A 115,343-nucleotide genomic window follows, 5' to 3' on the forward strand; every position below is an offset into this window, starting at 1 on the left:
GGTGGCAAAAAGGAGGATCAACAGCCTGGAGACCACGATGGACATGACAAGGCTGGCCAGCGGGCCGTACCTCGTACAGGTGACCATAGACGGTAAGTCCGCTATGTTCAAACTGGTCAAAAACTAAGATAGTTTAATATTCGAGACCTGAATCTAGTCATTCAGGTCTCGATTAAAAATATTTCATTTCATCTTGATGAAATCAAATGAATTCAATCACGCAAATACACTTAAAACAATTACCTATGAAAAAATTATACTCTTACTTGAGTATGGGGATTATGTTTCTACTCTCAGCGACCCTTTCAGCTCAAGTTTTATTGCCGGAAAATTTTGAAGGCACAGGTGCTATGCAACCAGTACCGCCAGGATGGGTTTTTATTTCTTCCACCGCTTTTGAATCTACAAACGTTACTCCCTGTGAGGGCAACCGGTCTGTAAGAGTTGCAATAAGCTCTACCAATGCAAATCCATCGTTGCGTTCTGCAATACAGACTGCTACAGGTGATGATATAGAAATATCATTTGATTATAAACTTATCAACAATCCAGGTGGCGGTGCCACTCCTGCAGGTTTTGGGACATTTGATCTTCAATATACCGTTAATGCAGATGCCACTACTCCTACCTATACTACATATGCCGTAATTAATGGTAGCAATCACGTACCTTCTACCAATTGCGCCACACTTACCCATACCATTCCAGCGGCAAGTGTTCCTGCTGGTTCTAGATTTGCGTGGCGTATACGAGCCAACTGGGCCTCCGGAACTTATTTTTTATATGTAGATGATTTCTTGGCCGTAGAACAAGTAGATTGTATAGCACCTATTTACTTAGAGGCAGATAATATAACCTTTGACGAGGCGGATATTTCTTGGACTGATCTCGCCGGTGCCACCCAGTGGGAAATTGCTTATGGAGTTACAGGTTTTCCAAATCCTAATACATTTCCCCCAGGACCTCCATTCAGTATTGTTACAGGAACCACGACCAATCCTACAACACTTCAAAATTTAATTGATGGTACTGTTTATGATGTTTATGTACGCGCTATCTGTACACCTGGAGCACCCCCGGTTGCAAGCAATTGGTCAGGCCCCATAACTTTCCAGACGGTTGCTATAGGTACCGATTGTGATGCACCAATTACAATAACTTCACTCCCCTACAACCAGACTGACGTTGATACCGCAACCTACGGCAACGATTATACTGGAAATCCCGGAAATGGATGTGTTGGCGCTAACTACCTACAAGGTTTTGATGTAGTGTACAAGTACACACCCACTTCGGATGATTATTTGAATATTGCAATTTCTGATATTACTGGTGAAAATAATGTAGGCGTCTTTCTTTATACAAGTTGTGCCAATATAGGCACTAACTGTTATGAAGGTAGTACTACAACCACGGGTGATGATTTTGATTTTGATGTTTTTGTAACGGGCGGGCAAGATTACTTTATTGTAGTCTCCACCGCCGGAGCTAACACTACAACTGAATATACTATAGATATTGAAGGGTTTGATTGTGCTACATTTCCTGTACCAGACGGACAATCTACTTACGAATTTTTCAATCAACAGTTAAGTGCGTTTGATAATACCAATCAAGGTGTAGAACCAACAAATGATTTCGCAGATTTAAACTGGTATGAAAACAACAATGGTGTACCTGGTGCTTTGATACCCAATACTGCTGCCATTACACTTACCAATGGTGCGGTTTATTTTGTGAACCAATCCTTGGGAACTTGCCAAGGTCCATTTATGATGGTCACATTTAACGAATTTGATTGCTTGGGTCAATTGGCTATTTTAACCACGGACCCTGGAGATGAGATTTGCGGGGAAGGAACCACGACTTTGAGCGCCACTGGAAATTCTGACAATTTATTCTGGTATACAAGTGCATCAGGAGGTGAACCTGTAGGAACCGGAAATACCTTCGAAACCCCCAATATCAATGAAACTACCTCTTTCTGGGTAAGCGAGGCTTTTGTGGGTGAAGGAAATTTAACTGGTCAGGCCAATCCCGGCCCAACAACCATAAGCACTTCAACTCTTAACAATTATGGAGTAATAGTAAATGCTGTTACTGATTTTACTCTAGTAAATGTACAGGTTTTTTCTACTGCAGGTGGTGGCACAACTACTGTGGTTTTGAAAGATATTGGAGGAACACAACCAGACCAGCAAGCAACCTTTTCAATTCCATCAGGTTCTACGGCATCGCCTACGCCTGTAACATTAACCCTTAATTTTGAATTGACAAGTGGATCGAGCTATAGACTGTTAAAAAGTGTAGGGCCAGCATTGGTATATACAACGGCGGCAAATAGCTCATTCCCTTATGCGGTTGGAAACGTTGGGGAAGTAACGAGTGGCTCGACAAGTACGGGTACTTCTACATCTTATTATTATTTCTATAACTGGACGGTAATAGAAGACCAACCTTTATGCGAATCACCAAGAACCGAGGTTATAGCAGTTGTGAACGAGATTTTCGATGTGCAAGCGACTTCTACCAGCCCTACTGTATGTGTTGGTCAAAATGCCACTTTAAATGCTACCAGTACAGATATGGATTATGATTACACTTGGACTTGGAACGACCCATCCGGAGCGCCACAAACAGCTACGGGTGATCAAATACAACCCACAATTTTACAGACAACTACCTTTACCGTAACCGGTTTTAACCCAATTACTGGGTGTACGTCACCACCAGATACCGTAGAAGTTACCGCAATAGGTGCGGGCGATATTCCCGTTACCCCACAAACGGTAGAAACGTGTACTGGAAATATTATTGAATTAATTGCCGGTGGTGTTTATAATGATTTTAATGACATGAACACGGGTTGGACCACCGTAAATAATTCTACAGGTCCAGATAATCCTGCAGGTGCTGGGTGGAAATTGGTAAATTCACCTTATAGTCCAGTTGGTGGTATTATGAGTAATGATGATTCGCAATTTTATATTTCAATTTCGGATGAAGTTGGTCCTGGTGGAGCAGTTGATACCGAACTTATATCACCACCATTAAATCTAGTTGGTGTTCAAAGTGCGACACTCACATTTTATCATTTATATGATTATTTAGAGACAAAACCTACACAAGGTAGAGTTGAGATATCCGAGAACAATGGAAGTTGGGTAACCCTTAAAACATATTCATCAGACGTAGGAACACCCGCGGTTACTCCAAAGAATTTTGCATTTGAAACAATAGATCTAGCCAACTATACAGGCTCTGCCAATGTGAGAATTCGTTTTAGATATACAGGACAGTGGTCTTGGTGGTGGGCAGTAGATGAGGTAAATATTACCAGAAGCTATACCAATGGTACCATAACCTGGAATTCAACCAATGATTTATTTGTTGATCCCAATGCTACATTGCCCTATACTGGAGCTGCCACTGATAAAGTATATTTTAAAAGCGATGTGCCCGGAACATTTACATATAATGTAGAGTTAGATATATTTGGATGTAGCGCACCTGTTACGAATCAAGTAGTAATAACAGTAGAAGAAACACTTGCTCCAACCGGTCCAAGTAATCAAACCTATTCTTTTGGCCAAACCCTTTCAAATCTTGATGTAACAGGCCAAAATTTGAAGTATTACATTCTTGAAGATGGAGAGTATGTACAAATTTCTCCAAATTTCTTGTTGAGACATAATACCACTTATTACATCACACAGACACAGAATGGTTGTGAAAGCGAATTTTTAGAGGTAACAGTGGAATTGGATTGTCCCGCACCTACAGATGTTGATGTCAATGTTGAACTTGGATCAGATGGAGCTACTGCATCAGCTGTAGTGACTTGGAACGATCCTGCAGTGACAACTTCGGTACAAGGATATTTGATAGAGATTACAGATTCTGAAGGCACTATTGTTTATTCAGAAACAGTATCTGGTACTGCCAATTTTGAAATTATACAAGGGCTGGAGTTAAACGAATCATTTGATTTGATTATTTATTCAGTTTGCGATCCAGAAATCCCTGTATACAGCGAAGTCGAGTCTTTGGAATTTGACACCAACGGTATACTTAATACCAACGACTTTAGCTTTAATGGGTTTAGCTACTACCCTAACCCAACCAATGGTATTGTTACATTTAAAAATTCATTGCCTATGCAACGTTTAGAAGTATTTAGCGTTACCGGACAAAAGATTTTTGAAATTAACAATATTGACAATACCGAAACAGAATTGGATTACACTTCTCTAGCTTCTGGTGTGTATTTCACCGTTGTAACAGTTGGCGAATCTGTAGAAGTAGTTAGAATTATTAAGGAATAAGGAAAATAAAGAGGGTTTAGAAATTTCTAAGCCCTCTTTATTTTATAAATTGAGGAATAATGAAAATTAAATTACCACATAAAAAAGCTTTTTCTATGAGAAAACAAATACTAGTATTGATATTGGGTGTATTTTCCACCCTGTCCTACGGTCAATGCCCGACCCCTCCGCCCGCCCCCACCGTGGATTCGCAGCAATCTTTTTGCTCTGCTACGGCCTGGATGCTCATTGGAGCAAATGCAGACTATCTTTCAGACCTACAGGTCTTCCCAGATCAAGTAGGATGGACCCTAAACTGGTATGCAGATAATGGTGGAACCCAAGGCGCATCCATCGCAAGCCCCACTACAGAACTTTTAGTTTCTGGGACCGTATATTATCTTACCCAAACAGATGCTGCGGGCTGTGAAAGCCCTGCGGTAGCCATAACAGTAAGCGAGAAGGATTGCGGATGTATAAAAGATCCTGGCTTTGAAGACCAAAACGGAAATGAATCTGCTAGGGGTTATAGTTTTGTACAATTTCCAAATATTAATAACCATAAAACCTGCGGGCAAAGTATGCAGGGCGCAAACGCAATCAATATTGGCCCTACTCCAAATGTGATGACAGGTGACGTTGTCTATACCACGCCCGGTAATGATCCTAATGCTACGATTCCTCTTGCCAGAACAAACCCAGACAATTTGAGTTCGAACCACGCTATCAGATTAAACAGTAATACATCTGGCGCAAAAATTACGGCCATGAACAAAGAATTTATTGCAGGCCAAGTATTCGTATTCAATTTTGCACTGGTTCTTGAAAATCCAGCTGGACACAGTTTTGAAGAACAACCCTTTGCACAGATTAGACTTTATGACCAAAATAACAATGTAGTACAACAAAGATGTTTAGTATCAGACCCTAATGACTGTATTTTCATACCTGCGGGATCTTCCAGTACACTATATTCAGAATGGTCCTGTATAAAATTAAATACTTTTGATTATTCTGGAGAACCCTTGCGTGCAGAGTTTATAGTTTCTTGGTGTGAGTTGACCGCACATTATGGTTATCTATATGTGGATGATCTATATGCGGGAGATGATGATGCAAGCATTTGTGGTGATTCTTCATTTGGATATGCATTAATTGAAGATATAAGCCCTGCTGGCGAAAATTGCTTTATACCAGAGCCATCTACAGATATACAAGGTTGTGGAAGTGGTGTAACCGCCAGCATTCCTGGATTTCCTCTACAAGTTTGCGGTTCTTACGATGCCCCAATAAGCCAAGGACCACCACCATCACTAGAAGATATTACTCTAAATATAATCCAAAATGATAATATTGTGGGTACGGTAACAAACCCAGCTCAAGGTAATGGACCCAATACTTTTTGTTTTACTCTAAATGAGATAGATATAAATGTGTTGCCCTATGGAGATTTTACATTTGATCTAGAGATTGATTTTGAGCTTGATTGCGGTGTACCTTATAACTTCTTTATTGATGATATGAGTAGTGTTAATCTTTGTCCCACAGCAGGTTGCCCACAACCGCTTACATTCTGTGATACTAGCGGTACAGGATTAACCACCTTTGATCTTACCGATGCAGAAATTGATATTTATGGCAATAACTGGCAACAGGGAGATATCATCTTAAGTTATTATGAAGATGAGGAAGATGCGCACGATGCCGTAAACCCTATAGCGGACCCCACAACTTTCCAAAATACAATTCCATTTGGACAAACGGTATATGTAAGACTGGATTGGGCCATACCACAACTTACAACAGATTGCTATTATCTAGCAGAACTTGATTTGTTTGTAAATAGATTGCCAAATCTTGATCAACTTCCAGACGAATTTACAGTATGTGATGCTGACTTTTCCGTTACCTTATCGGGAACACCGAGCAACTTACCAGATTTGCAGGATATCTCTTATCAATGGTTTAGAGACGGCAATCAACTACCAACTACTGCGAGTTTCTACGATGCAACAATTCCTGGAGAGTACACGGTTATCGTTTCAAATTTTGACTGCGAAGTTACTCATACCTTCACAATTGAATTGATAGAGTTTGATGTTGATCTGGGAGATGATATTACAGTATGTGATGAGGCGAACATCGTGCTTAATGCAGATATAATTGAAGGTCCTGATACGGATCCAATTGATATCAACGATGTAACTTTTGCTTGGAGTACTGGTGAAACTACTCAAAGTATCACTGTAACCCAATCTGGTACATATACCGTAGATGTAACTTATGAAGATTGTACACAAAGCCAAACCATTAATGTAAGCGTAAATGATGTTACGGTGAATATTGGAGAAGATGTAGTTTTGTGTGATATTTCAGATGGATATCAACTAACCGCGAATGTATCTGGTGCACCTACCAATCAAACAAGTTATTTATGGAGTACAGGTGAAACCACGCAAACTATTACAGTTTTTGATTTTGGCACTTACACAGTTGATGTAAACTTTAATGGTTGCACGGCAAGCGATTCAATAAACATTACTCAAGCTGCTGCTCCATTGATTACTTTAGGAGACGATGTTACCAAATGTACAGGAGATGAAATTACCTTGTCTGTTCAATTTATAGAGCCTATAGACGGCGATATCACCTATAGCTGGTTCTTAGATGGAGGTCAGCTAATGGAAACTGGACAAAGCATTCAAGTTACAGAGTTTGGTATATATACGGTTAACGTAAACAATCAAGGATGTGTTGCTGAGGCAAGTATAACTGTAAACAGATTTGAAAATAATGCGGATTGTTTAATAAGCCAAGGTATCTCACCTGATGGTTCTCCTGGACAAAATGACAACCTCGATCTTAGTTTCTTGGCTTCTCGTACAGGAATCGAGAAATTAGAAATATTCAATAGAAATGGAAGATTAGTTTATGAATTCCAGAATTATACCAATCAATGGGTAGGTCAAACTACTGATGGAGAGGAATTACCAACCGGTGTTTATTTTTATGTTATAAACCTTTCTGGCAATGATCCAGTTTTTGGAACAAACACCAATGGATGGATATACATTAACAGAGCTGTAAACTAAAAATTTCAAATTGAGCAACAAACTCTCCCTTTCTCAGAAAGAGCGGGGTTTGTTGCTTATTATTGAATATGCATTAACTAATGAAAAAATATTTTAAATGAAAAAAGCCTATTTAGCAACCGCATTATTAATTTTTCTGGGCATCAAGTATGCTAATGCTCAGCAGGATCCTCAGTATACCCAATATATGTACAACATGAATGTTATAAATCCTGCATACGCTGGTTCGAATGAGGGATTAACAATTACAGCGTTGTATAGAGATCAGTGGTCTGATATAGACGGAAACCCAAGAACTATTACCGTATCAGGGCACTCGCCAGTGGGCAGTAATGTAGGTTTGGGTCTCTCTGCAATAAATGATGAATTAGGCCCTGTGAAAGAAACCAATGTTTATGCAGATTTTTCATACACTTTACGCCTGGGAGCATCTGCAAAATTAGCATTAGGGGTGAAGGCCGGAGCCACATTTCACGATGTAGGATTGGCGGGACTTCAAGTTCAAGATCCCAATGACCCCTTTTTCTCACAAAACATCAATAATACCTATCCAAATATAGGTGCAGGAGCATTTTTCTATACTGATAATTTCTATTTAGGATTGTCTGTACCCAATATGCTCAACTCTGTACACATTGATGAAAATGGTTTAAGATATGGTTCAGAAACACAGCACTATTTCGCCACTGCCGGATACGTATTTCAAGTTTCTGAAAACTTTAAGCTAAAACCATCGACAATGGTGAAATCTGCTTTTGATGCACCAGTTTCTTTTGATGCTAACCTAAATGCACTTTTCTTTGATAAATTAGAAATTGGAGCATCCTATCGATTGGACGACTCTTTTAGTGGAATTGTGGGCTTTCAAGCAACAGATTTCCTAAGAATTGGATATGCTTATGATCGAATTGTATCAGACTTAGATGTCTATACGGATGCATCACATGAGATTATTCTAACTTTCGATATTTTGTTTAACAAGCGTGTTTTGCGCTCTCCACGATTCTTTTAATCTACATAATCTAAATCATGAAAAAAATATACTTATTATTATTTCTTGGTATTGCAGGAACTTTTATCTCCACAGCCCAGAATAGAGACACAAAAAAAGCAGATCAACATTTTGATCGTTTAGAATATATTAAAGCTGCTGAAGAATATGAAAAAATTGTAGAGAGAGAAAAAGCTGATGAATACGTTTATACCAGGCTAGCAAACTCCTACTATTACATAAATGATACTCAGAAAGCTGAACCTTATTTTAAAGAAGCTGTAGCAACAACCAATAATCCAGAAACTGTTTACAGTTATGCCCAGACATTAAAAGCCAACGGTAAATCTGAAGAATCCAATATTTGGATGAAAAAGTTTGCTCAAATGGCTCCAAATGATTCTAGAGCAATAGCATTCAATGAAAATCCAAATTATATTCCGAAATTAATGGATAAGGCTGAAAAATTTGAGGTAAATATAGTTGGTGAACTTCAAAGTGAACATACTGATTTTGGTGGTGAAATGCTTGGAAACAAATTTTACTTTACATCTTCAAGAAATACGGCAAGAAAAAACCATAAAATGAACCAAGAACCGTTTTTGGATATTTACGAAGCTACAAATACCGCAGGAACATTTACAGATATTAAACCACTTAAAGGTGATGTAAACACGAAATTCCACGAAGGAGTTTTAAGTTTTTCAAAAGATGGAAAGCGTATGTATTTTGATAGAAATGATTATTTTGACGGAAAATACAAAAAAAATGAAGAAGGAATAAACCAACTTAATATCTACTACGCCGAACTTGTTGATGGAGTTTGGAAGGATATACAATCGGTACCATTCAATAATTCAGAATATTCTGTAGGTCACCCTGCCGTGAGCGCAGATGGCAAAACATTATATTTTGTTTCTGATATGCCAGGAGGTTTCGGGGAATCTGATATCTACGAAGTTTCAATAAATGATGATGGTTCATTTGGTGAACCCAAAAATCTCGGAAAAAATATAAATACCGAAGCAAAAGAGGTTTTTCCTTTTGTTGGAAAAAACGGTACTTTATATTTTTCGAGCAACGGTCATTTAGGGTTAGGTGGATTGGACGTATTTTATGCAGAAGAGTCTTCAAATGGCTTTGGTAAAGCAATGAACCTTGGAAGCCCAGTTAATGGAAAGTCTGATGATTTTGCTTTTAAATATGATGATACTTCAAAAGAAGGTTTTGTATCCTCAAATCGAAATGGGGAAAAAGACAATATTTTTAAATTGAAAGAAATATGCTCTTCGACAATAGAAAGTATTGTAATAAATGAATATACTAATGAGCCCCTATCTGGCGCCAAAGTTGATCTTTATGACTCAAACGAAAATCTTCTTTCTTCGAAAATTGCAGGTAACGACGGTCGTGTGAGTTTTGAAGTTGAATGTGACCAAGATTTTGTAGTTCAAGGTAGTATGGCAGATTTTGAAAGCAACGCAGTGACTGGTTTAAAATCAGACAAATCTAAAGTGGCCGCAGAAATTAAACTAAGACCAATTGAAGATATTATTGTTGAGGACAAAGTTGTATTAAATCCAATTATGTTTGATTATGACAAATATAATATTAAGCCACAAGGTGCTTTAGAATTAGACAAGTTGGTTCAACTAATGAAAAAATACCCTAAAATGGTAATTAAAGTTGAAGGACATACCGATAATAAAGGTCCTGCAGAATACAACAGAGACTTATCTGACAAAAGAGCAAAGTCTACTGTACAATATGTAATTTCAAAAGGTATTGATGAAAGTAGAATTAGCGGGGAAGGCTTTGGCGAAAGTCAACCAATATTTGACTGTGGAGATAGTTGCACCCCAGAAAAAGATGCAAAAAACAGAAGATCTGAATTTATAATTATTAGCAGATAAAATAAAAGTGCATCAAGCAATCTTTTTGTAAAAGCGGAAGACTTAACTTCCGCTTTAATTTTTAATACTAATCATATAATCACCTCCTAAACTTCAACGGAAGATACACGACGCTTTTGGTCTCAAAAAAATCTTCTTCAAAAAAATCGATTAATGGAAATATAGAAGCATTACGGTACAGCTGAAGTTCTTCAGAGAGGTCACCCCCTTTTAGATAGAGGATTCCATTTTTGCGTTCGTGTTGACTATGCTTTGCAATTTTCCCTTGAACCCAGTGAACAAAGGTTTCCATCTGTGCTACTGCACGGCTTACAATAAAATCGTATTTCCCATTTAGGGTCTCTACCCTATCATTTGTTGTTTTTACGTTATCCAGTTTAAGACCTTCCACAACTTCATTTACTACTTTAATCTTTTTTCCAATACTGTCTACCAAATGGAAGTTGGTTTCCGGAAAAAGTATGGCCAAGGGTATCCCTGGAAATCCGCCACCGGTTCCTACGTCCAGAATATTGGCATCAGGTAAAAAAGACTGAACTTTGGCAATTCCCAACGAATGCAGCACATGACGTAGATAGAGTTCATCAATATCTTTCCGGGAAACAACATTTATTTTGAGATTCCAGTCTTCGTAAAGAGATTGCAGAAGCGCAAATTGTTTCTTTTGCGTTTCGGTTATATCGGGAAAGTATTTTAAGAGAAGTTCCATATTCATTGTTAGCCTACAAAAGTATATTATCTTTCAGAAATTAATGTGTATTTTTGTCGCTCTCTATTATTTGGCAATAAAAACATTTTCATTTTGACCCCTACCCCATTGGCATTTTCACGCGTAGATACCGCAAAGTTCTTTAGGACTTTGAACAAGCGCGTAAACGATTATTTCAAAGAAAATAATATTTCTAAAACCGGTAACTGGAAAATACATCTTAAAACAATTATCATGTTTTCCCTTTACCTTACCCCCTATTTTTTGCTTCTGACATTGGATTTACCGTGGTGGCTCCAATTAATTTCAGCAATAGTAATGGGAATTGGAATGGCAGGCGTAGGAATGAATGTAATGCATGATGCCAATCACGGCGCGTATTCCTCCAAAAAATGGATCAACAAGGTAATGGGCGGCAGTATGTATATTCTTGCCGGGAATGTTTATAATTGGCAGGTACAGCACAATGTGCTCCATCACACCTATACTAATATACACGGCCACGATGAGGATCTGGAGGCCGGAAGAATTCTTCGGTTTTCAAAACACGCCAAATGGCATTGGCTTCACAAATTTCAGCATTACTACAGCGTTCTTTTTTATGGTTTATTGACATTTAACTGGGTATTTACGGTAGATTTTTTCCAAACGCGCAGATATTTGAAGCAGAAGCTAAGCTACGGTAAGTTTCCAAGCCCCATAAAGCAATGGAGCACGCTGGTAATCACAAAAATTATTTATATTTCTTTGTGGATTGTCATCCCCATATTATTCTTCAATATAGTTTGGTGGCAAATACTCATTGGTTTTTTCATCATGCATTATGTGGCTGGAATAATACTCAGCCTTGTTTTTCAACTTGCTCATGTGGTTGAGGATACGGAGATGATGTTGCCGGATAGCAGCGGAACGATGAAGAATACGTGGGCCATCCACCAACTTTTTACTACCGTGAATTTTTCCACTAAAAATAAGTTTATGAATTGGTTCACAGGTGGCTTAAACCATCAGGTTGAGCATCATATTTTCCCAAATATAAGCCACATCCATTACACAAAAATTTCTGAAATAGTAAGAAACACAACCAAGGAATTTAACCTTCCCTACAAAGAATACGAAACAACCCGCAAAGCAATTATTGCCCACTTTAGACATCTGCGCGAAATGGGAGTAAATCCTGCATTATCAGTATAAAAATATGGACCAAAGACTTTCCAAGAGAGTAAATGAAATGGCAACTTCAGCCACACTTGCTATGGCAGCCAAAACAAGGGAATTGAAAGAACAGGGCAAAGATATTATTGGTCTAAGTTTGGGCGAACCTGATTTTACAGTTCCTGATTTCGTGAAGGAAGCTGCTGTACAAGCCATACATGATGATTACCATTCCTACAGTCCCGTGGATGGCTATGGGGATTTAAAGCAGGCAATTATTACGAAATTTAAAAGAGATAATAATCTTAATTATAAACCTTCACAAATTGTAGTTTCCACCGGTGCCAAACAATCTCTGGCAAACCTGATGATGGTTCTGCTAAATGATGGTGACGAGGTGTTGCTTCCGGCTCCCTATTGGGTGAGTTATGCTGATATGTGCAAGCTCTCCGGAGGTGTGCCGAAGGAAATTCCAACTTCCATCGAAACTGATTTTAAAATCACTGCCAAACAATTGGAAGACGCCATTTCACCGGCTACAAAGGTGATTCTGTACAGTTCCCCTTGCAACCCAAGCGGATCGGTTTATAGTGAGAAGGAATTGAGACAATTGGCCGATGTGCTGGTAAAACATCCAGATATTATTGTAATTAGTGACGAAATCTACGAGCACATCAATTTTACTGGTGAGCACGCCTCTATGGCGCAATTTGAAGATATGTATGACCGTACTGTCGTTGTAAATGGTGTGTCAAAAGCCTATGCCATGACAGGTTGGAGAATTGGTTACATAGGCGCTCCAGAATGGATTGCGCGAGCTTGCAATAAAATGCAGGGCCAAATTACAAGTGGAGCCAATTGTATTGCGCAACGCGCTACGATTACGGCACTTGAAAATCCGCCGAGCAAGATTAAATATATGATTGATGCCTTTAAGGAGCGAAGAAAAATAATTCTTGATCTTCTTTCAGAAATAAATGGCTTTAAAACAAATGAACCCGAAGGTGCATTCTATGTTTTTCCAGATATTTCATTCTACTTTGGAAAAACCCTTCGTGGAAAGAATATAAACACCGCATCAGATTTTTCATTGTTTTTATTAGAAGAAGCTGGCGTTGCAACCGTTACCGGCGAAGCTTTTGGCGACCCAAACTGCATCCGTATTTCCTATGCAGCTTCAGAAAATGAAATTCGGGAAGCCATGGCTCGCATAAAGAAAGTGATGGATTAATATTAATTATGTAAAGCAATATCAAATGGTTAAAGTTAATCTTTAACCATTTTTTTTTTGCGGAATATTTCTATTTTTAAGTCCCTCAAAAAAACTAAACTCTTATTACAACCCTAAATTAGCATTCTTAATGAAAACTAAATTTACATTTTTATTCTTCTTCCTCACATTCGTCGGGTTGCAAGCTCAGGAAAAAACGAAAGCAACGTACGTTGGCAAGATAGGCTCGGTAGTCCACGTTCCTTCGATTGCCTCACAAAATAATTTACAGCCGGCACGCGTGAAGGAGGCAGTGATGCAAGATGGACGTGCTTCAAAAAATTTGATCGTTCCCGGAAAGGATAGCCAGACAGAAGATGATTATTTCGTTAGAAATCCCAATGCTTTGGAACAAAAAATTGACGGTAAAGCCCCCACTTTAGTATTTGATGCCGCAGCTTCCAGTTCGCAACCTACAGATCCATCAATTGGTGTTGGTCCAAACCACGCGGTTGTTGTATTCAATACTGGATTTCGAATTTTTGATAAGTCTGGAAACCCCTTAACTGGTCAATTAAGCCCAAATCCTACCATATTTCCGAATGGTGGATGTTGCGACTTGACCATTTCGTATGACAATGCTGCGGATAGATTTGTTATGTCTTTTTTGGGAAATGGCGCGCAGATTGCCGTTTCCGATGGTCCAGATCCATTAAATGATGGCTGGTATGTGTATACTATTCCACAAATAAATGATTATCAAAAACTTTCGGTATGGAGTGATGGTTATTATATGACTGACAATACTGGAAGCACGAATAAAATCTATGCAATGGAACGGGATAAAATGCTAACTGGTGATCCATCTGCGCAAATAATTGGTTTTCCATTGCCGGGAATCGTGACAAGCGGTTTTTACAGCCCACAAGCCTTAAACGTTACAAATGATAACCTACCCGCCACGGGAAGTCTACCCATTGTATATTTACAGGACGATGCTTGGACAGGAGTATCACAGGATCACGTAAAACTTTGGACGGTAGATGTAGATTGGGCAACCCCAGGCAATTCAACAATTTCAGCCCCCATAGAATTGATTACTACTCCTTTTATTTCTGTTTTTGACGGAGGAAGTTTCTCAAATTTGGCACAACCGGGCGGAGGTGCAGATATTGATGCCTTACAAGCTACGGTAATGAATCAGGCACAATTCAGAAAATATAGCGGTCATAATTCTGGAGTATTCAACTTTGTAGTAGATACAGATGCCAGCAATGGTGAGCTTGCCGGAGTTCGTTGGTTTGAGATAAGACAGCCAGCAGATGGCCAACCTTGGAGCATTTACCAGGAAGGAACCTACACCTCACCCAATGGAAAACACGCCTGGCATGCAAGTATGATGATGGATGTTCAGGGGAATATAGGAATGGGTTATACCGCTATGGCTGGACCTACAACTGCCAATCCCACGAATTTCCGTGTTAGTTCATATTATACAGGGCGTTTTGCAAATGATCCTCTAAACACAATGACCGTTGCCGAAGAACTAATTGCAGCTGGAAACCAAAATATTCCCGGACTTCGCTATGGAGATTACAGTAAAATCGATCTTGATCCATCTAACGATAAATCTTTTTGGTTCATAAATGAATATATGAACAGCGGAAGAAAAGATGTGGTCGGGGTTTTTCAAATCGCACCAAATTTCAATAATGATGTAGGTGTTGTAAGTATAGATTCACCTGTAACGGGAACACTTTCAAATGCAGAAACGGTTACTGTAACCATATTTAACTATGGGCAAAATAGCGCCTCAAACTTTCCGGTTACATTCCAAGTTGACGGTGGCGCCGTAATTACAGAAACTTTTACGGGAACCATACCCTCAGCCACAACCGCACAATATACTTTTACCGCAACGGCTAACTTGAATAACGTAGGCCAAACGTATTCCATTTTCTCTGAAACAAATTTGGTTGGAGATGAGGACACAGGAAATGACGGAACTACCGAAACCGTAACATTCCTTGAACCCAATGATATTGGTGTAACGGCCATAACTGCTCCCAACTCTGGGACCAATTTAAGTGCCGCAGAAAGCATTGTGGTTACCATTACCAACTTTGGTGGAGAGCCCCAATCAAATTTTGATGTTAGTTATGATTTGGAAGGAACCGTGGTTACCGAAGTTGTTTCTGGACCACTGGCCGCAAATTCTTCAACTACATATACTTTCACACAAACTGGAGATTTTTCAGCATTTGGAAATTATGACCTTACTGCTTACACTTCGCTACCCAACGATAGCGATACTTCGAACGATTCAACTTCCAAAGTGGTAACAAACCAAAACTGCCAGCCAGTGGGAGATTGCTCACTTGGTGATGGATTGCGATTGGTACAACTTACAGATATCAATAATCCTTCTGAATGTGAGGGTTATGCTGATTTTACGGATCAAGTTGCTGTACTTGAGCCGGGCACAACTTATGATTTGACTTTAACTACTGAATATGGGGACCAGCACGTACGTGTCTGGGTAGATTTCAACGATGATTTTCTTTTCACAAATGATGAAATAGTTGTGGCCGATTATGTTATAGCTCCTGGACAAGGTGGTGGTTCTTACACTGAAACAACAGATTTTGTAGTTCCAGCAGATGCAACTTTAGGCCAACATTTAATGAGAGTAAAAACCAATTGGAATGCCGCTGTACCAGATGACGCATGTGAAGAAACTACATATGGCGAAACGGAAGATTACACAGCTCAAATTGGCGTTCTTACAGCAGGCGAAAACAATCTAGATGAATCAGAATTCACAGTTTTAAGTCTTGGAAACAATATTTTTGATGTAAATCTTAACACTACGACTTTTTCCGAAGATTTGATACTTACTGTTTACAACACTTTGGGCCAAAGATTGCTATTCAGAAAAATTGAAAATAGCGGTGATGGATACCATTATAAACTGGATATGGGTTATGTTTCTACAGGTGTTTATTTAATAAGACTGGGAAATAAAACCACCGGAAAAATTAAAAGGATTATTGTTGAATAATTTTATAAACTAAAAACAGAAAAGCCCAAAACATCTTCCGTTTTGGGCTTTTTAATTTGCTTGAAAATTTCTTTTAAAAATTTATCTATTTCTCCAGAAAAACGGAGTCAATAGAATTAGTACGGTGAAAAGTTCCAGTCTTCCTATCAACATTAAAAAACTGGACCACCACTTGGCCGCCGCTGGCAAATACCCATAATTATCAACCGGTCCCAAATCACCCAAAGCTGGACCAATATTCCCCAAAGTACTCGCCGCCGCACCCAGCGCCGTCTTAAAATCCAACCCCAGCCAAGCAAAAACCAATGTTCCCACAATAAAGGAAAGCATATATAAAATGAAAAAGCCAAGAATATTGAAAACAATAGGTTGCGGAATGGCTTTTCGATTATACCGAACTGGCAAAATAGCGTGAGGATGAAGCGTTCTTTTGAATTCCAAAACTCCATTTTTAATCATAATCAAATGCCGCATCACTTTAATTCCCCCAGCCGTAGAACCTGCGCATCCACCCAAAAACATTATTCCGAAGAAGAAAAGTGTTAAGAAAGGCGTCCAAAGGGTATAATCTGCACTAATAAAACCCGTGGTTGTAACAACCGTTAAAACCTGAAAAAACGCGTGGCGAACGGCACTTTCAAAAGCACCCAAGACCTGGGGATGTTCAATGGATGAAAGCGTAACATCTGCCTGAAAATAAATAAGTAACGCCGCAATAACACTGAGCCCTATCACAAAAATGCTATACAGCTTAAATTCTTCATCCTGAAATATTTTTTGAAATTTTCTCTTAAAAGCGAAATAGCTGAGTACAAAATTACTGCCCGCCAAAAACATAAATACGATGATAATGTACTGAATGAGCGGCTGATTGTTCCAATACGCGACGCTGGCATTTTTGGTTGAAAATCCCCCGGTGCTCAATGTTGCTAGCGAATGGTTTATGGCGTCAAAAAAACTCATTCCGGCAAGTTTAAGCAATACTGTTTCGGCTAAAGTATAGCCTACATATATAAGCCACAATCGCTTTGCTGTGTCCGTAATTCGTGGATGAAGCTTATCCCCTCCTGGGCCCGGCGCTTCGGCGGCAAAGAGTTGCATTCCTCCAATTCCCAAAAGGGGCAATATGGCTATCGCCAAAACAATAATTCCCATTCCACCAATCCAATGTGTTATGCTTCGCCAGAAAAGTACTCCCTTTGGCACAGCTTCAATATCACTTAAAATGGAAGCGCCTGTGGTGGTAAAACCACTCATTGTTTCAAAAAAAGCATTCGTAAAACTGGGTATAGCGCCGGTAAAAATATATGGCAAGGTGCCCACGAGAGCCATAAATATCCACCCGAAAGTAACTATAATATATCCCTCCCGCTTTTGGATTTCCTTTCGGTGATTCTTGGTGACGTACATAATTGCGCCGCCAACGATTAGGGCTACAAGGCCTGCCCGGACCATATCGTTAAATACGCCATCCTCATAATACCAACTTACCAATGAAGAAAGCATGATAAATCCGCCATTTACGGCGAGCAGCAATCCCATTAAATGTGAAATGATTTTATAATTGAGCTTGGATAGCGAACCCATTATATAAAGAGTTTTTCAACTTTACTGATGGACTGTGGAAGACAACAAACCACTACTCTATCGCCGCTTTTAATTTCGAAATCACCCAAGGCAATAATACCTTCACCATTGCGCACCACGCCTCCAATAATTGCTGAAATAGGAAAATCGATATCCTTGATTCTTTTATTGCTCACTTTTGAATTGGGCGAGACTATGAATTCCAAAAGTTCGGCATTCATATTGTTTAATTTGGTCATTGCCACAACATCTCCTTTTCGCACATATCTAAAAATATTATTGGCCGCAAGCAATTTCTTGTTTATCAAAGTATCAATGCCTATGGAATGCGAGAGCTGGAAGTAATCCATATTTTCCACGAGGGCAATTGCCTTTTTCACGCCCTTGGATTTTGCTACAAGGCAAGACATAATATTTGTTTCACTATTTCCGGTTACGGCAATAAAAGCGTCCATTTCTTCAATAGATTCTTCCTGCAGCAAATCTACATTTCTACCATCGCCATTAATTACAAGGCATCCGGGAATATCATCGGCAATTTCAAAAGCTTTATCCTTGATACTTTCTATCAGTTTTACCTTGAATTTACTTTTGCAAAGATCCTTTGCCGTTTTATAGCCTATTTTGCTTCCGCCAAGGATCATCACCTTTTTTATATCTTGATGTGATTTTCCCGATAGCTTAAAAATTTCCTTTACCCCTTTTTCAATAGTTGTAAAATAAACTTGGTCGCCATCCTTAAAAATAGTATCGCCGCGCGGAATTATAGTGTACTGCGTGCCAAAACGCTGCAGCGCGATGGGCACATATTTCAATTCAGGATACATTTTCCCGATTTCCTTTACGGATTTTCCCACGAAGGCCGAGGTTCTGGAAAGATTGAGCCCAATCATGGTTAATGCTCCTTCCTCAAACTCAAAAGTATCATTGAAAGCGCTTTGGTTCAACAATAATTCAATTTCAGTAGAGGCTAGGGATTCTGGAGAAATAAGTTCATCAATACCAAATTTGGTAAAACCCACCTCATCTTTCCTTTCAATAAATTCAGTATTGCTTATGCGGGCAATGGTACGCTTGGCGCCGAGTTGTTTCGCCAAAACGCAAACGGTAATATTTGTGGTCTCGCTGGAAGTAACCGCGATGACCAAATCCGTATCATCCACGCGGGAATCCTGCAAAACTGAAATGGAAGTGGCATCACCACGGATGGCGCGAATGTCCAAATGTGTGTCTGCATTGGCAAGCGATTCCCGATTTGTGTCAATTAACGTTATGTCCTGCGATTCAAAAGAAAGTAATTTTGCCAAATGAAAACCAACTTCTCCCGCACCGGCAATAATAATTCTCATCCAATTTTATAAATACGTGTCTCCAGTCCAAAAAAAATATGGGTAAAAGCACAGTTAGGCCACAAATATAAAGAAATAAAACCCATTGGCTCAAGCCAAAAGCCTTAATGTATTTTACGCGATAAGCCATTACAAATACCAAAAAATATGTAGTTTTGTTGCCCCGCGGAAAAAACAGGAAGGCCCACCTTTTATGGAAAAAAAAATAACACCCTACAAAGATTCCGGTTTAGGAAAAAAGAAACAGGTTGAACAGATGTTCGATACTATTTCTGGAAATTATGATGGACTCAATCGTATAATTTCCTTGGGGTCTGATGTGAAATGGCGAAAAAAAGTAATTCGTTTTGTCGCTGGGAAAAATCCGAATTCCATCCTCGATATCGCAACCGGAACGGGAGATCTAGCCATCCAATTTGCCGAAAAAACCAATGCCGAAAAAATTGTGGGTCTTGACCTTTCTGACGGAATGCTATCCGTGGCACGAAAAAAAATAGTTGGGAAATCTTTTTCATCGAAGATAGATTTTGTGCAGGGCGATTCTGAAGCGCTGCCTTTTGAAGATAATTTTTTTGATGCAATTACGGTTTCCTTCGGCATACGCAATTTTGAAAATCTTGAAAAAGGCCTTTCAGAAATTTTCCGCGTTTTAAAAAAGGATGGCACCTTTGTTATTCTGGAAACTTCGGTGCCCACCAAATTTCCTTTTAAACAGGGATATTTTTTCTATTCAAAAAGAATTTTACCTCTTGTGGGAAAACTTTTTTCAAAAGATAAGGTTGCGTACAAATATTTGAGCGAAAGCGCTTCGGTTTTTCCCTACGGCGAAAAACTCAACAATATTTTGGTCAAAATTGGGTTTAAACAAGTGGTAAACAAACCGCAAACTTTTGGCGTGGCAACCATTTACACTGCTACTAAATAATTTTATGAAGAAACTATTTTTTGTACTGGCCATACTGTTTATTGCAGAAAGCGCTGTGGCTCAGGGATTTTTCAATAAGGAAAGAATTGCAAACCTGGAGAATTTTGACAAAAGATTCCTAACGTGGGGCTATTTTCTGGGCTTCAACAATTACGATTTCAAAATAGATTATATAGAACATTTTGCAGATGACAATACCGAAATTGCCGTAAACCGTTCTGCGGGTTTTAATGTGGGGCTTATTGGTGATATGCGCCTTAACCGCTATATGAATTTAAGGCTCGAGCCGGGACTGTATTTTACCCAGCGTGATTTGATTTTTCCAGGTTTTGAGGAACAACGCGATTTTCTGCGCGAGGTGAAATCTACATACATCCATGTGCCACTGTTGCTAAAAGTTTCAACGAAACGACTGAATAATTTTAAACCCTTTATCGTGGGCGGAATTTCTACGTCGCTGAACCTTTCCAGCAATCAGGATAACCCGGAAGACAATGAGCAGGGACGGTTTCGAACTACTAAATCCACCAATTATTATGAGGTTGGCTTCGGTATCGATTTTTATCTATACTATTTCAAATTTACCCCTTCCATTCGTGGCGTTTTTGCCTTGAATGATGAGTTGGTACGCGATGACGACCCTAACAGTCCGTGGACCGGAAACATTGACAAGATGGCTTCCCGCGGAATTTTCATCAACTTTACTTTCCAATAGACCGTTTAAATTCATTCAAAAGAATTGCGGTTGCCGTTGCCACATTCAAGCTTTCGGTTTTTTGGTTTTTTCCAAACCTTGGGATTGTGATTTTATGGGTAATGAGCTTCATTATTTCATCTGAAATTCCATTGGCTTCATTCCCCATAACCAAAATTGAATGTGTTGAAATTTTCTCAGTATGGATATTATTTCCGTCCATAACTCCTCCATAAATAGGAAGATTGCAATTTTTCAAAAATTCATTTAAAGAAATATAATGAATGTTGACACGTGCTAAAGAACCCATTGTGGCCTGAACAACCTTTGGGTTATAGCAATCAGCCGTATCGTGTGAGCAAACCAGATGCTCCACGCCAAACCAATCACAAAGGCGGATGATTGTTCCCAAATTTCCCGGGTCGCGCACGGCATCAAGTGCCATAACAAGCCCGAATTGCGCAATGGGTTTCGGTTTCGGAATTTCAAAAAGTGCTACGGAAGTATTTGCCGTTTTCAAAAAGCTAATTTTCTTTAGTTCTGCCGGAGTTACTTCAAAATAATTTGTGGCCCCGATTTTATTTTCTTCCGAAGAAAAAAGCGCGTGAAGATTTAGGCCTTCATCGTATAATTCTGATATAATTTTAGGACCTTCCGCCACAAAAAGGCCTGCCTTGTCCCGGTACTTTTTTTGGTTGAGACCCGTTATTAATTTTATCTGACTTTTGCTGACCAAAATATAGTATTTTTGAACCCGAATAAACCCGTACCGTTGAAGCACCTTCCAGCAAAAATATCACTATTTTCAGTATTAATGGTCTTCTTTTTTTCCTGCAACGCGGTAAAACGTGTGGATGATGATGCGTTTTTGCTCACCAAAAACACGATAATAGTTGATAGTGTAGAAACAAAGGATGCGGGCGTTTATAGTCAATTGGCACAAAAACCCAACCCAACTATTCCCTTGATTGGTGTTCCGCTGGGCCTCCATATTTACAATCTGGCAGATCCATATCCAGATTCCACCTACCAAAAATGGCTTCATAAATACCCGAAAAGGGAAGAGCGACTAATTAAATTTCTTTCCAAAAAGCAGGTGGACCAGATAGACACCAGCTATGTGAATTTCAATGAATGGCTTCAGAAATCCGGCGATGCGCCCGTTATAATTTCTGAAAATAAGACCGATAAATCCGTGGAACGTCTGAAACGCTGGTATTCCAGTTTTGGCTATTTCAACAATGAAGTGGACTATAAAGTAATCCCCAATGAAAAGAGGGAAAAGCGCGCGGAAGTAATCTATAAAGTGACGCGCAAAAGGCCATACGTGGTGGATTCCATTTCAGAAAAAATAAGTTCGCCAGTGGTAGATTCGCTTTTTCAGAAAACAAAGGCCAATACATTTATTGTTTCGGGAAGGCAATATGCTGCGAATGATTTTGTGAATGAAAGGGATCGACTCACAATTCAATTCAGAAATAGCGGGCTATACCATTTTGACCAAGATTACGTAGGCTTTGAAGCGGATACGGTGAACACGGACCACAAGGCAAACATCACCTATATATTGCCAGACAGGAAAGTGACCGAGGGCGATAGTACCTACACGGAACCTTTTAAAGTACATACGGTAAAGGAAGTGCGTATTATTACGGACTTTTCATTTGCAAACCGCAATGAGCCCTTTCAGGATTCCATAACCTATAAAAATTATAAGCTGTACAGTTACGGAAAAATGCGATTTAGGCCCAAAGCAATTACGGATGCCATTTCCATTACGCCGGGAAATATTTATAAGGATATTGATAGGACGCTCACCTTTAACCAAATAAGCGATCTTCGGATTTTTAAATATCCAGACATTACCTATAGGGAAATAGCTTCAGATTCCAGTGACGCAGAACTAATTTCTACCATTTTACTCTCGCCGAGGGATAAATTTACCTTGGGTTTTGATTTTGATGCTTATACTTCAACAATTCAGCAATTTGGAATTGGTTTCAGCGGAAGCATGATTTTTCGAAATATTTTCAGAGGTGCCGAAATCCTTGAAATCTCCGGCCGCGGAAGCGTAGGTTCCTCCAAAGATGCGGCAGATAGGGATAGCAGTTTTTTTAATATTTCTGAAATAGGCGGAGATGTTAAGCTCACTTTTCCACGAATTCTTTTTCCCATAAAAACGGAAAAATTGATTCCCAAATATATGTCGCCATCGACCACTATGAGCGTAGGTGCGAGCGCGCAAAATAATATTGGCCTGGACCGCCAAACGGTAAACGGCGTTTATAGCTACCGCTGGAAACCTTCAAAAATCATCACGAACCAATTTGATTTATTGAATCTACAGTATGTTCGGAATTTAAACACCGCAAATTACTTCAACGTATATAGAAATTCCTTTGATCAACTAAACGATATCGCCCAGCAGACCGAAGCGAATACGCCGGGAAGCGTGAATCCGCTTTATTATAATACTGATAGCAATAATAATATTAGGCTAACCATACCCGAAGGTGCCAATTCATTTATTGAAGATGTAAACAACGGAACTATAATTCCTTTTTCCGAAGATACTAACGCGGGCCAACTTGTTAACAATATTGGCGAACGCAAGCAGCGGCTTACCGAGGATAATTTAATTTTTGCCACAAACATTACCCGAACCAGAGACACACGGGAAAATATTCAGGATAACAATTTTTCGCGGACACGATTTAAGTTGGAGTCTGCCGGCAATCTGCTCTCCGGGATTTCGAGCATTGCCGGTTTTGAAAAAAATGCTGATGGTAATTACCGGGCGTTGGGTGTAGTTTTTTCTCAATACATAAAGGGTGAAGCAGAATATATAAAGCATTGGGAACTTAACGGAAATCATATTTTAGCGTTTCGTGCCTTTGGCGGTCTGGCCGTACCGTATGGAAATAGCAACAGTATCCCGTTTACACGTAGCTATTTTGCTGGGGGCGCCAACGATAATCGTGGTTGGAGACCTTATGATTTGGGGCCGGGAAGCAGTGGAAGCAATGACGAGTTTAATGAGGCAAACTTTAAAATTGCCCTGAATGCGGAGTATCGATTTACAATATTAGACCCATTCAAAGGTGCTTTTTTTGTGGATACTGGTAATATTTGGAATGTTTTTGACAATATTAATGATGAGGCTTCTGTTTTTAGCGGAATTTCAGATCTAAAGGAACTTGCGGTGGCATCCGGCTTTGGATTACGTATTGATTTCAATTTTTTTGTTTTTCGTTTTGATATTGGTTTTAAAACACACAATCCGGCCAGACCAGTGGGAGAACGCTGGTTCAAAGACTATAATTTCCCGAATGCGGTTTACAACATCGGTATAAACTATCCCTTCTAAACCATTAAAATTTATTATTTTTGTTTGCTAAATCTTATAGCATATGAGCCACGGAATTGTACCCGGTGTAGCCACCGGTGAAGAAGTTCAAAAAATTCACAAATACGCAAAAGAGAAAGGATTTGCCATGCCCGCTGTAAATGTAGTAGGCTCGAGCTCCGTTAATGCCGTGATGGAAACTGCGGCAGCGCTTAAGGCTCCCGTAATCATACAATTTTCGAATGGCGGATGTCTCTTCAATGCTGGTAAAGGTCTTTCAAATGAAAACGAAAGAGCTGCAATAGCCGGCGGAATTGCAGGCGCAAAGCACATTCACGAACTTGCCCAATTATACGGCGCAACCGTTATTCTTCATACAGACCATTGTGCAAAGAAATTGCTCCCTTGGATTGATGGGCTGCTAGATGCTAGTGAAAAATTTTTCAAAGAAACTGGAAAACCACTGTACAGCTCACATATGCTCGATCTTTCCGAAGAACCGATTGAGGAAAATATCGAAATTTCAAAAAAATATTTGGAACGGATGAGCAAAATGGGAATGACCCTTGAGATTGAATTGGGCATTACCGGAGGCGAAGAGGATGGGGTTGACAACAGCCACGTGGATTCATCCAAACTCTACACACAGCCCGAAGAAGTGGCATATGCATATGAAGAATTAAAAAAAGTGAGCGACCAGTTTACGATTGCCGCAGCCTTCGGAAATGTTCATGGTGTTTACAAACCTGGCAATGTGAAACTCACACCGGTGATTTTGAAAAATTCCCAAGAATATGTTCAGAAAAAATTCAATACCGGCAATAATCCAGTAGATTTTGTTTTTCACGGCGGAAGCGGCTCCACTTTAGAGGAAATTCGCGAGGCAATAGGCTACGGTGTTGTAAAGATGAATATTGATACTGATTTGCAATATGCCTATACTGAAGGAGTCCGCGATTACATTGTGGGCAATGTAGATTATTTGAAGTCACAAATAGGCAATCCGGAAGGACCTGAAGTACCCAACAAGAAATATTACGATCCCAGAAAATGGCTCCGTGAAGGCGAACTTACCTTTAAGAAGAGGCTGGAACAAGCATTTAGGGATTTGAACAACGTTAACACGCTTTAATTCTGAATGCAGAAGTATGAATTCTTAATTGATAATTAAAAATATGCCTTGGTTTAAAAGAACGAAAAAAGGGATTCAAACCCCAACCGAACAAAAGAAGGATGTCCCAAAAGGACTTTGGTATAAATCCCCCACTGGTAAAATTGTGGACAGCGAAGAGCTGGAACGAAATTATTATGTGAGCCCAGAGGATGGCTATCACGTGCGGATAGGAAGCAAGGAATATTTTGAAATCCTTTTTGACGACAATAAGTTTAAGGAATTGGATAAAAATATGACTTCCAAGGATTCCTTGAATTTTGAGGACAAAAAAAAATATACGGATAGGCTCAAAGAAGCACAGGAAAAAACGGGATTAACAGATGCCGTTCGATGCGCTGTTGGGAAATCCATGGGTTCAGATTTGGTAATTGCCTGTATGGATTTTAGCTTCATTGGCGGTTCTATGGGAAGTGTAGTTGGTGAGAAAATTGCACGTGCTGCAGATTATTCCCTTAAAAACAACATTCCGCTTCTTATAATTTCAAAAAGTGGCGGCGCCCGAATGATGGAGGCCGCATTATCATTGATGCAACTTGCAAAAACTAGCGTGAAATTAGCTCAATTGAGTGATGCTGGAATACCATATATATCTTTGGCAACAGACCCTACTACTGGTGGAACCACTGCATCTTTTGCTATGCTGGGCGATATAAATATTAGCGAGCCGGGAGCATTGATAGGTTTTGCGGGACCCCGTGTAGTTCGCGATACCACTGGAAAGGAACTTCCAGAAGGATTTCAAACCGCTGAATTTTTATTGGAGCACGGCTTTTTGGATTTCATAACCCACAGAAAGGAATTAAAGAAAAAAATAAATCTTTACTTGGATTTGGTGCTTAACAGGCCACTTCGCGAAACAACCGCATAAAAAAAGCTGCCAAAATAGGGCAGCTTTTTTTAATTCATTGTAAACGGATATTCTTCTCCATTATAAAAAAACGATGCAAGATTATCGCATTCGCCGTTCCCAAAATCAATTATTGCTGTTGAACCGTCCTGTTCTATTTCGAGAGAACCACTGACTAAAAATGGGCAGGAAAGTTTTCTAACCAAGGTATCTATTACCTCTCCTCTTCGTTCAAATCCATTTGTAAATTCTGTTTGCCAATTTCCAGTGACATTATAGACGTTGTCCTGCCAGGTTCCTGATCCCACACCTTCAACCCATTCTGATACGCGAAGTCCAACGCGTGTACCAGTTATAGATGTATTTGGGAATGTAACAGTTATAGTTTCATTTAATGTAGATTGGGGATTACCATTTTGATTTGCGATTTCGTATTTAAAATCACCTCCTCCGCTAACTCCATTATTGTTAAAAACAAAATCATTATATAAATAGTTTATAATGTAGGCCCCACCCACTAACGGGCCATAGTCCAAAAGTATACTACCAGACACCACATTTCCATTATTAAGTGTACAAGAATTACCGAAATCTACTAGAACCAATATCGAATTCCCTTGAACGGTAACGGATATTTGTGTACATTTGGGGAAAAGCGATGTAGCATTTGGATTGCGTAGAGAAGTTTCGTTTTCCACAAATGCTTGCTCCATAATATTAAACGTACCTTCGGCTACGTTATCCATTTTAGCTGCCCGCGCAGAATCTTCAGTATTAAAATTTATATCTTCCGCTCGAGTATCATCATCTTTATCACAACCAATTAAGATAGAAAAACCAAGCGCTAAAAATGTCATACATATTTTACTGAAATCTCTTTTCATACAAATTGAGGTTTAGGAGTTTATGAATTTACAACGCTAAAATATCACAAATAGATATATTTTAAATTAATTTTATGCAATTGCCCTGTGATTTCAATTTCAATTTTGTAATTTCGCACCCTTGATTTCCAATCCCGAGGCTGTCGGGAGGGATCATTACATAAAAATCATTTTAATAATATTGGCATGTATTTATCACAAGAAGTAAAAGAGAAAATTTTTGAAAAACACGGTAAGTCGAAAACTGATACCGGCTCTGCCGAAGGGCAAATCGCATTGTTCACCCACCGTATTGAGCATTTGACGAAACATTTAAAGTCTAACCACAAAGATTACAACACTGAGCGTTCTTTGGTTAAATTGGTTGGAAAGCGCAGATCTTTGTTGGATTATCTTATGAAAAAAGACATCCTTCGTTACCGTGCTATCGTTAAAGAATTAGGATTACGTAAGTAATATTCTAAAGGGCTCCTACGAGCCCTTTATTTTTACATTTTTTTTCAGAATTTATTTCTGGAACACATAGAAAAGCTACCCTTAGGTTTTTCATTGGTCAACCACACAACACAACAACACTAAGTCTGAAAATCAGGCTTTGACCAAAATTAACTGCGCATAACCATACGCGCAAAAATGAAAAACAAATGATACCTAAAGTATTTAGAGAGGTCATAGACCTAGGTGATGGACGTGAAATTTCCATCGAAACCGGAAAATTGGCAAAACAAGCCCACGGTTCTGTTGTTGTACAATCTGGAAAATGTATGCTGCTTTGTACAGTAGTTTCAAACTACCAGCAAAGCGATGTTGATTTTCTACCGTTAACGGTAGACTATCGCGAGAAATTTGCCGCTGCGGGACGCTATCCTGGCGGATTCTTTAAAAGGGAAGCCAGACCCAGCGATGGAGAAGTATTGACGATGCGCTTGGTGGACCGCGTTCTGCGTCCACTTTTTCCAAAGGATTATCACGCTGAAACACAAGTAATGATTCAGTTGATGAGCCACGACGAAGATGTTATGCCCGATGCAATGGCAGGACTAGCGGCATCTGCAGCGATACAGCTTTCCGATTTTCCCTTTGAATGTGCTATTTCTGAAGCACGTGTGGGAAGAATCAACGGCGAATTTGTAATCAACCCTTCTAGAGCGCAATTAGAAGAATCGGACATTGATATGGTAATTGGTGCTTCCGCAGATTCTGTGATGATGGTTGAAGGCGAAATGAAGGAAATTAGCGAGGAAGAAATGGTCGAAGCTATTAAATTCGCCCACGAGCATATTAAAAAACAATGCGAGGCACAACTTAGATTGGCCGAAGCTGTTGGCAGAAAGGAAGTTCGTGAGTACCAGCCAGAGCGTGAAGATGAGGATTTGAAGAAAAAAATCCACTCATTGGCGTATGATAAAGTATATGCCGTTGCAAAATCTGCTTCTGCCAAACACGATAGAAGCAATTCATTTGCAGAAATAAAAGAAGAAATTAAAGCTAGTTTTTCTGAAGAGGAATTAGAAGATTTTGGAGATTTAGTTTCAAAATACTACAACAAAGCTGAAAAAGCTGCCGTTCGGGATCTTACCTTAAATGAAGGTTTGCGTTTGGACGGAAGGAAAACCACCGATATACGCCCTATCTGGTGCGAGGTTGATTATCTTCCTTCTACCCACGGTTCAGCAATTTTCACGCGCGGTGAAACGCAGGCCTTGGCAACTGTTACTTTGGGGACTTCACGCGAAGCAAACCAGATTGATATGCCATCTCACGAGGGCGAGGAAACATTTTACCTTCACTATAACTTCCCCCCTTTCTCAACTGGGGAAGCGCGTCCAATTCGCGGCACATCGCGTAGAGAAGTGGGTCACGGAAACTTGGCACAACGCGCACTGAAAGGAATGATCCCATCAGATTGCCCCTATACAGTACGAGTGGTTTCAGAGGTTTTGGAATCAAACGGTTCTTCCTCCATGGCAACCGTTTGTAGCGGGACCATGGCATTGATGGATGCTGGGGTGCAAATCAAAAAACCAGTTTCCGGAATTGCAATGGGATTGATCTCTGATGCCGAGACTGGAAAATATGCAGTTCTTTCTGATATTTTGGGTGATGAAGATCACTTAGGAGATATGGACTTTAAAGTTACCGGAACAGCAGACGGAATAACTGCTTGCCAGATGGATATTAAAGTGAAAGGACTTTCCTATGAAATTTTAGTAAATGCACTAAAACAAGCTGCTGATGGAAGACTTCATATTTTAGAAAAATTGACGGACACGATAGCGCAACCAAATGCAGATGTGAAACCTCACGCTCCAAAAATGATTACTGTTACCATCCCTAATGAATATATTGGCGCCTTGATTGGCCCAGGTGGTAAAGTAATTCAGGAACTTCAGAAAGCTACCAAAACCACTATTGTAATTAATGAAGACCCTGTGACCGAAGAAGGAATTGTTGAAATTTTGGGAACAAACCAAGAAGGGATTGATGCGGTATTGGCTAAAATTGATTCGCTTACCTTCAAACCGGAAGTGGGCAGCGTTTATGAAGTGAAAGTTATCAAAATGCTTGACTTTGGAGCCGTGGTTGAATATACAGATGCTCCCGGAAACGAGATTTTGCTTCACGTTAGCGAACTTGCTTGGGAACGTACCGAAAATGTTTCGGATGTCGTAAATATGGGCGATGTTTTTGATGTAAAGTATATGGGAATAGACCCACGAACTAAAAAAGAACGCGTTTCACGCAAAGCAATCCTACCAAAACCCGAGGGTTATAAAGAGCGCCCACCGCGCGATGACAATAAGGGCGGCGGACGTGATAATCGCAATCGCGATAACCGCGGTCGCGACAATCGTGATAGAGATAGAAAAAGAGACTAAACTTTTTAGTCTGAATTCAAAAAACCCCGCAAATTGCGGGGTTTTTTTTGTGCCACATTTTCAGTTATATTTAAAAGGTGCGCAACTATGTCACCTTAAAATTTTTGACATAAAATTCTAACAAATCTTTCGTAAGAGCCATTCTCATTAGGCTATCAGTCATTTCAGACCACATAAACTTCAATTTAAATCATATAAGAACCCTTTCGCATAGTACTTGCACCTTTATGGAAAATAAACTTAAAATTTAATATGAAAGTACTAGTTGTAGGTGCGGGAAATATGGGATTAACATATGCGGAAGGTATGGCGAAATCGCCACTGCTCAACCGTAGAAATTTAATGATCTATGATGTCTCTGCCGAGAAAATCGCGACACTTAAAGAATTATCATATTTCGATGTATTTGAAAAAATTGAGGACTGCCTTCCCAAGGCGGACGTCGTTTTTATAGCAGTAAAGCCCCATCACAGCGAAGAACTATTTCAATCGATCAAGGAAATGGTTCATAACGACCAATTATTTATTTCGCTGATGGCCGGAGTAACCATTGAAAAAATCCAGCAAAGTCTGGGAATTAAAAAAGTAATTCGTGCCATGCCCAATCTGCCGGCAAAGGTGGGATTGGGAATGACATCCTTCACTGAAGCGAAGGAAGTAAGCCGTATAGAATTACTAATGGTCCGGAATCTGCTCGATACCACGGGCGAGGCCATTCACGTTGAAAATGAAAATTTCATCAATGCATCCACAGGTATCTCAGGAAGTGGACCGGCATATGTTTTCTATTTTATGCAATCTATGATGGAAGCTGCGCTGAAAATGGGATTCTCTTCAAATGATTCAAAAATATTGGTTACCCAGACCTTTGAAGGTGCGGTGAAATTATTCAATGAATCTGATCTTTCACCAACCGCGTGGATGGAAATGGTAGCCTCAAAAGGTGGTACCACTCGCGCAGCACTTGATTCCTTTGAAGACAATAATGTAAAGGAACTGATAAAAGAAGCTGCCTACGCAGCATTTAATCGAGCAACCGAATTAGGAAAATAAAAAACCAGAAATAAAAGTTATGAAGCAAAAACGAGTGGTTATAAAAGTAGGAACCAACGTTATGACAAATAAGGACAATCGTATTGTTGGACCCATTTTAAATGAATTGGTCCGCCAGATTGCGGAATTATATGAAAATGATTACTGCCCAGTCTTGGTATCCTCAGGTTCCGCAATTGCGGGAAAAGAAGTTCTTGGCGAGTGTCTTGCGAAGGATGACGCCACAAGAAGACAGATATATTCATCCGTTGGGCAACCCCGCATGATGCGCCACTACTACAGCCTTTTCCACGATCACGGAATGCGCTGTGCCCAAATTTTGGCAACAAAGCGTGATTTTTCACCAGGAAAACACCGTGAAAATATGATAAACTGTTATGAAGGATTGCTCGCCGAAGGCATTGTACCCATTGCAAATGAGGACGATGCCGTTTCGCTGACCATGTCGATGTTCAGCGATAATGACGAACTTGCAAGTCTTGTGGCGGAGCTTATTGAAGCGGATGCGCTTCTTATCTTAACAGATACAGACGGGCTCTACACAGGTCATCCGGATAATGATGCTTCAAAAAAGCTGAGCAAAGTCCATCATGATGAAGCAGTTGAGCAATACGTTCAGAAATCCAGCAAGGGCGAGGGTGAAGGACGCGGCGGGATGAAATCTAAGTTGAAAATTGCAAAGGAAACCGCTAAAAAGAATATTCCCACATATATCGCCAACGGAAAGCGTAAAAACGTAATTGTCGATATTTTAAAGGGAAAAGATATTGGAACAAAATTTTACGCATAAAATAAAGAGAAAAAATATGAAGTTGATTAAGGAAGAATTGAAAAATAAGGTTTTAGAATCAATGATGGAAATTATTGACAAAAACAGAAAGGATTTATTGTATGCGAATAAAATGGATCTTGATGCCTTCAACAAGGATGACCAAGCACTTTACGATAGATTGGTGGTTGACGATTCCAAAATTGATGAAATGATAAAAGCCATCAATGAAGTGAAATCCCAGAACGACCCAGTGAATGCTGAGATTAGCAAAAACGAATTGGATAGCGGATTGAAAATCATCAATAAAACCGCACCCTTTGGAACGATCATGATTATTTATGAATCCCGGCCCGATGTAACTATTGAAGCCGCCGTGCTCGCTTTCAAAGCAAACAATAAGATTTTACTGAAAGGTGGAAAAGAAGCCTATCATAGCAATAAAATTCTTGTGAAATTTTGGCACCAAGCATTGCAGGAAAACGGATTGGAAAAGGACTGGATAAAAATGCTGGAAATGAATAGAGAGGAAACCCAAGCATTTTTAAAAAACCCTACGGAACCAATCGATTTGATTGTTCCGAGAGGGGACGAACGGTTGATACAGTTTGTAAAAGAAAACGCTACTTGCGCGGTTTTGGTAAGCGGTCGTGGAAACAACTTTCTTTATATTGCCGAAGATGCCAATTGGAAAAAAACGCTTGAGGTTATCATCAATGCAAAAACAGATAAAATTTCCGGTTGCAATGCTTTGGATAAAGTTTTAATTGACATTAATCTTCCAAATTATGAAGCGAAGTTGAAAGAACTGAAGGAAGTTTTGGAAGCTTCAAAAGTGGAAATTCTTGTTGATTCTGAAGTTAAAAAAGTACTGGCTTCTTCAGAAGAAATTACCGATAGCAATATTTGGTACGAAGAATTTTTGGCACTGAAAATAGCAATAGGCGCTGTGGAAAGTTTGGAAGATGCTATTTCCAAAATAAATAAATACAGTGGCGGACATTCCAGCGCCATACTCACGGAAAATGCAGGTACAGCTGCGCATTTTATGGAAAATATTGATAGCGCCGCAGTATATCATAACGCTTCCACAAGATTCACAGATGGAGGACAAATGGGCGTGGGTGCCGAGCTTGCCATTAGTACAGATAAACTTCACCACCGCGGGCCACTCGGATTAAAACAACTGGTTACTAATAAATATTACGTGTACGGTGATGGACATGTTAGGATTTAGTGATATCGAATTAAATCTTAATATTTTGAAAGCCTTCAATTTGAAGGCTTTTTTTATGAGTATTGGGAGGGTGTTTAGAATTGAAAACCATTTCAGAAATATTATTTAAAAAAAATCTTCACTTCACCACGCAACTTTTCAGAAATTGATAGACTATAGGGTATAAAGCAAACACATCTATTATGAAAAAGCTACTCTCTACTTTGGCAATTTTAAATTTGGTATTTCTAATGGGCTGCGAGACCGAACCTTTGGACAAAGCCGACCCAAATAAAGTAATTCAAGTAGATTCCGAATTGTATGATTTGGTTACAAAAGCAGCAAGTAACGATTTTGAAAACCCAATTACGTGCATTGATTTCAACTATCCATTTACCTTAATAGTTTATAATGAAAGTATGGAAATAATAGCCTACGAAACCATTGGCACGGACATATATTTTAGTGAATTTTTGGGTAGTCTGGAAGCAGGAAAGTCCATAAGCTTAAGTTACCCAATAACGAGTATTTTGGACAACGGCGAACCGTATGAAATCAATAACAATGAGGAGTTAAAAGATGCCATAGACAAATGCATAAAAGCAGATACCGTAGGCAACTGCAATAATATTCTCACGGCACCTGATTGCATCTGGACAATTACACATTTAGAAGGCCCCAATGCCCAGTATACGGGAGCAACATTTCAAGTTACAAATTTTGGCAATGCGGGTTTGCATTACAATGATGAGGCGTTTGCAGGTACTTGGATTACTTATTTTATTGAAGATGAACTTCATTTGAATATTTACATAACAGGGAATGAATCTATAAGTGAAGACTGGAATTACGATTGGAAAATCTTGGATTTCAATGAAAACGAGATGACCATTTCCAATAACATTGACACCTTCAAAATATCGAAAAATTGTGGGGAACCGTGTCAAAAATTTCTTTTTGAGGAATGTGAAACAGAACCCGGTTCAGGCAAGGCTATTTTTAATCTGGAAAGCTATGGATGGTGTATCTATTCACTGATTGCCCTTCGCGATGGAGATGATATTGCCCTTCGGTATTTCGAAAATCTAGAAGATTTGCTGGCAGGGACAAATCAAATCACCAATCTTTTATATGAAAATTCAATGAATCCCATGATAATTTATGTACGGATTGAGGATACAATTACGGGAGAAATGATTGCTATCGTGCCCATAATTTTAAAAGCCATAAATTGCCAAGCTTAAAAATTTTTATTTGAACCTAGAAAAGTTAATAGCGCAATGTTCAAAGAACGACCGGACGGCCCAAAATGAGCTTTTTCAGGAATATAAAGACATGCTTTATTTCATTTCCTTGAAATATTGCCGAAATGAGGCAGATGCCGAAGATAATTTGCACGATGCCTTTATAGCTATTTTTCAGAAAATAAAAACCTATAAAAACAAAGGTTCTTTTGAAGGCTGGATGAAGCGTATAACTATTTACAAAGCAATCGATAAATATAAAATTACGAAACAGAATCATTTATCAGTAAAGGACGATCTTCTCTTGGAATCTACAGAAGTAGATGATGATGCAGAAATCAAACTTGATGTTTTATTAAAATTCATCCAAGAGCTGCCGGATCAGTATCGCCTGGTTTTCAACCTATACCAGTTGGATGGGTATTCGCATAAAGAAATAGCCACGCTTTTGGAAATTTCCGAGAGCACCTCAAAATCGAATTACCACCGGGCAAAACTGATTCTTCGGGATAAAGTCAACGAATACAAAAAAGAACTAAACGCAAAAGCTATATAATGGGACAGAAAGAGGACATAGGAAAGCTATTTGAGAGCAAGCTGAGCCAAGGCAAAAAAGCACCTAGCAATATGCTTTGGGAAAAGATAGATACAACCCTGGATGAGCAAGACCAAAGGCGCAAAAGAGTGATTGTGTATTGGCTTTTAGGATCGGTGATTTTGGTTTTTCTCACTGGTTTTTTCATTTTCAACTTTGGCATGGATAATTCAAATCCTCAAAATTCCCAAAATGAAACTGAGGTGCCGTTGGAGAATAACATTTCAACAGAAAGCGAAAAACTTGAGCAAATGGATTCGGAAAAGGATTCGTTGGAAAATTCTTCAGAAATCATTATTTCTAAAAGGGAATTAATTAGTTCTGAAACAAAATTTGAAAACGAGGAAATAAAGGCACAAAAAAATGAAAGTAAGTCTGCTAAATATTCTTCAGAAAAAAATGCAATAAGAAAGATGATCGATGAAGATTTTACCGTCAGCAAAAAATACTATTATTATGATAGCAAAAGCGGAAAGCAGATAGTGACCACCAGCAAAGCTGGAATGGATAGCATTGTAGCCGCCGCAACAAAATCCATAGATTCAGCACAAACGCAAAACCTCGATGTTCCGCAGTAAATTTTTGATGTTTGAAGAAGAAAAAATACTTTTCTTAAAATTTATTTAAAACTCCTGTAACCTTTTGAAGCCTTTTTACGTATAACCTAACACAAAAGTTTTAAACCCAAATTACAGGAATATCTTAAATGAGACAACTTAAAATTACAAAGCAGGTTACCAACAGGGAAACTGCTTCATTGGACAAGTACCTTCAAGAAATAGGAAAAGTTGACTTAATCACCGCAGACGAAGAAGTAGAATTGGCACAGCGCATAAAGGCGGGTGACCAACGCGCGCTGGAAAAATTGACAAAGGCAAATTTGCGCTTCGTAGTGTCGGTGGCCAAGCAATATCAAAACCAAGGTCTTACCCTTCCAGACCTTATCAATGAAGGAAATCTTGGTCTAATTAAAGCCGCACAACGTTTTGACGAGACCCGTGGTTTTAAATTTATTTCGTATGCCGTTTGGTGGATTCGCCAGTCTATTCTTCAGGCATTGGCTGAGCAATCACGTATTGTGCGCCTTCCTTTGAATAAAATTGGGAGCATCAACAAAATCAACAAAATGTACGCTTATTTGGAACAAGCCAATGAGCGCCCACCTTCCGCTGAAGAAATTGCAAAAGAACTGGATATGACGATTAATGATGTGAAGGAATCCATGAAAAATTCAGGACGTCACGTTTCCATGGATGCACCGCTAGTTGAGGGTGAGGACAGTAATCTATACGATGTATTGCGAAGTGGTGAAAGCCCGAATCCAGACCGTACATTACTCCACGAGTCATTGCGAACCGAGATTGAGCGCGCGCTTGAAACCCTTACGCCACGTGAGGCAGATGTGATCCGCCTTTATTTTGGATTGGGTGACCAACATCCCATGACGCTGGAGGAAATTGGTGAAACTTTTGACCTTACAAGAGAGCGTGTCCGCCAGATTAAGGAGAAGGCAATACGCAGATTGAAGCATACTTCGCGAAGCAAAATATTAATGACATATCTGGGTTAAACCCTATTAAAATTACTTACAGTATCAGATTTTTCGCTTTTGCGAAAAAAATACTGTTCGTTTTTTGATTGATGAATGACCTCCGGCTGATTACCGGAGGTTTTTTTATCTTTGGAAGAAAAATATGAAACATACCATTTGCTATATCAGCAATGAAACCGATCAACTTTCTGAAAATGAGCTAGAAGCCTTATTTTCCTTTATTCTTGCAAATAATCCGCCCCGCGATATTTCTGGAATTCTACTTCACAATAATGGAATCTTCCTTCAAGTTTTGGAAGGAGAGAAGGAAACATTGAAAACGCTCTTCAAAAGTATCAGAGAAGATAAAAGGCATCATAATATCTTAACAGTACTTTCCCAAAAAATAAACGATAGGATATTTAAGGGATACAAGGCAGGGTTCAGCATTTTAAAAGATAAGGGAGACCTTGAAAATTTGAACAGCTATCTATCTCTTTATGAGGGTGAGGAAAAATACCCCAAAAACATTCAGAATTTGCTGAAGCCATTTTTAATTTAAATCTTATTATACCCGCCATAAACGAAAAAATATGAACGAAACAATTATTGCACCTTCCATACTTGCTGCAGATTTTGCCAACTTGCAGCGCGATGTAGAAATGATAAATAACAGTAAGGCACAATGGTTTCACCTGGATGTAATGGACGGGGTATTTGTACCAAATATTTCTTTTGGTATGCCGGTAATAAAGGGTATTTCCCGTCACGCGAAAAAACCATTGGATGTACATTTAATGATTGTGGATCCCGATAGATATATCAAGGAGTTTGCGACTTTAGGCGCTGCAGTTCTTACGGTTCATTACGAGGCCTGTACGCATCTACACCGTACCTTACAAGCCATAAAAGCGGAAGGAATGCAGGCTGGCGTTGCTATTAACCCGCACACAAATGTTTCACTTCTGGAAGATACCATTGCCGATATTGACTTGGTGTGTATGATGAGCGTAAATCCTGGTTTTGGCGGACAAAGTTTTATTGAGAATACCTATAAAAAAGTACGAGCGCTAAAGGAAATTATTAATGCAAATGGTGCAAAAACGAAAATAGAAATTGATGGAGGCGTAACTGATAAAAACGCCAAACAGCTAGTAGAAGCCGGTGCAGATGTTTTAGTGGCGGGAAGCTTTGTATTCGGAGCAAAAAATCCTACAGAAACCATCGAGAACTTGATAAAAATGACGAAATAATTCGTATTCCAAAAAAAAATTCCAATTATTAAAGAATTGATTTCAGAAAAAGATGTCTTGATTGTTGGCGCGGGTCCCATTGGTATAGCCTGCGCTTTGCAATGTGAAAAGCATAACCTCAATTACCTTGTTGTAGAACGGGGCGCGCTTACCAATTCCATTTACAATTATCCGTTAAATATGACATTTTTTTCAACTTCAGAGAAATTGGAAATTGGCGGCATTCCCTTCATTAGCAACAATCCCAAACCCACTCGTAATGAGGCTTTGGAATATTACCGCCGCGTAGCGACTTCAAATGATTTAAAAATAAATCTCTACGAAGAAATACTTTCCATTGAAAAAAAAGGAAATCATTTTGAAATAATTTCAAATAAAAATTCATTCTCCGCCAAAAATATAATCTTGAGCACAGGATTTTACGACATCCCGAAATATCTGAATGTGCCCGGAGAAAACTTGCCAAAAGTGAATCATTATTACAAGGAAGCGCACCCATACGTTATGCAAAAAGTGGTTGTTGTGGGCGCAAGCAATTCGGCTGTGGACACGGCATTAGAGGTCCACAGGAAGGGTGGTGAGGTTACTATGGTGGTTCGCGGAGCCTCCATTGGCGAACGCGTAAAATACTGGGTTAAACCCGATATTGAAAACCGAATTGAAGAAGGCAGCATCAAAGCCTATTTTAATTCAGAAATTGAAAAAATTACCGAAACCGAAGTTTTTATTACTACTGAAAATGGTAAAAAAGTTATTGAAAATGATTTTGTCATCGCGCTCACGGGCTATAGACCCGACTTCGATTTTTTGCAAAAACTAGGTATACAATTTTCTGATGATGGCAACTTTTTTCCTGAATACAACACTAAAACCATGGAAACAAATGTTGAAGGTTTGTTCTTGGCGGGCGTAATTTGTGGCGGTCTTGAAACACACAAATGGTTTATAGAAAACTCGCGCGTGCACGCGGAATTGATTGTATCTGAAATTTCAAAAAGAAATCAATAATCGTTGAAGTTGAAATTCAAAATAGTTTTTGTGTAGTTGTAAATTTCGGGGAAATTAGATTTCAACTCCGTTGGGGATTCAATGAAATATTCTGCCAGGACAGCCATAAATTCATATTGATTGGTAAAAGCATACATTCTAAAAAATCTTGTTTTTTCCAGTTTTTCCCTAACATCGACTTTCGCTAGCTGTTTTAAAATTTTCTGAAATTGTTTCGTAAATCTTACGGAATCTATGTCTTTTGCCTGCTTTGCCTCAAGTTGCATAGCGTGCGTGAATTCATGAATACCCACATTCAAATTATCATTTTCAATTTTATAGCCATTTTCAAAATCCTTCCAAGAAAGCACGAGCGCCTTTTCACGAGGGTTGAATTCCCCTTTATGGTAGTGTTCATTTATTGAGCTGTAAAATTCTTCCGGATAAATTAATACGAAATCAATAAGTGCATATAAATAGTTTTTTCTGCCGAAGCTGAGCATACACCCAATTGCCGCAACGAGTAATTTCATCCGTTCTGTAATAGCCACTCCTCCCCTTTCAACAAATTTCTTTTCATTTATAAAATTTGCAACCCTGTGTTCGAATTGTTTTTTATGCTTTTCTGAAAGCATTTGATAGAAAACAAATTCAGTCTCAAGTATCGATTTTTGGTCGCGCGTAAGTTTTTTGTAAACTAAATAATATCTGAATAAGGGCCGATTGTAATAATGTGCAAATGCAGTTTCAAAAATTTTGAATAAGAAAAAGAAAAATCCCACAACAATTATAGAGAACGCATAGGGCGCAAGCCAAGGAGCGTAGGGTTGTTGTTCTATGACTACATGAATAATAAATTTAATTAGATACATAAAATAATTTAAATAAAAATCCCCAGTTTGAACTGGGGATTTTTTTATTACCTTAAATTTTTAAACTAAAATGGAAATGTATAAAACACATCCCAAAAAAGTTGTGTTTCTGCCGCATCTCCACCAATATCGCTGGAAGCAGCACTGTAATTTCCTGGATTTAAAGTTTGTTCAGATACTGGATAAGTATATCTAACTGGATAACCTGTTTCTGGCATTGCAGGCTCTTTTAAAATTGGATAATCTAAACGTCTAATTGATAACCAGGATGCAAAGGTTCTATTATACAGACCGAGCCAAGCCTGAGTTCCAATAACCTGCTTCCATGCGGGTGATGATGTACTAGTAGCTAATGCAGAATTATAATCTACTTCAGGTTTTGCAAGATAATCTGCAAGACCATCTGCATTCCAATATTCAAAAGAAGCCGTAATACCAGCCGTATAATGACTAGCGGCGTCACCACCAACAGAATATCCTCGAGCGGCAGCTTCAGATAAGAGAAATTCTACTTCAATGTAATCCATTAGAATACCTGGATATGTTGGTTCTGCAATACGAGGAGCAACGTGAGAAAACAATGCATATGTATTCAATGTTCCTATTGTACCTCCTATATATTCTCCATCTACATCAGTAAAATATACTGGTCGTCTTGGGTCTTCAAGATCATTCATTCTATCAACGATAGTTTCAGCGATCACAAAATCAAAACGGCCACTTAAAACTAAATCCACATATACAGGATTTGTATTAGGATCCGTGGGAGAATAGGAATAAAAGGCATTATCCGAAGCGCTGGTAAAAACTCCTGTAGAAACTGCAGATTCCACAGTGGATTGAGATAATGAAGGATTTGAATCTGCCAACACTAGTCCCATTCTTAACTTTAATGAATTAGCAAACTTTTTCCAGGCTGCAGCATCTCCTCCATAAATTAAATCTTCATTAGCAGAAAAACTTCCTAGACTAGGATTTAAGTTATTTGAAGCAGCTGTTAATCTTGAAATTAAATCCGTGTAAATAGTTTCTGCATCATCATATGCTGGCAGAGCATTATCTCTATCTAAAGCCTCAGAATAAGGAACATTACCAAATGTTTCAACCAAATTGCTATATGCATAAACTGTCATTATTTCGATTATTGCAAGCTTATTTGGTTTAAGATCATTCGTTAAATCATTATCTGTAAGTTCTATTATTCTAGCAGCTTCATCAAGATCTTTTAAGCCATCACGATACATAGCCGTCCAGTGGTTGTCTGGAATAGGTCTTGTAATTTGATCATAATTACTTTCATCCTCATAAGTAGCTTCTTGAAGGTATTGAACCCATAAACGCAAATTATTCTGATTAACATTTAATGTAACAATCTGATCTACAATTTGTTTTTCAGCTGAAGCAAATAAACTTTCACCACCAACAGTAGAAGGATCTTTAATATTCTGGTTCAGATCTTCTAAGTTATCCGAACAAGATACGGCAATTAGGGCCGTCGTAAGTATAATTATTAGTTTCTTCATCATTTTCTTTTATTAAAATTGTGCTTTAATGTTAAACCCATAATCTTGGGTTGTAGGAAGTGGACCAACTGAATAACCTTGAAGGTTACCAGCACTTAATCCAGATTCTGGATCTGCATCTGGAATATTCTTGTGGATAATCCATAAATTAGATCCGGTAACACTTAACTGAATTCCAGTCAAAAAGGTATTATCAAGGAATTTAGATGGCATAGTATATGTCAAAGAGGCTTGACGCAATTTTACGTAGCTTGCATCGTACACAAATTCTGAATTTGGATACGTTGCGTAGCCAAAAGGACTAGCTTCAAAAGCGTCTATTCTAGTTGTGTTAGGAGATCCATCTTCAGTGACTCCAGGATTGATAAATCCTCCACCTTGGTCTAAAGGATTACGAACAGGATTACCCAAATCATTTATAAATGCTGTATTTTCATAAATACCTGTATTCTGACCATAATATTGATCTAAGGAAAATATACTGCCACCCTCTTGAATATCTATTAAGAAACTAAATGCGAAATCCTTATAAGTAAAAGTATTTGTTATACCCGCCAACCAATCTGGATTTGTATCACCAATATTGTTATTTGAGGATGGGGTTAAAATATAATATCCGTCTTCATCCACAAGTCTTTCTCCATTAAGATAGGTATAATCAGTTCCATTAATAATTCCATACGGTTGTCCTGCAACGGCATTTATAGTAACACCACCTTGGAACCTACCTAGCTGGATTGCTTCTGTTCCTTCTTCAAGTTCAACAACTAAATTTTCGTTTTTAGTAAAATTAGTATTTATTACCCAACTAAAACTATCAGACTTTAATGGAGTGGCATTAAAACTTACCTCGATACCTTTATTCTCAATTTCTCCTGCATTAATTGATTTTGAAGTATAACCGCTCGCCGCAGTAACAGGGGTATTAAAAATTTGGTCAAAGGTATTTGCTTTGTAGTAGGCTACGTCAAAACCAATCCTATTATTGGCAAAACGCATTTCAAGACCTACTTCATAACTTTTCGTTCTCTCTGGTTTTAAATTTGGATTATTCGCACTACTCGGTACAGAAAAACCAATATCATTATTTCTTATATAGTTATCTACAAGTCTACCGAATGGAGCGCCATTGCCAACCTCTGCATAATTTGCTCTTAATTTTCCAAAAGTAATAGCATCCACATTTAACAATTTGCTAAATACAAAACTGGTAGATACTCCTGGATAATAAAAAGAGCTTTCATCTTCCGGTAGTGTGGAGAAACGATCTCTTCTTATTGTTCCATCAACAAATACAGTATTATTAAAATCAAATGATACGCTTGCGTAAACACCGTCAACACCTATTTTCTCAGCTACTTCATTTGAAAAAGGGAGAAGCTCTACAGAATTTTGTAGCGAATACAAACCTGGCACAACTAATCCGCCATTAGTAGAGGAAGTTAGTGATTGTAATTCGTTTCTTCTTATGTTAGTTCCTAAAATACCAGCTATTCCAATATTTTCACTCAAATTACCATCAAAATTGAACATCAAATCATAATTCGTTTCACTAAAAGTGATATCCCTCCTTAAATAGCCAGAGTCAGTATTACCACGTGTTACTCCAAATGGAGATGCCACCGACCCAACAGCCCTACGCTCCTCTTGACGCTCGCTGTAAGTATCTGTAGATACTCTACCTAAAATATTGAACCAATCTGTAACATCATATTGCAACTCAAAATTTCCTAATAAACGGTTTCTCTCATCATTTTGATAATTTTCATAACGCGTCCAGTACGGATTATCCCAAAATATAGGTCTTGACCCAGGTTCTGAAGTTGCAGGATTCCAAGTAACGTTTCGGTTAGTAGCATAATAGATATCCTTTAAATCTTGAATATCAACATTGGTCTGCCACCATTGTTTAAAGTTACTTATAATGTTATCGCCATATCCTGTTGAGTTTCGCCCCAATGCTTCCGTTTTAATATAATTTGCTAAACCACTAACTCTAAATTTTTCGGAAACATTAAAATTTCCATTGAATAAGAAGTTGTGTCTATCAAGTTCACTATTTGGCATTAAACCGGATTGATCCAATTTGGTATATGATATTCGATAAGAACCTTCTTCAAAACCATTTGAAACTGAAACGGAATTTGATAAAGTAATAGGTGTTTCAAAAAACGTTATAGGTCCATTTTCTGCTGGTAGCCAAGGTGTAGCTACTCTATAATTTGGCGATGCTGGGTCGAAGGAATCCCACTGAAAAACTAATAGGTTGGGATCAAATGGAGCTCCGTAGGATGCGTCTTCCGTGTAGGGAACTGTTACGTCCGGATTTCCATCACCATCAATATCATCATTAAAAAACAAATTATTCAAACCAGCATAATATGGACCATAACCAGCACCGTACTGCTTTTGATATTTAATAAATGTGCTTTTATCAACAAAGCCCACTTGCGCGCCTGTATTAACAGTCACTCCTAAACCTTTAGTTCTGGAGCCTTTTTTTGTTGTTATGATAACCACACCGTTTCCAGCGCGAGAACCATAAAGTGCGGATGCAGCTGCACCCTTCAATACATTTATAGATTCAATATCATCTGGATTTATATCCATTGCTGCGTTTCCATAATCATATGTTCCTCCTGAAGCGGTACTTTGTCCTGCAGCATTTGTATTTTCATTACTTATAGGTATACCATCGACTATAAACAATGCTTGGTTATTATTTGACAAAGATGTGATACCTCTAATCACCACATTCGTAGATCCGCCAAAATTATTATTCCTTCGGATTTGAACACCGGATACTTTACCAGAAAGAGCATTAGTAAAGTTATTGGTTTTTACTGTGGCAATTTCTTCACCAGCAACTTCTTGAGTTGAATATCCCAATGATTGTTTTTCACGCGATACACCTAACGCCGTAACAACCACCTCATCCAGCGTAGATCCTGCTTGCATTTCAACATTAATATTATTTGATACTCCCACTGCAATTTCTTGGGTATCAAAACCTACATAACTATAAACTAACGTTTGACCCACAGCAGCGTCAATAGTATAGTTACCATCAAAATCTGACTGAGTACCCGTACTCGTTCCCTTAATAATTATGTTTACCCCCGGAAGTGGCAGACCCGTATCGTCCGTCACCGTACCGGTAATTGTTTTCTCTTGTGCAAAACTGAGCTGCACAATTAACACTACAAGTAGTGTCAAAAATCTACTTAAGTTTGTTTTCATTTTTTTGTAGTTTGAATTAGCATATCAAATGTGCCAATAAAATCTTACAAAAACAACTTTTAACCTACGTAGATTAAGAAAATGTTATCAAAATGGTATGTGAAATTAACTTAAAACAGCTCCTCGCAACTTATAAATAATTTTATTGTTCTAATAATGTTTTGCTTCAGCTTATTGATATAAAACTTAATACGTCATTTTATAATAAGTTAAAGTTTAGCATTATGAGGAAATCAATCTTTAGAACCCTCTCCTTTGAAATTCTGGGAAGAGTTTTTAAAAAGTATATTAAAAGTGGTTAGGCTACCATAACAACGTGTTATGTATTGCTGAAGATCAATTTTATCCTGCTCGGCAAGTTCTTTACTGGAATTGATTTTTTGCTCCATTACCCTAAGCCGGTCCCGCAGCATTACAATTTTATGAAAAAAGGTGTCTATTGGAATTTCCTTAGTTGCCAGGTTTTTATCATTTGGCCGCAATACTATAGTGCCACCTTTCCATTTATCCGCCATAGGTACAACTTCGCTTATACCATTCCATTTTCTTAAAATGTCGCGCAGGCTTTTTTCCACCTCTGCAAAACTTACCGTATCCACTTCATCTTCTGATGCTTCAATGATTTCAAAATCCTCATCCGGTGAGATTGTTTCCAATCCATTTTCAATAAATGTTATCCAATACATTTTTGAGGTCACATTGGTAACTACTCCCTTTCCATGCGTTGGATGGTTTATGCGGGAGCCTATTCCTAATATTTGTTTCATTTTTTTAATTTTTCAGTAAAAATAAAAAAACCATTCCAAAACATTTTGGAATGGTTTTCACGGTTTAATCTAATAAACCTTCCGAAAAACTACTTCTTCTTAGGAGCAGCTTTTGGTGCCTTGTTGTCATCCTGTTTTTTGGCTTGTGGGCCTTTAGCAGGTTGCGGTTTGCTGTTTTTCTTTTCTTGTGGCATAACTATTTTATTTTTTTTATTAATACAATAAAGTTAGAACGGGATTGCCACTCGTTATCCACTCATTAGCTATAATTTAACTAAAAAACTTATAGGTAAGTTTAATCTTTGTGGTCGTTAACCACATTCTCATCCCTATACTTACAGCAATCATCAATTTTAGCATAAACTTCCTCCTTAGCTTTTATATCTTCGGTATCATGACCGCTATCCGCAATGCTCTGTTGGATTTTGGCTAAATCTGTTTTTCCTTCATTATAAATTAAATCCAATTGGTGCGTTTTCACGTCCCACGATGCAGATTTTACACCTTTGGTTTTTATGGATGCCTTTTCAATACGATCCTTGCACATTCCGCAAACACCATCAACCTCAATCGTTGCTTTGGCATTTTTATTCTGGGCAAAACCAGTGGCGCCAAATATTGTAATCATTAAGACAAAAATCAATTTTTTCATATTTCTGTTTTTTTTTAAATATCAATTTATTCGATAGCGAAGCCCGGCATAATACATACTTCCAAAAATGGGCCCGTAAACATACGTAGAATCAAAAGTTGAGCCAAATGGGTCTTCATTTCCTATTATGGGATTATCCTGTTTGGTATTCGTGATATTTTCGCCACCTATGTACACTTCAAAATTCGGGGAGAACACTCTTGTAATTTGGGCGTTCAATGTTGAAACGCTGGGTGAAAATTCTGAAAGACCTATAGTCTTCAAATATCCTTCATTTGAAGGAAAACGTTGTTCACCCAAGTAATTGAACGTAGCATCAAATTTCCAATTTCTCCCCGCATCACTGAATTGCGTTTCATAGGAAGCATTGGCAAAAAAACGATGGTTTGGCGTTAATGGCTTTTGCTTTTTGCCATCCAGATAGGTGGTTTGCACATCATAATATTTGTACGCCAATCTCATGTCAAAATGTTCAAAGGCGTTATAGTTAAATTCGGTTTGAAAATTATTTGCATAGCTCTCACCTTCTAAATTATAAAAATTGATCTGTTGCGGATTTTCCCAATCTACCACCACTTGGTTCGCAAAATCCGTTCTGTAAAAATCAACAATAAAATCTGCCTTACGAGTGAAAAGATTGAAACCCTGAAGATACGAAACGCCGTAGTTCCAAGCAATTTCGGGATCCAATCCGTAAATAGCGCCACCACTGCCAAGAATATTCAGGTTTCTGGAAGAGGCGAAAAACTGTTGATTTTCCGCAAAAATATTGGCGCTTCTTTTTCCCCTTCCAGCAGAAAGTCGGAATGCGGATTTTTCCCAAGGTGTATAGCGCACGTGCAGGCGCGGGGTAATAAATGTCCCCAACCGATTATGGACATCTGCCCGAATTCCGGCAGAAAAATTCAAATCGCCCAGGTTGTCAAAATTATATTCGAAAAATGCCCCGATGGAATTTTCAATACGATTAAAATTTTCAGAATAGACCAATTCCTCATAGCCATCATACGTTGCGCTCAAACCGGTTTTTATCTTGTGGCGTGAATCGCTGATGATAGAATTATAAAGCACATTGGCATAAAGACTAGTATGTTGAATGTTGTAATCATTGAGCCCAAAATAGGATTCTTGATCGTGATGGCTGTACGCAACCTGCACACCGGTAGTGCGCCAAGGAAGTTCAGGATTTACGTATCCAAATTTCCCCGATGCATCAAAACGTTGCGTTTTTATTTCACTTCCCCAGACATTGGTGGTGCCGCGATCTGTATTTGGATTGAAAAATGTTTGTCCATTTCGTTTTTCGTCATTCATATACCTCACATTTACAAATCCTACGTAGCCGTTTTCCTGATCTACGTACTGCCAGCGGTTCATTACATTTATTTGGTTCATAAGTGGTGCGTCCAGAAAGGTATCCCCGTTTTTATCAAATTCTGTTTCACGAAGATTGCCATGGATGTACAATCCCGTTGACCAACGCTCGGATACTTTATTGTTAAGGTGTGTGTTCAGCTCAAACCTGCCGTTACCGGAGCCGTAGGCATTCACAAAAATTTTGTCGTCCGTCAACGGTTTTTGAAGTTCAGCATTTATTTGTCCGGCAATACTTTCGTACCCATTCACCACGCTTCCCGCGCCCTTTGTAATTTGAATACTTTCCACCCAAGTTCCGGGAATAAAACTTAACCCATACGCCTGCGACGCACCACGAATACTCGGCACATTTTCAGTAGTTATCAAAATATATGGACTGGAAAGACCGAGCATTTTTATTTGTCGCGTTCCAGAAACCGCATCGGCAAAATTCACATCTATACTGGGGTTTGTTTCAAAACTTTCCGCAAGATTGCAACAGGCTGCTTTTAGCAATTCGCCACTGCTTACGTTGATAACATTTTGGGATTCCAAAAACGAACGGGAGCTAGCCTTTTGACGTGATCTTACCGTGACCTCATCCAAATTCGCTGTTGGTTTCAGGGAATGTTTTACAAACTTAATTGAATTAATTTGCAACGTATCGGTTTGGTAACCAATAAAACTGATTACCAATTTTTTGAATTCTTTTTTATAAGGAATTTCAAAATTTCCGTTGAAATCCGTTACGGTTCCCACTGAAGTATTTAACCAATACACATTTGCGCCGCCCAGCGGAATTTCAGCATTTTCAGTATTCGCTTCTAGCACAACGCCCTTCAAAGTTTCTTGTGCGGAAAGAAAAGCTGGCAATAAAAATAACAATTGAAATAACTTTTTCATAAGAAGTATAATTTCAAAAGCATCAAAATCGCCATAAAAAGCATAATGCTGTTTTCAATAAAAGTTGCTTCCGTCATAGGCAAATTGAGGGCCGTACCCAGACACGCACACTTAATTTTCTTTTTGCTGAGCAAAGTCTGCGTAACTCCAATTGTTGTAATCCCCAGAATTATGATAGTTGCAATTAATGCGATTTCAATTTGAAAACGCATCAAAAACATGAGTCCCAATGCTGTTTCAATAAATGGATATACTACAGCGTAGGGCGGAAAAACCTTTGCAAGCGGATCATACATTCGGAAGGATTCCGGAAAACCTTTTAAATCCAGCATTTTAAAAAAGCTGAAAACTATGTAAAAAAGTCCCATAAAATCCAGCATAAAAGCTGAACCGTTCCAAGTTTTAAAATTCAATAAAACCGAAGCGATAAAAATGTAAAGAAAAATCAAAAACAAAGGTTTCAACTGCTGAAACTTTGATTGCTCGTGGGTTTGCATTACATTTTCCGAAGAAGAAAAAATATTCGTTTCCCTTTTTTCTGAAATGGAATATTTCGGCGGAAGTGCATTTTGAAGTGTTTTCAAAGAAATATGCTCTTTCATTACAACCTCCGCTTCGGCTTTTTCCAAATTCACCGAAACGCTTGTTATTCCATCAATTTCTGAAAGTTTATTTTCCACGGAAGTCCGGCATCCATTGCACGTCATTCCGCTAATATTATATGTGTGTTTCATTTTTTTCAATTTGATTTATAAAGAATAGCACTCCAAAGAAAATTTGGAGTTAAAATCTAAGCTATCTGCAAAAGCAGATTTAAATCAAATTAAAAAGGATTGATAAAGAACGGGAATGTCTTTATCTATGGGAGGCGGATTGTATTCCGCAAAGATATTGCGGCTTGTTGTAAATAATTCAACTTCAGCTAAAACGAAAACAGATACAAAAGCCGCGACAAAAGTATTGTCGAATTTAAAATCCAAGGAAGCTTTTGCAAAGCTATCGTCTGTATTTATTTGGGTAAATTGGTTTTCACAGCACAAATGACCCTCCGCGATTGTTTTTTCATCATCGCACGGGTGGGTTTCCATATCCATACCGCACGAAAGCGATTTTTCTACAAAAGCAATTTCCGCATCCATTTTTAGGCCTCCGCAAAAATGCTGCGCATAGCCAATGCCAGTGCTGCTAAGCAGAAGCAAAATGGCGAGTGAAAAGGAAATTACTTGTTTCATATAAAAAGCAAAAATACAAAAAAAGCCTTCCCGGAAAAAAGAAGACTTTTCTGCGAAGGATATAACGTCCTAATTATTTTCGGATTTTTCAATAATCGTTTCAGCGTTTCTTATGGCCGCATTCATTTGTTCTTTAAGTTCAGAAACACTTTTTTCGTATTTGGATAATAATTGTTCTTTCTCTGGTGATAGTTTTTCATCCTTATTTATTTCTTCAAAAGTAAAATCCCTTCCAAAACTTTTCATCCATTCCATCATATTTTCATTGGCAGCTTTTAATTCACCAAGTACCGCTACCTTTGTACTGTCAGGGTTGATGGAATCAATTTGGGCGCGGAGTTTCCCCTGCAACTCGCCAACGGTACTCATTTTTGGCATTAATTCGTCATGAACAGCGACGACTTCATTCATTTTAGAAGATTCATTTTCGTTTCTCAATTCTTCTTTTTTACCATTATTGCAACCAGCAATTACTAACATTGCAAATAAAATATAGATTAGTTTTTTCATTAATTAATAATTAAATATTTAAACAAAATAGTTAATGGAATTTATTGGTCTAATAATGAAGCGTAAAAATACAAAAAAGCCTTTCTGTTGAAGGAAAAGCTTTTATTAAATCAATTGAGCTCAGCTTCTACCCTACCGCATTTTAGCATTTTATCGCCAAAATATGGATTCAAAATATCTTTACTGCTGCTTAGCCAGTAAGCACCCGTATTATTGAAAGCCATTGGGCAGTATTGCTTGTAAACCGCGCCAGATTCAAGCGCATCTGCAAGAATATCTTCCATTGCCACGGTCAATTTTACAAAATTAAGACGTTGTATTTCCACATCATCTGTGTTTGCCATAGTTTCTAGCGCCCTTACGGTTGTAGGATCATCATCCACCTCGGTAATAATTTCCAATAATTTTGAAGATTCCTTGGCTGCCATAGTCTCATCCGTATTTACCAGCGCACCTTCCACCTGTAAGTACTGATCAAAAATCTGAGCGACCTGTTCATCTTTGAACTTAGCGTTGGATTTTGCAATTTCATGCTTTTCGGCACCGTCATTTTCTATCGTTACTACTTCAGGGTCCGAATCTTTTGGATTTTCCTTACAAGAGTTGAAAAATGCAAGCGTGCAAGCGAAAAATAATAGCGTGATTTTTTTCATTCTATAAAATTTTATGCCGTAAAGGTATCAAAAATATATGCTAATTTTTCTTCTGAAAATAAAAAGCAGGCAACAGCACCAAAAGCAAAATGGGCTGTATAAGAAATCTGCGTACGTAAAACAGCAGCATATGTGTGCCAACTTCTTCTGAAGTGAATATGATAAAACTAAAAGCGAGAAAAAGAATAGCAAACAACCAGGCATAGAGCACAGCCGATAGTTTTACAATACCCCTTTCGCGGAAAATGACGAAAATGATGGCCAGTGAAATGAGGGTGTTGATCAAAAACCGAAACGCGATGTTGGCCTGTAATGCGAAGGTATCCATTTCGGGGAGCGGTTTTTGGTCAGAATCACTTTTGAAAAAATTAAGTAGCGGATCGTAAAAAAGTGAATCCTCAAACGCACGCACCAACACCAGCGTTCCAAAAAGCAACACCAACAATATTATTCTTAGAGCTTTTTCCATTTAAGATTTGGTGGGTTTGGGACTCAGCATTTTCACCCAGAGCATCCAGAGCAGAAAAACCATTCCATAAATAATTCCCGGGAAAACAACTGAATGCAATAGATTTTCCTGTTCGGGATAATGATATAGCGCAATTACAAGAATGACAATCCGCAAAACATTTACTATATATATGAGGACCGCGCCGGAAAAAATGAACAAAAATGTTTTTTTGAATTTTTCCGCAAAGGAAATAACAAAGGAAATAAATAAAATGATGATGCTTACGGAATTGCATCCTTCAATAATTTCGGCAATATTTCTGCCGTTGAAATTTATTAAAAGTTTGGGAACCGGTCCTTCGGAAATCAGCGTGCTTTGATAGCCTAATCCCGAAAGAATTGAAGTGGTCTGTCTCGCCACTAAATTTGTAATAAAATCTGGGAAATATTCACCCCCTTCCGAAAGTTTCAAATACAATCCATACAATAAACTTAGCACGAGATAAGTCCCTAAAAACAAGAGGACAAAGCGCACTACCGTTTTGTATTTTCTGAAAAGTTCCTTCAACGGATTTTTGGGTTTTTAACAAAAATACAGGAATTAACTTTGGCGTATGTTACGCTTTTGAAATACTTTTACCCAAACCAAAAATTTCTCAATAAAGATGCCGTTTACCCAACTGAAACCTATAGTAAAAACCATACTTTCAAACACTAGCGAAACCGTGGACCAAAGGCTCACCAATGTTTGCGAACTATTGCAGAGCTCCATTGGTTACTATGACTGGGTGGGTTTTTACTTTGCCAATGAAGCTAAGAAAACACTTCATCTAAAAGCGTTTGCGGGGGAAGAAACAGACCATACGGTTATCCCATTCGGAAAAGGAATTTGTGGGCAGGTTGCAGTTTCCAATGAAAACTTTGTAGTGCCAGACGTAAAGGCACAGGACAATTATATTGCTTGCAGTATGTACGTGAAAGCCGAAATAGTTGTTCCGCTTTTTAAGGACGGTAAGAATATTGGTCAAATCGATATCGATTCGCACACGGCAAATCCTTTTTCTGTTGAGGACGAACGTTTTCTGGAATGGGTTAATGAAGAAGTCGCAACAATACTTTAGTATTTCGGAGAAATTTTAGAAGCAACTTCTTCCCAAATTCCAATATTTTAAATTCCAAATCCCAAATAAAGGGAAGTATTTGGAATTTGGTATTTGTTTTTTGGAATTTACTAAGCCAAATTACATTCCCGTTCTAATTGCCTCTACAGGATCCAGTTTTGAAGCTGAAATTGCCGGGAGTATTCCAGAAATCAAACCGATGATCGCTGAAATTGCGGTTCCCACAAACATATTCCACGGAGAAAGCACAAACTGAAAATCTCCGGTAAATTGTGAAGCCAGAATAGAGACGATAAAAACCAGGAAAAGACCAATCAATCCACCTATTACCGCCAAGATTACCGCTTCAAATAAAAATTGGAACAAAATGAATTTATTTTTCGCACCAAGCGATTTTTGAATTCCTATTAAATTGGTTCGTTCCTTTACGCTCACAAACATAATATTTGCAATCCCGAAACCGCCAACCAAGAGTGAAAATCCGCTGATAATTAGCCCTATCACATTCATACTCCCTGTAATATTATCAATTAAATCGGCGAAACCTTGTAGTTGGTTTACAAAGAATGTACTTGTTTCATCCGTTTTTAATCCGCGTTTCAACCGAAGCTGTTGTGTAAGCATGGCAATAAATTCGGCATTGTCCACGCCCTTTTCAGGTTTTATTACAATTTGCGGAAAGGTACTTTTATTGTTATCGCCATAAATTCTGCGTACCACATTCACCGGTATCCAAACTGAGGTGTCTTTTGAATTCCCAAAAAGTCCGGCTCCTTCTTTTTCCAAAACCCCAATTACATTAAACTTTCTCCCGTAAATCCGAACTTCCTTTCCAATGGCATTTTCGGCTCCGCCAAAAAGCTGATTGGCAATTTCGTCCCCCAGCACCACGACCATGGAACCGCTGTTAGATTCCGCTCCGTTAAAAAATCTACCTTCGGAAAGTTTCAACGCTTCAATGTAATAATAGCTGTCCGTTACCGCGCCAATAGGTACATTATCTACTTGATTGTCTTCGTATTTTATATTTTCATTGGGCACGTTGAGCGTAAAAGTAGCGGCTTCCAGATTCGGCACGCTTCGTTCCAGATATTGATATTCCTCATAAGTTACATCTGGAAATTGTTCAACTTTCCATCGGGGAACGTCCGTGGGGCCAAAGGAAAATCGCATAATTATAATCGTGCTGTTATCCAAACCGCTCATACTCCCCTCAATCTCCTTTTTAAGTGAATCTACCGCCGCAAGCACAGCGATAATCGAAAAAATTCCAATGGTTACACCCACCAAGGAAAGAAAGGTACGCAGCTTATTGTTTTTCAGCGCATTAATTGCAAAATTGAAACTTTCCTTTAAAACACGAAGGTAGATGAGCATTTACAATTTTTGATTTACGATTTACGATTTTTTTGATTTTTAATCTGCCACCTCGAGTGCATTCAAAGGGTTAAACCTTGAACTTTGAACTTTGAACTTTGAATTTTGAATCACAAAAACGTCGATTAAAAATATAAAACGTATGACGTTTTCTCTGTTGTTATGTTACAAATTTACTATTCAATTATGTACTTTTGCACCTTAATTTTTTAAAATGGACAATTCCAAAAAAATCACTTCGGCCCTAATTTCTGTTTTCAGCAAAGACGGGCTTGAGCCGATAGTACGAAAACTGAACGAGCAAAACGTTAAAATTTATTCAACCGGCGGGACTGAAAAATTCATCAATGACCTTGGAATTGAGGTTATTGCCGTTGAAGACGTTACAGATTACCCCAGTATTTTGGGCGGTCGGGTAAAAACATTGCACCCAAAGGTTTTCGGTGGAATTTTGAACAGGCAGGATAACCACAGCGACATAGCTGAAATGGCACAATACAATATTCCGCAAATTGACGCCGTGATAGTGGATTTGTACCCTTTTGAAAAAACAGTAGCATCGGGCGCTTCGGAAGCAGATATTATTGAAAAAATTGACATCGGCGGAATTTCACTGATCCGTGCAGCTGCGAAGAATTTTAAGGATACCATTTGCGTTTCCTCGGTGGACGATTATGCAGAATTTTTGGAACTGATTTCAGCAAACAATGGGTACATTTCATTGAATGACCGCAAACGTTTTGCCGCAAAATCTTTCAACGTTTCTTCTAGCTACGATACCGCGATTTTCAATTACTTCAATTCTGAAGAAGGAAATAATTCAACCTTCAAAGGCTTTGAAAATTTTGCCGAATTACCAAAACAGGAATTGCGTTACGGCGAAAACCCGCACCAAAAGGGTTATTTCTTCGGAAATTTTGATGAAATGTTCACGAAGCTTCACGGAAAGGAACTGAGCTACAATAACTTGCTCGATGTTGATGCCGCAGTAAATTTAATGGCTGAATTTGAAGGCGAAGCACCAACCTTCGCAATATTGAAACACAACAACGCCTGTGGTGTCGCTCAGCGAAGCACGGTGCAGGAAGCATATTTGGCAGCGCTTGCGGGAGATCCTGTTTCAGCTTTTGGAGGGATTTTAATCAGCAATACAGAAATTGATGAAGCCACCGCAAATGAAATCAACGACCTTTTCTGCGAAGTGGTTATCGCCCCTTCATTTTCTGCAAAGGCCCAAAATATTTTAGAAAGCAAAAAGAACCGGATTTTGTTGGTTCAAAAGAAAACTAACCTTCCCGAAACTACGGTACGCACTTGTTTAAACGGTGTTTTGGTACAAGACAAGGACAACGTGACAGATGCCCAATCCCACTTAACCCAAGCTACGGACAATAAACCTACCGCACAGGAGTTAGAAGATTTGTTGTTTGCATCAAAAATTTGCAAAAACACAAAAAGCAACACCATTGTTTTGGCAAAGGGAAAACAACTGCTTGCCAGCGGAACGGGCCAGACCAGCCGCGTGGACGCATTGAGCCAAGCCATTGAAAAGGCCACTTCATTTGAATTTGATTTAAAAGGCGCCGTCATGGCGAGCGATGCTTTTTTCCCATTTCCGGACTGTGTGGAAATTGCTGACAATGCTGGGATTGCCGCAGTCATTCAGCCCGGTGGCTCCATTAAGGATCAATTGAGCATCGATTATTGCAACGCGCATAAAATGGCGATGGTATTTACCGGAACGCGCCATTTTAAGCACTAAAATTTATTACATTTGTTTAAAACCAAACTTAACACGTTAACTTTCAATACCACCAACTTACACTATGGGATTTTTTGACTTCCTAACTGAAGAAATAGCCATTGACCTTGGTACCGCAAATACGCTGATTATCCACAATGATAAAGTTGTGGTGGACGCACCGTCCATTGTTGCACGGGACAGAACCTCCGGAAAAATAATTGCCGTGGGACGCGAGGCCGCGATGATGCAGGGAAAAACCCATGAAAACATTAAAACCATTCGTCCTCTTAAAGATGGGGTAATTGCAGATTTTGATGCGAGTGAAAAAATGATAAACATGTTTATCAGTGACATACCCGCGTTGAAAAAGAAATGGCTGAAACCTTCATTACGGATGGTGGTCTGTATTCCCAGCGGAATTACCGAAGTGGAAATGCGCGCGGTAAAGGAAAGTGCCGAACGCGTTAACGGAAAGGAAGTGTATTTGATCCACGAACCCATGGCAGCCGCCATTGGTATTGGGGTTGATATTATGCAGCCGAAGGGAAATATGGTTGTGGACATAGGCGGTGGAACCACTGAAATTGCCGTAATTGCCCTTGGGGGAATTGTTTGTGATAAGTCCATAAAAATTGCCGGGGATGTTTTTACGAATGACATTGTTTATTATATGCGCACCCAGCACAACCTATATGTAGGCGAGAGAACTGCTGAAAAAATAAAAATTCAAATCGGTGCTGCAACCGAAGATCTTGAACTGCCGCCAGATGAAATGGACGTTCAAGGGCGTGATTTGCTTACCGGAAAACCGAAACAGGTGCAAACTTCTTATAGAGAAATAGCGAAAGCGCTCGATAAATCCATCCTTAGAATTGAGGACGCGGTTATGGAAACCCTTTCGCAAACCCCGCCAGAACTTGCGGCAGATATTTACAATACAGGAATTTACCTTGCCGGGGGCGGTTCCATGCTTCGTGGTCTGGATAAAAGGCTTTCGCAAAAGACTGACCTGCCAGTTTATATTGCCGAAGATCCTTTGCGGGCCGTTGTGCGCGGTACGGGAATATGCTTGAAAAACTTGAATAAATTCAAAAGCGTTCTTATTAAATAAAAGATTTTTGGAAGGGAAATTTAGAAAATTCTTTCAATTTAATTTTTTCGGAAATAACATTACCCTTTAATGGCGTTGCAAACACAAGAAACGAGAATACTATAACCCCAAACGAGCAATGCAGCAGATTATATTTTTTTTCATTCGGAATAAAAATTTCCTGCTGTTTGCCGTATTGTTTGTTATTTCGCTTGGGCTTACCATTCAAACGCATAACTACCACAACAATAAATATATAAGTTCTGCCAATTACATCACGGGCGGAATTTTTACGTTCAAAAATAATGTGACCGATTATTTTTCTTTAGGAAGAGAAAACGAACTCCTACAGGAAGAAAACGTAATGCTGCGGCAGGAACTTGAAAAATTAAAAAAAAACGCGTCCGGACCTGAGCTTGACACAACATTGGTCGCAAATAAATTTGAATATTTTACGGCACGCGTAATCAATAATAATTACGCCAAAACGAAAAATCAACTCACATTGGACAAGGGCGAGCGCGATAGTATATCCATTGATTTGGGAGTAATTTCCTCCAAAGGATTGGTAGGGATTGTTAGCGATGTTTCGAATAAATATGCAACCGTACAATCTATATTGAACACAAAAAGTAGAATTAATGCGAAGTTGAAAAAATCCAGTCATTTTGGTTCATTGGTTTGGAATACAAAGGATCCAAATATTGCGCAATTGGTGGATATTCCCAGGCTCGCAAAATTGGAAAAGGGTGATACCATTATTACCGGAGGCCGCTCCACCATATTTCCCGAGGGAATTTTAATCGGAACTATTAGGGATTTTCGGCTGGATGAAGATGACAATTATTACTACGTGAATATTGATTTGTTCAATGATATGACAAGCCTCGAGCACGTATATTTAATAAAAAACAACGATGCGCGGGAGATAATAGATTTGGAAAAAGGAGTGGAAGATGCAGAACAATGATGTGTTGATAAATATCGTACGTTTTATAGTGCTGGTTTTCTTGCAGGCACTTGTGCTTAACAACATCAATTTTTTGGGGTATATCAACCCGTATCTCTATCTTTTATTTATCCTTCTCTATCCTTTGGACGGCAATAAGACCCTACTCATATTTTTGAGTTTCTTACTCGGTCTCTCTATTGATATTTTTGAGGATTCCGGAGGCGTACACGCCGCGGCCTGTGCATTTATAGCCTATGCCCGGCCTGTGGTCTTAAAATATTCCTTTGGTGTAAGTTATGAATACAACACTATAAAAATAAAGAAAGCTGATCCGCTGGAAAGATTGGTTTATATAGCCGCGATGGTTTTTATGCATCATTTTATAATGTTTTTTTTAGAAATTTTCAGTTTTAACCACATGCTGTTGCTGTTAAAATCCACACTATTTTCGGGCATATTTACCACAATTGTTATATTATGTACCTTAATTTTATTTAACCGAAAGACGCAATGAGAAAGATAGTTTTGATAGCATTGGTGCTCTTCAGCGGCGTGGTATTTTCGGCGCGGCTTTTCTATCTTCAGGTTATTGATGCTTCTTCGCAAGCATTATCAGAAAACAACGCTATAAAGGTTCTTTATGACTATCCCCAACGCGGCTATATGTTTGATAGAAATGGCAAACTTTTAGTCTCGAACCAACCTTCTTATGATGTGATGGTTATTCCAAGAGATGTGAAACCCTTGGATACTTTGGAATTTTGTGCTCTTCTAAAAATTACAAAACAGGATTTTTTGAATATCATGGAAAAGGCGCGAACCTATTCGCCGCGGCTTCCATCGGTTGTAATTCCACAGTTGAACAAAGCCGATTATGCTTCGCTTTCTGAAAAAATGTACAAATACACTGGCTTTTATATACAACGGCGTTCGTTACGTGAATACCAGGTAAACCATTCAGCAAACGTAATGGGGTACATTGCCGAGGTAAATAATGCCATTATTGAAAAAAATCCGTATTACCAAATGGGAGAATTAATTGGCACCGCCGGGGTTGAAAAAGAATACGAAGAAGTTTTGCGCGGCGTAAAGGGTGTAAAATATATTCAGAAAGATAGATTCAATCGGGACATTGGCCCTTACAAAGAAGGAATTTTTGATACGTTGCCGGAACGCGGAAGCGACGTAACGCTAACCATTGATGCAATTCTTCAGCAATACGGTGAGGAATTAATGGTAAATAAACGTGGGGGCATTGTGGCTATTGAGCCTTCCACTGGTGAAATCTTGACCTTGGTGACCGCACCCAGTTATGATCCCGCACTGTTGGTGGGACGCGACCGTTCCAAAAACTTCACAAAATTGTACTATGATACTATTGCGAAACCATTATATGATCGTGTTTTGCAAGGCGAATATCCTCCGGGCTCTCCATTTAAAACACTTACTGGTTTAATTGGTCTGCAGGAAGATGTTATCGATTTAAAAGAAACCGTAGCTTGTCACGGTGGCTATAATTATGGAGGCAGAAGAAAATTGGGTTGCCACCACCACCCTTCTCCCCTTGCCATGCTTGGCGGAATAGCCAATAGCTGTAATGCTTACTTTTGTACCGTTTACAGAAGAAGTATCGAAAAATATGCGACACCACAGGAGGGGATTGACCATTGGAATGCACATCTTTCCAGTTTTGGGCTTGGCGATTTTCTGGGTTATGACCTTCCCAGTGGGAAACGCGGTTATATCCCAAATTCAAAATATTATAACAGAGCCTATAAATTTCCGGAATATAAATGGTATGCTACAGCCACAATTTCAAATGCTATTGGGCAAGGTGAAGTTTTATTGACCCCGATGCAGATGGCGAATTTTACAGCGACCATTGCCAACCGTGGCTATTACTACACGCCACACATCATAAAAAACATTATTGGGCCGGACACCATTCCGAAGAAATTTAAAGAAAAGCATTACACCACTGTGGATGCCAAGCATTTTGAACCTGTTGTGGATGGAATGCACCAAGTATATCAACGGGGGACAGCGGCATCCATTCAAATTCCGGGGATTGAAATTTGCGGAAAAACAGGAACCGCAGAAAATTTTACCAAGATTGACGGAAAGCGCGTTCAACTTACGGATCATTCTATTTTTGTAGCATTTGCACCCAAGGACAATCCAAAAATCGCCATTGCAGTTTTTGTAGAAAACGGTTATTGGGGTTCGCGTTGGGCGGGACGAATTGCCGGACTTATGATTGAAAAATATTTAAAAGGTGAAATTACCCGAAAAGACATGGAAAAATTTGTTTTGGAAGGAAGCCTTGAAAACGAATACGCCAAGCCTTACAGCGGGCTTCCATTTACCATAAATAAATAATGGCAAGTCCCAAAAATTTTGTCCGTTTTGATTGGATTTTGGTTTCCATCTACATTGCCTTGGTAGCCATGGGTTGGATGAACATTTATTCCGCATCTTTGAGTGATTCTGCCCAGGGTTTTTTTGATTTTGAACAAATTTACGCCCGTCAATTTCTCTTCATTTGCCTAAGTGTTATCCTCATCATTTTCGTCCTCGCCATTGAATCAAAATTTTACGAACGTTTTGCCAGTGTTATCTATATTGTCTCGCTGGTTTCACTTTTGGGTCTGTTCGTTTTTGGAAAGAATATTTCCGGGGCCACCTCGTGGTACAGTTTTGGAAGTTTTGGACTTCAGCCCAGTGAATTTGCGAAAGCAGCTACTGCGCTGGCTTTGGCAAAGTATGTGAGCGATATCCAAACAGATATGAAAGAAATCAAAAACCAGATTGGTGCCTTTCTTATTCTCGCGCTGCCTGCCCTTTTTATAATTCCGCAGCCGGATCCCGGAAGCGCACTGGTGTATGCCGCTTTCGTTTTCCCACTTTACCGGGAAGGGCTGCACGGTGTTTATCTGTTATTGGGACTCTTCGCAACCGTTCTTTTTGTTTCAACATTGGCCTTTGGTGCAGTGGGAGTAACTATCGGTGTTCTTTTGATTGCGGGTATTTTATTTTTCAGAAATAGAAAAAAACGTCCCAATGTCATAAAATACATTCTTTTGGCCACGGTTTGTATTGGGTTCGCTTTTTCGGTGAGTTACATTTTCAACAACGTTTTTGAACAACGCCATCGTGACCGTTTTAATATTGTTTTGGGGAAAGAAGTGGATGCGCGTGGAATAGGCTACAATACAAACCAAAGCGAAATTGCCATAGGTAACGGCGGATGGTTCGGAAAAGGATGGACCGAAGGCACCCAAACCAAAGGAAATTTTGTGCCAGAACAGCATACCGATTACATTTTCAGTACCGTGGGCGAAGAATGGGGTTTTGTGGGAAGTATGGTTGTTATTTTATTGTTTGTGGGGTTGATTACTCGTATTATAATTTTATCTGAAAGACAAAAATCGCAGTTTGGCCGTGTGTATGGTTACAGCGTTGCCGCAATTTTATTTCTCCACTTTTTCGTGAATATCGGGATGGTTACCGGTATTTTTCCCACCGTGGGAATACCGTTGCCATTTTTTAGTTATGGAGGTTCCGCGCTATGGGGATTCACGATTCTACTTTTCATTTTTGTGAAATTGGACGGATCAAATTATCACTATTCGTAAAAAATTTCAGATTTCGGCAACATTACTTCTTTCTCCAACTTTTTAATTCTATAGTATTTTCCAATACATTTTCAATAGAATCAGGCAACTTCGGAAAAAAATCGATTCCAGTTTTTGCTTCAATTTCATCGATTGACACAGCGTATTTGTAGAATGATTCACTCGATTTTTTATTCGGAATAACAAAAGATATGGTTTTGTACCCGCTATCTGAAACGTGTAGAATAATTTTGAAAAATTCCTCCGGCACAGTAACTTTTTCGGAACCAATGGTTTTTAGATTTTTACGCAAAACACCGCCAGTAAATATGTAAACACTATCATATTTTTTGGTCCAACTTCGCACTTTCTGTTCTAGCCGATTCCAAATTCCAGCATTGAATTCACGGTCCTGCGGGCTTATGTTACTGGTTAAAAACGTTTCGGTGTAAGCTTCAAGAGAAAAAATTCGGTCTCCTGCAGGACATAGATGTCCGCGGTCATAGCCAGAATTTTTATAATTTCTCCAATCTGCGGATTTGGTTTTCACCAACTTATCTTCATTAAAATACGGCCGCTTGAAATTGTTTTTTGATAGATGGGATTTGGTCAATTTATACGCCACCCACGATGCTTGTTCATTTTCTTCGGAATATGAAAGTGTATAAAATTTATGCTTAATTATTTCGCCAGTTGCAGCAGGCAGATAAAAATTTTCGATTTCAGCCGAAGTATTTTTTGATAGAACAGAAATTTCTGACCTAACTTCTTCCGAATTATTTTCGTCCAAAAAATCTTCAGTATAATAAAATGCAACCGTAACAAGAATTATCACAAGTGGATAAATAAATTTTCGATTCATAATTAAGAGTTTCGCACATCCAGCGCGTCTCGCAGCGCATTTCCTATGAGCATAAACGCGGTCACCAAACTCATAATTGCCAAACCGGGGATAAGCGCCAAGTAGGGTTTTCCCAAAATAATATAGGCATAATGGTCCTTAATGATGCCGCCCCAACTGGGAACGGGCGGTTGCGCGCCAATGCCCAGAAAACTCAGTCCACTTTCAATTAAAATTGCACTGGCAAAATTTGCTGCAGAAATGATGATAACCGGAGCCAGACTATTGGGCAAAATATGCTTTGTAACTATTCTGAAATCATTAAATCCCAGCGCCCGAGCCGCAGTTACGTATTGCATCTGCTTCACGCCCATAACCTGTCCGCGTACCACGCGTGCCACTTCTACCCACATCGTGAGGCCTACAGCGATAAATACCTGCCAAAATCCTTTGCCCAGCGCAAGTGTTATTGCAATTACCAAAAGCAATGTGGGGATGGACCAAGTTACATTGATGATCCACATAATGGCGGCATCAATTTTTCCACCAAAATATCCGCCAATGGCACCCATTGTAATACCTATAAGTAGGGAGATTAAAACAGCTATAAAACCTATTGCAAGCGAAATACGGATACCAATAAGCATTCGGCTTAAAAGATCGCGTCCATACTTATCGGTTCCCAAAAGGAATTTTCTTTCTGAAATATAGTTATCGGGGATTTCACTTGCGTGTTGCAAATCGGGGAACTGCGAAAGACTGTACTCCTTTTGAAGACCGGCCGTTTCATCTTGCATATATTCCGTTATTTCGATGCCATTATTTTTGATGGAATATTTTGAAATCGGGATTTCAGTATCCGCATTTTTTTTTCCAAAGAAAAAAGCCGTAACAACATTTTGATCCTCAACCTTCGCAGGAATCGTAAGCATCTGCACCCGAAACCCTGGATTCTTGGAATGGATTGACAAATGCATTTGGTTGGCATTTTCAGAATCATCTGGCGCCAAAGCATATGCAAAAACAGCCAAAAATACGCACATGACCAAAAAAGCAAAACTAAAAACGCCCCAAATGTTTTTTTTAAACTTTTGGAGCGCAATTTTGGTTAATGAAGTGGATTTTTTCACACTTCAAATTTACTAAAAATATGCAGTTATCAATTTTTGATATCGGCTACTTTTTTCTGCTTGATGTTATTCAGTTTTAAATCTTCGAGCACGTGCACGGCTTCTTCCACATATATATCTTTACTTAGGTTTTTATGCCATCTTTTTCGCTTTTCAGAAAGTGTTGTGTCCTTTTTCATCAATGCAGTTTCGTACGGCAATGAATTAAAGCTCAATTTGTTATCATAACTATCAATAGATTCAAATCTTTCACTTTCTTTTTTGCGGGCTGCAATATCTGCACTGTAAGCATCATAATTAAGATTGACGGTTTTCTCATCCCGGCGCAATTTTATCCATTTGGCATTTTCGTCAATCAATTGCAAATCTTCATTTTTTGCCATTCGCTCCTTACTTTTTTGGATGGTCTCCTCATAATCTATATACCCATCCCACACATCATATTTTGCCGCATCAATTTTATCGTATGGCAGTGGATTATCATAATCACGTTCGCCCACATCTATATAGCTGTATCTGTCTGGCATAACCACATCACTTTTTACACCTTCAAGTTGGGTAGAACCACCGTTCACGCGATAAAATTTTTGGGAGGTAATTTTTAAGGCACCCATATCGCCCAAATCATTTTGACGCAGCCATTGGTTTAGATCAATCACATTTTGAACTGTACCTTTACCGTAGGTCTGTTTGCTTCCCAGTATAATTGCACGTTTATAATCCTGCATAGCAGCAGCTAAAATCTCTGAAGCCGACGCGGAAAGCTCATTTACTAAAATAACCAAAGGACCGTCCCAAACAATTTCCGGATCTTTATCCTCAAGCACTTCTTTATTTCCATCAAAAGAGCCCACCTGTACTACGGGACCTTTTTTTATAAAAAGCCCAGCAATATCTACAGCCGTGCGCAAAGAACCACCACCGTTATCGCGAAGATCCAGCACTAATCCTTCCATCCCTTCTGCTTTAAGACGTTCAATTTCTTTTTTAACGTCTGTTGCAGCGTTTCTGTTTTTGTAATCTTCCATATCAAAATAGAACTGCGGAAGATTGATCAATCCAAATTTACGTTCATCGGTTTCTATCAAAGATGATTTGGCATAAGTTTCTTCAAGCTCAACCACATCCCGAACCAAGGTTTTGTCTGAAATAGTACCATCCACATTTTTAATGGTAAGCGTAACTTTGGTTCCCTTTGGCCCTTTAATGAGCTTCACCGCATCATCAATTCGCATGCCCACAATGCTTACCGCATCTTTTTCGTCTTCTTGTTTTACTTTTAAGATTGCATCGCCAACCTCGATTTTTTCACTGCGCCACGCTGGACCACCGCTTATGATTTCAATTACAGTGATGTAGTCATTTTTTTTCTGAAGTCTTGCTCCTATTCCTTCCAATTTTCCACTCATTCTCAAATCAAATCTTTCTTTATCAGGCGGTGCGAAGTAATTGGTGTGCGGATCAAATTCCTCGACAATGGTATTCAGATAAATTGCAAAATAATCTTGACGCTGAAGGTCTTTAGTGAAATCGAAATATTCATCCAGTGAATTTTTTGTAGTCTCACGGGATTTTTCCTCAAGCTCGCTCAATGATTTTGCTTCGAAAGGTTCGTCCTTTTTTTGCTTTTCCGAAGAACTTTCTTGTTTGTCTTCATCTGTATTTTTATCTGAAACTCCTTTCTCTCTATTTTTTTGTTCTTCAACAGAATCGTAGTAGCTAGAGAGTGCCGTAAACTTCAACTGTTGCTTCCATCGTGCTTTCAATTCATCCCTATTCTTGGAGTATTCTAGATTATCATAATCCACATCAATAGATTCTTGAATATTGTAATCGAATGGCTGCGAGAGCACCTCGGGATATATTTTTTTCACATCCTCCATTCTATCTTGAAAACGGGAATATACCAAATCAAAAAATGTCAATTCCTTATTTTTGATTTGGTCATCAATCTTAGTTTTGTATTTGCTGAATTCTTCAATATCCGAAGCTAAAAAATAACGCTTCAAAGGATCTAATCCATTGATGAAATCCTTATAAACTTCTGCAGAAAATTCATCATTCAAATCTTTAGGGTCATAGTGGCCCTTTTCTAAAACATAAGCTATTAAATCGAGTAGGAGTTTGTCTTTATCTGGGTCGTTAAATTCCTTTGTAGTGAAACTGCAGGACGCTACTGCAACAAAAACCGCAAGGAATAAAACTTTAAAATTCTTTTTCATTATCCGCATAGAAGTAAAATATTATATTAAATGCTCTAAATTATACAAAAAACCGTGCCACGAAGGATAAGCGGTACTAATTTTTTGTTAAACAGATTTTCAGGTAAATGGCTATGGATAGTTGTAGTTTGAAGATTAATAAATGTATTTTTGTTTTCATTCAAAAATAAAAAAATGGCGAAAAAAAAACCGCTTATCCTCGTAACCAATGATGATGGAATAAACGCTCCGGGCATAAGGACTTTGATTGAGGTGATGAATAAAATAGGAGATGTGCTGGTGGTGGCCCCGGACTCGCCCCAAAGCGGAATGGGCCATGCGATTACTATTAATGATACACTCTATTGCAATAGTATAAAAGTGATAAATGATGATCCACATACGGAATACAGCTGTAGTGGAACGCCGGTTGATTGCGTAAAACTTGCGGTCAATGAAATTTTAAAGCGAAAACCAGATTTATGTGTAAGCGGTATCAACCACGGCAGCAATTCTTCCATAAACGTGATTTACAGTGGAACCATGAGTGCGGCCGTTGAGGCAGGTACGCTTGGTATTCCGTCCATAGGATTTTCGCTTTTGGACTATTCGCTTGAGGCAGATTTTTCTCCCGCAAAGAAATATGTAAAGCTTATTGCTGAGCAAACATTGAAAAATGGTCTTCCGAAAGGCGTTGTTTTAAATGTAAATATCCCGAAACTGCCGGCTAAAGAGATAAAAGGTGCTAAAGTCTGTCGACAGGCAAATGCGCATTGGGAGGAAAAATTCGACAAAAGGACAAATCCATTGGGACGTGACTATTATTGGCTCACGGGAGAATTTGTTAACGAGGACAAAGGTGAGGATACTGATGAGTGGGCGCTGCAACATGGATTTGTTTCCGTAGTACCCGTACAATTTGACCTAACGGCGCATCACGCTATTAAGGATTTGAATTCTTGGGATTTATAAGATAGTTGTATGAAACCACAGGGAAAGGAAATTTTAATAGGTTTATTGATAGGTTTGGCGGCAAATATCGCTGGCATCTATCTGTATATTTATTTTTTCTCAAAGGCGAGCATTGAGGCTACATTGCAGGCTGCCTTGGAAAATGATTTTTTAGGAAGTTTAATTGCGCTGGGAGCTATACTCAACTTTTTGGCCTTTTTCGTGTTTATAAGAAAACATCAATATTACAGAGCTCGAGGAGTAGTTTTGGCTACGGTGATTGCCGCGTTAATTATTTTGGTTTCAAAATTTTATTGAAAAAATTAATGGCATTTAGTTTAAAGTCAAGTAACTTGGTAATTTAATATCTAAAAAAAGATAGATGAAACGCGCAGTATTTCCCGGAACTTTTGATCCCATCACTATGGGCCACGTAGATATTATTGAACGTGCGCTTCCGCTTTTTGACGAGCTTATTATTGCAATTGGGGTGAATGCAGATAAAAAAACCATGTTTACCTTAGAGCAACGCATTAAATTCATCCAGAATACTTTCAGGAATGAAAATAGAATCAAGGTAAAAAGTTACACGGGGCTTACGGCAAACTTCTGTATTTTGGAGAAAGCACAATTTATAATCCGCGGACTTCGAAATACAACGGATTTAAATTATGAACAACCCATTGCCCAGACAAATTATAAAATGGCATCCGTAGAGACATTATTTTTGATATGTTCCCCAGAAGTTTCAAATATTTCCTCAACCATTGTTAGGGACATTATGCGCAATGATGGTAACTATATAAGTTTAGTTCCATCATCGGTAAAAAAATAAATTTAGGGCAAAAAAAAACCTCTCAAAATTGAGAGGATTTTTTTATAAACTTTAGTCGCTTCAATTAAAGCGCTGCAACGTGCTTTGCCATATTCGATTTAAGGTTTGAAGCCTTGTTTGAATGAATAATGTTTTTCTTGGCCAATTTGTCAATCATTGAAACAACACTTGGAAACATAGTTTCCGCTTCTTTTTTATCAGTAAGCTCTTGAAACTTTTTCATAGCGTTACGTGCAGTTTTGTGCTGGTAACGGTTACGTAAACGTTTTGCCTCATTGCTTCTAATTCTTTTTAATGCTGACTTGTGATTTGCCATTGTATTATTGTTTATTTCTAAATCTTGTAGTCCGTAGGGGAATCGAACCCCTGTTACCAGGATGAAAACCTGGCGTCCTAACCCCTAGACGAACGGACCATTTTGTTTTTTAATGCGGATGCAAAAATACAACTATTTTTGAATGACACAAATCCAAAATAACTTTTTTTAAAAAAATTAATACGCCCTAGCAAAAAGCACTTTTCTTTGAGAAGGTTTTCCTGTAAAAATGCACGTGCCGGGCTGTGTATCTCCATCCAAAGGAATACACCGAATGGTTGCTTTTGTGTCGTTTTTTACCATTTCCTCGGTAGCTGAAGTACCATCCCAGTGTGCCAAGATAAAGCCTCCCTTAGTATCCAATACTTTTTTGAATTCGTCATATGAAGTTACCTCCGAAGTATTTTCAATTCTATGGGAAATAGCCTTTTTATAAAGGTTTTCTTGAATTTCACCCAATAATGATTCTACAGTATTCACCACCTTGTCGTGGCTTATAAATTCTTTTTGGAATGTATCCCTTCTGGCGAGCTCCACTGTGCCTTTTTCAACGTCTTTCGGCCCAATTGCTATACGCAATGGAACTCCTTTCAATTCATACTCATTAAATTTCCAACCTGGCTTCTGCGTATCGCGATTGTCGTATTTAACCCGCACACCTTTCGACCGAAGTTGTTTCATCAAATTTTTGGCAATAGCGTCCACGCCATCAAATTCCTCTTCATTCCTGTAGATAGGCACGATAACCAATTGATCAGGCGCCAAGTTTGGGGGCAAAACAAGACCATTATCATCACTATGTGTCATTACAAGAGCACCCATAAGCCTAGTTGAAACCCCCCAGGATGTGGCCCAAACATAATCCAATTTTCCTTCTTTTGAAGTAAATTTCACATCAAAAGCCTTAGCGAAATTTTGCCCCAAAAAATGTGAAGTACCCGCTTGAAGAGCTTTTCCATCCTGCATCAATGCTTCGATGCAATAGGTTTCCAGAGCCCCAGCGAAACGCTCGCTTTCTGTTTTGGTTCCTTTTACAACTGGAATAGCCATAAAATTTTCAACAAAGTCTGCATATACGTTCATCATCTGCTCTGCTTCTGCTACAGCTTCATCTTTTGTGGCGTGGGCAGTATGACCTTCCTGCCATAAAAATTCAGCAGTCCTCAAGAATAGTCTTGTGCGCATTTCCCATCTTACCACATTGGCCCATTGATTAATTAGTAAAGGCAAATCACGATAAGATTGTATCCATTTTCTGTAAGTATCCCAAATAATTGTTTCTGAAGTTGGGCGTACAATTAGCTCTTCTTCGAGTTTAGCCTCAGGATCCACCACGATTCCGCTACCATCTTCCGCATTTTTTAACCTATAATGCGTTACTACGGCGCATTCCTTCGCAAAACCATCTACATGGCTTGCTTCTTTGCTAAAATAAGATTTTGGTATAAAAAGTGGAAAATAGGCATTTTGGTGCCCAGTTTCTTTGAACATTCTATCAAGCTCGGCTTGCATTCTTTCCCAAATTGCGTAACCATACGGTTTTATGACCATACAACCTCGCACCCCGGAATTTTCAGCGAGATCTGCCTTAATAACCAATTCATTATACCATTTGGAATAATCTTCCGCTCGAGGGGTTAAATTCTTTGCCATAGCTATGTATTTGGCACAAATGTTGTGTCTCTGTTAAAGGATTAGTTAGATTCAGCAAAACTAATTATTTTTATGAAGTTCAACAATTAAAATACCACGTATATGTTTACTCAAACTCTCGATATAAAACGCAAATTGCCCCTGTTTATGGCTGGTTGTGTTTCCTTATTTTTACTCTCCTGCGGAACTTACAAAGATGGTTATAACGATAATGATGGAATTTATTCTTCTCGCAATAATTCTTATGAAACAATAGATGATGATTATGATAATGAAGGTGAGGAAGGTAAATCAAATTATTACAAGCAATATTTTCAATCCAAAACAAATATGTATAATGATTTACCCGAAGAGGGTGCAATCTTTACGGACATTGAAGCATATTCCACCACAGAATCCATTGATGAGGATGGGTATATTGTAATTGAGGAAAACGACTACGATGATGCATACGGCCCCTGGGGAAGCAATAGCGATAACGTTGTAGTGAATATTTATGACAACGGCGGATGGGGCGGATACGCTGGTTTCGGCGGACTTGGATTCTGGGGCAACCCATATTTCGGTGGCTGGGGCGGCTATTATGGATACTACTCACCTTTCTGGGGCGTAAACTATGGATGGGGATATCCTTTCTATGGAGGTTTTTACGGCTACGGCTGGGGTGGTTGGGGACATCCATTTTATGGCGGATATTATGGTTATGGAGGCTATTATAATAATTATTACAATGGAAATTACAACGGAGTTTCCTATAATAGAGGAAGAAGAAACACAGACTATGGAAGAACTTCATACAATAGAACCGATAGAGGCCGATCCAGCAACGCTTCTACAAGAAATTCATACTCAAGGTCCGAAGCAAGCCGACGGATAAATCGCAATAACGTACGCGCAAATAGCACTTACAGAAATTCAAGATCTTCATTCGGAAATAATACGAGATCTGTGCGTTCCAACAATTCGGTACGAAACAATTCAAACAATAGAAGCATAAGAAATTCACGTTCTACGCGAAGTAATAATTATTCTTCACCTACGCAAAATACTCGAAGCAGAAGCAGTAATTTTTCCTCTCCATCAAGAAGCAGCTCTGGTTCGATGCGTGGTGGGGGTGGAAGATCCAGCGGTGGACGCTCTGGCGGAGGCGGTAGAGGCCGCGGGTAAGATTTAACCGCAACATTCACAATTTTAAATATTATAATTAATGAAGAAGTTTTCATTCCTATTTCTCATCATAGGAAACATATTTTTTATAAACGCTCAAGGCATTGGTGATGCGCTTAGATATTCTACGGAACAAAATGTTGGTACCGCTAGGTTCACAGCGTTAAGCGGAGCTATGGGAGCCCTGGGCGGAGACCTTTCCGCAATGTCCATAAATCCTGCTGGAAGTGCTGTTTTTTTAAATTCGAATGTTACACTTTCAGCTTCTTTATTTGATGTTGAAAATAATTCAACCTACTTCAACAACAGAAATAAAAGTTTTTCGGATGATATCAATCTAAATCAGGCTGGAGGGGTCTTTGTATTTGATAATTTTAATGAGGAATCTATTTGGAAAAAATTTACCGTTGGTGTGAACTATAATATATATAGAAATTTTGATAATAGATTGTACATCTCAGGCTCTGGAAATAATTCCATTTCAAATTTCTTCGTTCAGCAGGCTCAAGGGATTCCATTAAATCTTTTGGTAACCCAACAAAATGAATCAATATCTGAATTATACGATTTTTTGGGACAAACCCAAGGAACAGCTGCTCAAAATGCATTATTGGGATACCAAGGATTTATTTTCGACCCAGTAGATGCAGATAATCCTAATAATTCTGCCTATGTTTCAAACGTTGCCAATGGCTCTTTCAATCAGGACTATGTACTATTATCGGAAGGATATAATGGGAAATTCTCCATAAATTTTGGGGCTCAAATCACCGATAAATTTTATATCGGTGTAAACCTAAACACTCATACTATCGATTTTCAAAGAAGTACTTTATTGCTCGAGGATAACAGCAATTTGGGAAGTACCGTAAATAATATTGCCTTTCAAAATAATCTTGCCGTTTATGGCGCAGGATTTTCCGCGCAGATTGGAGGAATTGCCAAAATCTCAGATGAATTTCGTGTTGGCTTGAGTTTAGATACGCCCACGTGGTACCAAATTTCTGAGGAAACCACTCAATATTTGGAAACGCAGCGCACAAAAGACGGGCAACAAATATTAGAAATTATCAATCCAAACGTTATTAATGTGTTTGAAGATTATACGTTGAAGACTCCAGGTAAAGTCACGGCCAGCGGTGCATATATTTTTGGTAAATCCGGACTTATAAGTTTCGATTATTCGTACAAGGATTATTCTCAAATTGAATTCAGACCCTCCAATAATACATTTTTTTCAGATCAAAATACCATTATCCAGAATTCTCTTCAAGGAGCTTCAACCTTTAAAGCAGGAGGAGAATACCGAATAAATCAAATTAGCTTACGTGGCGGCTTTCATTACGAACAAAGTCCTTATCAGAACGAAGATATACTAAGCAATCTAATCGGCTTCTCATTGGGAACAGGATACAATTTTGGTGATTATTCCTTCGATTTAGCCTATTCAAGATCAGAGCAAGAGAGAAATCAACAACTTTACTCTATAGGACTTACAGATTCGACGAAAATTAACACTGTATATTCAAATTTTATTGCCTCACTCATTTTCAATTTTTAATTATTAGTATAGAATTATAACCCCCCACTTTCTTTAACAACTTGCTATTACGTATCTTTGCTGCCCATATTTTAGATTTAGAAACATTTTCATGGATTTAGAAAAACAATTAAGAGCAATGGAGGATAACAGCGATGACCATATTAGCTCTTCTGCAGAAACACCTTTGCGCCCCGATGCTTTTGAATTAAGTGATATCGAAAAAATAGCGAGCATAAAAGAAGATGTTCAAAATATCATGCAGACTTTAGGTTTGGATCTCAACGACGACAGCCTAAAAGGAACACCTAATCGCGTGGCAAAAATGTTTGTACAGGAAATTTTTGGAGGGCTACATCCCGAAAGAAAGCCAAAATCTTCCGTTTTTGAAAACAAATACAAGTACAATGAGATGCTGGTGGAAAAAAACATCACATTATATTCTACGTGCGAGCACCACCTTCTTCCTATCGTTGGAAAGGCCCATATTGCTTACATCAGCAATGGAACGGTCGTAGGACTTTCAAAAATGAACCGCATTGTGGATTACTATGCAAAAAGACCTCAAGTCCAGGAACGCTTAACTATGCAAATTGTTCAAGAACTTCAAAAAGTACTTAAAACAGAAGATGTTGCATGCGTTATAGATGCCAAACACCTATGCGTAAACTCCAGAGGTATCCGCGATATTGACAGTAGTACGGTTACTAGCGAATTTGGTGGCGCTTTTAAAAATTCTGAGAAACGAAGGGAATTTCTGGACTACATAAAATTTGACACTCAATTTTAATAGTTCTAAATAGAACGGTTCCGCATAAAACCAATTCATAAAAGCTGAAAATCTTGAATTCGCAAAATCTATATATCTATAATTCCATTTCAAAAAGCAAGGAGAAATTTTCACCCATACACGCTGATGTTGTGGGAATGTATGTTTGTGGGCCTACAGTGTATAGCAATGTACATTTGGGCAATTGCAGAACCTTTTTGTCCTTTGATTTAGTTTTTAGATATTTAAAGCATTTAGGGTATAAAGTCCGCTATGTACGGAACATTACCGATGCCGGTCATTTGGAAAATGATGGCGAGAGCGGAGATGATCCCATTCTTAAAAAAGCAAGAATTGAACAGCTGGAACCTATGGAAGTGGTCCAGAAATATACGGTAGATTTTCATACCACTATGGCAAAATTCAATGCGCTGCCTCCCAGTATTGAGCCCACCGCAACGGGACATATAGCGGAGCAAATCAAAATTGTTGAAAAAATTATTGCTGAAGGTTTTGCTTATGAAAAAAACGGATCTGTTTATTTTGATGTATTGAAATTCAATGAAATAAACAAATACGGTAAACTCAGCGGCAGAAATCTTGAAGATATGATTGCCAATACACGTGAGCTGGCCGCACAAAGCGAAAAGAAAAACCCACAGGATTTTGCCCTTTGGAAAAAAGCCGAGCCACAGCATATTATGCGCTGGCCCTCACCCTGGAGTGATGGATTTCCTGGCTGGCATTTGGAATGTACGGCAATGAGCACCAAATATCTGGGCAACAAATTCGATATTCACGGGGGTGGAATGGATCTAAAATTTCCCCACCACGAATGTGAGATTGCCCAGGCAGAGGCCTGTAATCACGAGAGCCCAGTCAATTACTGGATGCATGCGAATATGCTTACCCTAAATGGGAAAAAAATGTCAAAATCCACCGGTAATTTTATTCTGCCGAATGAGATGTTCAGTGGTGAAAATAATATTTTAAGCAAACCCTTCTCGCCTACCGTTACGAAATTTTTTATGTACCAAGCGCATTATCGAAGCATTTTGGATTTCAGTAATGATGCTTTGGAAGCTTCGGAAAAAGGCTTCAATAAGTTGATGGATTCTTACAGAATGCTTTCGGAAATGAAAATTTCCCAATTTTCAGAATCAACAGGAAAAAGCAGTATTGACGTAGCATTCTGGCGAAAAGCCTGCTATAATGCAATGAATGATGACTTCAATAGCCCAATACTAATTGCGCATCTTTTTGAAGTTGTAAAATTTGTGAATTCACTCAAAGAGGGAAAAGATACCATCACCGAAACAGATTTGCATTTACTTCAAAAAACATTGCACGACTTTTTATTTGATGTACTCGGGCTTCAAGATATTGCTTCGGAGAGTTCACAGGATTCCCAGAAATTGATCTCGGCTGTTGAACTGCTCATCCAACTTCGAAACCAAGCCCGTGCCAATAAAGATTTCAGTACAAGTGATAAAATCCGGGACGAACTTGCCAGCAAGGGAATTCAATTGAATGACGGCAAGGATGGCACTACATTTTCATTGAATTAAAATCAAAATGCAGTGGATTTCAGCTTAAAGAAAATACTCATTTTTCCATTTGTATTGTTAATCCGCTTTTACCAAAACATGATTTCGCCGTTGACTCCGGCTACGTGCCGCTTTACTCCTACCTGCTCTCATTATGCGGTTGGGGCGCTACAAACACACGGACTTTTACGCGGCAGTTGGCTCGCCGCAAAACGCATTTCGCGCTGCCATCCCTGGGGAGGCTCTGGCCACGACCCCGTACCACCCCAAAAGAACAAACCTTGAATTATGGTTTTCAAATCCCGATTTCGCATATAAAATAATATCTTTACCAACCATACCCAAAAACCAATTATGCACACTTTTTTGACTATTACCTGGAATCCATCAGAGGGCATCGATCTGGGATTTTTCATGATTCGTTATTACAGTTTAATGTTTGTGGTTGCCTTTACCGCGGGATGGTTTTTGACCAAGCGTATTTTTGAGCGCGAGGGCCAGCCACAGGAAATGCTTGACAAACTTTTTATATATATGGTCGTTGCGGTGCTTGTGGGCGCACGCTTGGGTCACGTAATTTTTTACCAGCCAGAACTTTTTGTGGAAGATCCGCTGTCCGTATTTCTGCCCATCCAAACGGTGCCAGAATTTGAATTTACAGGTTTTCAAGGGCTCGCTAGCCACGGTGCGGCCATCGCCATAGTTGCCGCTATGATTTATTACAGTAAAAAAGTGATTAAAAAACCGGTGCTCTGGGTATTGGACCGAATAATTATAGCAGTGGCCGCAGGCGGAATTTTTGTGAGAATAGGAAATTTTATGAATTCTGAAATTATCGGCAAGCCTTCCGGTGATTTTCCACTGGGCGTACGTTTTGTGCACGAAGGCATCCGTCCGCGGGAGGCGGTAAACGCAACAGGGATTCAGTCTCCCGCAAAGGCGTATGAGGCCATAGTGAATAATCCACAATTCGCCGATCTATTAAACACCGTCCCTTTTCGTCATCCGGCCCAATTATATGAAGCTTTTGGGTATGTTTTTGTATTTCTTATCTGTTGGTATCTGTACTGGAAAACAGAACGGAGAAAACAGTTGGGCTATATTTTCGGGGTATTTTTGATTACTCTTTTTATGGTTCGCTTTCTCGTGGAATTTGTGAAAGAGAGCCAAGGCGGATTTGAGTCGGCACTTGGGCTACTTTCCACAGGGCAATGGCTGAGCATTCCCTTTGTAATTGCAGGTGTTTACATTATGTGGCGCGCCTCCAAAAAACCGTTGGCAGCGTAAAAAAAATCAATTACAAATACACGAATATTTTAAAAGAATTATTCGCGTATTAGTGGTAAAAAAATTTAAAAGCACCGAGGGTGTATTCGTGGCAAAAAAATTCAATAATGAAGAAAATATTCGTTTCCGTTTTAATCTCAATGTCCATTTTTTCCTTCTACAATTGCAAGGAAAAAACCGAAGAAACAAAAAGTCTCACCAAGGAAATTACATTTACAAAGGAAGGCGAGCTTACCCTCTTCAAAGCGGAAACAGATTCCATAATTGCGAAATTGGATATCGAGATTGCAGATGATGAATACCAGACCCAAACGGGGTTGATGTACCGCCACAGCATGCCCGAAAACCAGGCAATGCTCTTCGTATTTAACGATGAACAGCGCCGTTCTTTTTATATGAAGAATACTGAAATACCCTTGGACATTATCTATTTTAACGCTGAAAAAAAGATAAACAGCATCCAGAAAAATGCAAAACCCAATGACGAAACTTCATTGCCCTCAGAGACGGTTTCACAATATGTTTTGGAAGTAAACGCGGGGCTATCTGATAGATGGAACCTTCAAAATGGTGATAGGTTTGAATTTACTTCGCTATAAATTTTTCTTCTGAAATAAAAAAATTCCTTTTAGGACACTCTTCGATGGTTTCAAGGATGAACCCAATTCATTTGAAACATCACACGCCAATTTTAAACCCCGACCCGATCATTTCAAACCCCAACCCGACCGTTTCAAACCCCGACCCGGTTTATTTGAAACAACACCCAGTCAATTGAAACTTCAAAATATTACATTCCTTTATTAAAACTGTCTATTGAAAAGATGCAGCAAAGGCCGAAAACAAAAAACCTTTCTGAACTCAATCAGAAAGGTTTTTTAATGAAATTTATTATGTTTCAGAAAAAGGCTTTACGCCTCCAGTGCTGGATCTTCTTCTTTTCTTTTTACAAAGTCCTCTGCGGTCTTGCGCTTTACGGTATCGTACATAATTGGCGTTGCAATGAACAATGATGAGTATGTACCCACCAAAATACCTACAATAATTGCAAACAGCAATCCTCTAATGGATTCCGCACCCAAAAAGAACATGCACAACAACACCACAAGCGTTGTCAGGGACGTATTTAAGGTACGGCTAAGCGTGCTGCTTAATGCCGCGTTAATCATACGGTTCATTTTCCACGTAGGGTGCTCGCCAAAATATTCACGAATACGGTCAAACACAATCACGGTATCGTTGAGCGAGTAACCAATTACGGTAAGGATTGCCGCAATAAACGCTTGGTCAATCTCCATACTGAATGGCATAAATCTATAAGTCAAAGAGAATACGCCCAGTACAATCAGCACGTCGTGGAATACCGCAGCAACGGCTCCAAGACTGAATTGCCATCTTCTGAAACGCAATAGAATGTAAAGGAAAACCACGATTAACGAACCAAGTACAGCCCAAAAAGAGGCCTGCTTAATGTCGTCTGCAATTGTTGGGCTCACTTTATAATACTCCATTCTACCAATGGTCTTACCTTCATCATCTCCTACAAATCTTTCGTAGGTCATATCTGCCGGATAGTATTTTTTAACCGTTTCAAAAAGCATTCTTTCTATTTCGGTATCTACCTCGGTACCGGTTTCTTCTACCTTATATTTGGTAGTAATTTTCAGTTGGTTATCGCCACCGTAAGTTTTGGCTTCGGCACTTCCGAAGGTTGATATCAATTCATTCTGAATTTCATTTGAATTTACATCTCTGTCAAAACGCACGGTATAAGTACGCCCGCCCACAAAATCCACACCTTGGTTAAGACCAATGGTGAACAAAGAACCTAAACTGATAATAATCATAATTCCTGAAAAAACATACGCCATCTTGCGCTTTTTAAGGAATTCAATATTCACATTACTGAAAAGATTTTTCGTAAGTGAAGTAGAACAAGTAAGCGATTTACCGTTTTTGGTATAGCTGTCAATAAATAATCTAGTTACAAATATTGCCGTAAACAATGAAGTGGCAATACCTATCAATAAAGTAGTAGCGAAACCTTGGATAGGTCCGGTACCAAACACCAAAAGAATAAGACCGGTAAGTCCAGTAGTAATGTTGGCATCAAGAATAGAAGACAATGCATTGTTGAAACCATCTTTAATGGCATCCTTTTGCGCTTTTCCTTTGGCCAATTCTTCCCGAATCCTTTCAAAAATAAGTACGTTCGCATCTACGGACATACCAATAGTCAATACAATACCAGCAATACCTGGAAGCGTAAGTACTGCTCCAAGCCCTGCCAAAATTCCAAAAATGAAAAGGATATTTACCAGCAAGGCAACGTCTGCAAAGATTCCCGCTTTTCCATAATATCCAATCATCCATAGCAAAACCAAAACAAGAGCAATACCGAAAGAAAGCACCCCACTGTTTATGGCCTCCTGCCCTAGCGTAGGACCCACGACCTCTGCCTGAATTATTTCAGCAGATGCGGGCAGTTTACCGGCACGCAACACATTCGCAAGATCTTGTCCTTCAGAAACTGTAAAATCTCCAGTTATCTGGCTTCGCCCACCGGCGATAGGCCCAGAAGTAACACCAGGAGCTGAATAAACTACATCGTCAAGAACTATAGCAATATTCCCTCTAGTTTGATACGCATTGCCAGTCATTTCTTCCCATTTCTTGGCACCTTGGCCATTCATTTGCATGGAAACTGCCACGCGGCTCAACTGGTCATATTCTTGGCTTGCATCTACTACCACGCCACCACCAAGTTGCGGAACGTTTTCACGATTTCCTTTTAAAGCGTATAGTGCCGTAACCTCTTCGTTCAATTGCGCATTTGATTCTGGCAAGCCCCAAACAAATTTTGCATATCGAAGCCCATTCGGCAATAAAGATCGAATTTGTGGAGTACGTAAATAACCATTTATGGCAGCTGTATCTTTTAATCTGAAGGTAGCAAGTATCGGACTTCCCTGACCTCCAGGATAAACCATTTTTGATAGTATGGGATTGGCGTTGTTGTTATCAACCAAAGTATCATTCATATCTTCCCCGCCCAAAAGTGCGCTTACGTCATCATCTTCGGTGGCAGTAGAATCCGTTGCGGTCTCTGTGGTATCGGTTACAGCAACAGCTTCCTCAGTTTCATTTGAAGATGAAGCGCTCGCCATTTCACCAGCTTTAGCATCGGCCGCTTGAAGAAATTGTGCAAAATCCTCAAATTTATAGGTATCCCAAAATTCAAGCTGTGCAGTACTCTGCAAAAGTTTCTTAACACGCTCAACATCCTTTGCTCCGGGAAGCTCTACAAGAATTCTTGCCGATTGTCCCAAACGCTGGATGTTTGGCTGTGTAACACCAAATTTATCAATACGCTTTCGTAATACCTCAAAAGCTGAAGTGATTGATTCATCAATTTTTCGTTGTATAATTGGTCTTACCTGTGCGTTGGTCATACCAACCTCAATGTCTTCCTCTAAATTTTTATTGAAAAAAATATCTGGTGAAGCAAGTTCGTTTTCACCCGGAAGTGCTTCAAATGCATTGAAGAAGGATTCCAAATAAGTGTCTTGGCTTGTTTTCTGAAGCTCACTCGCATTTTCCAACGCTTGGTTAAATGCAGGATCCTTTGAGTTATTTGCAAGTCCTTTAAGAATGTCCTTAACCGAAACCTCAAGAATTACGTTGATACCTCCTTTAAGGTCAAGCCCCTTGTTTAGCTCCTTTTCCTTCGCGGTTTGGTAATCAATACCGAACATTACTGAATTATTCGCAACGGAATCCAAATATCGGTTTTCCGCATTGTCCCGCTCGCGGGGTTCATTTTCTGAAAATTTGCTGTTCGCAAATTCCTTTGCACTGCTCTCCACCTTGTTTGCCACATAGGTAAATGAAAGCTGATAAATACTTACCAACCCAAACAGGATGGCAAATAGGGTAATTAGTCCTTTGTTTTGCATGAATGTATTTTTTTGGTCAGATTTTTTTCTGAAAAATCGCGCAAATATATAATTTGCCGTTATATCTGACAATTATCTGGTTTTATTTAAAATTTTAATTTTGAAAGTCCTCTATTTGAAAATCAAAGATTTCAGAAGATAAAATTGTGGCTATAAAGAATATCCACTTTTACACATTTGGCCCCGCACGGACCTCCGGAATTTTATGTGAAATTGAAGTCTTGAAAGAAAAATTATAATGATAATTTTTACCAATTTTTCTTTCAATGGTAGGTTTTAATTCAGTAGTGAATTCGGCGTTGCCAAATGAAACATACTGATTTAAATATTGGTCCTTCAGCGATTTAATCTCCACCGGCACACCGTGAAAACCAAAATTCGAAGCATAGTTTTTTTGGATTTTAACTACTTCAAGTTTATAAACTTCAGCAGTATTGCTAAAAGGAATTTTTGAGGAATTGCCCCCTTTACCATTCGAATTTTCGTGGGTAGGATACTTGCATTGCGCAGTGAATAGACCCTTAACCTCGGCAATATCAATGACACTAAAATAGGTAACCTTAAATTTACCATCAAGCATTCTGGACACTTGCACTTCAGCAATGCCAATGGATTTTAATTGTTGCGTAATTTCAGCAATGGTCTCTTCCGCATCTTCAGAAGTAATAGATTCCGCAGTAAACTGAACAACAATTTCTTGATTGGGCGCAGCTGTTTGCTCAAGGCTAATTCCGAAGAAGGCCAACGCAAGTAACAATCCAAAAAAGTACCACTTTTTGTTCACGCGCCAAATATAAAAAAATTAAGCGCGAGTTGTCCAGTCTTCAGAAAATATCTAATAATTTGTTAAAAAAATAAATCAGTATTTAATTTCTTTCGAAGAAAAATTTCCGAAATGCCAAACTGCTTACTATCAATACGTGACGAAATATTCTTTAAACGAATTTTCAAAAATTGCAAACTTTTATTGATTTAAAAATATTTATATTTCTGAAAAACAATTAATTAACAATCTTCTTTTGATAACTTCTGAAACCTATAACAGAAGCGACATTTCAAAATAATTACATTTACATTCTCCTTTTGAAAATATTTAATCATAATAAAAGCCTGAAATATGCAGATAGAAAACCCACCAAAAAACAAAACCATTTATACACAAAACGAAGCTTTTGAAGCCTCATTGAAATATTTCAAAGGCGACGATCTTGCCGCCCGCGTTTGGGTAAACAAATATGCGCTTAAAGATTCTGACGGAAATATTTATGAAAAAACTCCGGACGATATGCACCGCCGTATCGCCAATGAAATTGCACGAATTGAGCAAAAATACGCCAACCCAATGACCGAGGAAGAGGTTTTTGATGCTATTAAAAACTTCAAATATATTGTGCCGCAGGGCAGCCCAATGGCGGGAATTGGAAATCCGTTTCAAGTCGGTTCGCTTTCAAATTGCTTTGTAATTGGCAATGATGGTGATTCAGATTCGTACGGTGGCATTATGAAAATTGACCAAGAGCAGGTGCAATTGATGAAGCGTCGCGGTGGCGTTGGGCACGATCTTTCGCACATCCGCCCAAAAGGTTCACCTGTAAAAAATTCAGCGTTGACCTCTACTGGGATTGTTCCCTTTATGGAGCGGTATTCAAATTCTACACGTGAAGTTGCTCAAGACGGGCGTCGCGGGGCATTGATGCTTTCCGTTTCTATAAACCACCCCGATTCCGAGAATTTTATTGATGCGAAAATGGAGCAGGGAAAAGTAACGGGCGCAAATGTTTCAGTGCGAATGGACAATGCTTTTATGCAGGCCGTGAAAGATGGAAAAAATTATATTCAGAAATATCCGATATTTAGCGAAAACCCTAAGTTTTCAAAGGAAATTGAAGCTGGAAAACTTTGGAAAAAAATTGTACACAACGCGTGGAAATCTGCAGAGCCGGGCATTCTTTTTTGGGACACCATAATAAATGAGAGCGTGCCGGATTGTTATGCCGACTTGGGCTACAAAACGGTTTCCACAAATCCGTGCGGCGAAATCCCGCTTTGTCCTTACGATTCCTGCCGCTTGCTTGCTATCAATTTATTTTCGTATGTTGAAAATCCGTTTACCGATAAAGCCGAATTCAATTTTGACCTTTTCAAAAAACACATCGTTATCGCCCAAAAAATAATGGATGATATCATCGACTTGGAACTTGAAAAAGTGGATGCCATCCTTGCAAAAATTGATGCCGATCCACAAAACGACGAAGTAAAAGCGGTAGAGAGAAATCTTTGGAAAAACATTCAAAGAAAAGCGGAAGAAGGCCGAAGAACTGGAATTGGAATCACCGCTGAAGGCGATATGCTCGCCGCTTTGGGCATAAAATACGGCAGCAAGGAAGGGAATGATTTTTCAGTTAAAATCCATAAAAATCTGGCACTTGAAACCTATCGCGCCTCGGTTTATGCCGCAAAAGAAAGAGGTGCGTTCAAAATTTTTGATTCCGAAAGAGAAAAAGAAAATCCGTTTATTCTTCGCCTAAAGGAAGCTGATGAAAAACTGTATTACGATATGCTGGAATACGGCCGTAGAAATATTGCACTGCTAACCATTGCACCAACCGGAACCACCAGTTTGATGACGCAGACCACATCCGGCATCGAGCCAGTTTTTCTTCCCGTTTATAAAAGACGAAGAAAAGTGAACCCGAACGATAAAAATGTTCGCGTTGATTTTGTGGACGAAGTGGGCGACAGTTGGGAGGAATATGTGGTTTTCCACCACCGTTTCAAACAATGGATGGAGGTGAACGGCATTGCGACTGATAAAAATTACAGTCAGGAAGAATTGAACAAAATCGTGAAGAAATCACCTTATTACAAAGCAACCTCCAACGATGTGGACTGGCTGAGCAAAGTACGTATGCAGGGCGCGGTGCAAAAATGGGTGGACCATTCCATTTCAGTAACCATCAATTTACCAAACGACGTTTCGGAGGAATTGGTTGGCAAGCTCTATTTGGAAGCGTGGCAAGCCGGATGCAAAGGCGTTACCGTGTATCGCGACGGCTCGCGTTCCGGCGTATTAATTTCTAATGACGAAAAGAAAGAGGAAAGCAACGAAACGCTAACTACTTTTCCCACAAAACGCCCAGAAACTCTGGAAGCCGATGTGGTTCGGTTTCAAAATAGCAAAGACAAATGGATTGCTTTTATTGGTTTGATTGACGGAAAACCCTATGAAATTTTTACCGGCTTTGCCGATGATGAGGATGGAATTATGATTCCGCGTTGGGCGAATAACGGCTTTATCATTAAAAACCGAAATGAGGACGGAACTTCTCGCTATGATTTTCAGTACAAAAATAAAAGAGGCTATAAAACCACAATTGAAGGACTTTCGCATAAATTCAACCCAGAATATTGGAATTATGCAAAATTGATTTCCAGCACCCTCCGCCACGGAATGCCCATTGAAAAAGTTGTGGATTTAATTAACAGTCTGCAATTGGACAGCGAAAGCATCAATACTTGGAAAAACGGGGTTGCGCGCGCGCTGAAACGTTACGTTGCCGACGGCACCGAAGCGAAAAAACAAAAGTGCGAAAACTGCAACAGTACTTCGCTCATTTACCAAGAGGGGTGTTTAACTTGCAAGGATTGTGGGTCTAGCAAGTGTGGGTAAAAAGATGTAAGACTTACGACTGCTTCGCTGAAAGAGCAAAGGATAAAACAAATTAACTATAAAAAAGCCGGCTCCCGAAATTTCGGGGAACCGGCTTTTTCAATGTTGGAAATAGTTTGCTAAATCTAAACTTCAAGCAAATCATTCGTTTTTCTTACACCTTCAGCGCTTTCTTTCATATGGTTTTTCTCTGCATCATTTAAGTCAAGTTCCACGATTTTTTCGATACCGTTTCTGCCCAAAATTGCTGGGGCACCTATGCAAATATCCTTCATTCCGTATTCGCCATTTAGCATAACGGAGCATGGGAACATTTTCTTTTGGTCGCACGCAATGGCTTGCACCAATGCAGAAACCGCCGCACCCGGAGCGTACCAGGCTGAAGTTCCCAAAAGTTTGGTTAGTGTTGCACCGCCAACTTTGGTGTCTTCCATTACTTGGTTCAATCTATCTTCGGAAATGAATTTCGTTACTGGTACACTGTTTCGGGTTGCTAAACGCGTTAACGGTACCATTCCAGTGTCGCTATGGCCACCGATTACCATACCGTCTACATCGCTGATAGGTGCTTCCAATGCTTCCGCCAAACGGTATTTAAAACGCGCGCTATCCAGAGCTCCGCCCATCCCGATGATTTTATTCTTATCCAGCCCAGATGTTTTATGAACCAAATACGTCATAGTATCCATCGGATTGCTTACCACGATAATAATAGTTTCGGGAGAATTTTTTACAAGGTTTGAAGAAACTTCTTTTACGATTCCTGCATTGATGCCAATCAATTCCTCACGGGTCATTCCCGGTTTACGTGGAATTCCGCTAGTAATTACGCAGATATCGCTACCTGCTGTTTTGGAATAGTCATTGGTTACGCCCGTGATTTTGGTATCGAAACCGTTCAAAGAAGCAGTTTGCATTAAATCCATTGCCTTTCCTTCGGCAAAACCTTCTTTAATGTCTACCAATACTACTTCGCTTGCAAAATTCTTGATGGCAATGTACTCTGCGCAACTTGCGCCTACGGCGCCTGCCCCTACAACTGTTACTTTCATTTATCTATTTTTTATAAATTATTAATTCAATATTTTTTATCAAAATTAGCGACACAAAAATACTATTATCCTCTTTAAAAGTCGAGAGATTAATCCATTAAATTCCAAAATGCAACCCTACCGATGCATTGTCGTACTCCGCAAAATTGTAATCTGCGTGCAATCCCACAAACCCTAATTGCAGACTCGCGCCCAGACTTCCACGAACGCCCGAAACTTTGGTTTTCACGGAAAAGGGATTGTTAAATTCGCTAGTGGTTTCCAAAAGTGGAATCCCTGCGCGAACCCTATATGTTCCCAATACATCAAAATTTGACGTGCCCGTTACATAGCCCAATCCGCCGTATAGGTTGAAAATAGGCCATTTTGTAGAGGCTTGAAGTTGAAAAATCCACGAGTTCTGCTTTACATCAAATTGCTGATTATCACCATCAATTATTTCACTTTCAGTAAAATCGTAATTTCCACTAAGATTATTATACCCCACAAAACCCGAAACAGCGATGGGAAAAACCTTTTCAGCCGGAAGCCATTGCGTTACTTCGTGCTGGATTCCCAACCCAAAAATACCAACCTCCACATCCTGCTGTTCAATTTTTGGGAAATAGCGCACTTTCAATTCAGTTGCCTTTAAAATCCCCAGTCGGGCTTGTAAAAAAGCGGCGGGAAGAATATTCAAATTCGCGGAGGCAAGGCCTTGCGGGAGATTGAATTCGACTTGCTGGGTGAAAGGTCCGTTTTTAACCTCGGCAAAAACGGAAATATCCGGATCGTTCTCCCCAAACGCCGTGGCAACTTCTTTTGTAGTACTGCCATCACTGAATTGCAAATTATTATATTCTGAAGTATTTAAGATGAAGGTTTTCTGCGAATCATCCACAAAAGTTCCATTGACAACCAATGCAATATCAAATTTTAAAAAAGATTTTACCTCAGCAGATTGCACCCATCCATTTGAGGTATTATAAATCATAGCTTCCGCCGCTGGCGAAATATAACCAGTGGCAAATCGCTGTGCATCTGCAATACCGGAAGCCAAGAGGTCTTCCAGATTTTCTTGGGCGTTCATGGAAAAACTGCCCATTATTCCGAGAAGGAAAAGAATTTTTTTCATATGATTTATTATTAGGGGAAATTGAAATTAAAAAACCCACGAAGTATAACGTGGGTTTTTGTAAAATATTTAACTGAGTTATTACGCGTCGATATTGGCATAAACCGCGTTTTTCTCAATAAATTCACGCCTCGGCGGAACCTCATCTCCCATTAGCATGGAGAAAATTCGGTCCGCTTCGGTACCATTGTCAATAGTTACTTGGCGAAGCGTTCTGAATTCTGGATTCATAGTGGTGTCCCAGAGTTGTTCCGCGTTCATTTCACCCAAACCTTTGTAACGCTGTATGGATGCGCTGCCCCCAAATTCCTCATTGAATTTATCGCGTTCCTTATCGCTCCAAGCGTATTCTTTTTTAGCACCTTTCTTAACCAAATAAAGAGGTGGCGTAGCAATGTAAACACAACCCGCCTCAACCAATTCCTTCATATAACGGAAGAAAAATGTAAGTATCAAAGTTGCGATGTGGCTTCCATCAACATCCGCATCACACATAATTACAACTTTTTTGTAGCGAAGTTTTTCAAGATTTAGCGCTTTGCTGTCTTCCTCAGTACCAATTGTTACGCCGAGGGCTGTATAAATATTTCGGATTTCCTCATTTTCGAAAACCTTATGGTGCATTGCCTTTTCAACATTCAATATTTTACCGCGAAGCGGAAGAATAGCCTGAAAATTACGGTCACGCCCTTGTTTTGCCGTACCGCCCGCGGAGTCACCCTCCACAAGGAATACTTCACATTTTTCAGGGTCCTGCTCTGAACAATCCGAAAGTTTTCCGGGTAGCCCACCACCGCTCATCACGGTTTTGCGCTGCACCATTTCACGCGCCTTTCTTGCGGCGTGGCGTGCCTGGGCGGCGAGTATAACTTTTTGTACGATTGTTTTTGCATCATTTGGGTGTTCTTCCAAATAGTCTTCAAGCATTTCTGAAACCGCTTGGCTTACCGCCGCGGTAACTTCACGGTTTCCAAGTTTTGTTTTGGTTTGACCCTCAAATTGAGGCTCTGCAACTTTTACTGAAACAATGGCCGTCAATCCTTCTCGGAAATCATCTCCGGAAATTTCAAACTTGAGTTTATCAAGCATTCCGGAAGCATCTGCATATTTTTTCAGCGTACGCGTCAATCCGGCCCGGAAACCCGAAAGATGTGTTCCACCTTCGTGCGTGTTGATATTATTTACGTAAGAATGTAGATTTTCATTGAAAGAAGTATTATAAACCATGGCAACCTCCACCGGAATATCGTTTTTCTCACCTTCCATTGAAATAACGTCTGCAATGATTGGTTCACGGTTGCCATCCAAGAAACGGATAAATTCTTTCAACCCTTCCTCACTGTGGAATTTTTCAGTTGTAAATTCCCCATCATCATTGGTTTCACGCTTATCGGTGAGGTAAATAGTGATGCCTTTGTTCAAAAATGAGAGCTCGCGCAGCCTGCTTGCAAGGGTGTCATAATTAAATTCCAGCGTTTGCTGAAATATCTGCGCATCTGGCTTAAAGGTTACAATGGTTCCACGGTAATCCGTGTCTCCAATTGGTTTTACTGGATATAAGGCTTTTCCAAGCTCGTATTCCTGCTGCCAAATTTGCCCATCGCGATGAACAGTGGCGGTCAAATGTTCGGAAAGGGCATTAACTACGGAAACTCCCACCCCGTGAAGACCCCCGGAAACTTTATAGGAATCTTTATCAAATTTTCCACCCGCACCAATCTTGGTCATTACAACCTGTAGCGCGGAAACGCCTTCTTTTTTATGAAGATCTACTGGAATTCCACGCCCGTTATCCTTTACAGTAATCGAATTGTTTTCATTTATGGATACTTCAACGGTATCACAATACCCGGCCATGGCCTCATCAATGGAGTTATCCACAACCTCATAAACCAAGTGGTGAAGCCCGCGAACACCTACATCGCCAATGTACATGGACGGACGCATCCGTACGTGCTCCATTCCCTCCAATGCCTGAATTTGGTCGGCACCATAATTACCTTTTTTCTGTTCTTCGCTCATAAATTTCTGATATGATTTTCAAATAATTTCGTAACGAACAAATATAACGAAATACCCAATAAAATTAGGGGTTTGCTTACTCTGTCCTCTTTAAGTTATTAACAAATTCTTGTGAAAAAGCATTTAGGAATACTTGTTGTTTAATCATTTCAAAAATATTTAAACCAAATCGGCCTATCGGGTCAGATTTCCTTTCCTAAAAAAAAAATCTGACGTAAATTTTTTGTGGGCAATTAAACCATCGGGAATAAAATTTGTCCTATTTTAGAAATAAATTTTTTATGAAAAATATAGCCTTTCTTCTATTTTTAGTCCTTTCCTGCGCAACGGGAAGTCAAAATGTGCAAGCGCAATCTTTCCCACAGATGGATGCTTCGCCGCTAGACCTTGCAATGGCGCGCCCAGATAAGAATTCAAAACCATTGGCCCGTGTAATTTACAGTCGCCCGTCACGCAAAGGCAGAACCATTTTCGGAGAATTGGTTCCTTTCGGGGAAGTATGGAGAACTGGCGCAAACGAGGCTACTGAGCTTACCATTTACACGCCTTTGGTTTTTGGAAAAACCACGCTTAAGCCGGGGACTTACACCATTTACACAATTCCGGGCGAAGATGAATGGACGATAATTATCAATAGTGACACCAATGTTTGGGGCGCCTTCAGCTATAAAAAAGATATGGACGTAGCGAGAATAAATGTACCAACTCGTGATGCTGCCGCACCTACGGAGTCACTTTCTATGATTTTTAGACCAGAAAATAACGGAACTACTTTGCTGATTGGCTGGGACACGGTTTACGTAGAAGTCCCTTTTAAAAAGGCGTAGCTTTTATAAACCCCAATAAAAAATCACAAAATTCAATCCCGATAGTCATTGGATTTGGGATTTGTGATTCGTAATTTCAGACTACGGAATATTCAAATATTTGTGGGTCTGCAATGATACCTTCCATTTTGGGTTTTGCATTACGTATTCCACGATTAATGGACTCATTTTCTCGCGTTTGCTCCATTCCGGCTGTAAGTATAGTATGCAGTTTTCACTTACTTGGGCGGCCTGCTCTTCCGCAAAGCGAAAATCATCTTTGTTGAAAATAATAACTTTTAGCTCGTTTGCTTCCTTATAAACTTCTGCAGTGGGAAGTTTCATTTTTTTTGGCGAAAGACAAATCCAGTCCCAAATGCCAGTAAGTTCATAGGCTCCAGACGTTTCAATATGGGTCTGCATTCCCTTACTTTTCAGCATGGTGGTAAGCGGGCCCATATCCCAAGTGAGAGGTTCTCCGCCTGTAATAACTATTGTTTTTGAATATTTTAAAGCATTTTCCACAATGTTTTCAATAGCCGTTGGCGGATGGATGGCCGCATTCCAACTTTCCTTGACATCACACCAATGGCAGCCTACATCACAACCGCCCACACGAATAAAATAGGCAGCAGTACCTTTATGGAATCCTTCACCCTGAATGGTATAAAACTCCTCCATCAACGGTAGCATCAAACCCTTATCCACCAATTTTTGCACTTCATTTTTCATAGCGGCAAAAGTACGATTATAGATGAAAAAAAATATTAAATAAGTTTTTTCATGTCCCAAGTAAAATTTTATAGAGTTAAATCTTAAAGTAAATAAAAAATGACGGTACTTTTTTTGGGGAGTATTAATTTGGACGGAATTTTTTATCGCTTTGTCTAAATACCTGTGTTAAAGGAGGTTTTATTTTAATTAGTTACGATATATGTTATATTTTTCCAAAATATATCCAATGATTTACTATTATTCCCCAGATTTATGAAACCAAAATTTTTATTCTTACTTTTCCTTTCAGTCACTTTTACAATCTCAACGGCACTTGCGCAGGTTGGTATTGGAAATACTAATCCAGACGCTTCATCCGTTTTAGATGTAACTTCAACTACACAGGGCGTTCTTTTTCCAAGAATGACCACATTACAACGTAACGCAATTGCGCTCCCTGCCAAAGGTCTAACTATCTTTAATACAGATACAAATCAATTTCAGTATAACAGTAATATTCCTGCAGCTCCAGTTTGGAATACTCTGTCCGGATCAACTCCTGCAGTTGGGCAATCTGTTAAATATTCAAATACCGATATTACAACCAATGTAAATCCTGCCGCGGGTATAAACATTCCAGTTTTCGGAAATTTTCTGTGGAATGATAACCCTTCGCTTTATGTAATATCGGGAAATCAAATCACTATCACACAGGCTGGTAGATACCTTGTGAATATTAACGTTTCTCTTAATTCGTCTGTACAACGCGCAGCTCCCGATGTAAGGATAGCGGTAAACGGGGTAGCAGTGGGAGCATTTGGTTCCTCCGGTTATATTCGCTCCATGGGTAGCCATAACAATTCTTCCATAAATTTCACTGAAGTCCTGCAACTTAACGCAAATGATGTAATAACTATTACAGGCACACAAGATGCCTCAAGCGGCGCAGTAACCTTGAGGAGCGTAGGTTCAAGCAATATTTACATCGAGAAAAAGCAATAGTTTCAGATTTTTAAAGCATTTTGTATTCTTTGCGAAATAATTTTGATGAGCAAAAACTATAAGTTTCTTCAGCAAGAGTAAATAGTTTTTTTAAATATAGCGCCTCTATATTTATTACTTTTGAATAAAATTTTCAAAGATGGCAAATAAGCAGGCTTTTTTCGATTATATAAATAGCGGATATACAACCAAAGGCGATTTCATAAACCTTGGCGCAGCAATGCTTGAAGGCGAAACCGTGACGGATGCCTACGTGAAAATCCCCTTAAAAACTTTGAATCGCCACGGACTGATTGCCGGCGCGACGGGTACGGGAAAAACAAAAACACTTCAAATTATTGCCGAAAATCTTTCAGAAAAAGGAATTCCGGTTCTTTTGATGGATATAAAAGGAGATTTAAGCGGTATCGCCGCACCTGGTGAGAATAACGCAAAAATTGAGGAACGCCATAAAGCCATCGGTTTTCCCTATGAAGCAAAAAAATTTCCATCAGAAATTCTTACGCTTTCAGACCAAGAGGGCGTTCGCTTGCGCGCTACCGTTAGTGAATTTGGCCCCGTATTGCTCTCCAGAATTTTAGATTTAAGTGATGTGCAGGCCGGAATTGTCGCGGTAATTTTCAAATATTGTGACGACAATAAAATGCCGTTGCTGGACTTAAAAGATTTCAAAAAAATACTTCAATACGCCACGGATGAGGGAAAAGAAGAATTTTCTGAAGCCTACGGTAGAATTTCATCTTCTTCAACCGGCGCAATTCTAAGGAAAGTTGTGGAGCTTGAGCAACAGGGCGCCGATCTTTTTTTCGGTGAAAAATCCTTTGATCCGCAAGATTTACTTCGCATTGACGAGAATGGTTTTGGTTACATAAACATTATCCGCTTGACCGATATTCAAGATAAGCCGAAGCTTTTTTCAACTTTTATGCTCAGTCTATTAGCTGAAATCTATGCCACTTTTCCTGAGCAGGGCGATAGCGGCAGGCCAGAATTGGTTCTGTTTATTGACGAGGCACATTTAATATTCAACGAAGCCAGCAGCGCACTGCTCAATCAAATAGAAAGTATTGTAAAATTGATACGCTCCAAAGGTGTGGGCCTTTATTTTGTTACCCAAGACCCAACCGATGTTCCGGATGCGGTATTGAGCCAGTTGGGATTGAAAATTCAGCACGCACTGCGAGCATTCACGGCAAAAGATAGAAAGGCGATTAAACTTACTGCGGAAAATTATCCTATTTCTGAATATTATAAAACCGATGAAGTCTTGACCTCATTGGGAATAGGCGAAGCTTTGGTAAGCGCGCTCAATGAAAAAGGAATCCCTACCCCACTGGCAAGGACTATGCTCCGTGCGCCGATGAGCCGAATGGATATTCTGAGCGAAAACGAATTGAAATCGCTTCTGAAAAATTCGAAACTTATCCCAAAATACAATGAAGTAATTGACCGCGAGAGCGCCTATGAAATATTGACCGAAAAAATTGAGACGGCCAATAAAGAAGAGGTGAAGGAAAAAGCACGCGAAGAAAAGGAAGCCGCCAGAAAGACCACAACTTCAAGTCGTTCCATAAGCAGAAGGAGCACGGCCAATCCTTGGATTAAAACGCTTTCTAGCCCCACGGTGATACGAAGTGTACTGGGAATTTTGGGGAAAATGATGCGTTAGTAATTAGCAATTAGCAATTAGCAATTAGCAATTAGCAATTAGCAATTAGCAAAAAAATGAAAATTATAAACTTTTAAACTTATAATCACTTAATCTTATAAACAATAAACTCAATAATGAAAAAAATACTTTTTATCGCTGGAATCTCAATGGCTTTTGTGCAATGCGGGAAAGACAGCGATCCTTATCTAATTAAAAATGGCGCTGTTGGAAATTTTTCGAAAGAAATGAAAATGAAGCAGGTCGATTCCATTTTTTCAAATGATTCCATAGTAAAATTAAGTTCCGTAAAGGGAGCCATCGGCACACAGGGCGAAGTGGAAATTTATGATAAGGATGGAAGCAAATTGCTTCTTCTCTCGCCAAATGATGAAAGCAGCCCAGATTCAGAAATTACGAATATCCAAGTTTTTGATCCACGATACAAAACCGAAAAAGGCCTTACTCCCGCAAGCACTTTTAAGGACGTTAAAGCAAATTATACCATAGATAATATTCAAACAACCATAAATTCGGTTGTCGTATTTTTGAAGGATTCAGATATATATTTAACCATAGACAAAAAAAATCTTCCCGAAGAATTGCGCTATAACATGGATGCCAAAGTGGAAGCTACCCAGATACCCGATGAGGCAAAATTCAAATATTTTATGATAGGCTGGGAGCCATCATCAAAGTAATATTTCAGCTGCAAAGGTTTTGTTAAGATTTGCCTGTAACTGAAACCTTTCCTTTACTTTTAATCTGCTAACTAAAAACTGGATTATGATTAAAATTTTAGGATTGGTATTGACCATTGCCGGAGGAATCGCCCTTATCCTTGGTGTGTTGGGCGTTTTTGGAAGTATGAACGTAGGCATGAACAGTTGGGCCCTAAGTATACTGGGAATCATTTTTTTCTTTGCAGGAATTGGGCTTTTAAAACGTAGAAAAGATACAGATCAAGTTTAATTATTTAAAACCCTTTGCTTTATGGCAAAGGGTTTTTTTAGTACCAAACAGAAAAGTTATGGCAAAATCAAGAATCAAAAATGTAGAACAATACGAGGCCCTTGTTGAGAAAGGATACAGTAAGGAAAAATCCGCACGGATAGCGAACACGCCAGATGCCGGTAAAAAAGGCGGAAAAGCAAAACCCTATGAAGAATGGACCAAAGCCGAAATTTATGAACAGGCAAAAAAAGTGGGAATCGAAGGACGTTCCAAAATGAAAAAAAATGAATTGATTAAAGCGCTTCGGAATAACTAATGGTTACTTCACTCCAACCATTTCATTTGGCGATACCCGTAAATAATCTAGAAATGAACAGAAAATTTTACGGTGAAGTCCTCGGTTTTGAGGAAGGCCGGAGCAGTGATCATTGGGTGGATTTCAACTTTTTTGGCCACCAACTTGTAATTCATTTAAATAAAAAATTTGTAGAAGATGAATCGTCAAGCAATCCCGTGGACGGAAAAGACGTGCCCATCCCACATTTTGGCGTTGTTCTAAGTATGGAAGAATTTAAAAGTTTTTCAGAAAAATTAATTCAAAAAAACATCACATTTATTATTGAGCCATACATACGCTTTCAAGGTCAACCGGGCGAACAGGCGACAATGTTCTTCAAGGATCCCTCCGGTAATGCTCTGGAATTTAAGGCTTTTAAAAATTTAACTAACCTATTCGCCAAATAAACTCAATGAAACCCATAGATCCGCAATTAATCCGCCAAATATTTGTATTGCTCCTAATTATGACCTTGGGAGGGCTCATATTTTATGAAATCTTGCCCTACTTATCGGGTGTTCTTGGCGCAATCACTCTATATGTTCTATTTAGAAAATGGATGGGAATTTTAATAAGAAAAAAATGGAACAAAAGTTTGGCGGCCATTTTTTTAATATTGGTCTCATTTGTTGGAATCCTCATTCCAATAGCGGGAATTGTTTTAATGCTGGGCAATAAAATTGGAAAAGCCGTACAGAATTCTGAAGAACTTACCCAAGCAGTAAAAGAGCAACTCATTTCGATGGAAAGTAAAATTGGATATGATATCCATTCGCAAATTGATACTTCATCCATAACCTCTTGGGTTTCAACGAATCTGCAACAATTGGCTGGAGGAACATTCAATGCTTTCATCGCAATCGGTTTGATGTATTTTATGCTCTATTATATGCTTACCAATAGACGTGAACTGCGCGAATCCCTTTTTGAATACATTCCCATAAAAAAGAAAAACCTAAAACTTATAGGCACTGAAAGTCATGCAAAAGTAAGAAGCAATGCCATTGGTATCCCACTTGTAGCGGTTGCACAAGGTATTATTGCTTTGATTGGGTTTTTCATTTTTGGGGTAGATGAGCCGTGGTTTTGGTTCGTTATTACCACCATTGGTTCAATGATTCCTTTTGTGGGTACGTTAATTGGCATTCTTCCGGTTTTTATTATTTCCCTTTCCAGTGGAAATGACTTTCAAGCGTGGGGGATTTTGCTTTATGGTTTGATAGTGGTAGGAAGTACCGACAATATTATAAGGCTTTATGTGCTAAAAAAACTGGATGATGTGCATCCATTAATTACATTGATTGGTGTAATTGTGGGCGTTCCGCTTTTCGGGTTTATTGGGCTTATTTTTGGACCCTTGTTGATTAGCCTTTTTATTGTTGTTGTGAAGATTTATAAAGATGAGTACGGTCGCGGAACACCCAGTCCTGATGATAAACGCTTATAAATGTTCTTAAAATGTTTGGCAAAATTGAAAGGACAAATTTCCCTCCTCAAAATCCCACAATGGTTTGGGATGGCGAATGTGGTTTTTGTAAATACTGGATTATCCATTGGAAATCCAAAACCGAAGATCGCGTAACATATATCACCTTTCAGGAAATTGCAGCGTATTTTGAGGATATTCCGCTGAAGAAATTCAAAAAAGCATCTCGACTCATTGAGCCAAGCGGAAAAATCTATAGCGGTCCGGATTCCGCATACCGAAGTTTTACCTATTTTAAAAACCCAAAGCATTTTCTTCACAATTTATATCATAAGCAGAATTGGTTCACTTGGCTGAGTGACCACACCTATAATTTTATTGCTAAGCATCGACCCATTATGTTTACAATGTCCAAAATTCTTTTTGGAAAAGACCCATTGCAAATGAAGCCTTATTGGTTCTTGATACTTTTATTTCTCGCGGCGCTACTCTATTTCTTTTACGCTTCAGCTTTTATAACAAAATTTTAAAACTATCTCCTTTTCTATTTTTTACCTTTAAAATAAAAACCAAATTATGTCATTCAAAGGAATTTTATCACAGCTATACTTCAATCCCGGCAATAGAGATACCGCATCAAAAAATAACGAAATATCTGAAGAATACGTTGAAGGCGAAGTAGCAAAAATACGTGACGAAGATGTTGAAATTGTAATGGACAACGAGGAAGCCATCAATAAAAAATTCAGCGGGGCAAACAGTCTTTCAAAATATGCCGAACTCGGAAAAATTCTAGTGGGAATGCTTAAAGACGTAAAAAATGGCGTCTACCCAAATGTGCCGTGGTTCACTATTGCAACGGTTGTTTTGGCTCTTTTATATATTTTAAATCCTATGGATATTATTCCAGATTTTATTCCGGGAATAGGTTATATAGACGATATTGCCGTTCTAACAATTGGCGTGGGCTGGATTGAAAGTGATCTGCACAGGTATTTGGATTGGAAAATTAAAGAAGGAAAGGGAATTTAATTATTCCTTCTTTGCTCCCGTGCCAACAGTGTATTTTTAAGCAGCATCGCAATTGTCATAGGTCCTACGCCGCCGGGAACGGGTGTAATGAAAGAGGCCTTTTTGCTTGCGTTTTCAAAATCTACATCGCCTTTTAAAACATAACCGCGCGGATTGGTATCATCGGCAACACGGGTAGTTCCAACGTCTATCACAACGGCATCATCTTTTATCATTTCTGCTTTTAAAAACCCTGGAATTCCAACGGCTATGATAATAATATCAGCCTGTGAGGTAATCTGAGTAATGTTTTTAGTGTATTCGTGGGTCAGGGTAACCGTACTGTTTCCGGGAAAACCGCTTCTTCCCATTAATATGCTCATTGGTCTTCCCACAATATAACTTCTTCCTATCACAACAGTGTGTTTGCCTTTTGTGGGAATATTGTACCGCTCCAAAAGCTCCAAAATTCCAAAGGGTGTGGCTGGAATAAAAGTGGACATATCCAATGACATACGTCCAAAATTTGTTGGGTGAAAACCATCAACGTCCTTATCTGGGTTTACAGCCATCAACACTTTTTGGGTTTGAATTTGTTCCGGCAGTGGAAGTTGGACTATAAAACCGTCAATAGTATCATCATTATTCAGTTCTTCAATTTTATCCAAAAGTTCCAATTCGCTTGTGGTGCTTCTCATTGTAACCAAAGTAGAATCAAAACCTACTTCTTTACATGAACGTACTTTATTATTCACATACGTTAGACTTGCGCCATCATTACCCACAATAATTGCTGCCAAATGCGGAACTTTTTCGCCATTGGCTTTCATTTTATCCACTTCAGCTTTAATTTCAGCCTTAATATCGTTGCTTATTTTCTTTCCGTCTAGGATTGTCATATTTTAATGGGTTGTGGGTTGTGGGTTGAAATATTATCTAACTTTAAAAAATTGCATCAAATTTTTGTATTTGAGATTGAGAATAATCGATAACTGAAAACTAATAACTGATAACTGATAACTGATAACTGATAACTGATAACTGATAACTGATAACTGATAACTGATAATTGATAATTGATAACTAAAATTACCTCATCCTGCTCATAGCTTGCATCATCTTCTTTCCGCCGCCGCCTTGCATCATTTTCATCATTTTGCTCATTTGGTCAAATTGTTTCAACAATTGATTTACTTGTTGTACGCTTGTTCCACTTCCGCTGGCGATTCGTTTTTTTCGGCTCCCGTTTATTATTGCGGGTTCTGTTCTTTCCTTTGGGGTCATGGAGTGGATTATGGCTTCAATACCCTTAAATGCATCATCATCAATGTCTACATTTTTCAAAGCCTTTCCAGCTCCGGGAATCATTCCCACCAAATCCTTCATACTCCCCATTTTTTTCACTTGCTGGATTTGATTCAGAAAATCATCAAACCCGAATTGATTCTTTGCAATTTTCTTTTGAAGTTTTCTGGCCTCTTCCTCATCAAACTGTTCCTGGGCCCTTTCCACAAGTGAAACCACGTCGCCCATCCCCAAAATTCTGTCTGCCATACGCGCGGGATGGAACACATCTATGGCATCCATTTTTTCGCCCGTACCTATAAATTTGATAGGCTTATCAACAACACTTTTGATGGAAATAGCCGCACCACCGCGGGTATCACCATCAAGTTTGGTTAACACAACTCCGTCAAAATTCAATCGATCGTTAAAGGCTTTAGCAGTATTCACCGCATCTTGCCCCGTCATTGCGTCCACCACAAAAAGTGTTTCGTGTGGCTTAATGGCTTGGTGCACCTCAGCAATTTCGTTCATCATTGCCTCATCTATAGCAAGACGTCCGGCGGTATCCACAATCACCACATTGTGGCCGTTTTGTTTGGCGTGCGCAATAGCATTTTGGGCAATAGCTACCGGGTTTTTATTTTCCGGCTCACTGTAGACCTCCACTCCTATTTGGTCACCCACAACGTGCAACTGATTAATAGCCGCAGGACGATAAATATCACAGGCCACCAATAGCGGCTTCTTTGTTTTTTTATTTTTTAGATAATTGGCAAGTTTTCCGGAAAAGGTAGTCTTACCGCTACCCTGCAAACCGGACATCAAAATTATGGATGGTGCCCCGCTCAAATTAATGCCGGCAGTCTCACCACCCATCAATTGCGTAAGCTCATCCTTAACCAATTTTACCATTAACTGGCCCGGCTGTAACGTGGTGAGCACGTTTTGACCCAGTGCTTTTTCCTTTACGGTATTGGTAAATTCCTTCGCGGTTTTAAAGTTAACATCCGCATCCAGTAGGGCGCGCCGCACTTCCTTTAAAGTTTCGGCTACGTTTACTTCAGTAATGCTGCCGTGCCCTTTAAGTACGTGCAGCGCTTTGTCCAGCTTATCGCTTAAATTGTCGAACATAATCTTGCTTTCATTAAATTTTCAACCTTTGGCAAACGCTTTTGGGTTGCTGGCAAAGATAACATTCTGAAAGGGAGTATCAAAAAAAATAAGGTTTCAGAATTCTATAGAATTTCAATAGAAAACAATGAAAATAGAATGAAGCGGGAAGGCTTCGAATAAATGATTTAACTTTGAAGTAGCCCGACAAATTTCGGAAAATGAAAAATATAGAATTGAAAAGAACCCACTCCACTGACAGAAACTTTCAATTGTTGGTGAAAAAACTTGATGCCGAACTCGCTGAACGCGATGGGCAAGACCACGCTTTTTACGATCAATTCAATAAAATTGACACTATAAAATATGTTGTTGTGGCTTTTAACGAAAATGAAAAACCAGTAGGCTGCGGAGCCATTAAAGAAATTGGAAACAACGCAATGGAGGTAAAACGAATGTTTGTTCCAACCGAAAATAGAGGAAGAGGAATTGCGGGAGAAATTTTGAAGGAATTGGAAATCTGGGCCAAAGAACTGAAGTTTGAAAAATGCCTGCTGGAAACCGGATTGAAACAGCCTGAGGCCATTTCGCTCTACAAAAAAAGTGGCTACAAACAGATTGATAATTACGGTCAATATGCGGGTGTGGAAAATAGCATTTGCTTTGAAAAAATTTTGAGATAGAGATTTATGAAAATAAAATCAAATGCTTCTTCTGGAGAATTGTCATCTCCTTTCTACCAAATAAACAAAGATTTTTGCAGTGATTTTGAAGATTATATTGCCTCAAAGAATGGAAGGGTGAGAGGGAATTTTAATGCGTGGTCCTATTTTATAGAAGCAAAAATAGAAGTTCCCAAACTTTGGAAATTAACTTATAAAAGAGCTACTTACTCATCAACTGGCAATCTTTTGCTTTCTTCGAAATCACAAAGCTTGTTAACTTCCGCATTATGGGAAACAAAACTTTCCCCTTCAGATTGTTCCGAATTTGTTATTCAAAGGGCAAAAAACACGAATATGATCAAACGCCTCTTTGGAAAACAAGAAAAATTCAAGGATACAGTAGATTATGTAATCAAAGGGGCAGAAGGAATTCTTACGGATAGATTATACTCAATTTTATTTCCACTGTTCAAGACTGGGGAATTGTACAACATTTACTTTAGAGATAACAAACTTGCTATTTCATTAAGAAGCAATGAACACCATTTTAATATTTTCAATAAACTATTGAAGTTAAATTAATTATATGAAGCAAAAAGATAAAGTCACCCTGACTGATGCCATCGCCATAGGAATTGGCGGAATGGTTGGTGGAGGAATTTTTGCCGTCTTGGGCTTGGCAGTCTCTTTGGGGAAAGGCGGAACCCCGGTGGCGTTTTTATTTGCTGGAGTCATTGCGCTGTTTACCGCTTATTCCTTTTCAAAATTATCATTGGTTTTCCCCGATCGCGGTGGCACGGTACGTTTTGTGAATGAAGGATTTGGAACAGGAGTTTTTAGCGGGGGAATAAATAATGTACTTTGGATAAGCTACATCATTATGCTTTCGCTCTATGCAAGCGCTTTCGGCTCGTATGCGCCTAATCTAATCTCAATTACCGGTGAAAAATCAATTGATACCCATATTTTCATTACGGCCGTAATTTTATTGGCAACCCTTATAAATTATTACAGCCTCAAAGTGGTGGGAAAAATAGAAAGTGTGGCAGTTTTTATTAAACTATTTATTCTTCTCGCGTTTATTGGCTTAGGAATTTATGGTCTTTTTGGAAATGAAAATGTGGCGCAACTCAATCCTTCAAACTGGGAAAACCCTATCCAATTGCTTACTGCAGGAATGGTAATTTTTGTTGCCTATGAAGGTTTTGAACTTATAGCCAATGCAGTTCCGGATATTGCAAATCCAAAAAAGAATGTTCCGCTCGCCTATTTTATCTCAGTTGGTTTCGTGGTATTTCTCTATATTATAATTGCATTGGTTACCGTGGGCTCCTTACCATTCGATGCCATTGCCAAAGCGAAAGATTACGTTCTGGCGGCCGCTTCAAAACCAATGATTGGACAGATAGGTTTTACGATTATGACCATTGCGGCACTTATTTCAACTTTTTCCGCAATAAATGCCACGATTTATGGCGGGAGCCGGGTTAGCTATGAACTTTCACAAGATGATGAGCTTCCGCACGCCTTTACGGATCAACTTTGGAATAAACCCATTGGGCTTTTAATAACCGTGATTTTGACATTAATTGCAGCTAATTTCTTGAATTTGGAAAGTATTTCAACTTCGGGTAGCGCAGGATTTCTTCTTATTTTTGCTGTTGTAAACTATGTGGGTTTTCGCAAGGCGAAAAAAATTAACGCCAATAAAATTATAACGCTTTCGGGTTCCATTTTGTGCGCAATAGCCTTTGTCACGCTTATTATTCAGCAATCAAATTCAAATCTGCTTGGCGTGGGTATTTCTTTGGGAATTATAGTATTTTGTTTTCTTGTTGAATGGATTTACAAGAAAAATAAAACTTCAGAAAAGAATAAAAAGAGAAAGTTGCGGTAATGGCCCAAAAAGATCCCTACTAAAAATCAATTTTTCCAAAACCGCAACAATCAAAACAAACCTACTGTTATCAACAGGTTTAGTTGCATTCCCAAGTTGTAATAAAAGGCCCCAAATATTGACATTGGGAATGCAATTCTTTTTCTCCTTTATTTTTTCGCTGTAAGTCCACGCGTTAACCAACCCCTTCTGTTTGCGGTGGCAATGGCGTAAGGTGTTATCCAAAATAGCCCAAAGGTGTATAAAATGCTATAGGAATATGCCCAAAATGATTCAGCAATATTATATCGCTTCGCATAAAATAATACCGGGAAACTTGACACCACCAAAATGCTGAAAAACGTGGAGGTCAAAAATAGGATGGGGTGCATTATTACGAAAGCAAGCATCAATATAATTAACGGATACGCCATTATCAGTTTCAACCATTGATTGAAAAACAACAGCCTTGTGCCGGCGGTTGACCCTTCTCTAAATTTCGTAAAGACGAATTTTGCCATATTGATATTCTCCCGCACATTGCTTCTCGCCCAACGGATGAACATTTTGTAAAGCCCTTTGTAACGCTCCGGAACATTGGTAAGCACGTAGGCGTTTCTTTGGAAAAGAACGTGGTAACCTTGTTTCAGGATCATATTTGTCATAGCCCTATCTTCACCAATATCTGATGGCTGCCCCATAAATGTTTGATTTATCCATTCGGGCAAGCAGGCAAAAACAGCCTTTTTTCTGTAGGCAGCCAAGGCTCCCGGCGTACATAGCACCGAACCCAGCGCACTTTCAACGGAACGGATAAACTCAAAACTCATGACGAAACTTACGTTCAACATTTTTGGGATAATGGATTTTTGATTATTCAAAACCCGGACATTCCCGGCAACAGCACCGCAATTTTCATTCGTTACAAAGGGGCTCACCAGATTGCGCAGCGTATCTGCCTCCACAACCGAATCACTATCAACGGTCACAAAAATATCACCCGTGCCGCATAATTTAAATCCGCGGTAGAGCGCATGCCTTTTTCCTTTGTTTTCGGGTTGTTTGTAAATGTAAACACGTGCTCCCAGTTTAGCTTTTGCCTCTTGCATCCAGTGCCAAGTATCATCTTGACTACCATCATCAATTGCGATCAGCTGTAATTTGTGCTCAGGGTAATTGCTATTTGCCAAGCTCATCAATGTATCCCAAACCTGCTTTCCTTCGTTGTAGGCCGGCACAATTACCGTGCACGTGGGCAAAAGTTCATCGCTGACGGATTTTATGGAGCGATAGCGAAAATACAAGTATAAATTATAGAGGAAAAACAATCCTTTGAAAAGAAACAGTGCAGCTGTTACCAAAAATATTGCAAAGCCCCAATTCGAATTAATCCTATCAGAATTGAATTGATAAAACTCCGGCTGAAGTTCATATACCAAAAATGCCCCGGCGAACATAAGTAAGAACGTACTTGCCAGAACAAAAATTCCTAGTGGTGTTCTTACGTTTTTTGGGGTGAAGTTTAGATTTTTTAGGGAATCCTGGTTATTTCCTTCTTTTGAAATGGCAACGGAACTTTGGGTTTCTTTTGAATGGGTGTTCATTATTGGGCGCTTTCTAAATTTCTAAAATTGTGTCGTGATATTTTGAATTCCCAAAAGGCAAGTGTTGTGCCATTGAAAAAAGTGCTGACAGCAAGGCCTTTAACCAATTCAGAAATATTTAAATTGTGTATTTTTTATACAGTTTGGTAAACAGATATACATAAAATGTTTACATTAATTGCTTCGGAAGTTGAAAAGCGGGGATAAAAAAACATCAATAATTCTCGATTATTGATGTTCTAAAAATTCATTGAAAATATATTCTAACTGCTCGCCTTGTCCAGCAATTCCATATCTTCTTTATCAAGTTTAAGTTTGGGCGCATCTATAATTGATTCCATTTGTTTTAATGATGTAGCACTTACAATAGGTGCGGTAATAGTTGGTTGCGCCATCAACCATGCCAATGATATTGTGGCTTGTGTTGTATTGTGCTTTTCTGAAATTTCATCCAATTGCTTTAAAATCCGCTTTCCCCTATCGTCCAAATATTTCTTTACTGAATCGCCACGTTCACTTTTATCAAGATCTTCCTTGCTTCGGTATTTTCCGGTCAAAAATCCGGACGCTAGTGAAAAATAACTCAGTACACCCATATTATTTTCCTCAACGATGCCTCGCAATTTTTTTTCATATCCTTCGCGCTCCAAGAGACTGTATTCCGGCTGAAGGGTTTGGTATTTGGGCAATCCTTCTTTTTCGGCAACCTTCAAGGATTCGCGGATTCGTTCTGGCGACATGTTTGAGGTCCCAATAACACGAACTTTTCCTTCTTTTATTAATTGATCATAAGCTGAAAGTGTTTCTTCCACCGGTGTTTTCTCATCATCAAAATGTGTTTGATATAGATCGATATAATCGGTTTTCAACCTTTTCAGCGATTCCTCCACGCTCTTTAGAATAAATTTTTTACTTACATCCACAGGATGCTCATTATTCTGTGAGCCTACTTTTGTGGAAAGTATGATGTTATCCCGGTTTTTTCGAGAAGCAAACCACTTCCCAATAATTGCTTCGCTCTCACCACCCTTGTTTCCGTGCGCCCACCAACTGTAAGTATCAGCGGTATCCACAAAGTTGAAACCTGCGTCTACAAAGGCATCAAGTAATTTAAAACTTTGCTCTTTATCTACCGTCCAGCCAAATACATTTCCGCCAAAAGTTAGCGGTGACACGTGCAGTCCGGAATCTCCCAATTCTCGTTTTTCCATCAGTTCAAAATTTAGATTTTTAAAAGTTTAAATTTACATAGGACAATTTCAAAATATGTGAAGTTTATGATAACTATGTTTGTGCGCCCAGCCTCAATTGTTAAATAAATAGTATTTTGCTTTCCTGTTTTATTTTGAAAACTTCCCTAACAAAAAGTTATGCTGAAAAGAAATTTCATTTTTTTAATTGCCGCCTTTATTGCGACTGCCGCCGTGGCGCACGAATATATTTTGCTTGCCTACCAATATCGACTCCAAAAAGGCGATATGCTCGAAGTACACCTATTTGTCGCAGATGGTTTCAACGTGCAATTGGAAAGGCCATTACAGGCTGAAATGACCAAAAAATTTGAAATGCTGAATGAAAACGGAGCTGTGAATCTTTTAAAAGAAAACAAAAATGGCGCCTTTCCAATATTAAAGCGAAAAGTAGATTTTAACGGGCTTGCACTTATCCATTCGGAAAGAAATTATGCTAAAATCACGTTGCCGAATGAAAAATTCAAATCGTACTTGAAAGAGGATAATATTGAAAATATTTCCATAGATGAAGTCAATAAAACGGAACAGCGCGAGCGTTACACCCGCTATTTAAAATTGCTTGTGCAAAGTGAACCAAAAGCAAATGATACATTATATAAAACTATTGTAGGTCAAAATCTGGAAATCGTTCTTTTGGAAAATCCATATAGCCTGGAAATCGGAGAAACGCTACACGCCCAAATTCTATTCAAGGGAAAACCATTAGCCAATAAAACAATCACCGCCAGAAACCGCACCGGAAATAAGTCGGCCACCTCCCAAACTTCCCGAACTGACGCAAACGGCACATGCAATTTTACTATAGACCGCGAGGGAGATTGGTTTGTACACGTAACCCATATGATACCTTCACCGGATAGTAAGGATGCCGACTGGGAAAGTTTTTGGGCAACCTATAGCTTCGGAATTTGAGGCATTTTCAATTGAAAATAAAAATTTTCTGCTGTAATCGCATTTCGTTTTCCTACTTTTGCGCCGCATTTGGTTTGTTTCTGAAGTTTTTCTTTCAGAAACATTAAAAGGGAAATAGGTGCGTGATTGAAGATTAAAACCTACAAGGTTTTGAAAACCTTGCAGGAAGTTTTGAAAACCTTGCAGGTTGTGCAGAAATCAAAAATCTGCAATCGAAAATTGTAAATCACAAGTCCTATGCTGTTCCCGCAACTGTAAGCTTTGTCCGCCAAAAGCGGATGCCCGTAATTATATTTCTTCAGAAAAATCCACTGTCCCGATAGCTATTGGGATGGGAAGGAAAATTACCGGGACGCAAGCCAGGAGACCTGCCAACTGCCCAACATTTTAAGCAATGGCTTTCGGGTAAAAGGCCTTGGGTTTATGAAGCATCTAGTTACCATTTTCCTACTTTTCGGTGGATTCACCGGTTTGTTGAACGCACAGACGGATCCCGTTACCGCGCTCGATGATGTGTATCTTACACCCTTCAAAATTCAGGATTCTGCATATACGGTTACTGCTACTGTTCTAAAGGATAGCGTACTAAAACGGAACCAGGCCTCGCTTACCAATTTGCTAACATTCAACACGCCTATTTATTTCAAGGAAAATGGTTTGGGAATGGTTTCTTCGCCATCCTTTCGCGGGACAACCGCATCGCAGACCGCGGTGCTGTGGAACGGAATCAACATAAACTCACAGACTACGGGGCAAACCGATTTCAATACGATAAATACACGCGGATACAACAAAATTGAAGTAAAACCGGGCGGCTCTGTTGTGGATGGAAGCGGCGCCATTGGCGGGAGCATCCATTTGGAAAATGAATTGAATTATAATAAAGGTTTCAGCAATCAACTTTTTATGAATTACGGCGAATTCAATACCTACGGGGTTGATTATCGCACAACATATTCATCAGAAAATTTGAGCGTAATGCTTGGCGTTGCCCGAAATGGTTCTGATAATGATTATCCTTTTCCAGAGCGTGAACGCAAAAATGTAAACGGTCAATATCAAAATACGAACGTGGCCTTTGCCGCCGGTTCAAAATTAAACTTAAAAAATAAATTGAATTTTTATGCGAATGTTTATGACGGAAGAAGGAATTTTTCCGTGCCTACGCCCAATGCCCTAAAAACGAAATATACAGATTTCAACACCCGTGCTTTGGTGGAGTGGGAAAGTATTTGGGGCAGCTTTGCTTCAAATTTGAAAGTCGCTTCTACAACTGAAGAATATAATTATTTTGCGAATATTGATAGTGATTTTTTCACTTTCGGCACCGTTGAAAGCGTGATTGCCAAGTATTCGCTGGACTATTCAATTTCAAAAAAAATGTTGCTTTCGGCTGGGGGAAATTTCACCAGAAATAGCGGCGAGGGTTCAGACATTAGTTCGGAAACGCGAAATCTTGCCGCTGCTCTGTTGGGGTTTAAGCATTTTATTTCGAAATCTTTTTTATATGAAATTACCCTTCGGCAGGAAACCAATGAAAATTACGGCAATCCCCTGCTCTATTCCGCCGGGATAAGCGCTGAGGTTACCGATTTCTACCAGTTAAAATTGAACACTTCAAAGAATTTCAGAATCCCAACTTTTAATGACCTCTATTGGACCGGGCTGGGCAATCCAGATTTGAAGCCGGAAACTTCGTATCAAGGAGAAGTCAGTAATAAATTTCATATTAATAATGCCTCGCTTTTAGTTACCGGATATTATAATACAGTGACCGATTTGCTTCGGTACATTCCAGGCAACGATGGAATATTTAGGCCAAAAAACACCAATGAGGTTGAAATTTATGGCATTGAGAGTGTGCTTTCAGCAAATAAAGATTTCGGAAAACACAAACTGAACGCCACTGCTACGTACGCATACACCGTTTCAGAAAATAAGGAAACCGGAAATCAACTTACCTACGTGCCGTTTCACAAATTTACTGCTTCAGTAGGATATGGAGTTGGGAATTTTTCGGCCTATTACCAACATCTCCAGAATGGGAAAGTGTATACCAGCACGGACAATTCCGAAGAAAATATTTTAAATAGTTATATGACCGCCAACTTAGGCGCCGAATATTCATTTGGAAAGCGGAAGCGCTATATGCTGGGCGTACAGGCCCTCAATTTGTGGAATGCGGCTTACCAAAGCGCACTTAACCGACCGATGCCGGGAAGAAACTTTAATTTTTATATCAATTTAATATTTTAAAAACAATGAAAAAAACAATGTTCAAACCGTACCTTCTTCTATTATTGATTTCCATTTTTACAGTGTCGTGCAACAGCGATGATGATGCGCTTCCACAGGAAGAATTGCCGCCGGCGGGCGCCTATGCCAATGGAATGTTTATCTTGAACGAAGGCGGTTTCGGGAATTCAAATGCATCGGTATCTTTTGTGGGTGAAAATGGGGAGCTTTCAAATTCAATTTTTACGGAGGTAAATAATAGAAATCTGGGCGATGTCGCCCAAAGTATGGGTTTTTTTGAAGATAACGCCTATATAGTTGTCAATAATAGTTCTACCGTGGAAGTTGTGGACCGCTATACCTTTGAGGAAATCGCCACGATTACAGAAATGGTATCCAGCCCGCGCTACATAGCATTTTCCGGAAACAAAGGTTTTATTACGAATTGGGGTGACCCAACCAATGCCAATGATGATTTTGTGGCCGTATTAAATCTCGAAACCAACCTGGTGGAAGCACAGATTCCCGTTGGGGAAGGTCCTGAGAAACTTTTGGTGGAGAACGGAAAAATATATGTGGCCCATAAGGGTGGTTACGGGTTTGGCAATGCCATTACCGTGATTGATGTGGCCTCCCAGAGCGTAAATGGAACCATAACGGTAGCGGACGTGCCGGACGGAATGGTTGCCGATAACGGAAAATTGTATGTGCTCTGCGCCGGAAAACCAGCTTATACCGAAGACGAGACATTGGGCGGGATTTATAAAATTGATTTGGCGAGCCAAACCGTGGAGAGCACAATTGACTTTCCCGAAACACAGCACCCAGGGTTTTTGGAAATGGAAAATGGAATGCTTTATTATACCTTGAATAACGAAATTTTTACGGTTAATAGCAACAGTTTTGTGCTCAATACAACTCCAATATTCACTACCGAAGAAGCCGGCGTTCAAGTTCTGTACGGATTTAATGTAAATGATGGAAAAATATACATTGCCGATGCCAAGGATTATTCCTCAAATGGGCAGGCATTTGTTTTCAGTTTACAGGGGATTCTCCAAAATACATTTAATGTGGGGGTGATACCGAGAGCTTTCTACTTTGAAAATGAATAATTTTCATTCATTGAAATGGGACGAAATGGACTGGCAGTAATTCCGTTTCGTCCCATTTCCTTTCAACTCAATTCTTTGGTTTTCTATAATAATCTTGAAGGATGCGTTCACATCCTATATTTTATCTTTCAATGTTTATCACAGAATAAACTTTCAAACTTAAGATAGAAGCATACTTCCTTTGTAAGATTATCGTCCTAAATCTTTTGATGTTAGCAATGTGCTATTCATCAATCCACGTTTTTAAAAGGAGAAATATTTATTTCTTAAAAACTTCATTTTTTGTAAATGCTTTAACAATTGTTGAACCTTTTTCTAAATATCTTCGACAAAAAAAGTTAACCAATCAACAAATGCTATGAAAAACATTGAAAATTTATTTGAGTACAGCGTTGGGCAATTTGAAGCTATTGACCATCTGTTAACCATGGGCGTAGGGGCACACCTAGCGGCCCTTGTTTTTTTCTAATCGTTTCGCAATTTGTGGCACCAAAGTACCGTATAGCCACAGCCCTATCTTGTATTGTTATGGTAAGCGCGGGGCTTATTCTTGTAAGTCAGGCCAGCCTGCTTACTGATATTTTCACCTATAATGGTAACAGTTATGTGCTTTCCGAAGGTACTTTCAGCAATGGTTTCCGTTATGTGAACTGGATGGTAACCATTCCATGTCTTTTGGTACAATTGCTTATTGTGCTAAATGTAACTGGCGCAGCCCTTTTCAAAAAAGCGACCTTACTTATTCTGGCAGCTTGGGGAATGATTATTACAGGGTACGTTGGCCAGCTTTATGAGGTTTCTGAGATCACCAATCTCTATATTTGGGGTGCCAAAAGTACCGTATTTTTCGTAATTATGAATTTTATGGTGGGCGGAACCATTGCCTCGCAGAGAGCAACATTGACAGGCGGCACCAACACTACCATAATAAAAGTATTCTGGTTGATGATGTTTGCTTGGACGCTTTACCCAATTGCCTATTTGGTACCGGCGTTTATGAATTCAGCCGATGGGGTAGTTTTACGTCAAGCCCTTTTCACCATAGCCGACGTAAGTTCTAAAGCCATCTATGGTTTAATGATTACGTATATTGCCATAAAACAGTCTGCTGCTGCAGGTTATGTTCCCGCGGAACAAGCCCTTGGACGAATAGGTATGGACAAAAAAGTTGCCTAATTGCAAACTAAAGTCATATTAAAAAAAATAAGTAACAGCATAGCGCTACTGCCTTCGGGGCTGGCGCTATGTTTTTGCTTATTCGCAATTCTGTTGAATGTTATAGATCTGGGAATTGAGAACGATGGTATCTTGAAATATTTTCTAATTACAGCGAAGGAGGACAACCAGACCATTTACTCTTTTATTATTGGAGGGATTTTTACGCTAACCATCTTTAGCTATACCATGGTTATGAATGTTTTGAACCGAAACATCAATAACTATTCGCCACGTCTTATACCACTGCTCCTATCTGAAAAGCACCACCAATTGATTCTTGGCGTGACCAGCGGCACCATTATTTACGCGATGATAATGGCAGCGGCCGTAAGCCTTGACACTAATGATAGCCATCCGGCCATTGGTGCGTGCATTGGGATTCTTTTCGCCATAATCAGTGTGTTTCTTTTTATCTATTTTATTCATTCCATTTCACAGAGCATCCATATCAATAAAATTTTTAAGGATATGTATAATAGAACCCTAAAGAATCAAAAATGGGTGGATAAACTCAACCAAAAGAAAGGGAATGAAGAAGAAATATCAACTAACGAAACAATTGAAATTTTCTCCCAGCATTGTGGCTATATACAGAAACCCGATTTTGAATCGCTTGCCAAAATTTCCAAGGAACACAATCTTCCCATAAAACTGGAAATCCATTTGGGGGAATTTGTTTATAGGGACCAAAAGTTGCTTTCCCTTGGGAAAAAAGTGAGCGACAAAACCCTCAGACGCATTTTAAAGGCCTTGCCCATTTCTAATGAAGTGCCTATGGATCTTGTGGAAACCGGAATCAAACATTTTGTTGAAGTAGCCGTAAAAGCAAGTTCGCCGGCCATCAATGACCCCGGAACTTCCCGTACTGCCATTGAATACCTTTCGCAGATTCTTATCGATTACCAACCCATTCCTGAAACTATTCATATAAATGGCGGGATTGTAGTGACCAAACCTTTGCAATTTGAAACCTTACAGAATTGGTGTTTTGTAGAGATGGATCGGTATATGCACGATGACCCTTTGCTGGTAAAGGTTTTGGAAAATGCCAAGAGAAATATTGCGCGATATAGAACCCAATCATAAAAGGTTTGTGGATAAAGGCTTTAATTTTCAGCATTGTAATCTCCGCGTTATTCCTAGGAGTTTTGGGGACAGGCGCCTTTAATCCAGATTTACCTTGGGTGTTTTACACTTGCCTTTTTCTTATACTTACCATAGGGCTTATCCACGGTTGCAATGATTTGTATTTATTGAAGCACAAAGCTCTTGATGGCCTGCCGAATATTGCCATCAAATTGATTGTGTATATCGCGATCATTTCTATAATGGTTTTTCTTCTATTTTTCACTAGGGAAATCGGGATTCTGTTTTTTCTGATACTAAGCGCCTATCATTTTGGGGGGAAACTTTTAAGCGGACTTCTAATGGCGAAAGGATTTGCCGCGTATGCCATTTATTTGCTTTATGGTATCAATCTTTTTACTTTAATGTTTATTGGGTCTTATGAGCAGTTGTATTTTGTATTGGAACATTTTCACCTTTCAAATATTTCCTTTGAAATACTGCGTGGCGGAACACTCATACTTTTGATTATGACACTGGTAATACTGCTCTCCTATTTTTCATTCCGCCGACTTACATTTCCAAATTTCATACTGGTTGTTGGGATATTATTATTGGTATTATCCGCGTCTTTGCTTACAAATCTTCTCATCAGCTTTACATTAGTGTTTGTATTTTTCCACAGCCTCCCTTCCTTGGTATCACAAATCCAAGCCATTCAAAAAGATAAATTTTCAAATAAGCTCTTTATTTATCTGAAACAATCGGCAGGTATTTACCTTATTTCGATTGGCATTTTGGGTATTGGGTATTATTTCAGGGAAAATTTTCAATCTGAGGATTTGATTCTATTTCTGTTGGCAGCAACCACAATCCCGCATATAGCCTTGATGGCATTACAGAAAGCCGTTCCGCAGAAGTTTTTATTCAGAAATGGAAAAGTGGGGGTAATGGAATTTTAGGCCTAAACACGCCACAAGTGTTTTCATACACTATCTATACATTATCCATACACCATCCATACATTATCCATCATCAATAAACTATGTGATAAACCCTGAAATAAATTATCTAATTCGCGGAACAGTTGGGACAAATTCCAGAAAGCACAAAATTGCTTTGGTGTATTTTATAATTTTTCGGAAGGGTGAAATTCGGTTTTATTTCCTCAAGACAAGTAACCGTCTGGCAGCGTTCGCAATTAAAATGCACGTGGGTAGCAGATGGTGTATTGGCAGCATATTCACAGGCCGCATAATTAATCACCCCATCCACATTTACAATTTTGTGGATTGAACCTTTCTGTGCCAACCTTTCCAAAACCCTGTAGATCGTGGCCCTATCACAAAATCCCTCGGGCAGCATATTTTGAACTTCTGAATGGGATAGTGCTATTTCCGAATCCTTGATAATATCATAAATTTTTTGCGTGGCCTGTGTATTTCTCATCTTCAATTAAAACTTTTATTGCAACACTGTTGCATTTGCAAAGATAATGATTATTTTTGCGACATTGTTGCACTAATCTTTTATTATGAAAGAACGCTTGTTTGACTTGGCAGGAATGGGCGCTGCCTTGCTCTGTTTGATCCACTGCCTGCTTCTACCCCTTTTACTCATTGTTCCTTTTGGAATTACGGACAATCCCTATATTGACATGGGTTTTCTTTTTTTGGGTGCGTTTCCGGTATATCGTGTTTTAAGCGGTAATGCTACACGGCTGGTGAAGATGACCTTACTTATTTCGTTTATCCTTATTGCGGTCTCCATCGTTGTTGATTTGATTTTTCATATGCACACCGGGCTTATCTATGTGGGTGCATTCGGACTTATTACAGGACATTTTTTGAATTACAGAAGCCAAAGAAATTGATTATATATTAGAATTATGAAACAACAGAAAGACTTTGACGTACTCATTATCGGCGGGAGTTATTCGGGGCTTTCCGCGGCCCTGGCACTGGGCAGGTCGCTTAGGCACGTATTGATACTTGACGCCGGGCAGCCTTGCAATAGGCAAACACCGCATTCGCATAATTTTATAACACACGATGGGGAAACGCCGAGGAATATTTCTGAAAAGGCAAAAGAACAAGTTTTGAATTACCCAACAGTAATATTCCAAGAAGATTTTGTGGTAAGCGGAAAAAAGACTGCAGCTGGCTTTGAGGTTGAAACCGAAAAAGGAAACAACTTTAGGGGAAAAAAACTGATTTTCGCTACCGGAGTAAAAGATATTATGCCAAATATTGAAGGTTTTTCGGATTGTTGGGGGATTTCTGCCATCCATTGCCCGTACTGCCACGGCTATGAATTTAAAAACGCAAAAACGGGCATTATGGCAAATGGCGAGCGTGCCTTTCACATCGCTGCGCTGGTGCGAAACCTAACGAAGGAACTAACCATTTTAACCCAAGGCAAAGCTGAATTCACCGAGGAACAATTTCAAAAATTGAAAAAGAATAGAATAAAAATTAACGAAATTCCCCTACAATCTATTTCGTACGAAAATGGATATATGAAATCCGTACATTTTGCCGACGGAAAGGAGGAAAATTTTAAAGCAGTATATGCGGCCTTACCGTTTGAACAATCCATAAATCTGCCCGTAGCATTGGGTTGCGAGCTTACTGAAATTGGTCATTTAAAAGTAGATTTCTTACAAAAAACAACTATTCCCGGCATCTTTGCCTGTGGGGATAATGCCAGCCCTATGCGTTCGGTAGCCTATGCCGTGGCAACCGGAAATATTGCGGGCGCTATGGCCAATAATGAACTTTGTGTGGCGGATTTTTGAGAATAGGAAACAACTTTGCAAGAATAGTTTGCTATTTTTGTAACTATTGGTATGGGAAAAGCAATTAAAAATAAAACGGCATTAGTCCTTCTTCTATTATTCATTTCGGTGAAGCTGGCTGGAGTCCACTCGCTCTTTCATAGCTTAGATGATGATAAACATGCCGTACATTGTGTTCTCTGCGATCTCGCGATTACGAACAATTACATCACGCCGGTTCTACTTCCCCATGATCCATATCCAGATTTAAAAAAGGAATTTGTTTTAAATCACAAAAAAACAATTATTGAATCTGCTAATCAGTATATTCAGAACACTGCTGTTCACAATCCTCTTTTTTCCAGACCTCCACCTCATTATTTAGTATAAAAATTTTTGCAGGTATTCATAACAGGCCGTTCCTACTCTTGGCTTGTTAAAGATGATGTATGTGTTTTCACTAAAAGTTTGCCTTAGCCGTGCGTGTACAGACCTAAATGTAGCGAAGCGCCTGTTATTATACCTGTTTTTGAAATAGCTCTTCCGGAGTCATCATTTTTTTTCAAATTTTAAAATACTCATTAATGAATTGGGATTTTCTTGCAAAAACCTCCATTGTTCTGCTCTGTTTGGGTTGTACCGAACCTGTTCAGAAACAGAAAGATGCTTTAATTGACAAAAGCGCAATCAATAAATCTTTTAGCCGTACGGAAAACCAGGTTTCCTTCAGCCATTTGTATGTGGTTTTGGATAGTATATCATATAACATGATGCTCCATAATGATTATTTAAAATCAACTTATGCGGGAATGGATAGCGGGCTTCCCGGTTTCAGTCCCATTGATTCCACAGCCAAGTCTATTTATTTACGGGGCAGGAATAGCTATTTGGAAATTTTGGGCCCTCAGAACAGTTTTGCAGAACCTGTTGGCCAAAATGGAATTGGTTTCGCACTAGAAGCAGAAAATGGATTTTCGCTTCAAAATAAACCACATTTAAAAGAAACGGACACCAAATTTTTAACTGAAAGCGATACCGTTACATTCCTTGTAAACAATAAAAATATAATTTGGTATAAGCCCTTTTATACCGTGGGAATGGAAACCAATATCTACACTTGGTATTCCTATAGAAACCCAGAGTTTTTGTCTGCCCTCTATAATAAAAATATCGAAAAATATACTGAGGAAGCTTATTTGCAAGGAGGCTACAAGCCACAAAAACTTTTTGAAAATGTCACACAAGTTGAAATTGAATGCAGCCGTGCAGACCATTACCGAATCTCGAAAGAACTACAATTATTAGGCTGTAAATTAAAACTGAAGAGCCAAGACACCTTAAATTTTGCCGTGGGAAATATTGACGTAACCCTTGTTCGAAACCAAACAATTACGAAGAGTTACATCTCCCGAATTGACGGGACTTTGAATGCAATGGACAACCGCACGCTTGATTTTCATAATCTCAAAATCGAAAACAGTGGACGTTCCACCCGCTGGCATTTTAAACAACAACTGAAATCAAAATAAATTCAATAACCATAAAAAAGAAAAAGTATGAAAATCAAAACCAACATCGCTATTATCTTAATGGGCATTTTATTAGTAGGCTGCAAGCAAAAAACTTCGGAAGCGAATGCAACCATGAGTCCGGAAACCGAAGCTTCTGAAAATAGTTCCGCTACCCAAATCACCCTTGAAAAACTCGAAAGCTCTCCGTCTTTTTCAGAAGCCTCATTAAAATTGATGAAACCTTCAGAGGAAAACATCACAAACGAAAACGACAGCGTAGCATTTAACTTCGATGTAAAAAACTATGAACTTGGCGCGCAGACCAATTCAAATTTAACCCAAATGCTCGCCAATTCAGACAAAGGGCAGCACATCCATTTTATTGTGGACAACGACCCCTATTCAGCACATTATGAATCAAATTTCAAAAAGGAATTGACCCCAGGGACGCATTATCTAGTGGCATTTTTAAGCAGGTCGTATCACGAAAGTGTAAAAAATCCAAATGCATTTGTCGCTAAGAAGGTTACAATAGGTAAAACAGCGTCAAATGGCCCAAAGGTTGACCTCAACACTCCCACCATAATTTACAGTAGGCCCAAAGGCGAATACGCTGGAAAGGATACCGAGAATCTATTACTCGATTTCTATTTATTAAACACTACGCTCTCTGAGGGCGGTAATTACGTAAAAGCAACCATTAACGGACAATATTTTGAGCTAACGGAATGGGTTCCCTACATAATAAAAGGGCTGCCCAAAGGCGAGGTTACCGTGAAATTAGAACTCGTTGACAAAGACGGAAACTTGCTTCCCGGCGCATTCAATTCGGTAGAGCGAAAGGTAACATTAAAGGAATAATTAAAACGAAATTTATGATAACTACACAGAACCTGACGAAAAAATATGGGGATCATTTGGCATTAAACAAGCTGAATCTCACCGTAGCTGAGGGTAATATATATTGTCTTTTGGGGGCCAACGGTGCTGGAAAAACCACGACTATAAATCTTTTATTGGGATTTGTGCAACCTACTTCCGGTAGCGCCAGTATAAATGGGATCGATGTAACTACCAATTCGAGGGAAGCTAAAAAATACTTAGCCTACATTCCAGAAAATTTGATGCTGTATCCCAATTTATCTGCGATGGAAAACTTGGACTATTTCTCTGGAATTGCTGGAAAATCACTGTCCAAAACCCAATTGAAAGCATTTTTGGCGGAAGCAGGTTTACAGAATAATGCTTTTGAAAAGCGCATCGCTACATTTTCAAAAGGAATGCGGCAAAAAGTGGGAATTTCTATAGCATTGGCAAAGGATGCGAAGGTTTTGTTATTAGATGAGCCTACCCCTGGTCTTGACCCCAGCGCCAGCAATGAATTTGGTTTGCTCTTACAAAGATTAAAAGAAAAGGGAGTGGCCACTCTAATGGCGACCCACGACATTTTTAGGGCGAGAGAGGTGGCCACACACATTGGGATTATGAAGGATGGCCAACTGAAGCAACAATTTGTGGCTTCAGAAATTTCTCTGGGAGATTTGGAGAATGCATACTTAAAGACGATGGATTACAAAAATGCGTTGCCATGATCTTAAAGACCTTCATCAAAGAAATAAAGGAATTGTCCCGTGAGAGCCGGGTACGCTTATCGCTCCTAATTGTTCTGTTGTTACTGGGCGTTGCTGTTTTTATCAGTTCGCGCCAATACCAACAAGTGAATACCCAATATGAAACTGCAACGCAAAGCGAACGCGCCAATTGGGATAACCAAGGGGAAAAGAATCCCCATTCAGCGGCACATTATGGAACCTATGCCTTTAAACCAAAATATCCTTTATCACTTTTGGATCAAGGGGTGGACAAATATACGGGGACTTCCGTATTTCTGGAAGCGCACGCACGCAACGAAGCACGCTTTAGTGCTGCGGCAGACCAAACAG

General features: G+C 39.1%; 101 protein-coding genes, 1 tRNA gene and 1 riboswitch (1 of these 103 running past the window's edge). Of the genes, 67 read left to right on the plus strand and 35 right to left on the minus strand.

Features of this window, described 5'->3' with window-relative positions; all coding sequences use genetic code 11:
* Positions 1 to 245 precede the first annotated feature (245 nt).
* The 4 genes from KIV10_RS03685 (at position 246) to KIV10_RS03700 (ending at position 10,300) form a co-directional block, all read left to right on the plus strand.
* Complete coding sequence (locus KIV10_RS03685; protein WP_214112155.1) at positions 246 to 4,325, plus strand: Ig-like domain-containing protein; 4,080 nt, start codon at positions 246 to 248, stop codon at positions 4,323 to 4,325.
* 95 nt (positions 4,326 to 4,420) lie between these two features.
* Positions 4,421 to 7,396, plus strand: a complete 2,976-nt coding sequence (locus KIV10_RS03690) for a T9SS type B sorting domain-containing protein (RefSeq protein ID WP_214112156.1) — start codon at positions 4,421 to 4,423, stop codon at positions 7,394 to 7,396.
* A 97-nt stretch (positions 7,397 to 7,493) separates the two neighbouring features.
* Positions 7,494 to 8,408: a PorP/SprF family type IX secretion system membrane protein gene (locus tag KIV10_RS03695; RefSeq protein WP_214112157.1), complete on the plus strand. Its 915-nt coding sequence runs from the start codon at positions 7,494 to 7,496 to the stop codon at positions 8,406 to 8,408.
* A gap of 17 nt (positions 8,409 to 8,425) precedes the next feature.
* Positions 8,426 to 10,300: an OmpA family protein gene (locus KIV10_RS03700; RefSeq protein WP_214112158.1), complete on the plus strand. Its 1,875-nt coding sequence runs from the start codon at positions 8,426 to 8,428 to the stop codon at positions 10,298 to 10,300.
* 79 nt (positions 10,301 to 10,379) lie between these two features.
* Here KIV10_RS03700 and rsmG read toward each other — a convergent pair whose 3' ends face one another.
* The gene (gene rsmG / locus KIV10_RS03705; protein WP_214112159.1) at positions 10,380 to 11,009 is read right to left on the minus strand and encodes a 16S rRNA (guanine(527)-N(7))-methyltransferase RsmG; all 630 of its coding nucleotides are present in this window, start codon (positions 11,007 to 11,009) and stop codon (positions 10,380 to 10,382) included.
* A gap of 93 nt (positions 11,010 to 11,102) precedes the next feature.
* Between rsmG and KIV10_RS03710 the strand changes: the two genes are divergently transcribed.
* The 3 genes from KIV10_RS03710 to KIV10_RS03720 all read left to right on the plus strand — a co-directional run bounded on the left by KIV10_RS03710 (position 11,103) and on the right by KIV10_RS03720 (position 16,435).
* A complete protein-coding gene (locus KIV10_RS03710) occupies positions 11,103 to 12,203 on the plus strand; it encodes a fatty acid desaturase family protein (protein ID WP_214112160.1) in 1,101 nt (366 codons plus the stop codon).
* Between the two features lie 4 nt (positions 12,204 to 12,207).
* On the plus strand, positions 12,208 to 13,395 hold the full coding sequence (locus tag KIV10_RS03715) for a pyridoxal phosphate-dependent aminotransferase (protein ID WP_214112161.1): 1,188 nt from the start codon (positions 12,208 to 12,210) through the stop codon (positions 13,393 to 13,395).
* Between the two features lie 130 nt (positions 13,396 to 13,525).
* Complete coding sequence (locus KIV10_RS03720) at positions 13,526 to 16,435, plus strand: GEVED domain-containing protein (RefSeq protein ID WP_214112162.1); 2,910 nt, start codon at positions 13,526 to 13,528, stop codon at positions 16,433 to 16,435.
* An 81-nt stretch (positions 16,436 to 16,516) separates the two neighbouring features.
* Here KIV10_RS03720 and KIV10_RS03725 read toward each other — a convergent pair whose 3' ends face one another.
* Both KIV10_RS03725 and trkA read right to left on the minus strand, forming a co-directional pair.
* The gene (locus tag KIV10_RS03725) at positions 16,517 to 18,022 is read right to left on the minus strand and encodes a TrkH family potassium uptake protein (protein ID WP_214112163.1); all 1,506 of its coding nucleotides are present in this window, start codon (positions 18,020 to 18,022) and stop codon (positions 16,517 to 16,519) included.
* The gene (gene trkA, locus KIV10_RS03730) at positions 18,022 to 19,371 is read right to left on the minus strand and encodes a Trk system potassium transporter TrkA (RefSeq protein WP_214112164.1); all 1,350 of its coding nucleotides are present in this window, start codon (positions 19,369 to 19,371) and stop codon (positions 18,022 to 18,024) included. The genes KIV10_RS03725 and trkA overlap by 1 nt, the downstream gene beginning before the upstream one ends.
* A 193-nt stretch (positions 19,372 to 19,564) precedes the next feature.
* Between trkA and ubiE the strand changes: the two genes are divergently transcribed.
* Both ubiE and porT read left to right on the plus strand, forming a co-directional pair.
* A complete protein-coding gene (gene ubiE / locus KIV10_RS03735; protein WP_214112165.1) occupies positions 19,565 to 20,296 on the plus strand; it encodes a bifunctional demethylmenaquinone methyltransferase/2-methoxy-6-polyprenyl-1,4-benzoquinol methylase UbiE in 732 nt (243 codons plus the stop codon).
* A 4-nt stretch (positions 20,297 to 20,300) separates the two neighbouring features.
* Positions 20,301 to 21,011 (plus strand): type IX secretion/gliding motility protein PorT/SprT, encoded by a 711-nt coding sequence (gene porT / locus KIV10_RS03740; protein ID WP_214112166.1) that lies wholly within the window; start codon positions 20,301 to 20,303, stop codon positions 21,009 to 21,011.
* Here porT and KIV10_RS03745 read toward each other — a convergent pair.
* The gene (locus KIV10_RS03745; protein ID WP_214112167.1) at positions 20,998 to 21,726 is read right to left on the minus strand and encodes an RNA methyltransferase; all 729 of its coding nucleotides are present in this window, start codon (positions 21,724 to 21,726) and stop codon (positions 20,998 to 21,000) included. The genes porT and KIV10_RS03745 overlap by 14 nt on opposite strands.
* Before the next feature lie 12 nt (positions 21,727 to 21,738).
* Here KIV10_RS03745 and tamL point away from each other — a divergent pair, with 12 nt between their 5' ends.
* Genes tamL through accD form a run of 3 tightly spaced genes read left to right on the plus strand, consistent with a single transcriptional unit; the run spans position 21,739 to position 26,378 of the window.
* The gene (gene tamL / locus KIV10_RS03750; protein ID WP_317194698.1) at positions 21,739 to 24,357 is read left to right on the plus strand and encodes a translocation and assembly module lipoprotein TamL; all 2,619 of its coding nucleotides are present in this window, start codon (positions 21,739 to 21,741) and stop codon (positions 24,355 to 24,357) included.
* 43 nt (positions 24,358 to 24,400) lie between these two features.
* Positions 24,401 to 25,468: a class II fructose-bisphosphate aldolase gene (fbaA, locus tag KIV10_RS03755; protein WP_214112168.1), complete on the plus strand. Its 1,068-nt coding sequence runs from the start codon at positions 24,401 to 24,403 to the stop codon at positions 25,466 to 25,468.
* Positions 25,469 to 25,511: 43 nt separating this feature from the next.
* The gene (accD, locus tag KIV10_RS03760) at positions 25,512 to 26,378 is read left to right on the plus strand and encodes an acetyl-CoA carboxylase, carboxyltransferase subunit beta (protein ID WP_214112169.1); all 867 of its coding nucleotides are present in this window, start codon (positions 25,512 to 25,514) and stop codon (positions 26,376 to 26,378) included.
* Positions 26,379 to 26,407: 29 nt separating this feature from the next.
* Here accD and KIV10_RS03765 read toward each other — a convergent pair whose 3' ends face one another.
* Complete coding sequence (locus KIV10_RS03765; RefSeq protein ID WP_214112170.1) at positions 26,408 to 27,241, minus strand: hypothetical protein; 834 nt, start codon at positions 27,239 to 27,241, stop codon at positions 26,408 to 26,410.
* A gap of 186 nt (positions 27,242 to 27,427) precedes the next feature.
* Here KIV10_RS03765 and rpsO point away from each other — a divergent pair, with 186 nt between their 5' ends.
* From rpsO to KIV10_RS03825, 12 genes are all read left to right on the plus strand, one after another.
* A complete protein-coding gene (gene rpsO / locus KIV10_RS03770) occupies positions 27,428 to 27,697 on the plus strand; it encodes a 30S ribosomal protein S15 (RefSeq protein WP_214112171.1) in 270 nt (89 codons plus the stop codon).
* A 188-nt stretch (positions 27,698 to 27,885) separates the two neighbouring features.
* Complete coding sequence (locus tag KIV10_RS03775) at positions 27,886 to 30,120, plus strand: polyribonucleotide nucleotidyltransferase (RefSeq protein ID WP_214112172.1); 2,235 nt, start codon at positions 27,886 to 27,888, stop codon at positions 30,118 to 30,120.
* 252 nt (positions 30,121 to 30,372) lie between these two features.
* Positions 30,373 to 31,173, plus strand: a complete 801-nt coding sequence (proC, locus tag KIV10_RS03780; RefSeq protein ID WP_214112173.1) for a pyrroline-5-carboxylate reductase — start codon at positions 30,373 to 30,375, stop codon at positions 31,171 to 31,173.
* Positions 31,174 to 31,192: 19 nt separating this feature from the next.
* Positions 31,193 to 31,963: a glutamate 5-kinase gene (proB, locus tag KIV10_RS03785; protein ID WP_214112174.1), complete on the plus strand. Its 771-nt coding sequence runs from the start codon at positions 31,193 to 31,195 to the stop codon at positions 31,961 to 31,963.
* A 16-nt stretch (positions 31,964 to 31,979) separates the two neighbouring features.
* Complete coding sequence (locus KIV10_RS03790) at positions 31,980 to 33,179, plus strand: glutamate-5-semialdehyde dehydrogenase (RefSeq protein WP_214112175.1); 1,200 nt, start codon at positions 31,980 to 31,982, stop codon at positions 33,177 to 33,179.
* Positions 33,180 to 33,361: 182 nt separating this feature from the next.
* The gene (locus KIV10_RS03795) at positions 33,362 to 34,402 is read left to right on the plus strand and encodes a hypothetical protein (RefSeq protein WP_214112176.1); all 1,041 of its coding nucleotides are present in this window, start codon (positions 33,362 to 33,364) and stop codon (positions 34,400 to 34,402) included.
* A 10-nt stretch (positions 34,403 to 34,412) separates the two neighbouring features.
* Positions 34,413 to 34,958 carry an RNA polymerase sigma factor gene (locus tag KIV10_RS03800; RefSeq protein WP_214112177.1) on the plus strand — a complete coding sequence of 182 codons (546 nt, stop codon included), beginning with the start codon at positions 34,413 to 34,415 and terminating at the stop codon, positions 34,956 to 34,958.
* Complete coding sequence (locus KIV10_RS03805; protein WP_214112178.1) at positions 34,958 to 35,575, plus strand: hypothetical protein; 618 nt, start codon at positions 34,958 to 34,960, stop codon at positions 35,573 to 35,575. The genes KIV10_RS03800 and KIV10_RS03805 overlap by 1 nt, the downstream gene beginning before the upstream one ends.
* 128 nt (positions 35,576 to 35,703) lie before the next feature.
* Positions 35,704 to 36,567 (plus strand): sigma-70 family RNA polymerase sigma factor, encoded by an 864-nt coding sequence (locus KIV10_RS03810; RefSeq protein WP_154192466.1) that lies wholly within the window; start codon positions 35,704 to 35,706, stop codon positions 36,565 to 36,567.
* 124 nt (positions 36,568 to 36,691) lie between these two features.
* Positions 36,692 to 37,090, plus strand: a complete 399-nt coding sequence (locus tag KIV10_RS03815) for a BLUF domain-containing protein (protein WP_214112179.1) — start codon at positions 36,692 to 36,694, stop codon at positions 37,088 to 37,090.
* Positions 37,091 to 37,121: 31 nt separating this feature from the next.
* Positions 37,122 to 37,781 carry a ribulose-phosphate 3-epimerase gene (rpe, locus tag KIV10_RS03820; protein WP_214112180.1) on the plus strand — a complete coding sequence of 220 codons (660 nt, stop codon included), beginning with the start codon at positions 37,122 to 37,124 and terminating at the stop codon, positions 37,779 to 37,781.
* Positions 37,782 to 37,820: 39 nt separating this feature from the next.
* Positions 37,821 to 38,789 (plus strand): YpdA family putative bacillithiol disulfide reductase, encoded by a 969-nt coding sequence (locus tag KIV10_RS03825; RefSeq protein ID WP_214112738.1) that lies wholly within the window; start codon positions 37,821 to 37,823, stop codon positions 38,787 to 38,789.
* Here the strand turns inward: KIV10_RS03825 and KIV10_RS03830 are convergent.
* From KIV10_RS03830 to xrtF, 12 genes are all read right to left on the minus strand, one after another.
* On the minus strand, positions 38,783 to 39,640 hold the full coding sequence (locus KIV10_RS03830) for a zinc-dependent peptidase (RefSeq protein WP_214112181.1): 858 nt from the start codon (positions 39,638 to 39,640) through the stop codon (positions 38,783 to 38,785). The two genes, KIV10_RS03825 and KIV10_RS03830, sit on opposite strands and share 7 nt — an antisense overlap.
* 65 nt (positions 39,641 to 39,705) lie before the next feature.
* Positions 39,706 to 41,163 (minus strand): SusD/RagB family nutrient-binding outer membrane lipoprotein, encoded by a 1,458-nt coding sequence (locus KIV10_RS03835; RefSeq protein ID WP_214112182.1) that lies wholly within the window; start codon positions 41,161 to 41,163, stop codon positions 39,706 to 39,708.
* 12 nt (positions 41,164 to 41,175) lie between these two features.
* Positions 41,176 to 44,403: a SusC/RagA family TonB-linked outer membrane protein gene (locus tag KIV10_RS03840; RefSeq protein ID WP_214112183.1), complete on the minus strand. Its 3,228-nt coding sequence runs from the start codon at positions 44,401 to 44,403 to the stop codon at positions 41,176 to 41,178.
* 233 nt (positions 44,404 to 44,636) lie between these two features.
* Positions 44,637 to 45,170, minus strand: coding sequence for a hypothetical protein (locus KIV10_RS03845; RefSeq protein WP_214112184.1), 534 nt, complete (start codon positions 45,168 to 45,170; stop codon positions 44,637 to 44,639).
* A gap of 295 nt (positions 45,171 to 45,465) precedes the next feature.
* A complete protein-coding gene (locus KIV10_RS03850; RefSeq protein WP_214112185.1) occupies positions 45,466 to 45,822 on the minus strand; it encodes a heavy-metal-associated domain-containing protein in 357 nt (118 codons plus the stop codon).
* 21 nt (positions 45,823 to 45,843) lie between these two features.
* A complete protein-coding gene (locus KIV10_RS03855; RefSeq protein WP_214112186.1) occupies positions 45,844 to 48,081 on the minus strand; it encodes a TonB-dependent receptor in 2,238 nt (745 codons plus the stop codon).
* Complete coding sequence (locus KIV10_RS03860; protein WP_214112187.1) at positions 48,078 to 48,815, minus strand: heavy-metal-associated domain-containing protein; 738 nt, start codon at positions 48,813 to 48,815, stop codon at positions 48,078 to 48,080. Before KIV10_RS03860 ends, KIV10_RS03855 begins: the two co-directional genes overlap by 4 nt.
* Before the next feature lie 84 nt (positions 48,816 to 48,899).
* Positions 48,900 to 49,313: an HYC_CC_PP family protein gene (locus KIV10_RS03865; protein WP_214112188.1), complete on the minus strand. Its 414-nt coding sequence runs from the start codon at positions 49,311 to 49,313 to the stop codon at positions 48,900 to 48,902.
* A 69-nt stretch (positions 49,314 to 49,382) separates the two neighbouring features.
* On the minus strand, positions 49,383 to 49,823 hold the full coding sequence (locus KIV10_RS03870) for a lipoprotein (protein ID WP_214112189.1): 441 nt from the start codon (positions 49,821 to 49,823) through the stop codon (positions 49,383 to 49,385).
* A 110-nt stretch (positions 49,824 to 49,933) separates the two neighbouring features.
* Positions 49,934 to 50,476: a DUF3347 domain-containing protein gene (locus KIV10_RS03875; RefSeq protein ID WP_214112190.1), complete on the minus strand. Its 543-nt coding sequence runs from the start codon at positions 50,474 to 50,476 to the stop codon at positions 49,934 to 49,936.
* A 40-nt stretch (positions 50,477 to 50,516) separates the two neighbouring features.
* The gene (locus KIV10_RS03880) at positions 50,517 to 50,945 is read right to left on the minus strand and encodes an exosortase F system-associated membrane protein (protein WP_214112191.1); all 429 of its coding nucleotides are present in this window, start codon (positions 50,943 to 50,945) and stop codon (positions 50,517 to 50,519) included.
* Positions 50,946 to 51,494: an exosortase family protein XrtF gene (gene xrtF, locus KIV10_RS03885; RefSeq protein ID WP_214112192.1), complete on the minus strand. Its 549-nt coding sequence runs from the start codon at positions 51,492 to 51,494 to the stop codon at positions 50,946 to 50,948. It abuts the gene before it with no gap.
* Between the two features lie 97 nt (positions 51,495 to 51,591).
* Here xrtF and KIV10_RS03890 point away from each other — a divergent pair, with 97 nt between their 5' ends.
* Positions 51,592 to 52,047 (plus strand): GAF domain-containing protein, encoded by a 456-nt coding sequence (locus KIV10_RS03890; RefSeq protein WP_214112193.1) that lies wholly within the window; start codon positions 51,592 to 51,594, stop codon positions 52,045 to 52,047.
* Between the two features lie 120 nt (positions 52,048 to 52,167).
* Here the strand turns inward: KIV10_RS03890 and KIV10_RS03895 are convergent, their stop codons facing one another.
* The gene (locus KIV10_RS03895; RefSeq protein ID WP_214112194.1) at positions 52,168 to 53,424 is read right to left on the minus strand and encodes an ABC transporter permease; all 1,257 of its coding nucleotides are present in this window, start codon (positions 53,422 to 53,424) and stop codon (positions 52,168 to 52,170) included.
* A 214-nt stretch (positions 53,425 to 53,638) separates the two neighbouring features.
* Here KIV10_RS03895 and purH point away from each other — a divergent pair, with 214 nt between their 5' ends.
* From purH to rodA, 6 genes are all read left to right on the plus strand, one after another.
* A complete protein-coding gene (purH, locus tag KIV10_RS03900) occupies positions 53,639 to 55,186 on the plus strand; it encodes a bifunctional phosphoribosylaminoimidazolecarboxamide formyltransferase/IMP cyclohydrolase (protein WP_214112195.1) in 1,548 nt (515 codons plus the stop codon).
* Positions 55,187 to 55,250: 64 nt separating this feature from the next.
* Positions 55,251 to 56,279: a rod shape-determining protein gene (locus KIV10_RS03905; RefSeq protein ID WP_214112196.1), complete on the plus strand. Its 1,029-nt coding sequence runs from the start codon at positions 55,251 to 55,253 to the stop codon at positions 56,277 to 56,279.
* Positions 56,280 to 56,397: 118 nt separating this feature from the next.
* A complete protein-coding gene (gene mreC / locus KIV10_RS03910; RefSeq protein ID WP_214112197.1) occupies positions 56,398 to 57,228 on the plus strand; it encodes a rod shape-determining protein MreC in 831 nt (276 codons plus the stop codon).
* Positions 57,215 to 57,724, plus strand: coding sequence for a rod shape-determining protein MreD (locus KIV10_RS03915; protein WP_214112198.1), 510 nt, complete (start codon positions 57,215 to 57,217; stop codon positions 57,722 to 57,724). Before mreC ends, KIV10_RS03915 begins: the two co-directional genes overlap by 14 nt.
* Entirely contained in the window at positions 57,721 to 59,589 is a 1,869-nt protein-coding gene (gene mrdA / locus KIV10_RS03920) for a penicillin-binding protein 2 (protein WP_214112199.1), read from the plus strand. The genes KIV10_RS03915 and mrdA overlap by 4 nt, the downstream gene beginning before the upstream one ends.
* The gene (gene rodA, locus KIV10_RS03925) at positions 59,589 to 60,845 is read left to right on the plus strand and encodes a rod shape-determining protein RodA (protein ID WP_214112200.1); all 1,257 of its coding nucleotides are present in this window, start codon (positions 59,589 to 59,591) and stop codon (positions 60,843 to 60,845) included. The genes mrdA and rodA overlap by 1 nt, the downstream gene beginning before the upstream one ends.
* A gap of 22 nt (positions 60,846 to 60,867) precedes the next feature.
* Here the strand turns inward: rodA and KIV10_RS03930 are convergent, their stop codons facing one another.
* From KIV10_RS03930 to KIV10_RS03940, 3 genes are read right to left on the minus strand one after another with little or no spacing between them, the layout of a single operon-like run.
* Positions 60,868 to 61,686 carry a DNA/RNA non-specific endonuclease gene (locus KIV10_RS03930; RefSeq protein WP_214112201.1) on the minus strand — a complete coding sequence of 273 codons (819 nt, stop codon included), beginning with the start codon at positions 61,684 to 61,686 and terminating at the stop codon, positions 60,868 to 60,870.
* A gap of 2 nt (positions 61,687 to 61,688) precedes the next feature.
* A complete protein-coding gene (locus tag KIV10_RS03935; RefSeq protein ID WP_214112202.1) occupies positions 61,689 to 62,795 on the minus strand; it encodes an ABC transporter permease in 1,107 nt (368 codons plus the stop codon).
* Positions 62,796 to 62,824: 29 nt separating this feature from the next.
* Positions 62,825 to 65,017, minus strand: a complete 2,193-nt coding sequence (locus tag KIV10_RS03940) for a carboxy terminal-processing peptidase (RefSeq protein WP_214112203.1) — start codon at positions 65,015 to 65,017, stop codon at positions 62,825 to 62,827.
* Between the two features lie 174 nt (positions 65,018 to 65,191).
* Here KIV10_RS03940 and surE point away from each other — a divergent pair, with 174 nt between their 5' ends.
* From surE to coaD, 3 genes are all read left to right on the plus strand, one after another.
* Positions 65,192 to 65,968: a 5'/3'-nucleotidase SurE gene (surE, locus tag KIV10_RS03945; RefSeq protein WP_214112204.1), complete on the plus strand. Its 777-nt coding sequence runs from the start codon at positions 65,192 to 65,194 to the stop codon at positions 65,966 to 65,968.
* A gap of 9 nt (positions 65,969 to 65,977) precedes the next feature.
* The gene (locus KIV10_RS03950) at positions 65,978 to 66,265 is read left to right on the plus strand and encodes a hypothetical protein (protein WP_214112205.1); all 288 of its coding nucleotides are present in this window, start codon (positions 65,978 to 65,980) and stop codon (positions 66,263 to 66,265) included.
* Positions 66,266 to 66,329: 64 nt separating this feature from the next.
* A complete protein-coding gene (gene coaD / locus KIV10_RS03955; RefSeq protein ID WP_214112206.1) occupies positions 66,330 to 66,782 on the plus strand; it encodes a pantetheine-phosphate adenylyltransferase in 453 nt (150 codons plus the stop codon).
* Positions 66,783 to 66,846: 64 nt separating this feature from the next.
* On the opposite strand, the gene rpsT is transcribed toward coaD, so the two are convergent.
* The 3 genes from rpsT to proS form a co-directional block, all read right to left on the minus strand.
* Positions 66,847 to 67,098 (minus strand): 30S ribosomal protein S20, encoded by a 252-nt coding sequence (gene rpsT, locus KIV10_RS03960; protein WP_214112207.1) that lies wholly within the window; start codon positions 67,096 to 67,098, stop codon positions 66,847 to 66,849.
* 27 nt (positions 67,099 to 67,125) lie between these two features.
* Positions 67,126 to 67,197, minus strand: a tRNA-Glu gene (locus tag KIV10_RS03965).
* Between the two features lie 78 nt (positions 67,198 to 67,275).
* Positions 67,276 to 68,751 (minus strand): proline--tRNA ligase, encoded by a 1,476-nt coding sequence (gene proS / locus KIV10_RS03970; protein WP_214112208.1) that lies wholly within the window; start codon positions 68,749 to 68,751, stop codon positions 67,276 to 67,278.
* Positions 68,752 to 68,853: 102 nt separating this feature from the next.
* Between proS and KIV10_RS03975 the strand changes: the two genes are divergently transcribed.
* The 7 genes from KIV10_RS03975 to KIV10_RS04005 all read left to right on the plus strand — a co-directional run bounded on the left by KIV10_RS03975 (position 68,854) and on the right by KIV10_RS04005 (position 75,660).
* Complete coding sequence (locus KIV10_RS03975; RefSeq protein WP_214112209.1) at positions 68,854 to 69,918, plus strand: hypothetical protein; 1,065 nt, start codon at positions 68,854 to 68,856, stop codon at positions 69,916 to 69,918.
* A gap of 40 nt (positions 69,919 to 69,958) precedes the next feature.
* Positions 69,959 to 71,479 (plus strand): OmpP1/FadL family transporter, encoded by a 1,521-nt coding sequence (locus KIV10_RS03980; protein ID WP_214112210.1) that lies wholly within the window; start codon positions 69,959 to 69,961, stop codon positions 71,477 to 71,479.
* A 91-nt stretch (positions 71,480 to 71,570) separates the two neighbouring features.
* Positions 71,571 to 72,248 (plus strand): GTP cyclohydrolase I FolE, encoded by a 678-nt coding sequence (folE, locus tag KIV10_RS03985; RefSeq protein WP_214112211.1) that lies wholly within the window; start codon positions 71,571 to 71,573, stop codon positions 72,246 to 72,248.
* 44 nt (positions 72,249 to 72,292) lie between these two features.
* Positions 72,293 to 73,795, plus strand: a complete 1,503-nt coding sequence (cysS, locus tag KIV10_RS03990; protein ID WP_214112739.1) for a cysteine--tRNA ligase — start codon at positions 72,293 to 72,295, stop codon at positions 73,793 to 73,795.
* A 12-nt stretch (positions 73,796 to 73,807) separates the two neighbouring features.
* Positions 73,808 to 74,059 carry a membrane protein insertion efficiency factor YidD gene (gene yidD, locus KIV10_RS03995; protein ID WP_214112212.1) on the plus strand — a complete coding sequence of 84 codons (252 nt, stop codon included), beginning with the start codon at positions 73,808 to 73,810 and terminating at the stop codon, positions 74,057 to 74,059.
* 69 nt (positions 74,060 to 74,128) lie between these two features.
* On the plus strand, positions 74,129 to 75,061 hold the full coding sequence (gene lgt / locus KIV10_RS04000) for a prolipoprotein diacylglyceryl transferase (protein ID WP_214112213.1): 933 nt from the start codon (positions 74,129 to 74,131) through the stop codon (positions 75,059 to 75,061).
* A 107-nt stretch (positions 75,062 to 75,168) separates the two neighbouring features.
* Positions 75,169 to 75,660: a DUF192 domain-containing protein gene (locus KIV10_RS04005; protein WP_214112214.1), complete on the plus strand. Its 492-nt coding sequence runs from the start codon at positions 75,169 to 75,171 to the stop codon at positions 75,658 to 75,660.
* Positions 75,661 to 75,972: 312 nt separating this feature from the next.
* On the opposite strand, the gene secDF is transcribed toward KIV10_RS04005, so the two are convergent.
* Together secDF and KIV10_RS04015 are read right to left on the minus strand one after the other, a co-directional pair.
* On the minus strand, positions 75,973 to 79,017 hold the full coding sequence (gene secDF, locus KIV10_RS04010; protein WP_214112215.1) for a protein translocase subunit SecDF: 3,045 nt from the start codon (positions 79,015 to 79,017) through the stop codon (positions 75,973 to 75,975).
* Positions 79,018 to 79,186: 169 nt separating this feature from the next.
* On the minus strand, positions 79,187 to 79,801 hold the full coding sequence (locus KIV10_RS04015) for a hypothetical protein (RefSeq protein ID WP_214112216.1): 615 nt from the start codon (positions 79,799 to 79,801) through the stop codon (positions 79,187 to 79,189).
* Between the two features lie 333 nt (positions 79,802 to 80,134).
* Between KIV10_RS04015 and KIV10_RS04020 the strand changes: the two genes are divergently transcribed.
* Entirely contained in the window at positions 80,135 to 82,687 is a 2,553-nt protein-coding gene (locus KIV10_RS04020) for an adenosylcobalamin-dependent ribonucleoside-diphosphate reductase (RefSeq protein WP_214112217.1), read from the plus strand.
* 125 nt (positions 82,688 to 82,812) lie between these two features.
* Here the strand turns inward: KIV10_RS04020 and mdh are convergent, their stop codons facing one another.
* The 3 genes from mdh to gyrB all read right to left on the minus strand — a co-directional run bounded on the left by mdh (position 82,813) and on the right by gyrB (position 86,875).
* Positions 82,813 to 83,739, minus strand: coding sequence for a malate dehydrogenase (gene mdh, locus KIV10_RS04025; RefSeq protein ID WP_214112218.1), 927 nt, complete (start codon positions 83,737 to 83,739; stop codon positions 82,813 to 82,815).
* A gap of 97 nt (positions 83,740 to 83,836) precedes the next feature.
* Positions 83,837 to 84,853 carry a DUF6588 family protein gene (locus KIV10_RS04030; protein ID WP_214112219.1) on the minus strand — a complete coding sequence of 339 codons (1,017 nt, stop codon included), beginning with the start codon at positions 84,851 to 84,853 and terminating at the stop codon, positions 83,837 to 83,839.
* An 81-nt stretch (positions 84,854 to 84,934) separates the two neighbouring features.
* Positions 84,935 to 86,875: a DNA topoisomerase (ATP-hydrolyzing) subunit B gene (gene gyrB / locus KIV10_RS04035; RefSeq protein ID WP_214112220.1), complete on the minus strand. Its 1,941-nt coding sequence runs from the start codon at positions 86,873 to 86,875 to the stop codon at positions 84,935 to 84,937.
* A 281-nt stretch (positions 86,876 to 87,156) separates the two neighbouring features.
* Here gyrB and KIV10_RS04040 point away from each other — a divergent pair, with 281 nt between their 5' ends.
* A complete protein-coding gene (locus tag KIV10_RS04040; RefSeq protein ID WP_214112221.1) occupies positions 87,157 to 87,702 on the plus strand; it encodes a DUF2911 domain-containing protein in 546 nt (181 codons plus the stop codon).
* A gap of 81 nt (positions 87,703 to 87,783) precedes the next feature.
* Here KIV10_RS04040 and KIV10_RS04045 read toward each other — a convergent pair whose 3' ends face one another.
* On the minus strand, positions 87,784 to 88,413 hold the full coding sequence (locus KIV10_RS04045; protein ID WP_214112222.1) for a 7-carboxy-7-deazaguanine synthase QueE: 630 nt from the start codon (positions 88,411 to 88,413) through the stop codon (positions 87,784 to 87,786).
* 255 nt (positions 88,414 to 88,668) lie between these two features.
* Between KIV10_RS04045 and KIV10_RS04050 the strand changes: the two genes are divergently transcribed.
* The 9 genes from KIV10_RS04050 (at position 88,669) to KIV10_RS04090 (ending at position 94,794) form a co-directional block, all read left to right on the plus strand.
* Positions 88,669 to 89,397 (plus strand): hypothetical protein, encoded by a 729-nt coding sequence (locus tag KIV10_RS04050; RefSeq protein WP_214112223.1) that lies wholly within the window; start codon positions 88,669 to 88,671, stop codon positions 89,395 to 89,397.
* 139 nt (positions 89,398 to 89,536) lie between these two features.
* Complete coding sequence (locus KIV10_RS04055) at positions 89,537 to 91,066, plus strand: helicase HerA-like domain-containing protein (RefSeq protein WP_214112224.1); 1,530 nt, start codon at positions 89,537 to 89,539, stop codon at positions 91,064 to 91,066.
* Between the two features lie 116 nt (positions 91,067 to 91,182).
* On the plus strand, positions 91,183 to 91,746 hold the full coding sequence (locus KIV10_RS04060) for a hypothetical protein (protein ID WP_246516180.1): 564 nt from the start codon (positions 91,183 to 91,185) through the stop codon (positions 91,744 to 91,746).
* Positions 91,747 to 91,831: 85 nt separating this feature from the next.
* Positions 91,832 to 92,017 (plus strand): hypothetical protein, encoded by a 186-nt coding sequence (locus tag KIV10_RS04065; RefSeq protein WP_214112225.1) that lies wholly within the window; start codon positions 91,832 to 91,834, stop codon positions 92,015 to 92,017.
* 58 nt (positions 92,018 to 92,075) lie between these two features.
* Positions 92,076 to 92,315, plus strand: a complete 240-nt coding sequence (locus tag KIV10_RS04070) for a DUF7218 family protein (protein ID WP_214112226.1) — start codon at positions 92,076 to 92,078, stop codon at positions 92,313 to 92,315.
* Positions 92,315 to 92,743 carry a VOC family protein gene (locus KIV10_RS04075; protein ID WP_214112227.1) on the plus strand — a complete coding sequence of 143 codons (429 nt, stop codon included), beginning with the start codon at positions 92,315 to 92,317 and terminating at the stop codon, positions 92,741 to 92,743. The genes KIV10_RS04070 and KIV10_RS04075 overlap by 1 nt, the downstream gene beginning before the upstream one ends.
* Positions 92,744 to 92,748: 5 nt before the next feature.
* Positions 92,749 to 93,783, plus strand: a complete 1,035-nt coding sequence (locus KIV10_RS04080; RefSeq protein ID WP_214112228.1) for an AI-2E family transporter — start codon at positions 92,749 to 92,751, stop codon at positions 93,781 to 93,783.
* 11 nt (positions 93,784 to 93,794) lie between these two features.
* On the plus strand, positions 93,795 to 94,292 hold the full coding sequence (locus tag KIV10_RS04085) for a thiol-disulfide oxidoreductase DCC family protein (RefSeq protein ID WP_214112229.1): 498 nt from the start codon (positions 93,795 to 93,797) through the stop codon (positions 94,290 to 94,292).
* Positions 94,293 to 94,338: 46 nt separating this feature from the next.
* On the plus strand, positions 94,339 to 94,794 hold the full coding sequence (locus KIV10_RS04090; protein WP_214112230.1) for a YkvA family protein: 456 nt from the start codon (positions 94,339 to 94,341) through the stop codon (positions 94,792 to 94,794).
* Here KIV10_RS04090 and KIV10_RS04095 read toward each other — a convergent pair.
* Complete coding sequence (locus KIV10_RS04095; RefSeq protein ID WP_214112231.1) at positions 94,791 to 95,672, minus strand: bifunctional 5,10-methylenetetrahydrofolate dehydrogenase/5,10-methenyltetrahydrofolate cyclohydrolase; 882 nt, start codon at positions 95,670 to 95,672, stop codon at positions 94,791 to 94,793. The two genes, KIV10_RS04090 and KIV10_RS04095, sit on opposite strands and share 4 nt — an antisense overlap.
* 190 nt (positions 95,673 to 95,862) lie before the next feature.
* On the minus strand, positions 95,863 to 97,191 hold the full coding sequence (ffh, locus tag KIV10_RS04100) for a signal recognition particle protein (protein WP_214112232.1): 1,329 nt from the start codon (positions 97,189 to 97,191) through the stop codon (positions 95,863 to 95,865).
* Positions 97,192 to 97,391: 200 nt separating this feature from the next.
* On the opposite strand from ffh, the gene KIV10_RS04105 reads away from it, so the two are divergent.
* From KIV10_RS04105 to KIV10_RS04115, 3 genes are read left to right on the plus strand one after another with little or no spacing between them, the layout of a single operon-like run.
* Positions 97,392 to 97,853: a GNAT family N-acetyltransferase gene (locus KIV10_RS04105; protein ID WP_214112233.1), complete on the plus strand. Its 462-nt coding sequence runs from the start codon at positions 97,392 to 97,394 to the stop codon at positions 97,851 to 97,853.
* Between the two features lie 6 nt (positions 97,854 to 97,859).
* The gene (locus tag KIV10_RS04110) at positions 97,860 to 98,417 is read left to right on the plus strand and encodes a hypothetical protein (protein ID WP_214112234.1); all 558 of its coding nucleotides are present in this window, start codon (positions 97,860 to 97,862) and stop codon (positions 98,415 to 98,417) included.
* A gap of 4 nt (positions 98,418 to 98,421) precedes the next feature.
* Complete coding sequence (locus KIV10_RS04115; protein ID WP_214112235.1) at positions 98,422 to 99,732, plus strand: APC family permease; 1,311 nt, start codon at positions 98,422 to 98,424, stop codon at positions 99,730 to 99,732.
* A gap of 149 nt (positions 99,733 to 99,881) precedes the next feature.
* On the opposite strand, the gene KIV10_RS04120 is transcribed toward KIV10_RS04115, so the two are convergent.
* Positions 99,882 to 101,315: a glycosyltransferase gene (locus KIV10_RS04120; RefSeq protein WP_214112236.1), complete on the minus strand. Its 1,434-nt coding sequence runs from the start codon at positions 101,313 to 101,315 to the stop codon at positions 99,882 to 99,884.
* Positions 101,316 to 101,578: 263 nt separating this feature from the next.
* Positions 101,579 to 102,526 carry an aldo/keto reductase gene (locus KIV10_RS04125; RefSeq protein ID WP_214112237.1) on the minus strand — a complete coding sequence of 316 codons (948 nt, stop codon included), beginning with the start codon at positions 102,524 to 102,526 and terminating at the stop codon, positions 101,579 to 101,581.
* A 159-nt stretch (positions 102,527 to 102,685) separates the two neighbouring features.
* On the opposite strand from KIV10_RS04125, the gene KIV10_RS04130 reads away from it, so the two are divergent.
* The 6 genes from KIV10_RS04130 (at position 102,686) to KIV10_RS04155 (ending at position 110,075) form a co-directional block, all read left to right on the plus strand.
* The gene (locus KIV10_RS04130) at positions 102,686 to 103,480 is read left to right on the plus strand and encodes a DUF4198 domain-containing protein (RefSeq protein WP_214112238.1); all 795 of its coding nucleotides are present in this window, start codon (positions 102,686 to 102,688) and stop codon (positions 103,478 to 103,480) included.
* Between the two features lie 53 nt (positions 103,481 to 103,533).
* Positions 103,534 to 103,870: riboswitch (cobalamin riboswitch) on the plus strand.
* A gap of 33 nt (positions 103,871 to 103,903) precedes the next feature.
* Positions 103,904 to 105,736, plus strand: a complete 1,833-nt coding sequence (locus tag KIV10_RS04135; protein WP_214112239.1) for a TonB-dependent receptor plug domain-containing protein — start codon at positions 103,904 to 103,906, stop codon at positions 105,734 to 105,736.
* A 5-nt stretch (positions 105,737 to 105,741) separates the two neighbouring features.
* Entirely contained in the window at positions 105,742 to 106,830 is a 1,089-nt protein-coding gene (locus KIV10_RS04140; protein WP_246516181.1) for a YncE family protein, read from the plus strand.
* A 483-nt stretch (positions 106,831 to 107,313) separates the two neighbouring features.
* Entirely contained in the window at positions 107,314 to 108,006 is a 693-nt protein-coding gene (locus tag KIV10_RS04145; RefSeq protein ID WP_214112240.1) for a bacteriorhodopsin, read from the plus strand.
* Positions 108,007 to 109,134: a DUF2254 domain-containing protein gene (locus tag KIV10_RS04150; RefSeq protein WP_214112241.1), complete on the plus strand. Its 1,128-nt coding sequence runs from the start codon at positions 108,007 to 108,009 to the stop codon at positions 109,132 to 109,134.
* 5 nt (positions 109,135 to 109,139) lie between these two features.
* Positions 109,140 to 110,075 carry a Brp/Blh family beta-carotene 15,15'-dioxygenase gene (locus KIV10_RS04155; protein WP_214112242.1) on the plus strand — a complete coding sequence of 312 codons (936 nt, stop codon included), beginning with the start codon at positions 109,140 to 109,142 and terminating at the stop codon, positions 110,073 to 110,075.
* A gap of 109 nt (positions 110,076 to 110,184) precedes the next feature.
* Here the strand turns inward: KIV10_RS04155 and KIV10_RS04160 are convergent, their stop codons facing one another.
* Entirely contained in the window at positions 110,185 to 110,562 is a 378-nt protein-coding gene (locus KIV10_RS04160; RefSeq protein ID WP_214112243.1) for a Fur family transcriptional regulator, read from the minus strand.
* An 85-nt stretch (positions 110,563 to 110,647) separates the two neighbouring features.
* Here KIV10_RS04160 and KIV10_RS04165 point away from each other — a divergent pair, with 85 nt between their 5' ends.
* The 6 genes from KIV10_RS04165 to KIV10_RS04190 form a co-directional block, all read left to right on the plus strand.
* Complete coding sequence (locus KIV10_RS04165) at positions 110,648 to 110,986, plus strand: MerC family mercury resistance protein (protein WP_214112244.1); 339 nt, start codon at positions 110,648 to 110,650, stop codon at positions 110,984 to 110,986.
* Positions 110,987 to 111,001: 15 nt separating this feature from the next.
* Entirely contained in the window at positions 111,002 to 111,910 is a 909-nt protein-coding gene (locus KIV10_RS04170) for an NAD(P)/FAD-dependent oxidoreductase (RefSeq protein WP_214112245.1), read from the plus strand.
* Between the two features lie 563 nt (positions 111,911 to 112,473).
* The gene (locus tag KIV10_RS04175) at positions 112,474 to 113,418 is read left to right on the plus strand and encodes a DUF5829 family protein (protein WP_214112246.1); all 945 of its coding nucleotides are present in this window, start codon (positions 112,474 to 112,476) and stop codon (positions 113,416 to 113,418) included.
* A gap of 27 nt (positions 113,419 to 113,445) precedes the next feature.
* Positions 113,446 to 114,261 (plus strand): hypothetical protein, encoded by an 816-nt coding sequence (locus KIV10_RS04180; RefSeq protein WP_214112247.1) that lies wholly within the window; start codon positions 113,446 to 113,448, stop codon positions 114,259 to 114,261.
* Between the two features lie 14 nt (positions 114,262 to 114,275).
* Positions 114,276 to 114,992 (plus strand): ABC transporter ATP-binding protein, encoded by a 717-nt coding sequence (locus KIV10_RS04185; protein ID WP_214112248.1) that lies wholly within the window; start codon positions 114,276 to 114,278, stop codon positions 114,990 to 114,992.
* A protein-coding gene (locus tag KIV10_RS04190) for a DUF3526 domain-containing protein (protein WP_214112249.1) crosses the window boundary here: on the plus strand, positions 114,989 to 115,343 show its 5' end (the start). It continues 1,052 nt past the right edge of the window; the window shows 355 of its 1,407 coding nt (coding positions 1-355); the start codon lies at positions 114,989 to 114,991; its stop codon lies off the right edge, out of view. Before KIV10_RS04185 ends, KIV10_RS04190 begins: the two co-directional genes overlap by 4 nt.

Origin of the sequence: Aequorivita echinoideorum (genome assembly GCF_018476645.1) — a bacterium.
GTDB classification, from domain to species: domain Bacteria; phylum Bacteroidota; class Bacteroidia; order Flavobacteriales; family Flavobacteriaceae; genus Aequorivita; species Aequorivita echinoideorum.

Excerpts from the sequence above, each read along its gene's own strand:
- KIV10_RS03685 (WP_214112155.1), top strand. The coding sequence starts at position 246 with ATGAAAAAATTATACTCTTACTTGAGTATGGGGATTATGTTTCTACTC.
- KIV10_RS03690 (WP_214112156.1), top strand. The coding sequence starts at position 4,421 with ATGAGAAAACAAATACTAGTATTGATATTGGGTGTATTTTCCACCCTG.
- KIV10_RS03695 (WP_214112157.1), top strand. The coding sequence starts at position 7,494 with ATGAAAAAAGCCTATTTAGCAACCGCATTATTAATTTTTCTGGGCATC.
- KIV10_RS03700 (WP_214112158.1), top strand. The coding sequence starts at position 8,426 with ATGAAAAAAATATACTTATTATTATTTCTTGGTATTGCAGGAACTTTT.
- rsmG (WP_214112159.1), bottom strand. The coding sequence starts at position 11,009 with ATGGAACTTCTCTTAAAATACTTTCCCGATATAACCGAAACGCAAAAG.
- KIV10_RS03715 (WP_214112161.1), top strand. The coding sequence starts at position 12,208 with ATGGACCAAAGACTTTCCAAGAGAGTAAATGAAATGGCAACTTCAGCC.
- KIV10_RS03720 (WP_214112162.1), top strand. The coding sequence starts at position 13,526 with ATGAAAACTAAATTTACATTTTTATTCTTCTTCCTCACATTCGTCGGG.
- KIV10_RS03725 (WP_214112163.1), bottom strand. The coding sequence starts at position 18,022 with ATGGGTTCGCTATCCAAGCTCAATTATAAAATCATTTCACATTTAATG.
- trkA (WP_214112164.1), bottom strand. The coding sequence starts at position 19,371 with ATGAGAATTATTATTGCCGGTGCGGGAGAAGTTGGTTTTCATTTGGCA.
- ubiE (WP_214112165.1), top strand. The coding sequence starts at position 19,565 with ATGGAAAAAAAAATAACACCCTACAAAGATTCCGGTTTAGGAAAAAAG.
- porT (WP_214112166.1), top strand. The coding sequence starts at position 20,301 with ATGAAGAAACTATTTTTTGTACTGGCCATACTGTTTATTGCAGAAAGC.
- fbaA (WP_214112168.1), top strand. The coding sequence starts at position 24,401 with ATGAGCCACGGAATTGTACCCGGTGTAGCCACCGGTGAAGAAGTTCAA.
- accD (WP_214112169.1), top strand. The coding sequence starts at position 25,512 with ATGCCTTGGTTTAAAAGAACGAAAAAAGGGATTCAAACCCCAACCGAA.
- KIV10_RS03765 (WP_214112170.1), bottom strand. The coding sequence starts at position 27,241 with ATGAAAAGAGATTTCAGTAAAATATGTATGACATTTTTAGCGCTTGGT.
- rpsO (WP_214112171.1), top strand. The coding sequence starts at position 27,428 with ATGTATTTATCACAAGAAGTAAAAGAGAAAATTTTTGAAAAACACGGT.
- KIV10_RS03775 (WP_214112172.1), top strand. The coding sequence starts at position 27,886 with ATGATACCTAAAGTATTTAGAGAGGTCATAGACCTAGGTGATGGACGT.
- proC (WP_214112173.1), top strand. The coding sequence starts at position 30,373 with ATGAAAGTACTAGTTGTAGGTGCGGGAAATATGGGATTAACATATGCG.
- proB (WP_214112174.1), top strand. The coding sequence starts at position 31,193 with ATGAAGCAAAAACGAGTGGTTATAAAAGTAGGAACCAACGTTATGACA.
- KIV10_RS03790 (WP_214112175.1), top strand. The coding sequence starts at position 31,980 with ATGAAGTTGATTAAGGAAGAATTGAAAAATAAGGTTTTAGAATCAATG.
- KIV10_RS03795 (WP_214112176.1), top strand. The coding sequence starts at position 33,362 with ATGAAAAAGCTACTCTCTACTTTGGCAATTTTAAATTTGGTATTTCTA.
- KIV10_RS03805 (WP_214112178.1), top strand. The coding sequence starts at position 34,958 with ATGGGACAGAAAGAGGACATAGGAAAGCTATTTGAGAGCAAGCTGAGC.
- KIV10_RS03810 (WP_154192466.1), top strand. The coding sequence starts at position 35,704 with ATGAGACAACTTAAAATTACAAAGCAGGTTACCAACAGGGAAACTGCT.
- KIV10_RS03815 (WP_214112179.1), top strand. The coding sequence starts at position 36,692 with ATGAAACATACCATTTGCTATATCAGCAATGAAACCGATCAACTTTCT.
- rpe (WP_214112180.1), top strand. The coding sequence starts at position 37,122 with ATGAACGAAACAATTATTGCACCTTCCATACTTGCTGCAGATTTTGCC.
- KIV10_RS03830 (WP_214112181.1), bottom strand. The coding sequence starts at position 39,640 with ATGTATCTAATTAAATTTATTATTCATGTAGTCATAGAACAACAACCC.
- KIV10_RS03835 (WP_214112182.1), bottom strand. The coding sequence starts at position 41,163 with ATGAAGAAACTAATAATTATACTTACGACGGCCCTAATTGCCGTATCT.
- KIV10_RS03840 (WP_214112183.1), bottom strand. The coding sequence starts at position 44,403 with ATGAAAACAAACTTAAGTAGATTTTTGACACTACTTGTAGTGTTAATT.
- KIV10_RS03845 (WP_214112184.1), bottom strand. The coding sequence starts at position 45,170 with ATGAAACAAATATTAGGAATAGGCTCCCGCATAAACCATCCAACGCAT.
- KIV10_RS03850 (WP_214112185.1), bottom strand. The coding sequence starts at position 45,822 with ATGAAAAAATTGATTTTTGTCTTAATGATTACAATATTTGGCGCCACT.
- KIV10_RS03855 (WP_214112186.1), bottom strand. The coding sequence starts at position 48,081 with ATGAAAAAGTTATTTCAATTGTTATTTTTATTGCCAGCTTTTCTTTCC.
- KIV10_RS03860 (WP_214112187.1), bottom strand. The coding sequence starts at position 48,815 with ATGAAACACACATATAATATTAGCGGAATGACGTGCAATGGATGCCGG.
- KIV10_RS03865 (WP_214112188.1), bottom strand. The coding sequence starts at position 49,313 with ATGAAACAAGTAATTTCCTTTTCACTCGCCATTTTGCTTCTGCTTAGC.
- KIV10_RS03870 (WP_214112189.1), bottom strand. The coding sequence starts at position 49,823 with ATGAAAAAACTAATCTATATTTTATTTGCAATGTTAGTAATTGCTGGT.
- KIV10_RS03875 (WP_214112190.1), bottom strand. The coding sequence starts at position 50,476 with ATGAAAAAAATCACGCTATTATTTTTCGCTTGCACGCTTGCATTTTTC.
- KIV10_RS03880 (WP_214112191.1), bottom strand. The coding sequence starts at position 50,945 with ATGGAAAAAGCTCTAAGAATAATATTGTTGGTGTTGCTTTTTGGAACG.
- KIV10_RS03890 (WP_214112193.1), top strand. The coding sequence starts at position 51,592 with ATGCCGTTTACCCAACTGAAACCTATAGTAAAAACCATACTTTCAAAC.
- KIV10_RS03895 (WP_214112194.1), bottom strand. The coding sequence starts at position 53,424 with ATGCTCATCTACCTTCGTGTTTTAAAGGAAAGTTTCAATTTTGCAATT.
- purH (WP_214112195.1), top strand. The coding sequence starts at position 53,639 with ATGGACAATTCCAAAAAAATCACTTCGGCCCTAATTTCTGTTTTCAGC.
- KIV10_RS03905 (WP_214112196.1), top strand. The coding sequence starts at position 55,251 with ATGGGATTTTTTGACTTCCTAACTGAAGAAATAGCCATTGACCTTGGT.
- mreC (WP_214112197.1), top strand. The coding sequence starts at position 56,398 with ATGCAGCAGATTATATTTTTTTTCATTCGGAATAAAAATTTCCTGCTG.
- KIV10_RS03915 (WP_214112198.1), top strand. The coding sequence starts at position 57,215 with ATGCAGAACAATGATGTGTTGATAAATATCGTACGTTTTATAGTGCTG.
- mrdA (WP_214112199.1), top strand. The coding sequence starts at position 57,721 with ATGAGAAAGATAGTTTTGATAGCATTGGTGCTCTTCAGCGGCGTGGTA.
- rodA (WP_214112200.1), top strand. The coding sequence starts at position 59,589 with ATGGCAAGTCCCAAAAATTTTGTCCGTTTTGATTGGATTTTGGTTTCC.
- KIV10_RS03930 (WP_214112201.1), bottom strand. The coding sequence starts at position 61,686 with ATGAATCGAAAATTTATTTATCCACTTGTGATAATTCTTGTTACGGTT.
- KIV10_RS03940 (WP_214112203.1), bottom strand. The coding sequence starts at position 65,017 with ATGAAAAAGAATTTTAAAGTTTTATTCCTTGCGGTTTTTGTTGCAGTA.
- surE (WP_214112204.1), top strand. The coding sequence starts at position 65,192 with ATGGCGAAAAAAAAACCGCTTATCCTCGTAACCAATGATGATGGAATA.
- KIV10_RS03950 (WP_214112205.1), top strand. The coding sequence starts at position 65,978 with ATGAAACCACAGGGAAAGGAAATTTTAATAGGTTTATTGATAGGTTTG.
- coaD (WP_214112206.1), top strand. The coding sequence starts at position 66,330 with ATGAAACGCGCAGTATTTCCCGGAACTTTTGATCCCATCACTATGGGC.
- rpsT (WP_214112207.1), bottom strand. The coding sequence starts at position 67,098 with ATGGCAAATCACAAGTCAGCATTAAAAAGAATTAGAAGCAATGAGGCA.
- proS (WP_214112208.1), bottom strand. The coding sequence starts at position 68,751 with ATGGCAAAGAATTTAACCCCTCGAGCGGAAGATTATTCCAAATGGTAT.
- KIV10_RS03975 (WP_214112209.1), top strand. The coding sequence starts at position 68,854 with ATGTTTACTCAAACTCTCGATATAAAACGCAAATTGCCCCTGTTTATG.
- KIV10_RS03980 (WP_214112210.1), top strand. The coding sequence starts at position 69,959 with ATGAAGAAGTTTTCATTCCTATTTCTCATCATAGGAAACATATTTTTT.
- folE (WP_214112211.1), top strand. The coding sequence starts at position 71,571 with ATGGATTTAGAAAAACAATTAAGAGCAATGGAGGATAACAGCGATGAC.
- lgt (WP_214112213.1), top strand. The coding sequence starts at position 74,129 with ATGCACACTTTTTTGACTATTACCTGGAATCCATCAGAGGGCATCGAT.
- KIV10_RS04005 (WP_214112214.1), top strand. The coding sequence starts at position 75,169 with ATGAAGAAAATATTCGTTTCCGTTTTAATCTCAATGTCCATTTTTTCC.
- secDF (WP_214112215.1), bottom strand. The coding sequence starts at position 79,017 with ATGCAAAACAAAGGACTAATTACCCTATTTGCCATCCTGTTTGGGTTG.
- KIV10_RS04020 (WP_214112217.1), top strand. The coding sequence starts at position 80,135 with ATGCAGATAGAAAACCCACCAAAAAACAAAACCATTTATACACAAAAC.
- mdh (WP_214112218.1), bottom strand. The coding sequence starts at position 83,739 with ATGAAAGTAACAGTTGTAGGGGCAGGCGCCGTAGGCGCAAGTTGCGCA.
- KIV10_RS04030 (WP_214112219.1), bottom strand. The coding sequence starts at position 84,853 with ATGAAAAAAATTCTTTTCCTTCTCGGAATAATGGGCAGTTTTTCCATG.
- gyrB (WP_214112220.1), bottom strand. The coding sequence starts at position 86,875 with ATGAGCGAAGAACAGAAAAAAGGTAATTATGGTGCCGACCAAATTCAG.
- KIV10_RS04040 (WP_214112221.1), top strand. The coding sequence starts at position 87,157 with ATGAAAAATATAGCCTTTCTTCTATTTTTAGTCCTTTCCTGCGCAACG.
- KIV10_RS04045 (WP_214112222.1), bottom strand. The coding sequence starts at position 88,413 with ATGAAAAATGAAGTGCAAAAATTGGTGGATAAGGGTTTGATGCTACCG.
- KIV10_RS04050 (WP_214112223.1), top strand. The coding sequence starts at position 88,669 with ATGAAACCAAAATTTTTATTCTTACTTTTCCTTTCAGTCACTTTTACA.
- KIV10_RS04055 (WP_214112224.1), top strand. The coding sequence starts at position 89,537 with ATGGCAAATAAGCAGGCTTTTTTCGATTATATAAATAGCGGATATACA.
- KIV10_RS04060 (WP_246516180.1), top strand. The coding sequence starts at position 91,183 with ATGAAAAAAATACTTTTTATCGCTGGAATCTCAATGGCTTTTGTGCAA.
- KIV10_RS04065 (WP_214112225.1), top strand. The coding sequence starts at position 91,832 with ATGATTAAAATTTTAGGATTGGTATTGACCATTGCCGGAGGAATCGCC.
- KIV10_RS04070 (WP_214112226.1), top strand. The coding sequence starts at position 92,076 with ATGGCAAAATCAAGAATCAAAAATGTAGAACAATACGAGGCCCTTGTT.
- KIV10_RS04075 (WP_214112227.1), top strand. The coding sequence starts at position 92,315 with ATGGTTACTTCACTCCAACCATTTCATTTGGCGATACCCGTAAATAAT.
- KIV10_RS04080 (WP_214112228.1), top strand. The coding sequence starts at position 92,749 with ATGAAACCCATAGATCCGCAATTAATCCGCCAAATATTTGTATTGCTC.
- KIV10_RS04085 (WP_214112229.1), top strand. The coding sequence starts at position 93,795 with ATGTTTGGCAAAATTGAAAGGACAAATTTCCCTCCTCAAAATCCCACA.
- KIV10_RS04090 (WP_214112230.1), top strand. The coding sequence starts at position 94,339 with ATGTCATTCAAAGGAATTTTATCACAGCTATACTTCAATCCCGGCAAT.
- KIV10_RS04095 (WP_214112231.1), bottom strand. The coding sequence starts at position 95,672 with ATGACAATCCTAGACGGAAAGAAAATAAGCAACGATATTAAGGCTGAA.
- ffh (WP_214112232.1), bottom strand. The coding sequence starts at position 97,191 with ATGTTCGACAATTTAAGCGATAAGCTGGACAAAGCGCTGCACGTACTT.
- KIV10_RS04105 (WP_214112233.1), top strand. The coding sequence starts at position 97,392 with ATGAAAAATATAGAATTGAAAAGAACCCACTCCACTGACAGAAACTTT.
- KIV10_RS04110 (WP_214112234.1), top strand. The coding sequence starts at position 97,860 with ATGAAAATAAAATCAAATGCTTCTTCTGGAGAATTGTCATCTCCTTTC.
- KIV10_RS04115 (WP_214112235.1), top strand. The coding sequence starts at position 98,422 with ATGAAGCAAAAAGATAAAGTCACCCTGACTGATGCCATCGCCATAGGA.
- KIV10_RS04120 (WP_214112236.1), bottom strand. The coding sequence starts at position 101,315 with ATGAACACCCATTCAAAAGAAACCCAAAGTTCCGTTGCCATTTCAAAA.
- KIV10_RS04125 (WP_214112237.1), bottom strand. The coding sequence starts at position 102,526 with ATGGAAAAACGAGAATTGGGAGATTCCGGACTGCACGTGTCACCGCTA.
- KIV10_RS04130 (WP_214112238.1), top strand. The coding sequence starts at position 102,686 with ATGCTGAAAAGAAATTTCATTTTTTTAATTGCCGCCTTTATTGCGACT.
- KIV10_RS04135 (WP_214112239.1), top strand. The coding sequence starts at position 103,904 with ATGAAGCATCTAGTTACCATTTTCCTACTTTTCGGTGGATTCACCGGT.
- KIV10_RS04140 (WP_246516181.1), top strand. The coding sequence starts at position 105,742 with ATGAAAAAAACAATGTTCAAACCGTACCTTCTTCTATTATTGATTTCC.
- KIV10_RS04160 (WP_214112243.1), bottom strand. The coding sequence starts at position 110,562 with ATGAGAAATACACAGGCCACGCAAAAAATTTATGATATTATCAAGGAT.
- KIV10_RS04165 (WP_214112244.1), top strand. The coding sequence starts at position 110,648 with ATGAAAGAACGCTTGTTTGACTTGGCAGGAATGGGCGCTGCCTTGCTC.
- KIV10_RS04170 (WP_214112245.1), top strand. The coding sequence starts at position 111,002 with ATGAAACAACAGAAAGACTTTGACGTACTCATTATCGGCGGGAGTTAT.
- KIV10_RS04175 (WP_214112246.1), top strand. The coding sequence starts at position 112,474 with ATGAATTGGGATTTTCTTGCAAAAACCTCCATTGTTCTGCTCTGTTTG.
- KIV10_RS04180 (WP_214112247.1), top strand. The coding sequence starts at position 113,446 with ATGAAAATCAAAACCAACATCGCTATTATCTTAATGGGCATTTTATTA.
- KIV10_RS04185 (WP_214112248.1), top strand. The coding sequence starts at position 114,276 with ATGATAACTACACAGAACCTGACGAAAAAATATGGGGATCATTTGGCA.